Origin of the sequence: Micromonospora matsumotoense, from assembly GCF_900091525.1 — a bacterium.
Taxonomy (GTDB): domain Bacteria; phylum Actinomycetota; class Actinomycetes; order Mycobacteriales; family Micromonosporaceae; genus Micromonospora; species Micromonospora matsumotoensis.
Map to the genome: position 1 here is coordinate 576,050 of NZ_FMCU01000001.1, position 115,343 is coordinate 691,392.

The following is a 115,343-nucleotide window of genomic DNA, read 5'->3' on the forward strand; positions in this document are numbered from 1 at the left end:
CGGGTTCACCCCGCAGAGCGAGCACACCCTGGGCGGCTACCGGGTGCAGGGGCGCGGCGACACCGCCGACGAGGTGCTCGCCGACGCGCGGGCGGTGGCCGGGGCGGGCGCGTTCGCGGTGGTGCTGGAGATGGTGCCGGGCGAGGTCGCCAAGCGGGTCACCGCCGAACTGACCATCCCCACCGTCGGCATCGGCGCCGGCCCGGACACCGACGCCCAGGTGCTGGTCTGGCAGGACATGGCCGGGCTGCGCACCGGAAAGGCGCCCCGGTTCGTCAAGCGTTACGCCGACCTGGCCGGGGCGCTGACCGGGGCGACCCGCCAGTTCGCCGACGAGGTACGCGGCGGGGAGTTCCCCGCCGCCGAGCACACGTTCTGAGACCGGGTGGGGCGGTGGGCCATGCCCGCCGTCCCACCTTCCCGGAACGCGCCGCTGCCCGGCCCGCCGGGTAGCCGCTGCTGCCGTCCCCTCCGTCCGGCCCGCACAACGGCGTATCCGTCCGGCCCGCACGGCGGCCCGGTCTGCCGGTCCCGGCCGCTGTCGGCCGGCCGCCGGGCGACCCTCCCGGCGCGGCCGCCCGGCGGCGATGCCCCGCCCCGGGGAAACGGGTCATCGTGGGTCGTCGAAAGCCGCTAGGGTTCCGCTCGTGGATCATGCTCGCTTGTCAACTGTCGTCCTGACCTGTGTCTCCGTGCTGGCCCTCGCGGCGTGCAGCAAAGCGGAGCCGGTGCCGACGGCCGCGCCGCCGACCTCCGCCAGCGCTGCGCCGTCCGCCTCCGCGGCGGACTCCCCGGCCACCACCGGCCCCGCCACCACCGGCCCGGCCGCGGCCGCCGACCCGGCGGCCGACAAGAAGCTCTGCACGGCGGCGAAGAAGATCGCCACGACGACGAAGACCGACGTCATGAAGGCCGCGATGTCGGGTGGTGACCCGAACCCGGCGATCAAGAAGGCCTACACCGAGATGGCGACGGGACTGGCCAAGGCCACCGCCGACAGCCCCGCCAGCGAGGCGGTCACCGCGCTGGGCGCGTTCGGTGCCGCCGCCGGCAGGGTGGCGACCGCCCCGGACATGGATGCCGCGGCCAGTGGCCCCGAGTTCCAGAAGACCAGCGCGATGGCGAACGCCGCCTGCAAGAAGGCCGGCGTCGACATCAACTTCTGACCCGCCCGGTCAGAGGTCGGTGACCCGGATGCCGGCGTGCGCCTTGTAGCGCTTGTTGATGGCGATCAGGTTGGCGGTGAAGGCCTCGATCTGGTGGGCGTTGCGCAGCCGCCCGGCATAGATCCCGCGCATGCCGGGAATCCGGGCGGCCAGCGCGCCGACGATGTCGACCAGTTCCCGCTCCTCGGTGCAGATCAGCACGTCGAGGTCGATCCGGTCGATCTCCGGGTCGGCCAGCAGCGGCGCGCTGACGTGGTGGAATGCCGCGCAGACCCGGGAGTCGGGCAGCAGGGCCGCCGCCTGCTGCGCGGCGCTGCCCTCGGCGACCGGCAGGGCGTACGGGCCCTGCTTGTCGAAGCCGAGCGGATTGACGCAGTCGATGACGATCTTGCCAGCCAGTGGCCCGGCCAGTGCGGCGACGGTGGCCGCGTGCCCGTCCCACGGCACCGCGATCACCACCACGTCACTGCGACGGGCCACCTCGTCGTTGCCGGCGCCGGTCACGTCGACCCCCGCCGGCATCCGGGGCGACGCGGCGACCTCCGCCGCCGCCTCGGCGGCCCGCTCGGCGGAACGGGACCCGATCAGCACCTGCTGGCCGGCCCGGGCGAACCGGTAGGCCAGCCCCCGCCCCTGGTCGCCGGTGCCGCCGATGATGCCGACGGTCAGCCCGGACACGTCGGGAAGGGTGCTCGCGTCGTATGCCATACCGCCATCCTCGCAAACCGCCCGCGCACGACACGGTCACACCCGCCGCGCACGGCACTCACGCTGGCCGCGCACGGCGCTCACGCTGGCCGCCGAGCGTGGGGGCGGGATTCAGGCGCGCTCGAAGAGGATCTTGCGGCCGACCGGGTCGGCGGTGACCAGGCGTACGGTGACCCGCTCGCCCAGGGGCAGCTCCCCGGTGCAGCGGGCCCGCACCGGCGGATCGTCCAACGCCACCGTCCCGCCGGGGACCCGACCGGGCTTCGACTGACTGTTCGGGGGCGCATCCACGTCCAGCACCGCCGCGGAGAACGTCTCCCCCACCCGGTGCTCCAGCAGCACCGCCTCGGCCAGCTCGATCGCACCCCGGGTGGCGGTGCCGGCCGTCCGGTCGGTCGAGGCCATCACCTCCGGCAGCCGGGGCAGCGCGGTGCGGGCCCACTCCGGCACCTCACGGCCCTCGTGCAGGGCCAGGCAGACCTCCGTGGCGTACCGGTCGGCCAGCCGCCGTAGCGGGGCGGTGACATGGGCGTACGCGGCGGCGACCCCGCCGTGCTCCGGTTGTTCGGGCAGCTCGCCGTCGAACGCCGTGTACGCCGCACCGCGCATCAGTTCGGCCGCCTGGTCGACGAAGGCGGCGGCCCGGGGCTGCGAGGCGTCCAACCCGGCCAGCACCTCCCCCACCCGTACCCCGTCCGGCCAGTGCACGCCCAGCGGGGCTGCCGCCGCGCGCAGCCGGGCCACCGCCTCCGGCTTCGGTGCCGGCATGGTGCGCAGCAGCCCGATCCGACCGGCGAGCATGATGTCCGCCGCCGCCATCCCGGTGAGCAGGGAGATCTGGGCGTTGTGGTCCTCCATCGGGCCGGGGCCGCGCAGCACCAGCCGCCACCCGTCCCCGTCGGGCTCGACGTCCTGCTCGGGCAACGGCAGGTTGACCGCGCCCCGGCGCAGGCCGCGGGCGGTGAGCAGGGCGCCGATCTCGGGCAGCAGGGCGATCGGTTCGGGGAGCCGACCGGCGTCGGCGGCCACCTGCACGCCCGAATAGTCCAGTTTGGCGCGGCTGCGGACCAGGGCGCGCTCCAGCCCGACGGCGACGGTGGCCCCGTCGGTGTCGAGGTCGATGGTCCAGAGCACCGCTGCCCGGTCGACGTCGGGCAGCAGGCTGGCCGCCCCCTCGCTGAGGGCGTGCGGGTGCAACGGCACGTTGCCGTCGGGCAGGTAGACGGTCTGCCCGCGCCGCCAGGTCTCCTCCTCCAACGGCCCGCCGGGGCGCACGTGGGCGGCGACGTCGGCGATGGCGTACCGCACCCGGTAGCCGCCGGGGCGGGCGCTGAGGTGCATCGCCTGGTCCAGGTCGCGGGAGGCGGCCGGGTCGACCGTGACGAACGGGATGTTGGTACGGTCGGCCACGGCGGGCGGCGGGGCGTCGGCCGCCTCGTCCGCCTCGCGCTGCGCTGCGGCCGGGAAGCTGTCGGGCAGTCCCAGCTCGCGGCGCAGCGCGCCGAAGTCGATGCGGGGCGCGAGCACACGTCGGATGACCACGGGTCAATCCTGGCAGCGTGCCGCGCGATCCGCTCTCCGGCAGGCGGGCGACGGTCTGTCGTACGGTCAGCCGGTGGCCTTCCGGGCGCGGGAGCGGGCGCTGGCCGGCGCGGTGGCGCGCGCCGCCGCCGTACGGCCGGGGGCCTTACGGGCGGTGACCTTCGTGGCGGGCGTCTTCGTGGCGGTCGCCTTCGCCGCCGCCGTGCGGGTGGCCGTCGCGCTCGCCTTCCGGGCCGGGGCCTTCTTCGCGGTCGACTTCGACGCGGGTGCCGTCTTCGCGGTCGACTTCCTGGCTGGCGCCTTCTTGGCTGCGGCGGCCTTCTTGGCGGGCATCGGCGTCTTCGCCGCCGTGCTCTTGCGGGCCGCCGTGCTCTTCGCAGCCGTCGTCGTCTTCGCGGCCGTCGTCCTACGGGCGGCCGTGGTCTTCGCGGGCGTGGTCTTCTTCGCGGCCGTGGTCTTCGTGGCGGCTGTCTTCTTCGCGGGCGTGGTCTTCTTCGCCGCGGTGGTCTTCCTGGCGGTGGTCCGGGCGGTCGCGGTGGTCTTCTTCGCCGCTGCCGCGGTCGTCCGCTTCGCCGCGGTGGTCTTCTTCGCCGCCGTGGTCCGGGCGGTCGCCGTGGTCTTCTTCACTGCCCCGACGGTCTTCCGGGCGGCGGCGGTGGTCCTGCTGGCGGCCTTCTTGGCCGGGGCCTTCCGCGCGGTCGACTTCGACGCGGTGCTCCTGGCCGCCGGGGCCTTCTTCGCCGTCGACTTCGATGCGGGAGCCGTCTTGGCGGTGCTCCTGGCGGCCGGGGCCTTCTTCGCCGTACCGGTCATGCCGGCCGCCGCCTTCCTGGCCGTGGCCGTGCCGGCGGCCGGGGTCCGGCCCGAGCCGGCGCCCGCCGCGTTCGCCGTCGCCCGGCCGGCCGACGTCTTGCGGGCCGCAGCCGTGGTGGTGGTGGAGCGGCGGGCCGCAGTGCTCCGGGTCGCGCCTGCGGTCCGCGCCGCCGCGGCGGTCTTCGTCGCGGCCGGGCGGGTGGTGGCCTTTGTTGCTTCGGCCATCTCGGTTCCCTCCTTGGGGACATGCTCCCGCGTGCCTCCTCACGGAGGCACGGAGTCCTCGACGCGGGCCGTCCCGCGCCGTTCAGTTGCCCTCCCCGGCCCAGCGGGCATCTTCGGCCTCCCACGCCTCGTTACGCTCCTGCACCTTCTGCAGGGCGTTCTCCGCGTCGGCAGCCGAGGGATACGGTCCGAGAACGTGCTTGGCAGGGCACACGTCGGCATCGGTCTCGACCCGGTGGTGTCGGGTGCACCAGTAGTAGTGCCCACCACTTCCGCTGTCGTTCATGAGATCACTGTGCACCGGGCGCAGCCCGACCGCCACCGGATCGCCGCAATTGGTCGCGACCACATCCACAGTAGACGTGCTCGGACCCCCCGGAGGCGAAACCGCGAAATCGGCCCCGACCTGCCCGGGGAGCACCCGAAACCGGCCCGGCGACGCCGCGCCGGAGACCCGGTTCGGGGGCAGACACGGCACGGGCACGCCCCGGGGCCGCCGGCTCCGCGCGGGATCGGGTGAGCCGAAAAGCTGGTGGTACGACTCCCGGGGGCACCGGCAGAATCGAGCGTCGTGATCACGACGGGGACCTGTCCGCGCTGCGGCACGGCGACGGTGTCGATACGGGCGGCGATGCCCTGGTGTGCGGACTGCGAGTGGAACCTGGACGGCTACGATCCGGGGCGTCGGGCGCCCGAGTTCGGCTGGGCGTGGGTCGATCGGCGCACCCACCGGATCGCGACCCGGCTGAACCGTCGGCAGTACGCCATCCTCGTCGGCCGTCCGTTGGAGCCGGCCGGACCGGGGCTGGCCGGGATGGTGACGGCGACCGCCGCGCTACTGCTGGTGGTCGGGGTGCTGGCGCTGGCCGGGCTCGGCTGCTGGCTGCTCTTCGCGTACCCGTTCCCGAATGTCGCGGTGGTCTTCGGGGTGGCGCTGGTCGGGCTGGCGGTGTCGCTGCGACCTCGTTTCGGCCGGCTCGATGCCGACCTGGAGGTGCTCGACCCTCGACGGACTCCGGAGTTGCACGCGCTGGTCGCGGAGGTGGCGGCAGCGGTCGGCGCGCCCGTGCCGCAGGTGATCGGGGTGGACGGCAGCTTCAATGCGTACTCGACCTCGGTGGGGTTGCGGCGGCAGCGGGTGCTCTGTCTCGGACTGCCACTGTGGGGCGCCCTCGACGGGGCGCAGCGGGTCGCGTTGATCGGCCACGAGTTGGCGCACTTCGTCAACGGCGACGTCCGCCGGCTGCTGGTCACCCAGCCCGCGCTGACGATGCTCGGCAATGCCGCCGACCTGTTCCGGCCGTCTCCCACCGGCCGGCCCGGCGGGTTGCTGGAGATGGTCGGCGAGGCGTTGGGCCGGGCGGTCTCGTGGATGCTGTCCCGGCTGCTCTTCGGCGTTCACCTGCTGCTGGTCTGGACGGCGTTGCGGGACAGCCAGCGGGCCGAGTACCTGGCCGACGAGTTGGCCGCCCGGGCGGCGGGCAGCACCGGCGCGCGCGACCTGCTCGACGTCCTGCTCAGCGGGGACTCGGTCACCCTGGTGGTGCGGCAGGCGTCCCGGGGCGGGCAGGGACCACGACAGTGGCGGTCCGAGGTGGCGCGGGCCCGGGCGGCGGCGGCCGGGCGAATGCCGCTGGTCCGCCAGTTGTCGGTCCGGGAACACACGTCGCTCTTCGCCTCGCACCCGCCGGCCGGACTGCGCCACCGGATGCTCACCGCCCGCGCCCCGCACGAGCCGACGGTGACGCTGGACGAGAGCCGGATGGCGCGCCTCGACGCGGAGTTGGGCCGGCACTTCGACCGGGCGGCCCGGATCGTCGCCTGGTCCGGCTGAGCCCTCGTCCACGGCGCTCGGGGTCGACTCCCGGCCCGAACGCGGGACACGGCAACCAGCGGATCAGGGACTTCCGCCCCTTCCATCCGGAGCAGGTATCTGTTGGCAGCTCGCCCCGGGATGAACCATCCTTCGGCGTGGTCCTCCTGACGGGACTGTCCGGCCGGCCCGGGCCGGCCGGACAGTCCCGATGCGGCAGCCCCGAGTGCGACCGGGTCGAGGTGTGTGCGAGTGTCGTCAGACCTCTTGCGGCGCTGCCACCGCCCGTCAACCGAGCGGGGACGACGACGATGTCAACGGCGCCGCCCTGTCGAACCGGGAGAACACCACCGTGGCTAGCCTGGACGTCGCCCTGAAGAACGCGATGAGCATCGATGGAGCGATCGGGGTGGCACTCGTCGACTACAACAGCGGAATGACCCTCGGCGTGGCCGGCGGCACCGGCGAGATCGATCTGACCGTCGCCGCCGCCGGCAACACCGATGTCGTCCGCGCCAAGATGCGCACCCTGGAAATGCTCAAGATCGAGGACGAGATCGAGGACATCCTGATCACACTCGGCGGTCAGTACCATCTGATCCGGCCGCTGACCGGCCGCACCGGCAAGGGCCTGTTCCTTTATCTGATGGTGAGCAAGAGCCGGGCCAACCTGGCCATGGCCCGACACCAGCTGCGCACCATCGAGGAGAGCCTGGAACTGTGAGCGCAGACAAGACCGAGAAGACCCTGCCCCGCCGCTCCCCGCGCACCAGCAGGCTGCCGGCCACCCGGCTGCTCCCGCCGTCGCTCGCCGGGGACCGCTCGTTGCCGTACCCGGCGATCGGTCGCGAGCTGGCGGAACTGCGGCACCAGATCCCCGGGGTGCACGGCTGCGTGCTGGGCGGCGTCGACGGCCTGCTCATCACCCACAACCTGCAGACCGAGGTGGACCCGAACGACCTGGCCGCGCTCGCCGCGACCACCTTCGGCCTCGGCCGGCAGGTCGGCATGCGGCTCGACCAGGGGGACTTCCAGCAGTCCACGGTACGCAACCAGAGCGGTTACCTGAGCGTCTACGCGGTCAGCGACCAGGCTCTGCTCGCCGTGGTCGGCACGGACGCCGTCAACGTCGCCCGGCTGCACCTGCACGCCCCGGGAGTGGCCGGCCGCCTCGCGGCGCTGCTGACCCGCGTACCGACGGAGGCCTGATCCGGACGGCGGGGCGGCGGCGGATCACGCCGTCCCCCGCCCGGCCCGGACCACCCGGCCGCGCCGGCCCACCCAGGTCGGAGAGGCTCTTTAACGGGCGAATCCCGGCCTCTGTCCACACTCCACCGCACCACCCGACCAGATACCCCGGATCTGGCTTTTCCGAAATAGTCGCCACTGCTGGGAAATAGTCATCGCAGATGGTCGGAACGCGCGACACAGCAACGATAGTTGACCGCGAAAGTAACTGTGTCGACATATATTTCTGATCAAGTCTACGGATGCCACTCTCCGTACTCACACCAACGACGCGGGGTACGCGTCGACCATTTCTGTTACTGTCCGGGCTGCTCGCACTGACCATTCCCCTGGTAGCCACCCCTGCCGAGGCGGAACGTTCCGCCGCCGCCGCCGTCACCATGCCGACCTGCGCCTGGTCGTCGAAGTACGGGGCGACAAGCCTGAACGCCTACTGGCCGGACACCGCCGCCACCTACTGGTCGACCGTCTATCCGGTGACGCCGGGCCTGGAAATCACCATCTCCGGGGTCTTTCCCGACGCCAGATACGCGTCTTTCAACGTGTACGACGACAAGCCCACCTACTTTACGCGTAATGGCGTCAGCTCCAGCATGCCCGATTACCTGATCACGCCGGACACGGGCAGCCTGAATCCGTGGCAGTCCAGTGCGTCACCGGGCGGCCGGTTCACCCTCACCATCAGCCCCGAGGTGACCTTCGGACAGACCAACCGAATGCCCCTGGCCCGGGAGGACGCCCTGCCCGGCGCGAAGGCATCGGTGATCTTCCGGGTCTATCTGCCGGCCGGTGGTGATGCGATGGTGGTCCTGCCCACCATCACCCTCACCCTCGACGGGGTGCCGCAGACCCTGCCGCCCTGCACCTCGGGAAGCACCACCACCCCCACCACCGCAGCAGCAGTGGCGGACACGGAAAGGTCCGCCGCGGGCGGGCCCGGCGGGCCTGGCGGGCCTGGGCATCCCGGGGGCGGACCCGGCGTACCCGGACATCACCCTGGCGGGCCGGGCGGGCCCGGACATCACCCTGGCGGGCCGGGCGGGCCCGGGCATCCAGGGGGCCCTGGACATCCCGGCGGACCTGGGCCCGGTGGACCGGGCGGACCTGGTGGGCCTGGGCATCCGGGTGGACCTGGGCCCGGCGGACCCGGCGGACCGGGTGGACCGGGTGGACCCGGCGGACCGGGTGGACCCGGCGGACCGGGTGGACCCGGCGGACCCGGCGGGCCTGGTGGGCCCGGCGGGACGGGTGGGCCCGGCGGGCCCGGTGGACCGGGTGGACCGGGTGGACCCGGCGGACCGGGTGGACCCGGCGGACCGGGTGGACCCGGCGGACCCGGCGGGCCTGGTGGGCCCGGCGGGCCTGGTGGGCCCGGCGGGCCTGGTGGACCGGGTGGACCGGGTGGACCGGGTGGACCGGGGTTGCCGGAGGAGACCGGGCAGAAGCTCTTCACCCGGACGTCCGAGGTGGAGAACCTCGCGCCGAACCCGGACAACGCTTATCTCGGCACCTGGGTCACCCCACCGGCGGCGGACCAGGTCGTGGTGATCCGGGGCCGGGCGCCCCGCACGGTCTCCGGCAACCATCCGGGCGTCTGGCCGCGCCGGCACACCGACCTGCGCTACTTCTCGATGTGCACCAACCTCGGCGGCCAGGTCAAGCCCGTCGTGATCAACCGGTTCACCGATGCGCCGGCGAGCCTCGGCTGCCGCTACGACGACGACACCCGCCTCGACCGGCACGGCTACTACACCTACGTGCTCGGCCGGGAGCAGCAGCGGACGGCGATCGAGGCGGTGGACGACGCCACCTTCCTGCCGTTCTCCGTCTCCTACCCGGTGGCCCCGCACATGGTGCTGCTGCGCAACCTGCTGCCGGTCGCCGGTTTCCCGCACGCCACCCAGAACGTGCCGGTGGACAGCACGGCGGAGACCGCCGCGACCGTCATGGGGCCGCACTACCCGTTGTCGAAGGTCTGTTCCCTGGCCAGCCTCACGGCTGACGGGGGGCGCGGGTGCACCGTCTGACCTGATCGGGATGGGGGTGGTGCGGCGTAGGTCAGCAGAGCGACCCACGCCGCACCACCCCGGACCGCCAGCCGGCTGCGCCTGAAGCGGGTGAGCCGGACTTAACGCCACCCAGACCACAGCCCTCCTCTCGGACATCCCGCACCGGACGCCACCCGGCCCGCCGGCCACCGCCCCTCGGCAGGCCAGGAAACAGCCCCGGCAAGGCCCAGCCGGCGGACGCGACCGGTAGCCGTGCCACCAGGATCTGTGGCAATCGACGCCGATCGCCACCACGAACAGGAGCTTCCTGCGGCGCAGCCGCCGCAGGAGTGGAAGCGGTGGAGGCGACTGGGCGCGCGCCGCGGCGGTGGCCAGCGGCCGAGCGGCCAGACCGCGCTGCTGAAGGGGTACGACCCCACCCCGCACCGACCCCTCTTACATTGACACTTATCAACGGCCATCTTTAGGATGGCCGCGAATCGATTCGCTGGCGCGCCAGGTGCGCCGTGCCGGCGACGCAGGGACACCACGGGAGGTCGCGTTCGTGAGAGACAGTGAGTTCGGCCCGTGAGCCTCTCCGAACGTCCCATCCGGCGCAGGCAGCTGCTCGCGACCACGGCGCTGTCGGCCGGTGCTGTCGCGTTGGCCGACGGGTTGACGCCCGGATGGGCGGCCGCGGCCGTCCCGGCGCAGGTCACGCTCCCCGAGCGGGGCATCTACGACACGGCGGCGGCGACCGCGTGGACCGATGGCTTCCTGACCGGCAACGGCGAGTACGGCGCGGTGCTCCACGGAACGCCGACGCTGGAGAAGGTGATCTTCAACCATCACCGGTTCGTGTTGCCGAACGGCTCCCGGGGCGTGCTGCCGCCGGTGAACTCCGGGCAGCTCTCCCGGGCCCGGGACCAGGCCATGTCCGGAAACTACAGCGGGGCGACGGCCACCTTCGTCAACGGCTGGGCGCTGCGGTGGACGCAGACCTACCACCCCGGCCACGAGTTGCAGATCAGCACGCCGGCGATGACGACGGTCAACAACTATGCCCGGATCACCGACTTCCGCACCGGCGAGGTCAGCCACAGCTGGACCGACGGGTCGGGCACCTGGCTGCGCCGCGTCTTCGCCTCGCGCGCCGACCGGGTCGTCGTCCACGAGCTGCTGCCGGCGGCCGGGCAGACGCTGGACGCGACCCTGCGCGTCAACACCGGGTTGGAGGGCGTGCCGGGCAACGTGGGCTACACGGTCTCCGCGACGGTGGCCGGCGGCTCCGGGTACCTGGACGTGCGCGGCACGTATCCGTCCGGCGGCGCGTACGGGTTCGAAGGGGTCACCCGGGTCGTGATCAGCGGCGGCCAGGCGGCGATCACGGTGAGCGGTTCGGCTCTCGTGGTGTCCCGGGCCACCCGGATCCTACTGCTGACCAAACTCGACCGGTACGAGACGGCCGGTGGGTGGAACGGGCAGCCGTTGCAGGCCGCGCTGGCCGCGCTGCCCGCCGACTACGCCGTCCTGCTGGGCCGGCACGTCCCACCACACCAGGCGATGTACGACCGTTCCGGCATCGATCTGGGCGTCTCCGCCGCCGACCGGCAGCTGTCCACCAGCCAGCTGATCGCCCGCCAGAAGGCGAACACCTCCGTCATCGACGTCGCGCTGCTGGAGCGCCTGTACGACTCGGGCCGCTATCTCTTCGTCAGCTCCAGTGGGATCCTGCCGCCGCGCCTGACCGGGATCTGGACCGGCACCTGGACCGGGGCCTGGGCCGACGACTTCACCACCGACGCCAACATCAACCTCCAGGTCGCGGGCGGGAACATCCTCGACCTCGGTGACGCGATGCAGGGGTACCGCACCCTGGTCCTCGGGCAGCTCGCCCATTGGCGGGAGAACGCCCGCCGGCTCTACGGCGCGCGCGGCTTCCTGGCCCCGAGCCGCACCGACGGCGAGTACGGCTACATGCTGCACTTCGACGGCGGCTTCCCCGGGCACTGCTGGACGGGCGGCGCGGACTGGCTGCTGTACCCGCTGCTGGAGTACTACCAGACCACCGGGGACGCGGCCTTCCTGCGTGACCAGCTCGGCCCCGCCCTGATCGAGCTGGCCCTCTTCTACGAGGACTTTCTCACCCGGACCGACTCGGCCGGCAAGGTGGTCTTCGTCCCGTCCTTCTCCATGGAGAACCGGCCGGCCAGCACCGGCCAACTCCTCGCGATCAACGCCACCGGCGACATCATGGCCGGGCGGCACGCGTTGACGGCCGCCATCGACGCGGCCAACACGCTCGGCGTCGAGCAGGGCGCCGGGCAGGGCGTGCAACGCTGGACCGCGCTGCTGGCCAGGCTCCCCGGCTACACCGTCAACGGCGACGGCGCGCTGGCCGAATGGTCCTGGCCCGGCCTGACCGACAACTACCACCACCGGCACGTACATCACCTGTACGGCGCCTGGCCGTTGCACGAGATCAACCCGGAGGACCGGCCCGATCTCGTCCGCACCGCCCGCCGGGCGCTGGACCTGCGCGGCGACGAGAACCTCTCGGCCCACGGCAGCCTGCACCGCGCCCTGGCCCGGGCCCGCCTCAAGGACGGCTCCGGCGTGTACGGCAACCTGCTGAAGATCCTCGGCCGCAACATGGTGTTCCGGTCCCTGATGACCGCCCACAACCCGAATCTGGACATCTACAACGCCGACGCCGCCAACGCCATCCCCGCGGTGCTCGCCGAGGCGCTGCTCTACACCCGACCGGGCGTCCTGGAGCTGTTGCCCGCGCTACCGGACCAACTCCCCCGGGGAACCATCACCGGGGTCCGGGGCCGCAACCGGATCCTGGTCGAGAAGCTCACCTGGGACATCGGCGCCCGTACTGCCACCGTCACCCTGAACTCGGCGGTCGCCCAGGAGATCAGCCTGATCTGCCGCCGGGGCATCGCCTCCGTCACCACCTCCCCCGCGGTCACCGTCGCCTCCTCCCCCCTCGGCAACCACGCCCGGGTCGTCGCGCTGCCCGCCGCCACCACGATCCAGATCACCGTGGGCCTCTCCGCGAACGCTCCCGCCGGAAAGTACCGGCTGGTCAACCGGAACAGCGGCAAGGTGCTCGACGTCAACGGCGGGTCCACCGCCGACGGCGCGCGCATCATCCAGTGGACGTGGACCGGTGCCACCAACCAACAGTGGACCCTGGAACCCAACCCGGACGGGTCCTACCGCCTGCGCAGCGTCAGCAGCGGCAAAGTGCTGCACAGCGCCGGCGGCTCCGCGCAGGGCGCGGCGTTGACCCAGTCGACCGACACCAGCAGCGACAACCAGTGGTGGAAGCTCGTGCCCGCCAGCACCAGCGGCTACCACCGGTTGGTCAACGTGCGTAACGGCTGGTGTGCCGACGTGTCCGGCGCCTCGACGGCCGACGGAGGAAGCGTCATTCAATGGTCTCCCGGCACCGGCGCCAACCAGGAGTGGCAACTCGTCGCCCTGTAGACCGTCCCGACGCGAGATCCCGGGTCAGCCCGTCGAACGCCACCCAACGATGACCGACGTCGACCGATACCGCCCAACGAAAGACCAGCTCAGAGCTTTGATCACGGCTCTGAACTGTGGGCGACGGACGAGTCGACCTGTAGCTGGATTATGATCATCGCACCCCCGCCGACCAGGGACGCAACCCGGCGACGGCCGTTGTAGGCCGTCGCCAGGCCGTCAGGACGCCATCCATCGGTCTGCCTCAGTCGTGCGGGTCCAGCGCATAGCCACGGCCCGGCTGGGTGTTCTCGGATTCCACCAGCACCAACCGATCGCGCCAGCCGTCGGGCAGCACCGCAGTCGACACACTCACACCCTGGGCGTAATAGCCGTAGGTCTCGTGGAACGGCGAGAACTCGCCGATGAACGCGTCGACCTGGTCGGCCTTCTGATCGTCGGGATCGTCGAAGAACGCCACATCCACCTCCATCGAGGCAGTGGCTTCCCACGGCAGATCATCCTCCGGAATCGTCCCCAGCACCGACTAGTTGCCGATGATGAGGACGTTCCGATCGCCGACAATCCGACCCGTCGATCTCAGAACATGCTCCAACTCTTCGCGCCTCACGCCGCCCGCTCCCAGCCCCGACGCTTGAAGGACTCAAGAACCTTCCCGCGCTGCGACTGCGAGAGCACACCAGCGAAGGGCGAGTTCTGCCGCAGCTCGACAGCCTCCGGATCTTCCGACGTCAACGCCCGAAGAACGGAGCCAACCCCTTCGTTGATCTTGTCCTGCCAGCGCCGCAACCAGACCTCGGTCATGGTCCCCCGATGCTGCCGGAGCAGCCGACCGAGATTCTCCTCCGCCTTGCCCAGGACCTCATCCGGATCGGCGACCAAGCCCCCCGCCACAGCCTGGTGCAGCCACAGCGACTTGAGCTGATCACGGGTCAACGCCTGCTTGGGGCGCAACAGCGCCTCGACGTGCTCCCGCCGGACCTTGCGGTGCGCGCCCACCCGTACGAACGGCAGATCCCCACGCTCGCACAGGTTGACCACCTGCTGGCGCGAGCAACCCAGCAGCTTGGCCGCCTGACCGGTGCTCAGCAGTTCCCCACTCACGGTCGCCACACTCGCAGCATCCGCCAGAAACACCAAAAACGCAACTCGGTGACAGTGTATGAACTGGTCAAGCCGCACCAGCCGGCATGAAGAGACCGTCGATCGCGTTGCGGGTGCCTTCCTCGCTGGCCGGCATCAGGTGGGTGTAGACCCGCAGCGCGAACCCAGGGTCGGAGTGCCCGAGGTACGTACGAGGCGAGGGTCTTAATGCTCTTCCCCGCGTCGAGCAGCGCCGAAGCGTAGAAGTAGCGAAGCGCGTGCATCCCGGTCGCCCGGGTCGGAACGATGCCGGCCGCCGCCACCGCGGGACGCCAACTCTTGCCGTCGAAGGTCGCCCGCTTGATCGCACCCCGTGGGGTAGTGGTAAAGGTCAGCGGCACCGTCACGCGCTCATCGCTGAACGGGTCTTCCCACGGCAGGGTGATCAAGGTATCGCGCTCCGCGCGGTGCGGGGCGGCAAGCCCGGCCGGCGGCAAGCCGCCCCGGACGCCTACGGCACCGGGGCGGTGAGCCACCGACAGCCGCCGGGACACCGCCCCAGGAGGCTCGGTATCGGATTGCCAAGGTGACCAGGAAGCCTGAACCATCCACCGGGTGGACATCGTCGCCCAGTGGGTCCGCGTCTCCTGGACCAAGCAGTCACGCGGAGGCCACCACGCCGCCCGCCGCAACGCCCTGCCCACGGCGTTCACGCTGCCGCAGCACCATGCGCCCCTCACCCACGAAGTCACGATGCACGAGCACGACGGCTTCCAACCAGTCATCTCCCTGCACAACAACGCACCATCCTGCGATGCCGTCCAACTCCGCCACACCCAGGACCAGGTCCGCGTCGAGCTGATCCCGACGGCTTGGGGCATGCCCCGCCGACACCGCCGCCCGCCAGCCGTACGCCTCCCCCGAGGCCAATGGCTGCGCTGGCAGATCAACTACCGCTTCACCCACCACTGCACCGGAGATTGGCTCTACCGCCTCGACACGCTGAACATCGCCCACGGCCCCGTGCCCGTCGATGTCTTCCTGACCGAACCACACCAGAGCATCGATGAACGGGCCTATCTGCGCTGACTGTGCCGCCGCACGGCGGTACGGAAGCCGGCGGGTCGCCCTGGTCGCGTGGTCGGGGCTTCCGGCTGCCGCGCCAGTCCAACCCCGGGACCGGCTTGCCACCGGGTATCCGGGTCACGCCAGCAGCTCGACCGCCAGGACGTACCCGGCCCCATCCCGCACGCCGTCCGCCGTCAACGAGGACCAGGCCGCCACCGAGCCCCAGCAGGCACCGCAGACGGGTCCAACTGACCCGGGAGTCAAGGAATGCTGGGCCGTCTCTGGGCCGTCTCTGGGCCGTCACCGGGCCGTCAAATGCCACCTAACGATGACCAAGAACGACCATCGACGCCCGGACATAGAACCAGCTCAGAGCCATGATCGCGGCTCTGAGCTGGTGGGCGACGGACGAGTCGACCTGTACGCCGGATTCTGTGCGCGGCGCGTACCCCTCGCGGGGCCCGCACCGGCGGCGGCCATCCATCTCGGCCTACCGTCGCCGGCAGGCTCCTGCGGCCTACCCGCAGACATCGGGCGGGCAGCCCTCAAGCGTCTGCGCCGGGTCGTCAGCTTGCGGTGACGGCCCTTGCTTGGCCTTGCTCCGGGTGGGGTTTACCTAGCCACCCCGGTCACCCGGGGTGCTGGTGGGCTCTTACCCCACCGTTTCACCCTTACCGTCCCCGAGTGGGGTCGGCGGTCTGTTTTCTGTGGCACTGTCCCGCGGGTCGCCCCGGGTTGCCGTTAACAACCACCCTGCCCTGTGGAGTCCGGACGTTCCTCGGCGGCGGGCCGCAGCCCGCCGACGCGACCGCCCGGTCGACTCGTCCGTCGCGCTCTCATCCTAACGACGCAGCGGCCAACCCCGATTCCACCCCACCCCGGTCCGCACCGCGCAGGAGGTGAAGATGGTACGCAGTTGATCCGGTGGAGGGCCTCTGATCAGGGCGTACTAGCCTCTGGGCACCATGGACCTCTCCGATGCCGTACTACTGCTCGTCGCCGGTCTCGCTGCGGGCACGGTGAACGCGGCGGCCGGCGGTGGTTCCCTGATCACCTTTCCGGCGATGATCGCGGTGGGCCTGCCGCCCGTCGCGGCCAACGTCAGCAACTCGGTGTCGGTCTTCCCCGGCTACGTGGCGAGTGTGGCGGGCAGCCGGATGGACCTGCCGCCCCGGCGGACGCTGTGGCCGTTGCTGCCGACGGCGGTGCTCGGCACGGGTATCGGTTGCGTGCTGCTGCTGGCCACCCCGGCGCGGGCGTTCGACCTGGTGGTGCCGTTCCTGGTGCTCGGGGCCACCGCGGTGCTGGCCTTCCAGGGGCCGCTGCGCCGGCTGGTCGGTCACCCGGCCGAGTTGGGCCCGCGCCGCCGTACCCTCACGGTGCAGGCGATGGTCGCGGTCGGCACGGTGTACGGCGGCTACTTCGGCGCGGCGCTCGGGGTGATGCTGGTCGCCGGCCTGGCCCTGGTGCTGGACGCGACGCTGGCCCGGGTGTCGGCGGTGAAGAACCTGCTCTCCGCGGTGGTGGGGTTCACCACCCTGGTGGTGTTCGCCCTGTTCGGGCCGGTCAACTGGGCGGCGGTCGCGGTAGTCGCGCCGGCCACCATGCTCGGTGGGTACGTGGGCGCCCGGGTGACCCGCCGGTTGCCGCCGGCATTGCTCCGGACGCTGATCGTCTGTTTCGGCACGGCGATCGGCCTCTACCTGCTCTGGCGCGCGCTGGGCTGAGCAGCCACGGGACGGCTCAGTACGCCTCGCCGACCGGCTCCTCGGGGGCGTGCTCGGCCTGTCGGGCGGCCTGGTTCCCACGGGACCAGCGCAGCCGTTCGCCGTAGCCGGCGGCCATCAGGTGGGCGAAGGCCAGGTAGACGAGCAGGCCGACGGCGAGCACCCCGAAGCCGACCCAGAACGGCAGCGCCAGGCTGTGTTCGGCGAGCTTGCCGGACAGGATCGGGGCGGGCGCGGCGGCCCCCCAGCGCACCAGGTTGAACGCGCCGGTGGCGACCCGGCGGTCGGCGGAGCCGAGGCCGAGGGCCAGGTCGGTGAGGTTGGCGTTGGCCAGGCCCATGCACAGGCCGGCGAGGACCAGCACCACCAGCGACTCCGCAGTGCTGGTCGAGGTGGCGAAGAGGGCCATGCAGGCCAGCAGCCCGACGAGGGCCACCCCGACGGTCTGCACCGCGCCGATCCGGTGGGCCAGCCGGTGGCCGATCAGCAGGATGCCGGCGGCCAGGCCGAGACCCCAGCCGGTGAAGGCGAGGCCGAGGGGGATGACGTCGAGACCGAGGAAGAGCGGCGTGTAGCCGAGCACCACGAAGAAGACGAAGTTGTACGCGGCGGTGACCACGCAGAGGATGAGGAACGCCGGCCGGCGGTAGGTGGCGAAGATCTGCCCCAGCCGTACGGGCGGCTGCCGGTGGGTCGGCTCACGGAGCCTGCGGGCGGCCACCAGCAGGGCGAACACCATGAACATGCCGCAGACGAAGAACGGCAGTCGCCAGCTGACCTCGCCGAGCAGGCCGCCGATCAGCGGGCCGACGGCGAATCCGAGGCCGAGCGCGGTTTCGAAGAGGCCGACCACCCACTCCCGGTCGTTGGCGAGGTTGACCAGCACCACCATGGCGGTGGCGAAGAACATCGCGTTGCCCAGCCCCCAGACGCCGCGCAGCACCGACAGTTGCACGATGTCGTTGCTGAACGAGGCGGCGATGGCGGCCAGCCCGACCACCGAGACGCCGGTGACGAGCACCGGCTTGAAGCCGAACCGCCCGCTGGCCAGCGTCGCCGGGATCATCCCGACCGCCATCACCGCGATGTACGCGGTGAAGAGCAACTCGACCTGCCAGGCGGTGACCCCGATCGCGGTGCCGATGGCGGGCAGGATGGGGTCCACCACGGCGATGCCGGCGATGGCGAGGAAGGCCACCAGCGTGGTGGCGTAGATGGCACTGCGGTGGGGCTCGGTATGCCGGTCCACTCCGCTCTCCTGTCCGGCCGAAGCCGCAAATAGCTGTATCGTACAGGTAAATCTGTTGTATCATACAGTTATGAGTGACGACCACGCGACGGGAGCAGCTCCGGGCGACAGCAGCCTCGGCCGGATCGAGACCGAGGTGGCCCTGTTGATGCGGCTGGGCGAGGCCACCCGCCGGGCCACCGGCAGCGCCGAGCACCGGGTGCTCGACCGGGCGGCGTACGTGATCCTGCGGCACCTGGACGCCGCCGGCCCGCAGAACGTCTCGGCGCTGGCCGCCCGGCTCAACCTGGACGGCTCCACGGTCACCCGCCAGGTGTCGGCGCTGCAACGCGACGGCCTGATCGCCCGCGCCCCCGACCCCGCCGACGGCCGGGGCACGGTGATCTCCCCCACCCCCGCCGGCCTGCACCGGATGGCCGCCGTCCAGGCCGCCCGGACCCGGCTCTACGGCGACATCCTCGCCGACTGGACCCCCACCGACCGGGACACCCTGGCCACCCTGCTGAGCCGCCTCAACCAGGCCCTCGACTCCCGCACCCGCCACCGCTAACCCCCACTCCTGCCCCTGCCCCGTCCGGCCCCGTTGATCAAGAGGTTTACGTCACCCCCACACCGAAAGTTGACCCAAACCTCTTGATCACCGACCCCACCGGGCCGGAAGTCGGCCCGACGGCCGAGTCGTTCGCGTGATCAAGAGGTTTGGGTCAGTTCTCGGCGGGATGTTGACGTAAAGCTCTTGATCAACCGGGGCCGGACGGGGGTGGGCAGGAGGGGCGGGAGGGCAGGGGTTAGGGGTTAGGCGACTGGTTCGCGGGCCGAGTCGGCGTCCCGGTCGGGGCCGGGAGTGACGCGGGGGTCGCCCTCGTCGGCGAAGTAGTCGTCGGGGGTGGTGCCGTCCACTCCCTCGGCCACCTTCGCCGCCCGCAGCGCCAGCGTGACCAGCGCCGCCACCACCAGGTTCACCAGGACGGCGACGATGCCGACGTAGATCGTCTTCTTGGTGTCGAAGCCGAACTCGGACAGCGGGAACGCCGACCCGCCGAAGTGCGCGCGCTTGGAGGCCGGGTTGGGGATCTGGTAGAGCATCCACATGCCCAGCCCCATGCCCGCCACCCAGCCGGCGATCAGCGCGCCCCGGTGGAACCAGCGGGTGTAGAGGCCCAGCGCCACCGCCGGCAGCGTCTGCAGGATGATCACGCCGCCGATCAGCTGGAGGTCGATGGAGAACTGCGGGTCGAGGAAGACGATGCAGGCCACCGCGCCGACCTTCACCACCAGCGAGGTGATCTTCGAGACGTTCGCCTCCTGGGCCGGGCTGGCGTCCCGCTTGAGGTACTCCTTGTAGATGTTGCGGGTGAACAGGTTCGCCGCCGCGATCGACATGATGGCCGCCGGCACCAGCGCGCCGATGCCGATCGCCGCGTACGCCACCCCGGCGAACCAGTCCGGGAACTGCTGGTCGAACAGCACCGGCACCACCGTGTTGCTGTCGACGGTGCCCTCCTTCGCCCCGGGCAGCGGCTTCACCCCGGCCGCGATGGCCATGAAGCCGAGCAGCGCGATCAGCCCGAGCAGCAGGCTGTACGCCGGCAGCGCCGACATGTTCCGCTTGATCACGTCCCGGTTCCGGCTGGCCAGCACACCGGTGATGCTGTGCGGGTAGAGGAACAGCGCCAGTGCCGAACCGAACGCCAGGGTGACGTACTGGAGCTGGTTGTTGGCGTTGAGCAGGATGCCGTCGTTCGGGTTCGGTGAGGCGGCGAACTTCGCATCCGCAGCGTCGAAGATCGACCCCCAACCCCCCAGTTTGTACGGCAGATAGATCACCGCCACCAGGATGACGATGTAGATCAGGGTGTCCTTGACGAACGCGATCAGCGCCGGGGCGCGCAACCCGGACTGGTAGGTGTAGGCGGCCAGGATCGCGAAGGCGATGATGATCGGCAGGTGCCGCGCCACCGCGCTGTCCCCGGTGACCCCCATCGTCTTGAGCACCGCCTCGATGCCGACCAGCTGCAACGCGATGTAGGGCATGGTCGCGACGATGCCGGTGATGGCGATCAGCAGGGCCAGCACCGGCGAGTCGAACCGGCGGCGCACGAAGTCGGCCGGGGTGACGAAGCCGTGCCGGTGCGACACCGACCAGAGCCGGCAGAGCACCAGGAACACCAGCGGATAGATGACGATCGTGTACGGCACGGCGAAGAACCCGGCCGCGCCCGCCCCGAACATCAGCGCCGGCACCGCCACGAACGTGTACGCCGTGTAGAGGTCACCGCCGACCAGGAACCAGGTGATCCAGCCGCCGAAACTGCGCCCGCCCAGCCCCCACTCGTCGAGGTGGGCCATGTCCTTCGGCGCCCGCCACCGGGCCGCCACGAAGCCCATCCCGCTGACCAGCAGAAAGAGCGCCGAGAAGACGATGATCTCGGTCAGATGATCGCGCCACATTAGTGGTCACCCCGCTTCTTGGTCATCTGGTAGACCAGCGTGGTGGTGGCCACCCCGAGCAGGATCCAGACCAGTTGCAGCCAGTAGAAGCGCGGAAAGCCGAACAGCCGGGGCGAGTCCGCATTGAAGAACACCGGGATCAGCGGTACCACGATCGGGATGAAGAGCAACCAGTTCCAGGGGCTGTGGTCCTTCGCCCTGGACGACGCCGTACGCGGCGTCTCCGGTTCGGCAGCGGTCATCTGACCCACCTCCGGTAGTCGTTCCGGCCAGTAACGGCCGGACGCTACGACCTGGTGAACCCGATCACGTTCAATCGGCGCGCGACGATGCGCCTAACGGCTGCCAGTCTGCGCCGAACGGCGCGACGCACCGCCCGACACATCGACAGACGACGAACCGGCCCGGGATATCCCGGGCCGGTCGACGGAGACCCGGGATCAGCGGGCCGGAAGGTGGGCGGTGTCGTTGACCGAGCGGACGGCCACCCCGCCGTCGGGCCACATGTCGAGCACCGAGATGCCGGCCGCGTCCAGATAGAGCCGGTGCAGGAAGGCGTCGCCGGCCGCGAGGGCGTCGCGCAACGCCAGCTTGATCGGGGAGACGTGCGAGACGACCACCACGGTCTCCCCGGGGTACGCCTCCCGCAGCGCCACCATCGCCCGGTCGACCCGCTGCCCGACCTCGGTGAACGACTCACCGCCCGGCGGGGCGATCCGGGTGGAGGCGAGCCAGGCGTCCAGTTCGCCGGGCCAACGGTCGCGTACCTCGGCGAAGGTGTGGCCGTCCCAGTCGCCGAAGTCGCACTCGATCCAGTCGTCCTGCGGGCGTACCGGCAGATCGCCGAGCGCCCCGGCGATCGCCTCGGCGGTGGCCGTACACCGGGACAGCGGGGAGCTGAGCACGGCCGCGACGGACGGGGCCAGCGCGGCCACCCGGGTGGCGGTGGCCCGGGCCTGGGCCTGGCCGGACTCGGACAGCGGCACGTCGGCGCGGCCCGCATAGCGGTGCTGCACGGTCCACTCGGTCTCACCGTGCCGGACCAGGATCAGCCGGGTGGCGGTGAAGGTCGGCCTCGGCTCCCAGGACGCCTTGGTGGTCGCCGGGTCGGAGCCGGCGGTCCGGGTGGCGGCACGGGCGGCCACCTCGCGGGCCTGGGCCCGGGCCGGTGAGTCGGCCGCCGCCACCGGCCGGGACGGCGCGACGTCGACCGACGCGGCCACCGGCCGGGGCGGCTTGCCGGCGGCGGCGTCCATCGCCGCGTTCGCCAGGGCGTCGGCGTGCCGGTTGCGCTCCCGGGGGATCCAACTGAACCGGACGGTGTCGAAGCGGTCGACCAGCGCGGCGGCCCGCGCGGCGAGCGGACGCAGCCCGGGGTGTTTGATCTGCCACCGGCCGCACATCTGCTCGACCACCAGCTTCGAGTCCATCCGGGCGTCGACCTCGACCGCGCCCAACTCGGCGGCGGCCTCCAAGCCGGCGATCAGCCCCCGGTACTCGGCGACGTTGTTGGTGGCCGTCCCGATCGCCTCGGCACGTTCCAGCAGCACCTCACCGGAGGCCGGGTCCCGGACCACGGCACCGTAACCGGCCGGCCCGGGGTTGCCCCGCGACCCGCCGTCGGCCTCGATGACGACCGCGCGCACCGCCACCGGGCTACAGCCCCGACTCGTTGGTACGCACCATGATCCGCCGGCAGTCCTCGCACCGGACCACCTCGCCCGGGTCCGAACTGCGGATCCGGGCCAGGTCCGCGCCGGACAGCTCCAGCCGGCAGCCACCGCAGCGGCCGGCGGTGAGCAGCGCCGCGCCGAGCCCGGTGTCCGCGCGGATCTTGTCGTAGAGGGTCACCAGGTCGGTGGGGAGGTCCGCGGCGAGCGGCTTGCGCGCGCCCTGCTTGAACTCCTCCTCCTTGGCGATGGCGGCCAGGCTCTCGTCGCGGCGCTGCTCGGCGGCGGCCCGCCGGTCCCGGGTCTCGGCGATCCGGGACTCGATCCCGTCGAGGGTGGCCTGCGCCGTCTCGCGCTGCTCCATCAGCTCCAGCTCGGCGTCCTCCAGGTCACCCTGGCGGCGGTTGAGGGAGACCAGCTCGTGCTGGAGCGCCTCCAGCTCGCGGGCCGGCCCACTGCCGCTGGCCAGCCGGGCCTCGTCCTTGTTCTTGCGGGCCCGGACCTGGTCGATGTCCTTCTCCAGCCGGGCGATGTCCCGGTCCAGGTCGTCGACGGCGACCTGGGCGCGGACCCGCTCGTCCTCCAGCGCGGACAGCTCCCGGGCGAGCCCCTCCAGCTCGGCCCGCTCGGGCAGCGACCGGCGGCGGTGGGCGAGCTGGGCGAGGGTGGTGTCGATCGCCTGAAGATCGAGCAGGCGGCGCTGGACCTGGGGTTCAGCCTTCACGGTCGGGGCTCCTTGTCGTCCATCGCGGGTGCGGCGGCGTGCACGGTCCACGGGTCGGTGTCCAGATCGGACACCACGGTCTCGACGCCGAAGTCGGCCCGCAGGTGGGCGGCCACGTCGTCCAGCCAGGGTCGTTCGGTCGCCCAGTGCGCGGCCTCCAGCAGGGCGGGCCCACCGGCGGCGAGGTGCTCACCGGAGGGGTGGTGCCGCAGGTCGGAGCTGAGGAACGCGTCCACCCCGGCGGCGGTCGCGGCGGCCAGGAAACCTTCACCCGAGCCGCCGCTGACCGCGAGGGTACGCACGATACGCCCGGGATCGCCCCCGGCGCGAACCCCCCAGACCGTGGCAGGCAGAACGGCGGCGGCGTGCCGGGTCAGCTCGGCCAGCGTCATCGGGGCGGGCAGCTCACCGATCCGGCCGATGCCCCGGCCGCCGCCGGCCGCCGGAGAGCCCGGCGCGGACGGTGCGAGGGGACGCAGACCGGTCAGCCCGAACCGGGCGGCCAGCGCGTCGGAGACGCCCGGCGCGGCGGTGTCGGCGTTGGTGTGCGCCACGTACAGGGCCGCCCCGGCGCGGATCAGGTCGTGCACGATCCGCCCCTTCCAGGTGGTCGGGGCGACCGAGGAGACGCCGCGCAGCAGCAGCGGGTGGTGCGCGACGATCAGGTCGGCCCCGGCGGCGAGGGCCTCGGCGACCGTCTCGGGGACGACGTCCACCGTGCCGTAGACGCGGCGGACCGGGTCGGTGGGCTCGCCGAGCACCAGACCGACCCGGTCCCACTCCTCGGCCCAGGCCGGCGGATAACGCCGATCCAGCTCGGTGACGACGTCGGCGACGGACGGCGGGGACGCGGTTGTGCTCACGGCCGGTCAGCTTACCGGCGCGTGGTGGCGGCCACGCCCATGCCCGTCGGCCGGGTCAGGCGGCCGAGGCGGCCCGGGACCGGTCCGGCAGGGCCGCCACCGCCGCCTCCCACGGAAAGGCGTGCAGGTGCCGTTCCCCCGTGCCGGGCGGGTGCAGCGGGTAGACGTGGTCGCCGAAGAGCACCGTGGCGCCCCACTCGCGGAGCCGTTGCAGGCCGGTCTGGAAGGCCGGGTGCCCGGCCATCGCCGCGTTGGTGAACGGCACCACCACCACCGGCACCCCCCGGCCCTGCCCCTCGACCAGCAGGCCCAGCGCCAGGGTGTCGGTGATCCCGGCCGCCCACTTGTTGACCGTGTTGACGGTTGCCGGGCAGACCACCATCGCGTCGGCCGGGGGCAGCAGGTCCGGGTCGCCCGGGTGCTTGTAGTGGGTGCGCACCGGGTGCCCGGTCTGCCGGGCCAGCGCGGCCCGGTCCACGAACTTCGCCCCGTCGGGGGTGGTGATGACGCAGACCTCCCAGCCGTCGTCCTGGGCGAGGCCGACGAGCCGGTCGAGGTGACGGGCCAGCGGCGAACCGCAGGCGATGACGTAGAGCACCGCGCGGCGCTCCTTGCTCGGGTGTGGGCCGCCGCTCATCCGGCCGCCACCGTGTTCATACTCCGACTCCCATCTGCTCAGCCAACTCCGCTATCGGCGCGGGCAACGCACCCCGTGTGCGACGCAGCACGTCGGACATCACTTCGTGGGCGATGGGTCGGCAGCGGATCTCGGACGGGGCGAGCCGGTCGCCGCGCAGCAGCATCTCCCCCGCCTTGGCGATGTCACCGAGTTGGGCGTAACCCCGGGCGATGTCGAGCAGGTGGTGGGCCCGGCGCTCGGGCAGCAGGCCGTTGAAGCTCGGCTCGGGGATGCCCTGGTGGATCTCCACCGCCCGCCCGCCGTCGCCCAACTCGACGGCGGCGGCGGCCCGGTGCAGCTCCAGGTTGGTCGGGCCGAACGAGGTCCAGTAGTGGTTCTGGTCGCTGCCGAGCATGAGGGCCGCCTCGTGGGCCCCGTGGAGCAGGTCCTCGACGGTGTCCGAGTCGCCGAACCGGGCCGCCGCCATCGCACCCTGCAACAGCAGCATGCCGTAGACGGAGAGCCGGTCCGGCGCGCTGTCGTTCATGCCGCCGGGGGCGAGCCGGTTGGCGATGCTGACGTTCAGCTCCAGCGCCGGCCGGGCCCGGCCCATCGCCACCAGGGCGTTGCAGACCCGGGCGGTGGCGACGCCGGCCAGCAGTTGGTCGTCGGCGCGCTGGGCGACCGCCATCGACCGGTCCGCCGCCAACCAGGCCAGCTCGCACTCGCCCAGCTTGCGCAGCACCGAGGAGGCGATCTGGTAGACCTGCCCGAGCAGATGGGCGGCCTCCTTGCCCTGCTCCCCGCCGTAACCGGCGTCGGCCGCCTGGGCCTCCCGCAGCAGCTTCGGCAGCGCCCGGGTGAGCATCCCGTAGCGGCCGTACTGGTAGGTGAGCCAGGCGTGGGTGACCGCCTTGCGCATGTCGGACAGGGGCGGCGGGTACGACACGGCGTCGAAGTACACGGTCATCGAGGCGTACTGCTCCAGGGCGGCCCGGATCTCCTGCACCTCGACCTGGTCGATACAGCTGAACGCGTCGGTACGCCGTTCCGGGTCCTTGCCGAGCAGCAGTTGCACGTCGATCCGGAGGATCACGGCGATCTCGTAGAGCACGGAGAACTTGTCCAGCCGACGGACCCCGCGCTCGACCTTGTCGACCCAGCTCTTGGACTTGCCGAGCCGGTCGGCGAAGACCTGCTGGGACATCTTGCGCCGCCCGCGCCAATAGGCCACCCGTCGCCCTATCGGAAGCTCGTCCATCTTTTCCCGTTCCTCCCCCTCCTGGGTCGTCCGACCGGGCTCCGGACGGCCCACGCAGGGCGCCGCCGATCCGTCCGTCCCAGGTATTCGCTGGTCGCACAGGGTGTACGTCATTCGTACAGCCAGTCTTCGTACCTTCGTGCAAGTTGCATGAGTCGTTCGTCAGGTCAACGAGCCCGGTTCGGGACAGTGACGGCGCTCGACGTGAGGGGTGGCGGTGAACGGTCGAAGTCAGAGGAGAGCGCAGGACATGTGGGGGAACGTCGGGCCACGGGTCGCCCAGCTGTCACCGATCGAACGGGTCCGGCTGCGCCGGATCGCGGTCCGGTACGCGGTGCACGGCTGGGAGGTGACCCCCGGCGCCTGCCTGGCGCGCAGCCGCTTCGTGTGCGGCCGGGCCGGTTGCCCCACCGTCGGCTGCCATCCCGCGCTGGAGAACTGGGAGCGCGGGGCGAGCACCGATCCGGCCCGGGTCGCCACCTGGTGGCGCAGCCGCCCGCACGGGGTGCTGCTGCCCACCGGCCGCGCCTTCGACGTGCTGGAGGTGGCGGCGCACCTGGGCCGCCGGCTGCTCGACGCGGTCCCCGGCCACCCGGTCGGCCCGGGTGCCCGGGGTCCGGTGGTGGTGACCCCGACCGGACGCTGGATGTTCCTGGTCCGCCCCGGCGACCCGCTGCGCCCCGAGTTGGAGCACTGCTTCCACGTGGTCCGACACGGCCCCGGGTCGTGGATACCGGCACCGCCCACCCGGCTGCCCGAGGGCACCGTGCGCTGGGCGGTCGCCCCGGAACAGGCCCGCTGGCGGTTGCCCGACTCCTACCTGCTGCAGAACACCCTGATCGAGGCGTTGCGGGCCGACGGGGTGACGCTGACCCCGGAGCTGCTGCCGGGCCAGCTCCCGCTCCCCCGGCGCGGTCACTGACCACGGTGCGGCAGCGGGTCGGAGCCCGGCGGGGTCAGGTTCCCGCCAGCGTCCCCGCCGACGCCGGACTCGTTGCACACCACGACGGCGCGGACGCGCCACCGGAGCGGGGGTAGGACATGGCCAGGGACGACGAGATGCGGCACACCGACGGCACCGAACCACCCCACCGGCGGCGGCCCCGCCACTGGTCGGACACCCGGCCGGCCGGTTCCCGACCGGGCCGCCCCCGGCCGACCGGCTCCCGCCCGTCGGGCACCCACCGCACGGCCAGGTGAGCGACGCCGCGCTCGCCCCGGGGGTGACGCGGCACGTGAGCGCCCCCACCGGCACCGTCGCGGGCCACCCCGGCCGACGGACCACCGCCCTGTCCGCCGGCGTGCGCCGTCCACCGACCCGCCTCGACTCGGCACGGGCGGTCAGTCGGCCAGCGGCAGGGCGGTGGAGCGCCACAGCCGGCCGTCGTCGGTGACCACCGCGTGCAGGTGGCCGGGCAGCCGGTCGAGCCAGCCGACGCCGGCCACGCCCATCGCCACCGCCGCCGTGGCGTACGCGTCGGCGACGCCCAGGTCGGGGCCGACCACGGTGACCGAGCGCAGCCCCCGGGCCGGCTCGCCCCGCCGGGGGTCGAGGACGTGGTGGCCCCGCTCGTAGACGCCCGAGGTGGCGACCGCCAGATCGGTACCGGTGAGCACCAGGCAGGCGGCGTACGCGTCCCAGGGATGCCGGACGCCGATCCGCCACGGCTGCCCGGACGACGAGTGCCCGCGTACCCGGACGTCACCGCCGGCGTTGAGGCAGTGGTCGACCACCCCGGCGGCCAGCAGACGGTCCGAGGCGACCTGCGCCGACCAGCCCTTCACGTAGCCGGAGGGGTCCAGCCGACCGGTGGCGTACGCGTCGAAGTAGCCGTCGGTGTCGCCCCACAGGTCGGCGCAGCGGGCCAGCACCGCCCGCAGGTCCGCCGACGCCTCGGACAGCGGCAGCTCCCCCCGGTCGACGCGGCGCACCTCGCTGTCCTCGCGGTAGGTGGTGAACCGGGCGTCGACCTCGCGCAGCCAGTGGAACGTGTCGTCGGCCAACTCCCGCAGGGTGGCGGCGGGCAGGTCGTCGGCGAGGTCCAGGCTGATCGCCGTACCCATCACCTGCTCGACCCGGCGCAGGCCGGGCCGGGTCGCCGGCACGGTCATCAGCGCACCTGGTCGAGGGCGGCCTGCAACGACTGCCGGTAGCCGTTGCTGGTGGCGGTCGCCTGGGAGACGGTGTCCAGGTTGGCGTCCTGCTGGCGCACCACCGTGCCGGAGGTGCCGCTGTAGGCGTCGTCCACCCGGTTGCTGCGCAGGTCGGACTGGCCGCCCTGGGGCAGCTCCAGGGCCACCGCGTTGACGATCCTGCTGCCGGAGACGGTGATCTGCACCTGCACGTTGCCGAACTCCGTGACGACCACCGGCCCGGTGATCTTGCGGTTGGTCGACTTGGGCGCGGCGGTGCTGGTTCGCGGGGCGGCCGGGGTGCTCCGCGTACCGGTGCCGCCACCGGTGGTGGTCCGGCCCGCGCCCGGGGTGCGGCTCGCGGTGGCGTCGGGCCGGCCGGCCGGCCGGGTCGGCGCGGCGGCCCGCTCCGACGCCACGCCGGGGGCGGCCGGGTCGGTCCGGCCGGGCGTTCCGACCGGCACGCCGGCCGGCAGTTCCTGGGCGACCTGGCTGGCGCCCGGTGCGCCCTTGAGCACCACCAGGGCGGTGGTGCCGGCGGCCAACCCGGTGATCGCCAGAAGCGCGCGACGCATGTCAGGTGCCTTTCTACAGCTCGAACGGGGCGAGGTGGATCTGCCGGCGGGGCACACCCGCCTGGCGGAGCGCCCGCACCGAGGACTCGACCAACCCCTCCGGCCCGCACAGGTAGACGTCACGCCGGATCAGGTCGGGCACCAGTTGGCGCAGCCCGTCCGGGCTCATCACCTGCCGGGGGCCGGGGTCGTCGCGGGAGCCGATGACATACCAGACCGAGGTCTGCCGGGCCTGGGCCAGCCAGTCCAGCTCGTGGTGCAGCAGCACGTCGGCCGGGGTACGGGCCCGGTAGATCAGGGCCGCGCCGGGCGGCAACTCCTCCAGCATCGCCCGCAGCGGGCCGATGCCGCTGCCACCGGCGATCAGCAGGGCCAGGTCCCGGGTCCGGTGCGCGGCGGTGAAGGTGCCGGAGGGGCCCTCCACCCAGACCCGGGTGCCCGGGTCGAGGTCGCGCAGGTCGCCGGTGTGCCGGCCGACCACCTTGACGGTCAGCCGCAGCCAGCGGCCGTTCGCGGCGGCGGAGAGCGAGAACGGGTGCGACTGCCACCAGCAGCCCCGGGTCAGGAACCGCCAGCGCAGGTACTGTCCCCCGAGCAGGTCGAGCTGGTGGAGCCGACGGCCGGTCAGATAGATCGAGATGGTGTCCGGGCTCTCCGCCACCACGTCGGCCACCCGCAGCCGGTGCCGCAGGTTGAGCAGCAGCGGCGCGACCAGCCGACCCCAGAGCAGGGCGGCGGCGACCAGCAGGTAACCGGCGATCCAGCCGGTACGCACCGGGCCGGGTGGGAAGAGCTGCGCGCCGTTGCTGAACTGGTGGCCGAAGCCGAGCAGCAGCACCAGGTAGCTGGTCAGGTGCAGGTGGTACCAGAGTTCGTAGGGCAGGGCCCGGCGGACCGCCCGGATGCCGGTACCGCCGACCAGCACCAGGATGCCGGCCGCGACGAACGCGGACACCATGTCGTCGAAGTCGCGCAGCAGCACCCCCACCTCGGCGGTGACCGAGTTGTCCTGGGTGCGGGCGTAGCCGACCACCAGCAGCGACAGGTGGGCCAGCACCGCCACCAGCAGGGTCGCGCCCAGGTCCCGGTGCACCCGGGACAACCGCTCGCCGCCGACCCCACGTTCCAGCACCCCGAGCCGGCTCATCATCAGCACCTGCACCAGCAGCAGGTAGCCGGCGATCAGGCCGGTGACCCGCCCGGCCGCGGTGAGCACGTCGGCGGTGCCGGCCAGCGAACCGGCCGGGGTGTCGAGCCACCACGGCAGCACCGCGACCACCAGGCCGACCCAGAACAGTCCGGACACCACCCGCCGGCCGACCGACCCCCGCCGCGGCAGGGCCGGCGGCGGGCGTACGGACGCAGCCGACCGGCCGCCGTACGGGGACGGGTCCCCGGTACGACGGCCGGCGGCGTGCATGTCCTGATAGGTCACGCGTAGAGCTTCATCGGGGTGAACTTCTTCCTCGGGAAGATCTTGTCGACCTGGGCGGTGGTCAGCCCGAACCGGCCCTGCGCCACCGCGCCGTAGACGTTGAACATGTTGTTGTACTCGGGTACGTCTCCCGAGTCCAGATCGCTCAATCCGTCCCAGGTGCCGAGCAGCGAGCCGGCGAGCCTGCGCCCGGACAGGATGGTGACCACCCCGCCGTGGCCGTGGTCGGTGCCGCCGCCGTTGGAGGCGACCCGGCGGCCGAACTCGCTGGACACCATGACCGTGACGTCGGCGGCCCGGTCGCCCAGATCGGTGAAGAAGGCCGCCATCGCGCCCGCCAGCTCGCCGAGCCGCCGGTGCAGTTGGCCACCGGAGCGGGTGCCCTGGTTCTCGTGGGTGTCGTAGCCGCCCATGCCGACCGTGGCGACCCGGACGTTCGCCCCGCCCTTGATCAGCTGGGCGAGCTGCTGGAAGGCGTACCCGACGCCCTCGTACCGCACGCCCTCCGCCGGCTGGTACGGCTTCGCGGCGAGCTGCTGGGCGGTCGACAACGCGCCCATCCCCTCGATCACCGCCTCCTCGACCGGGTGGTTGATCCCGGTGAACAGGCCCCGGATCGCCTTCTCGGTGGCCGCCCGGTAGCGGTCGTCGCCGTTGAGCCGCAGCGAGCCGACGCTGTTGAGCGACAGCGCGCCGTTGGTGCCGACCAGCGAGCGGGGCAGCGTGCTGCCGATGCCGACGCTGCGGAACGCGGTGCCCTTGCCGAGGGAGTCGACCAGGCTGTCCAGCCAGCCCCGGCCACCGGTCTCGTGGGGCAGGCCGCCCAGGTTGCAGGCGTCGGCGGCCTGGAAGTGGCTGCGGGACAACCGCTCGTCGGAGACCGCCGGGACGAAACCGAGCTGGCCGGCCTTGAGCCACTTCTCCAGCGGGGCGAAGGCGCTGGTCAGCTTGAAGCCCCGGCCCAGAGCCAGCGAGTCGTCGCCGAGCAGCAGGTCAGGGCGGGCCTTGGCCAGCACCGGGTCGTCGGCCGGGGCGACCAGGCTGAGCCCGTCCAGCCCGCCGTAGAGGAAGACGTGGATCAGGGTGCCGGTCTTCGTCGCCGCGAACGACGCCGAGGTGGTGACGAACTGGGCGGTGGCCAGCGTGGTGGCGGTGGCGGCGGCCCCGGCGACGAAGGTCCGCCGGGTCACCCCGCGCCCGTCCTGCTGGGCCTCCTCCTGGTCCTCCAACCGGCGGTAGCGGTCGGCCTCGGCGGCGTTCTCGGCGGCGACGACGTCCGCCTCGGCCCGCAGCACCGCCTCGGCCGGGTTGTCGGCGAGCCGGCGCAGGTCGGGGCATTCGGGGTGCAGGGGGAACGAGGGCACGGTCTTCTCCATCGGGTGCGTCACCGGGTTGTCCATCGACTGCCTCACCGCAGGTGGTGCTGGGGGGACGCGAGGATCGCCCGCGCGACGGCGGCGACGGCCCCGTTGAACGTGGCGTCGACCTTGGCGGTGGCGGACACGCCGGCCACCCCGAGGATCAGGTTCTTCTCCCGCGTGGACAGCTTCTGGTGCACCAGCCGCTGGGCCAGCGCGTCCACGTACGCCCCGGCGGTCGTCGGCGGCTTCGCCACCAGCTTCTCGGGTCTGGTGTACGTGAACTGGGTGCGACGGCCGGCGATCAGGTCGGCGGCCTCGTTCCACCCGTTGACCATCGTCCCGGCCGACGTCCAGGCGACGTAGACGTCCGGGTAGCCGTCGGGGGTGGGCTGGCCCATCGGGTACTGGCCCAGCTCGCGCAGCTTGTCGTGGATCTGGCGCAGCCCCTGGGCGAACGCGGTGCGCGTGCTGTCGCCCTGCCGGAAGCCCGGCCCGGCCTGCGGCCCGACGCCCAGGGTCCGGTAGGTGGCGACCAGGTACTCCATCGGCCGGCGCACCTTCTGGCCCACCGCCGCCCAGAACTCCGAGGAGCTGAACAGCGACATCAGCAGCGGCTTCACCGAGCCATTGTTGACCGTGTAGATCTTGGTGAGCCGGTCCACCAGGGACTTCGGCGGGGTGTCCGAGACGAACCGGGTGGCCAGGCTGCGGGCCACGTACCGGGCGGTCGACGGGTGCAGCGCGATGTACGTGAGGTACGCGTCGATGACCTGGTCGGCCTTCCTGGGGTCGGCCGAGTCGTTGGGGTGGCTGAAACCGAGGATCTTCACCTTGCCCCGGTAGTGCCGCTCGTTACGGAAGACGTACTTCCCGTCGTCGACGCCCCGGCCGGTCTGGAGCAGGGCAGCCTGGCGGACGTCCTTCTCGGTGTAGCCGCCGTCGACCCCGACCGAATACAGCTCCAGGTTCTCCCGGGCCAGGTTCTCGTTGACCGCGTCGGCCCGGGAGTCGTTCTGGTTGAGGTAGAGCAGCAGCGCCGGGTGCCTGTTCGCCGCCACCAGCATCTCCGGGTAGCTGCCCATGGCGTGCTTGCGGACCACGTCCCGGTCGAACGAGTTGCGGTACGCCTCACCGCCGTCGAAGTCCGCGGCGACGTGCAGGAAGTCGTTCCAGAAGTCGACCATCACCTCGTACAGCTGCCGTTCCGACCAGATCTGCCGGGCCAGCGTGCCGTCGACCATCTCCCGCTCCGGCTGCGCCCCCCGCGCGTTGAGCTGTTCGCGCTGGTCGCGCAGCTGCTGGCTGGTCAGCTTGAGGGTGGGCAGCTCGGCGAGCTTCAGCTCGGCGGCGCTGGGCGCGATCTTCTCCGGGTCGAGCTGTTGGCGCACCCAGGCGTCGATGCCCATCCGCCTGATGTCGGCGAGCACCTTCGGGGTGGCCCCGAAGGTGGCCCGGCTGGCCAGGTGCCGGATCGGGTCCTTGGCCAGCACGGTCTTCACCGTCACCGGGGTCTCCGCCGCCGCGGCGGCGGGGCCGGAGAAGGTCCGCCCGCCGTTGGGCGAGTTCTTCTTCAGCGCCGCACCGGCCCGGGAGCCCATGTAGCTCTCGTTCTGCTCGGTGTAGGTGCGTACCGTGCTCGGCTGCTGGCCGCTGGGTCGGGCCGGGGTGCCGTCGGTGACCGTGGCGCCGGTGGCGTCCCCGGCGACGGTGTCGGCACCGAACAGGCTCCGCACCTGGGGGCTCATCGCCAGCGCCGCGCCACCGGCCACCACGGCGGCGGTGCCACCCAGCGCGACCAGCGCGCGCCGCCGGCCGACCCGGCCCCGGTCGCCGTCACCGTCGTCGTCCAGGGTGGGCAGTCCGGTGCCGGCCGGCTGGTGGAACGCCTGCCGGCCCAGGCCCTCGGGGCCCACCCACTGCGGGCCCCGGGACACCGGCGAGCCGGTGGGCGCGTACCCGGCGTGCGGGTCGCCGTACGGGTGACCGGGGGCGTCGTACGACGTCGGGGGGCGTCCGTCGGGGGTGGCGTGCGGTCGGTGCGGTGGCACATTCTGGTCGGCCATGTACCAGTCCCGTTTTCTTTCGATGCGCCGGACCACTGCGACCGGGGGCGGGGCGGAGGGTACGGCGGCGGCTGCCGGAGGAGTTGCTACGGGAAAGTAGCCAAGGGGTGGAATGCCATCAAGGCTGGTCGCGGCGGCCCTGCCGGGCACTTAAGCCGCAGCTCAGCACCCTGCCCGGCCGGGTGGTTGCGCCCCGGCCGGGTGGCGGCGTCCCCAGCAGGGACGACGCGTCCGCCGACAACACCGCCGTAACGTTTTGGCCGTACGCGTCACCGCACGCGACGTTCACCGGCACAGCGAAACTTAAGCCACCGGTAAGCCTGCGCTGAGGTCGCCCGAGCGCCCTCGCGGCCCGGTTTCGGCCGGCCCGTCCCCCGCCGTCGGCCGACCTGTGCCCGCCGTCGGCCGACCTGTGCCCGCCGTCGGCCGACCTGTGCCCGCCGTCGATCGGCCCGTCCCCGCCGGCTGGTGGCAGGGATCGAAAGTAGCAGCAGCAGAAGGGCGTGACCCGCCTCCAGAGCGGGTAAGCCGCCGAACCGCTGAAGCCGTGAGGGGAAGGCGCCGCCATGCTCAGCAAAGAGGATCAGCGCAGATTCGAACAGATCACCCGGCAGCTCCGGGAGAGCGACCCGAAGTTCTTCGCGAGACTCGACCATCGGGTCCGGGCCCGGCGCGGACGCTGGCTGTTGTTGCTGACCGTCATCCTGTGGGCGTCACTGCCCGCGATGACCGTCGTGGCCGGACGGACGGCCGGCGCGGCGTGCGTCGTACTCGTGGCCGCCAACACCGGCCTGATGTGGCACTTCCGGCACCGCTGGCGCTGACCCGCCAGTCCGACCACGCCGGCCCGGTCGGCCACGGCCTTGGCCCGTGCCCGGCCCGGGTGCCGACGACGTCTCCGCCGGGGTCGGCTCAAGCCTCGCGGGCCCGTGGGTGGCTCAAGCCTCGCACGCCCGTGGGTGGCTCAAGCCTCGCAGGCTCGTGGGTGATGGGACCACCCGCCGATCCCGACGGCGCGCTCGCCGCGCCCGGCCACCCGGGTCACGTCATGATCGACACCAGTGGGGCGATGTTGTGGGGTCGGAGCGACGGGGACACCCCAATAGCGCCCCACTGGTGTCGATCATGGACCGGGGGCACCGGGCGCGGTGCCAGGACCCTGGGCGCCACATCCCGGGACACGGCGCGATACCCCGTGCCGGGGCGGGACGCCCGAGCCAGGACGGGACGCCACGAGCCAGGGCGGGACGTCGCGAGCCAGGACGGGACGTCGCGAGCCAGGACGGGACGCCGGTCAGCTCGGGTCGAGGGCCTGGTAGGCCCGGCGCAGGCGTTCCAGCAGGCCGGGGCCGCCGATCGCCGGAGCAGGCGAGCCGAGCTGCCGCAGCAGCAGTTCCGGGCCGGTGACCAGGATGGGCGGGCGGTCCGGCAGCGGCACCGGCGACAGCCAGAACCGGTCCATCGCCTCGGCGAGTGGCGCGTCGGGCAGGTCGGCGAGCACCCGGGCCGCCCCCGCCACAGCGCTCGGCGGCCCGGGTGCCACCCCGTCCACCACGGACGGTACGGACACCGGCGGCCCATCGGGCGTACCGGCATCCTGCACACCATCCGACGAACCACCGACCGTTGCGCCCGGCGCGGAACCACCGGCCGGCGCGCTCTCCGACGCGGGACGCCGCGACTCGGCCCGGGTGGCGGGAGCCCGCACCCCGGCCGGGGAGAACGCCGCCGACCCCGGGGACCCGTCGGCGGGGTCGACAACGGCGGGCAGGGGCGACCCGACCGCCTCGGCGGGCAGGGACGACCCGACCGCCTCGGCGCGCAGGGCACGGAGCCGGCCCAGCAGGTCGTCGCGACTGCGACCCCGCCAGTGCAGCAACTGGAACGGGTCGGCGTCGAACGCCTCGGCGAGCAGGTAGAACGTCGCCGCGAGATGTTTGCACGGCACCGCGAAGTCGGGGCAGCCGCAGCGTTGGGTCAGCTCACCCACCGACCCGGGGAACAACGGCGCACCGGCCGCGGCGAACAGCTCCTCCAACTCCGCCGGCAGGTCACCGGCGAGCAGCCGGGCGCTGAAGAACGCCTGCCCGGCCAGCTCCCGCTCGACCCGGTCCCAGAGCGCGGCGGGAAAGGGCGGCAGGGCGATGACCACCGGGTACGGCCGGGGCCGGGAACCCTGCACGCTCGCCTCGACCCGCCCGGGTGACACGTCGAGCCGGAGCACCTGCCCCCGGCGGGCGTACGCCCGGCCCCGGGTGAGCCGGGTGCCGAGCGCGAACGACTCCAGCACCTCCAGGAAGCGCCGGGACCACCAGGAGACCCCGATCGCGCCCCGGGTGCTGCGCGCCCGCAACCCGCCGTCGACCCGTCGGGCCGGACCGAAGTCGGCGAACGGGCCGGTCGGCCCGGGGTCGTCGGTGCCCGCTCCGGCACGCTGGGGGGTCATTCGACCACCGCCCCGGCGTCCAACGCGAACAGCTCCCGCAGCTGCCCGGTGGACAGCTCGGTGACCCACTGTTCGCCGCTGCCCACCACCGACGCGGCCAGGCCCCGCTTGTCGGCGATCATCGCGGCCACCTTCTCCTCGACGGTGCCGGCACAGACGAACTTGCGGACCTGCACCCGTCGCCGCTGGCCGATCCGGAACGCCCGGTCGGTGGCCTGGTCCTCCACCGCCGGGTTCCACCACCGGTCGACGTGCACGACGTGGTTGGCGGCGGTCAGGGTGAGCCCGGTCCCGCCGGCCTTGAGGGAGAGCACGAACAGGGCCGGGCCGTCCGGGGACTGGAACCGGGTGACCAGGTCGTCCCGGTCGGCCTTGCCGACCCCGCCGTGCAGGTAGAGCACCTCCCGGCCGAAGCGGGCCGACAGGTGGCCGCGCAGCATCGCGCCGAACTCGGCGTACTGGGTGAACAGCAGGGCCTTCTCGCCGGCCGCGAGCACCTCGTCGACGATCTCCTCCAACCGTTGCAGCTTGCCCGAGCGGGCGGCCAGCGGCGAACCGTCGTGCAGCAGTTGGGCGGGGTGGTTGCAGACCTGTTTGAGCCGGGTCATGGTGGCCAGCACCAGGCCCCGCCGTTCCATCCCGTCACTGGACTCGATCCGGGCCAGCATCTCGTCGACGATCGCCCGGTAGAGCGAGGCCTGCTCGGCGGTGAGGTTGCACACCACCTCCATCTCCAGCTTCTCCGGCAGGTCGGAGATGATCGAGGAGTCGGTCTTGAGTCGACGCAGCACGAACGGGCCGGTGACCCGGCGCAGCCGGGCCGCCGCGTCGGCGTCCCCGTGCCGTTCGATCGGCACCGCGTACGACTGCCGGAAACTACTGGCCGGCCCGAGCAGGCCGGGATTGGCGAACTGCATGATCGACCAGAGGTCGGCCAGCCGGTTCTCCACCGGCGTGCCGGTGACGGCGATCCGGTGCCGGGCGGGCAGCGACCGGACCGCCTCGGCCTGCCGGGTGGCCGCGTTCTTGATCGCCTGGGCCTCGTCGACCACCACCCGGTGCCAGCCCACCGACGCCAGCGCCACCGCGTCCCGGGCGGCCACCGAGTAGGTGGTGAGCACCAGGTCGGCGGCGTGCACCGCCGCCTCGAACTCCGCACCCCGGGCCCGGTCCGCGCCGTGGTGCACGTGTACGCGCAGCCCGGGGGTGAACCGGGCCGCCTCCCGCTGCCAGTTGCCGACCAGCGACATCGGACAGACCAGCAGGGTCGGCCCGGCGTCCGGGCGGTCCCCGGCGAGCAGGGCGAGCAGTTGCACGGTCTTGCCCAGCCCCATGTCGTCGGCGAGCACCCCGCCGAGCCCCAGCGACTGGAGGAAGGCCAGCCAGGCCAACCCGCGCCGCTGGTACGGCCGCAGGGTGCCCTTGAAGGCCGGCGGCGGGTCCAGCGGGACGAGCCGCCGCTCGGCCTGCCCGGCCAGCAGGTCACCGAGCGGCCCGTCGGCGGTCACCGCCAACACCGGCAGCGCGTCGGGGTTGTCCGCCCCGGCCAACCCCATCTTGAGCAGGTCGGCCACGGTCAGCTCACCGGGGGACCGCAGCAGCCGCAGTCCGGCGGCCAGCCGCTTCGGGTCCAACTCCACCCACCGGCCGCGCAGCCGCACCAGCGGGGTCTTCAACGCGGCCAGGGCGGCCAGCTCGTCGGCGTCCACCGCCTCGTCACCGAGCGCCACCTCCCAGCGGTAGTCGACCAGCGCGTCCAGCCCCAGCCCACCGGAGGTGGCGGCGACGGTGCCCGGGGCGGTCCTGCTGCTGGCCCGCAACCGGGTGCCGAGCCGCGCCGACGGCCGCCGCCACCACGACGGCAGCAGCACCCCGAAGCCGGCGGCGTGCAGCACCGGTGCGCCGTCACGCAGGAACCGGTGGGCTCCCTCGACGTCCAGCTCCAGCTGCTCCGGGGCGGGGGTACGCAGCGCCTCGTCCAGCTCCGGCCAGAGCCGCCCGGCCCGGCCCAGCTCGGCCAGCAGGGTCTCCTGCGGGTCGTGCCACCGGCCGGCCAGCGCCGGCAACCGCTCCGGCGTCCGCCAGATGTCACCGGCGCCGACGTGCAGGCCCGGCTCGTCGGCGGCCTGCAGGCCGAACTCGATGCGCCACCGTCCGCCCTGTCCGATCACGGTCGACGGGTCGGCCGGCACCACGGTCAGGGTGTCGACGATCTCGTCGTCGGCCGGCTCGACCAGTCGGAAACTGGCCCGCACCGGGCCGCCCACGGCGTCGCGCTGCCAGGCGTCCAGCTCCGCGTGGAGGGTGGCCAGTGCGGCGGGTTCGGCGGTGAACCGCCGCTGCGGGCCGGTCAGCGCCGCCAGCCAACCGGCCGTCACGCCGTCACGCCGACCGCCCCGGACCAGGTCGGTGTCGGCCAGCACCCGGCGGGCGGCGGCATCGGTGAGCAGGTCCAGCACCTCGGCGACCAGCCCACCGACCCCGTCGGGACCGGACCCGGCACCGGCGTCGGTGGCACCAGCACCGGGCGGTACCTCGTCGGGGCCGGTTCGCCGCCCGACCGGCCGGCCCTCGGCGGGACGGGAACGGGAGGTGGCGGCCGGGATGTCGACGGCGGCCCGGACGGCCGGGGGCAGGGCGAGGGCCAGCGACCGGGCCCAGGTGGCGTCCGCGCCGGTGAGCAGGGGTCGCCACACCGCCCAGCCGACCGCCGACCCGGCGGACCGCACCGAACGGCCGCCCGCCCGTCGACCCGCCGCCCCCCGGGCCACGTGCCCCGGGGGGCGGTCGGCCACGCCGGGCAGCAACCGGCCCCGGGACACCAGGTCGGCCGCGAAGCCGGCCAGCTCCGCGAGGTGACGCAGGCCGGCCCCGACCACGGCGTCGAGCCCGTCGAGGGTACGCAGCAGGTCGAACGCGTCGTCCGGGGCGTACCGGAGGGCGGGGGTGCGCCAACCGGCGAGGGTGACCGGGCCGCGGACCGGTTCCGCGACGGTGGCCGGGACCAGCTCCGGGGAGTGCAGCGGCGCACCGGCCCGGGTGGGGAGGGTGAGCAGCACGGTGCCGGCCGGGTGGTCGCCGAGCAGCGCGGACAGCGCGGCCGGCTCGGCGGCGAAGGGGTGCGGGCGCTCCCGGGGGGCCCGACCGGGCCGTCGGGGCACCTGCGTCGGCCGGGTGGAATCCTCCGCCCAGACCGCCAGCCCGGTCCCGACCAGCCACGCCCCGTGGACGACCAGCACAGCTTCCCCCTCGTCGACGCCCGGGGGTCAGGATAGGCGGCGGTAACCGGTTACCGTCGGCGCCATGGCCGCCCGCCCCGACTGACGTCGCCCGCACTGATGGGACAGGCGGGGTGGCCCTGCCGCCTCCGGCCCGACGACCGCGACGGCCCCGGGTGCGGGTCAGAGCTGGCCGGTGCTGCCGTCGGTCAGCTCACGGAGGATGTCGGCGTGCCCGGCGTGCCGGGCGGTCTCCTCGATCATGTGCACCATGATCCAGCGCAGCGACACCTCGCCGAGCTGCGGTTGCGGGACGACATGGTCCAGCGGGAACCGGGCGGCCAACTCCCGGGAGCGGTCACAGGCCCGCTCATAGGCATCGGCGAGCGAGTCGAGGGTCTCCCCCTCGGCCAGCGCGAAGCTGGCCGCTGCGTCCTCTTCGGAGGTGGGGAAGACGTCGCCGGGGGCCGGGTCGAGCAGGTAGGGGAACCAGTTCCGCTCGACCAGGGTGAGGTGCCGCAGGATGCCGGCCAGGGTGGTCGCCGACGGCACCAGCCGGCGGGTCGCCTCGGCGTCGGTCAGGCCGCGAGCCTTGCGCAGCACGATCGCCCGGTGGAAATCGAGGAACGCACCGAGCACGGCCCGCTCGTCACCGGTGCGGGCCAGCACCGGTCCGAGGGTCATGTCGATCTGAATCTCCGCCATCACCGGACGATAGCCGCACGCGAGCGGTCCCGCTGTCCCGGCAAACCCTGCGGTCCGGCGGCCGGCTTGGCAGGATGGGCGCATGGCATCGACGGTACGGATTCCCCTGGCGGACGGCCCGGCTGACGGCGAGGCGGTCGACGTCGAGCTGGACGGCAACGACCGTCCCCCGCTGACCCATCACCACCTCGGCCCGCAAGGGCTGGTCGACGCCCAGATCTACGAGTTGGAGTCGGCCGGCGACCAGTGGCGCTACCGCTGGCGCGGCCCGGCGCTCTGATCCCGCCGACCGCCGAGACGGCGGCCACGCCCCGGTCGCCGGTCGGCTTGCGGCCGGACGGCCGGGGCGGTGACGGTCACCGGCGACCCGTCGTGGGCCGGCGCGGCACCCGCCTGGTCAGGCGGCCATCCGGGCCAGGGTGCGCGAGCGCAGACCGTCCAGCACCGCCCGGGTGACCTGGGAGGTGCCCCGGGCCTGGTCGCACACCTCGGCGACCCGGCGGGCGGTGGCCTCCCGGCGGGAGTCCCGCTCGTCCCAGAGCCGGTCGACCTCCGCCAGCAACGGACCCTCCACCTCGCGTTCCACGCCGCGCAGCGCCGGCACCCCGAGCCGCTGGGCCAGGTCGAAGACCTTGCCCGCGTACGGCAGGGGCAGGAACGGGGTGCCGACCATCGCCGCGAAGATCAGGAAGTGCAGCCGCATGCCGACCGCCAGGTCGAAGTGCTTCATCAGGCCGAGCACCTGCCGGGGCGAGTAGTCGCCGTGCAGGATCCGCCCCCGGTCCGCGGCGATCATGTGGGACAGCACCCCGTGCGAGTGCCGGATGTCGTCGCGTTCCATCGGGACGAACAGCACGTGCGCGTCGATCCGCTGCACCAGGAAGTCGCCGATCTGGGCGAGCAACCGGTGGTACCCGTCGACGTCGAGCCGTTCCGCGGCCCGCCCCGGCTCCCGGACGCTCAGCCCGACCAGGCGCTTGCCGGCGGGCACCCCCTCCTCGCGCAGCAGCCGGGCGGGGAAGTCCTCCGGCTCCAGCAGGAACGCCGGATCTGCGGTGACCGTGATCGGGTTGAGCAGCCCGGCCTCCTCCAGCACCATCCGGGACTCCTGGTCCCGCACGGTCACCTCGGTCGCCCCGGCCAGCGTCTCCCGGACCATGCCGGTGTCCACCCCGTCGGTGAGCGGCCCGACCCCCACCGCGTACGTCAGCAGGGGCAGCCCGCGTTCCTGGGCGACCCGGACGACCCGCAGGTAGCGGCGGGCCTCCTTGTCGTACAGGATGCCGCCACCGCCGAGGATGAGCAGGTCGAGTTGGGCCAGCACCTCGGCCGAGTCGACCCGGCTGACGCCCTCCCAGGGCACCGCCTCGACATCGGGGTGGGCCAGCGCGGTATGCGCCGGATTGCGGGAGAACACGATGATCCGGGCGTTCGGCTCCTGCTCGCGCAGATCGGCCAGCAGCCCGGTGAGGATCGCCTCGTCTCCCAGGTTCCGACCGCCGTACGAGCCGAGCACACCGATGGTCAAGCCGGTGGGACCCCTCATCCGTCACTCCTCCCCAGAACCGTCCCGCCCGCATTCCCCCTCCCACCCCAGCCATGCCCCTCCCCGTTCTCCCATCCCGCTGCCTCCGCCCCCCGCGGACGGGGACATCGACGGGAATGTAGGGGTGATCAAGAGGTTTGCGTCGGATCGGGCCGCGCTCTTGACGTAAGGCTCTTGATCACCGGCCCGCGACGGGGCACTCCACCGCGCCCGCTCGGAGGCGGGAGTGGGAGGCAGTGCGGGGTCGCGCCTGGGGTGGGTGGGGTAATCGGGTTGCCTGGGGTCGGGGGTGCTGGCCAGGGTGGGGGAATGACGGGTGTGAGCGCGGGGGGCGGCAGAATAGGATGGAACGAGTTGCCTGGGCACGTGCGGCAGGCGGTGGAGCGGATCGCCGGTGACCGGGTGGTCGAGGCGGTCTCCCAGCCCGGCGGGTACTCCCCCGGCACCGCCGACCGGGTCCGTACGGCCGACGGCCGGCGGGCGTTCGTCAAGGCGGTCAGTCCGGCGCAGAACCCGGACAGCCCCCGGTTGCACCGCGCCGAGGCCCGGCACACCGCCGCCCTGCCCCTGTCCGCGCCGACACCCCGACTGCTCGGCTGCCACGACGACGGCGAGTGGGTGGCGCTCGTGCTCACCGACGTCGACGGCCGGCACCCGCACACGCCCTGGCGGGACACCGACCTCGACCCGGTGCTGCGTACGCTGGAAGCCCTGGCCGACACGCTCACGCCGAACCCGGTGCCGGGTACGCCGACCGCCGCCGCGCGGCTGGCCCACGACTTCGCCGGCTGGCAGCGGATCGCCGCCGACCCACCGCCCCGGCTCGACCCGTGGGTCGCCGCGCACCTGGCCCAGTTGTGCGCGGCAGCCGACCGGGGACTGGCCTGCCTGACCGGCGACACCCTGTGCCACCTCGACGTCCGGGCTGACAACCTGCTGATCGGCCCGGACGGGGCGGTCACCGTGGTGGACTGGCCGTGGGCATGCCGGGGCCCCGCCTGGTTGGACACCGCAATGCTGCTGGTCAACGTCCGGTTGCACGGCGGGCACGACACCGAGGCGCTGCTGCACCGATTGCCGCTCACCGCCGGCGTCGACCCCGCCGCCCTGACCGGCGTCTACGCGGGACTGGCCGGCTTCTTCGCCGACAGCGCCCGCCGCCCACCACCCCCCGGCATCCCCACCGTCCGCCCGTTCCAACAGGCCCAGGCCGACGCCCTCCTCCCCTGGCTCCGCCACCGCCTCACCCACCCGCAGACAGCCCGGTGATCAAGAGGTTTGCGTCATCGCGGCGCGGTTTCGTGACGCGAACCTCTTGATCACCGCCGCGGGGCGGGGTGGGGGCGGGGCGGGCGGGGGGTCAGCGGAGTTGGTGGGTGAGGAAGGGGAGGGCCAGGCGGGGTAGCAGGGGGGTGGTGGGGATTTCCTGGTGGGTGAGGCCGGGGAGGATGGCCAGGCGGGAAAGGGGGCGGAGGCGGGCGGTGCCGGCCGCGCCCGGGGGGCGGTGGCCGCCGCCGAGCAGCCCGTAGAACTCGGCCATGTGGCTGACCGGGATCGAGTCGGCGTCGGCGAAGACCAGCAGGGTCGGTACGGCGAGGGCGGCCACCTCCGGCGACCAGTCGTACTCGCGGCGCAGCAGGGCACCGGACTTGGCCCACAGCTGCGGCCAGTCCTGCGGTCGGGGGGCGATCCGTTCATAGAGCTGGTACGTGGGCGTGCCGCGCATCTGCTCGCCGGCCTGCTCGTCCTGGCCGGCCAGCGCGGCCAGCACCTCGGGATACCAGCCCTGCCGCCGGCACGGGGTGGAGACCAGCACCAGCCGGCGCACCAGTTCCGGATGCTGGATCGCGGTCCGCAGCGCCACCCCGCCGCCGAGGGAGTAGCCCAGCACCTCCGCCCCGGGCAGGTCGAGATGGCGCAGCAGCGCGGCGACGTCGTCGGCCATCGACTCGTACCGCAGCGGTCGGTCCACGTCGGCGGTCCGGCCGTGACCCTGGAGGTCCACCGCGATCACCCGGCGACGTCGCGCCAGGGCCGGCAGGATCGGCGCGAACGTCTCCACCGCGCCGTAGCCGCCGTGCAACAGCACCAACGGCCGCCCCTCGCCGTGCTCCTCGTACCAGAGCCGCAGCCCGTTGACGTCCGCGTAGCTCACCGGTGTCTCCTTCGACCTGCGCCGGTCTTCGGGGCCGGAGCGGACGCCCGGACGGTGGTCCCTCAGACCTACGGCAGGGTGGGAACGGACTGCGGGACGCTGCCGTCAGCGGACGGAACGGGGATCGCTGCGGTGCTGGTGAAGGGTGGTGGGCGCGGCAGGTTTCGAACCTGCGACCCCCCGCTTGTAAGGCGGGTGCTCTCCCACTGAGCTACGCGCCCGGAACGCCCGTACGAGCGGGCCGGAGGCTGGCAAGCTTACCTGCCGACTGCCGGCCCGTCGCAACGGTGTGCCCGGTCGAACGGTGCGCCCGCCGCACCGGCGGACCCGGTGCGGCGGCGCGCGGTCGGCGCGAAGGTCAGGCGGCGACCGTGTCGGCGAGGGCCTTGCGCCAGCCCTGCTGGTCACGCGCCTCGCCCGGCATGTTCATCTCGGCGAACCGGACGATGCCGGCCTTGTCGATGACGAAGGTGCCCCGGTTGGCGATGCCGGCGAGGTCGTTGAAGACGCCGTACGCCTGGGCGACCGCCCCGTGCGGCCAGAAGTCGGCCAGCAGCGGGAACTGGTAGCTCTCCTTCTCGGCCCAGATCTTGTGGGCGTAGATCGAGTCGACGCTGACGGTGAGCACCTGCACGTCGTCGTTGACGTAGTCGTTGAGGTTGTCCCGCACCTCGCACAGCTCACCCTGGCAGATGCCGGTGAAGGCGAGCGGGTAGAAGACCAGCAGCACGGTGCGGTTGCCCCGGAAGTCCGAGAGCCGCACCTCCTGGTTGTTCTGGTCCTTCAACAGGAAGTCGGGCGCCTCGGCACCAACCTCGATCGGCATGCGAACTCCTTGGGTCGACTCTGAGGTGGGTCCAGCCTGCCACACCCGGCGGCGACGCCCCGGATGCGGGATTGCTCAGTTGGGTACGGCCCGGCCGGGACCCTACTTGCGGCCCTTGGAGCCACGACGCAGCACGAGCCGGGCGGCGCTCCAGTCCAGGCCGGCGTTGAGGGTCGAGGTCTGCTGGAGGCCGGCGGTCTGCGCCGACTCGGCGACCTCGCTCGGCTCGACGTGCCCGTCCCGCCCGGCCTTCGGGGTCAACAGCCACACGACTCCGGCGTCGGCCAGCGGACCGAGGGCGTCGACGAGAAGCTCGAAGAGGTCGCCGTCGCCGTCGCGGTACCAGACGAGCACCGCGTCGACCACCTCGTCGGTGTCCTCGTCGACCAGTTCTCCACAGCGGTCGGTCAGGGCGTCCCGGAGATCCTGGTCGACGTCCTCGTCGTACCCCATCTCCATGACGACCATCCCCGGTTCGATCCCGAACCGGTCCGCCAGGAGACGTACCCCGTCGGCGGCCTGACCAGCGGTCGCGCTCACTGTCGCGTGCCTCCTCATCTCGTCCCTGCCCGGCGGCGTCGTGGCGACGCCGTCAGGCAGAGTCCACACAGTTGTGGTCCGTCGCGCAAGTGGCGCACCGGGTGGAACGGAATTTACCGTGCCAGCAGCGTACGGGCACCCTGGGTAATGGCATCCTCGGAGACCAGCACCTGACGGGCAGCCGGACCTAATGGTACAAACGAGTCAACTGAGGCCACCCGTCGCGCCGCACCCACGAATCCGGCGTCGACCAGCGCCGCGAGGATGCCCTCACCGACCCCGCCGGAGCGCCGGGTCTCGTCCACCACCAGCACCCGGCCGGTCGCGGACGCCTCCCGGATCAGGTCCGCCACCGGCAGCGGGGCCAGCCAGCGCAGATCCACCACCCGGCTGCCGATCCCCTCGTCGGCCAGGGTCGACGCCGCCCGCAGCGACATCCGCACCCCGTTACCGAAAGTGACGATGGTGATGTCCTCGGCCGAACCGACGCCGTACACCCGGGCCCGGCCGATCGGCGCGTGACCGGCCGCCCAGTCGGCCGGCTCGGCGTAGGACCCCAGCCACTCGCCGTCACCCGGCTCGTACAGGTCCCGGGTGTGGTAGAGCGCGATCGGCTCCAGGAACACCGAGACGGTGCCGTCCACCACGGCGGCGGCCAGGCAGGTCCGCAGCAGCGGCGCGGCGTCGTCCGGCCGCGCCGGCACCGCGACCACCAGACCCGGCACGTCCCGCAGTACGGCCACCGAGTTGTCGTTGTGGAAGTGCCCGCCGAACCCCTCCTGGTAGGCCAGCCCCGGCACCCGCACCACCATCGGATTGCGGAACGCCCCCTGTGAGAAGAACTGCATGGTGGCCGCCTCGCCCCGCAACTGGTCCTCGGCGTTGTGCAGGTACGCCAGATACTGGATCTCCGGCACCGGCAGCATCCCGGCCAGCCCGGCGCCCAACCCCAGCCCCAGCACCGACGTCTCGTCCAGCAGGGTGTCGAAGACCCGGGCCGCGCCGAACCTGTCCCGCAGCCCCTTGGTCACCCCGTACACCCCGCCCTTGGCGGCGACGTCCTCACCGAAGACCGCCAACTGCGGGTAGCTGAGCATCCCGTCGGCGAGGGCGGCGTTGATGCTCTGCGCCAGGGTCAGCGGGCCGGCCAGCTCCGGGGGCTTGCCACCGAACGCGGCCACCCGGTCGGCCGCGTCCGGCCCGGCCGCCCGCTCCGCCGCCTGCGCCACCGTCGTGGCGACCCGCTTGGGCCGGCGGGGCGACAGCGGGGCCACCACGTCGGCCGGGGCGGACAGCTTCGGCTCGTCGAGCACCTCCTCGGCGGTACGGCGTACCTGCCAGCCCCGCTCGTCGTAGCGGGCCAGCAGCTCCTCGCCGGTGGCCACCCCCGCCTCGACGAGCAGCCGGGCGGTGGCCAGCACCGGATCGCGCGCCTCGTCGGCGGCGATCTCGGCGGTGCTGCGGTACGCCCGCTCGGCGTCCGCCCCGGCGTGCCCCAACAGCCGCACCGTCCGCAGGTGCAGCACCGCCGGACGACGGTGCCGCCGCACCCAGCCGGCGGCCTCGGCGGCCACCGCGTGCACGGCCACCGGGTCGGTGCCGTCGGCGGTGAAGTAGCGCACCCCGGGCCGGGCCCGCAGCGTCCGCTCCACCCAACCGTCCGGCGACCGGACGCTGATGCCCAGGCCGTTGTCCTCACAGACGAAGAGCACCGGAATCCGCAGGCCGGTGTGGTCGTACCAGCCGGCGGTGTTGAACGCGGCGGTGGCGCTGGCGTGGTTGACCGAGGCGTCGCCGAACGAGCAGACCACGATGGCGTCCCGGGGCCACGGCGAACGCAGCGGACCGGCCGGTTCGTCGCGCCGGCCGGCGGTGTCGATCCGGCGCAGCCGCTCCACGGCCAGTCCCAGGCCGACCGCCCGGGGCAGGTGCGAGGCGATGGTGGAGGTGGTCGGCACCACGGCCAGGTCGACCCGGCCGAAGACCTTGTGCCGGCCCCCGGCGATCGGGTCGAGGGTCGAGGCGACCATCCCGCGCAGCACGTCCCGGGCCGCCACGGCGTACGCCTCCTGCCATCCGTCGTCGTCCGGTCCCGACCCGACCGCCGATACCGACGACACCCCGACCACGGACCCCGGCAGCACGGGACCGGCGGGCACCGGACCGGCGGGCACCGGACCGGCGGGCACCGGACCGGCAGGGACGGGAACCTCGGCGGCGGGCACCGGGGCGGGGACGGGGGGACTGCCCGGGTCGGGGCTGGGCGCGGCAGCCCTCGGCGCGGGGCCAGCGGGGGTGGCGGGGGTGGCGGGGGTGGCGGGGGTGGCGGGGGTGGCGGGGGTGGACTCCGGGGCGGCGGGCCGGCGCCGGGGCACCGGTTCGGTGGTGCCGTCGCTGCCCACCCGGTAGGCCACCGGACCGACCGGCAAAGACGGCCCGGCGTCACCGTCGACCGCGTCCGTCGTGCCCGACGGCACGGGGCGCACGTCCGTCGTGCCCGACGGCGCGGGGCGCGCGTCCTCGACGGCAACCTCCGGGCCGTCTCCCGGTGCCGATCCGGCCTGACCGGTCACGCCGGCCGACGACGCAGAGGTGAGATCCGCTGCCCCGGCCGGGTGGGGGGATTCCGCTCCACCGACCGGCGGGCCGGGGAGGTCCCCCTGCCCGGCCGGCGAGCCGGCGAGCGGTGAGGTGGCGAGCGATGAGGTGGCGACGTCCGGGCTCCTGAGCAGCAGGGGCCAGGCGTCCGGGTCCCCGGCGGTGGAGCCGGCGGAATGTGGAGCGACAGTCAGGCGGGTGCCGTCGCGATCACCGACCGACGGGTCGGTGCCGTCTTCGAGGTCACGTTCGCCGTCCGGGTGACCGAGCGCCGCCGCGCCGTCCCCGCCGGGAGGGCCGACAACCGCGCCGTCCCCGTCCGGGAAGCCACCAACCGCGCCGTCCCCGTCCGGGAAGCTGCCGGCCGCGCCGTCCCCGTCCGGGAAGCTGCCGGCCGCCTGGGCGGCGCGCAGGCAGTAGAAGGCGCCGGAGCGGTAGTGCAGCAGGGCGGGATCGGTGGGGCGCAGCGCGGCGGCCACCGCCGCATTCGCCTCGTGCCCGGCCGAGCCGATCGTGTAGAAGCCCTCGTCGAAGCTGCGCAGCCAGCGGCCGGCCAGGTCGAGCTGGCGGCTGGTCACCTGCGCGTCGAAGAGGGCAAGCAACTGTCGGCCGGTCAGCGCGGCGGCCGGCCGTACCGGTTGCGCGGGGTCACGCCGCCGCTCGGGCTCGGGTAACGCGCCCAGGGTCTCCCGGAACCGGTCGTCGAGATCTTGCGGGGTGGTCACGCGATCAGCATTACCGACGGAGGCCACGGTCGCCCACTCAGACACGATCCGACCGGGGGTGAGTCAGTCCTCCGCACACCGCTGCGGCCAGCCCCCGTCGGATACCTTTCCCACCAGTTCCCGCAAAGTGGACAGCTCCTCGATGGTCAACCCGACGAGCAGCCGGGAACCCGACAGCGCCTCGCGGACCTGCTCCCGTACCCGGCGGCCCTCGTCGGTGACCAGCAGCGCCTTCTGTCGCCGGTCGATCGGGTCGACCCGGCGGGTGACCAGCCCGGCCTGTTCCAGCCGGTCGACCAGGGCGGTCACATTGGACCGGTCACACGCCAACCGCGCGGCGAGGTCACGCGCCGGTGACGGCCGGTCCGGGTCCAGCTCGTACAGCGCACGGGCCACCGCCGGGGTGAGTCCCAGGGCGGCGAGCGCCGCCTCCTGGTCCTGCCGGATCGCGCCGGCGACGTGCAGGAACCGGCGCACCGTCTCGCCGGTCAGCCCGGTGCGGTCGGCCCAGTCGGCTTCCGTGGGGCCGGCCCCCTGCGTCATCCCCCGACTCTACGTCCGTGTCGACCGCCCACCGCGCCACCGGGCCGGCCGCCCGGCCCCGATCGCCTGCCGTTGTTCGGCTGGCGGAGACGACGACGGTCTCCCGCCGTCACCTGACGGTCACCAGGGGTCGCGACGCTGCCGGGGTCAGGTACGCACCGCACCCCGGGAGGTTCCCATGACACTGTCCCGCCGTACCGTCCTGCTCTCCGGCGCGGCGCTCGGCGCGGCCGGCGCGACCGGCGGTCTGTCGACGCCCGCCGACGCCGCCGACGGGCGTCCCGCCCGCCCGGTGGGCACCGCCCACCACCGACCGTTGATCTGGCCGTTCACCCTCGGGGTGGCCTCCGGCGACCCGGACCACGAGGGCGTGGTGCTGTGGACCCGGCTGGCCCCGCAGCCGCTGGCCGGGGACGGGTTGGGCGGCATGCCCGACCGGGTGGTCGAGGTGCAGTGGGAGGTGGCGGCCGACGAGTTGTTCCGGCACGTCGTCCAGCGGGGCACGGCGACCGCCCGGCCCGAGTCGGCGCACAGCGTGCACGTCGAGCTGACCGGGCTGCTGCCGGGGCGGGAGTACTTCTACCGGTTCCGGGCCGAGGGGCACCTCTCCCCCACCGCGCGGACCCGCACCGCGCCCGACCCGGCGGCCCTGCCCGCCGCGCTGGCGATGGGCTTCGTCTCCTGCTCCCACTACGAGCAGGGGTACTTCACCGCCTACCGGCGGCTGGCCGAGAGCGCCCCGGAGCTGATCCTGCACCTCGGCGACTACCAGTACGAGTACGCCCGGGAGTACGGCCCCGACCGGCCGCGCGGGCACGAGGGTCCGGAGACCCGGACACTGGCCGGCTACCGGCAGCGGCACGCCCAGTACAAGACCGACCCGGATCTCCAGGCGGCGCACGCGGTGGCCCCCTGGGCGGTGGTCTTCGACGACCACGAGGTGGAGAACAACTGGGCCGGCGCGGTGCCGGAGGAGCCTGATCCGCACTTCCTGGCCCGGCGGGCCGCCGCCTTCCAGGCGTACCACGAGAACATGCCGTTGCGGCGGGCCTCGGTGCCGCGCGGTCCGGACCTGGCGCTGCACCGGCGGTTGCGCTGGGGTCGACTGGCCACCTTCCACCTGCTCGACACCCGGCAGTTCCGCGACGACCAGGCGTGCGGGGACGGCTACCGGGACTGCCCGGCGGCGGCCGACCCGGGCCGCACCATCACCGGCGCGGCGCAGGAGGCGTGGCTGCTCGACGGGTTCCGCCGCTCCGACACCCGCTGGGACCTCCTCGCCCAGCAGGTGTTCTTCGCCGCCCGGGACCGCGACCCCGGGCCGGCCAGGCTGACCAGCATGGACGCCTGGGACGGCTACCTTGCCTCCCGGGACCGGATCACCCGGGGCTGGGTGAACGCCGGGGTGCGCAACCCGGTGGTGCTCACCGGGGACGTGCACGCGCACTGGGCCGCCGACCTGAAGCTGGACTACACCGACCCGGGGGCGCGGGCCGTCGGCGTCGAGCTGGTCTGCTCCTCGGTCACCTCGGGCGGGGACGGCTTCGACTCGGCCAGCGGCTCGCACCCCTGGTTGCGCACCAATCCGCACCTGCGGTTCCAGAACGACCTGCGCGGTTTCGTCCGGACCACGATCACCCTGGCGCAGCTCAGTGCGGACTTCATGGTGCTGCCGTACGTGAGCCGGGCGGGCGCCCCGGCGTACCCCCGGGCGTCGTTCGTGGTCGAGGACCGGGTGCCCGGCCTGCACCAGACGGGCGACCGGCCGCCGACGACGGCCCGCGCGCTGCCGCCGGGCGTGGACCGGGACCGGTACACCGTCGAGACGGAGACCGGGCTGCGCTGAGCCAGCCCGACGCGGCGGCCGGGACGCGGCGCGGCACCGGGCGGCCGGGCGGGACGGTGCACCGCGCCGGGGCGGACCGGGCGCCTGCGGGAGGGGAGTGCGGGCCGGGTCAGCCGGGGAGGAAGGAGAAACGGACCTGGCGCGACGGGTTGTCGCCGTTGGGGTCGACCAGGCAGACCGACTGCCAGGTGCCGAGCTGGAGCCGCCCGCCGAGCACCGGCAGCGTCGCGTACGGCGGCACGAAGGCGGGCAGCACGTGGTCGCGACCGTGCCCCGGCGAGCCGTGCCGGTGCCGCCAGCGGTCGTCGGTGGGCAGCAGGTCGTCGAGCGCCCGCAGCAGGTCGTCGTCGGAGCCGGCACCGGTCTCGATGATCGCCACCCCGGCGGTGGCGTGCGGCACGAAGACGTGCAGCAGGCCGTCACCCTGCCCGGTGACGAACCGTTCGGCCTCGGCCGTGAGGTCGACGACGGTGGGTCGGGAACCGGTCCGGACGGTGCTCACCTCGCTGCGCATACGGCGCATTCTGCCGCACCGGCCCCATCGTCGCCGTCGTCCCGTGCCGACCGGTTGGTGGGACGACCCGACGGGCGGGAACGGAACGGCCCGCAGGGCGACCGGGGCCGACTCCGGCGCGGCCGAGCGGGCAAAGTTACCGGCGGGTACCTGTGTTCAGCGTCGCGTCTGGGGGAGCTAGAGGTGACGACGGGTGCCACCAGAGGGCAGGATGGCGCTAGAGACCTATCCCACACACAACCGAGGGAACGCCTGTGGCTACGGAACGCAAGCGCCCGGTGATCACCGCTGGTCTGCCGAGCCAGCTTCCGGACATCGACCCCGAAGAGACCAGCGAGTGGGTCGAGTCGCTCGACGGTGTCATCGACGAGCGCGGAACCAAACGCGCACGGTACGTCATGCTGAGCCTGCTGGAGCGGGCCCGCGAGCGGCAGGTCGGGGTGCCGTCCCTGACCACCACCGACTACATCAACACCATCACCCCGGAGCAGGAACCCTGGTTCCCGGGTGACGAGCACGTCGAGCGGCGGATCCGGGCGTACGTCCGGTGGAACGCGGCGATGCTGGTGCACCGGGCACAGCGGCCGGAGATCGGCGTCGGTGGGCACATCTCCACCTTCGCCAGCTCCGCCTCCCTCTACGAGGTGGGCTTCAACCACTTCTTCCGGGGCAAGAACCACCCGGGCGGCGGCGACCACATCTTCTACCAGGGGCACGCCTCCCCCGGCATGTACGGGCGGGCGTTCCTGGAGGGTCGACTCTCGGAGGACCAGCTCGACGGGTTCCGCCAGGAGCTGTCCCACCCGAGCGGCGGGCTGCCGTCGTACCCGCACCCGCGGCTGATGCCGGACTTCTGGGAGTTCCCCACGGTCTCCATGGGGCTGGGGCCGCTGAACGCGATCTACCAGGCCCGGTTCAACCGCTACCTCCAGCACCGGGGCATCAAGGACACCTCCCAGCAGCACGTCTGGGCGTTCCTCGGCGACGGCGAGATGGACGAGGTGGAGTCGCTCGGCGCGATCGGCGTGGCCGCCCGCGAGGAGCTGGACAACCTCACCTTTGTCATCAACTGCAACCTCCAGCGGCTGGACGGCCCGGTCCGGGGCAACGGCAAGGTGATGCAGGAGCTGGAGGCGTTCTTCCGGGGCGCCGGCTGGAACGTCATCAAGGTGGTCTGGGGCCGGGAGTGGGACCCGCTGCTCGCCGCGGACACCGACGGCGCGCTGGTCAACCTGATGAACACCACCCCCGACGGCGACTACCAGACCTACAAGGCGGAGTCCGGGGCGTACGTCCGGGAGCACTTCTTCGGTCGTGACCAGCGGACCCGCAAGATGGTCGAGCACCTGTCCGACGACGAGATCTGGAACCTCAAGCGGGGCGGGCACGACTACCGCAAGCTCTACGCGGCCTACAAGGCGGCCACCGAGCACACCGGGCAGCCGACCGTCATCCTGGCCAAGACCATCAAGGGCTGGACGCTGGGCTCGCACTTCGAGGGCCGCAACGCCACGCACCAGATGAAGAAGCTGACGCTGGACGACCTCAAGCTGTTCCGCGACCGGCTCTTCCTGGACATCCCGGACAAGGTTCTGGAGGACAACCCCTACCTGCCGCCGTACTACACCCCGGATGAGTCCTCGGACGAGCTGGCGTACCTGCGGGAGCGGCGCGAGCAGCTCGGCGGTTACCTGCCGTCCCGGCGGACCAGCCACAAGAAGCTGACGATCCCGGGGCCGGAGCGGTTCGCCGACGTCAAGCGCGGCTCGGGCAAGCAGAAGGTGGCCACCACGATGGCCTTCGTCCGCCTGCTCAAGGACATCATGAAGGACAAGGAGTTCGGCAAGCGCTGGGTGCCGATCATCCCGGACGAGGCGCGCACCTTCGGCCTGGACTCGATCTTCCCGACCGCGAAGATCTACTCGCCGCACGGCCAGCGGTACACCTCGGTCGACCGGGACCTGTTCCTGTCGTACAAGGAGTCGACCACCGGGCAGATCCTGCACGAGGGGATCAACGAGGCCGGCTCGGTCGCCTCGTTCACCGCCGCCGGCACCGCGTACGCCACCCACGACGAGCCGATGATCCCGATGTACATGTTCTACTCGATGTTCGGGTTCCAGCGCACCGGTGACGGCTTCTGGGCGGCGGCCGACCAGATGGCCCGGGGCTTCGTCCTCGGTGCCACCGCCGGTCGGACCACGCTCAACGGTGAGGGCCTGCAGCACGAGGACGGCCACTCGCTGCTGCTGGCCGCCACCAACCCGGCGGTGGTCGCCTACGACGCGGCGTTCGGGTTCGAGCTGGCGCACATCGTGGAGCGCGGCCTGCACCGGATGTACGGCGAGGACCAGGAGAACATCTTCTACTACCTCACCGTCTACAACGAGCCGATCCACCAGCCGGTCGAGCCGTCCGAGCTGGACGTCGAGGGGCTGCTCCGGGGCATCTACCGCTATGCGGCCGCCCCGCAGGTCGACGGGGACGCGCCGAAGGCGAACATCCTGGCCTCCGGCACCGGCATGCAGTGGGCGCTCAAGGCCCAGCAGCTACTCGCCCAGGACTGGGGGGTGGCCGCCGACGTCTGGTCGGTGACCTCCTGGACCGAGCTGCGCCGCGACGCGGTGATCTGCGAGGAGCACAACCTGCTCAACCCGGGCGCGGAGCAGCGGGTGCCGTACATCCAGGAGAAGCTGGCCGACGCCGACGGGCCGAAGGTCGCGGTCAGCGACTGGATGCGCGCGGTACCGGACCTGATCGCCCGTTGGGTACCGGGTGACTACACCTCGCTCGGCACCGACGGCTTCGGCATGTCGGACACCCGGCACGCGCTGCGCCGGCACTTCCATGTCGACGCCGAGTCGGTGGCGGTCGCGACGCTGCGACAGCTCGCCCTGCGCGGGACGGTACCGGCCACCGTCCCCGCCGAGGCGGCCAAGAAGTACGCCATCGACGACGTCAACGCCGCCCCGGTCGGCGAGACCGGCGGCGACAGCTGACCTGCACCACCCAGCGAGGCCCGGCGCCACCGCGCCGGGCCTCGCTGCGTCGCTGCCGGGCCACCTCACCCCGTTGCCAGATCCGCCCACAGGTCGCAGTGGTGCTCGACGCCGAAGTCGGTGCGCTGGCCCCCGCTGCCGGGCGCCAGCGTGCGGACCTCGGCGGTGGCGCTGCGGAACCGGGGCCAGGGTGCGGCACCGGGAGTGGCGGGCCTACCGGTCGCCGCGAAGGCAGCCCAGGAGTCGATCATGTCGGCGGCCAGCTGGCGGTGTCCGTCGCCCAGGCTGCGGTCCGCCATGTCGAACAGGTACGGCAGCTCGCTGCCGTGGTAGGCGCCGAGCGGTTCGGTGATCCAGGGCGCGGGTGGCGGGGCGTCGCGGTCGGTGAACTCGTAGCCGTACACCGGCGTGTGGCGGGCCAGGAGGCGGTCGCCGGCCAGGGTGGGGCAGGCCCAGATCCGGTCGGTGGCGACCGCCGCCCAGGCGGCGGTCGGCGAGTCGAAGTCGGTGACCGGATACCGGTCGGCGACCCGGCCCGCCGGTGCGCCGAAGGCCGCGTCCAGGAGCTGCCGGTATGCAAGGGCGTCGATCGGGGGGCTGAAGGCGAGGAAGCTGCGGTGCTCGTCGCGGGTGCTGCCGGACAACACCGGCACCCGGTGGAACGCTCCCCGCCGCAGTGCCTCGGCGGGCAGGAGGGGCAGTGTGGGCGTGCCGTAGGCCAGGGTGTCGAACATCGAGTTGACGGTGCCCTGGTCGCCGACGGTGGCGGTGAGCAGGGTCTGCGGCGTCATGCCGCGCAGGCAGGTCACCGGCGCCGTCCCGGGGGCGCACCGCTCGGGGCCGGGCCGGCCGGCGTCGAGCGCCGCGGCGGCCTCCTCGCCGGCCTGCTGCACCTGCGCCAGGGGTGACCAGGGGGAGCCCGCGGGAAGGCCGAACCCGAACAGCTTGTCGGGCCAGCTGGTCAGGCAGGAACCGCTTTGGATGATCGCCCTGTCGAACAGTCCGGCGGACGAGGGCGAGGTGAGCTGGGAGCAGACACTCATCCCGCCTGCCGACTGCCCGGCGACGGTGACGTCGTGCGGGTCGCCGCCGAACGCCGCCGCGTTGCGGCGTACCCAGCGCAGGGCCGCCTGCTGGTCCTGGAGGCCGAACGTGCCGGAGCCGGCCAGCCCGGGCAGCCCGAGGTAGCCCAGCACCCCCAGCCGGTAGTTGACGGTGACGACCACGATCCCACCGTCGGCGGCCAGCCGCCGGGGGTCGTAGTCGGCGCCGGCGCCACCGGTGAAGCTGCCGCCGTGCAGCCACACCAGCACCGGACGTGGCCGGGCCGGCCGGGCGGGCGTCGTCACGTTCACGAACAGGCAGTCCTCGTCACCCAGCACCACGCCGGGTTGCCACGGGTCCGGCTGGGGGCAGGAGCTGCCCGGCTCGGTGGCGTCCCGTACCCCGGCCCAGCCGGGGACCGGTTGGGGCGCCCGCCAGCGCAGCTCGCCGACCGGGGGCGCCGCGTAGGGGATGGCCTGATAGCTGCGTACCTGGTCGTCGACGGTGCCCCGCAGCCAGCCGGCACCGGTGCGGACCAGACCCGGGGTGGCCGCGGTGGCGGGGACGGCCGTGATCGTGCCGAGCAGCGCGGCCGTCATGGTCGCCACGACCACCGCCTGTCGTGCGCGTCGTCGCATGCACTTCCTCCTTCGGCGGGACGGTGTCGTCCTGGGGCGCGGCGGGGTCGGCGGTGCCGCCCCGGCGCAGGGTGTCGGGAGGCTCCCGACCCGGCGGCGACGTGCCGGGGCCTGGCGCCGGAGGGTGTGGAATCGTCTCCGGGCGCGGTCGCTGGTGGAATCGCCGATCCGTGCCGGCGGTTTCATGATACGACCGTATCAGAAAAGTGTCTCCGAACTGGACGGTGCCCATGCCCAAACGCGTCGACCACGACCAGCGACGCCGGCACATCGCCGGCGCGCTGTTGCGGATCGCCGAACAGCGCGGGCTGCAGCACGCCAGCATGCGTGAGGTCGCGGCGGCGGCCGAGGTGTCGGTACGACTGGTGCAGTACTACTTCCACACCAAGGACGAACTACTCCTGGCCTCGCTCGGCTACCTCGCGGAGGAACTCGGGGCCCGGGTCGCCCGGCGGATCGCCGCGCTCGGATCGCCGCCCACCCCACGCGACGTCGTGTCCGGCACCCTGACGGCGATCCTGCCGACCGACCCGGAGAGCGTCCGGCTGACCCGCACCTACGCCGCCTTCTACAGCCTGGTCCTCGCCGAACCGGACCTGACCAGGCACGGAGCACCCCACCCCGACCTGCTCGAACGCCTGCTCGCCCACCAACTCCGCGCCGCCCAGCAGGCCGGCGCCGCGCACGCCGAGCTGGACCCCGGGCTCACCGCCGCCGGCCTGCTCGCCCTGACCAACGGCCTCGGTTCCAGCGTCCTCGGCGGTCAACGCGACGCCGAGGCCGCCCTGCGCATCCTCACCTACCACCTCGACCGCCTGTTCGTCCCCTCGGCGGGCCACACCCCGCCGTAGGCGACCGCCGGCACGCCGACGACCAGCAGTCGTCCGAAGGAGCCCACGGCCGGCGACGCCGGAGCACGAGGACGGCGGTGGCCGGCGTCCCTGACAGGGAGGCCGGCCACCGCCGGGTGCGGGTGACGCGGGAAGGCGGCCGGTCAGCCGACGGCGGCCAGGTCGGTGAGGCGGGCCAGCGAGTCCTCCAGGTCGGCGCCGACCCGACGCAGCCCGAGGCGCAGCAGGGCACCCTTGACCGGGCCGGCCGGCCAACGGACCACGATCAGCCGGACGATCGTGCCACCCTCCTCCTCGTCGGCGGTGAGCTGCACGTAGATCTCGGTGCGCGCCTCGGCCCGGGCACCGGCCCCCCTGGCGCGTTCCCGCCAGCCGATCAGGGTGGGTTCCTGGTAGGCGATCACCTCGGCCTCGTGCGCCGAGCCACGCCCGGCCTGGACGAGTTGTCGGCGGCCGAAGCCCTCCCCCGAGAGGACCTCGGCGGCCCGGACCCCGGCCAGCCAGGCGGGCAACTGCTCGGCCCGCTGGACGACTTCCCAGACCGCTTCCACCGGCGCCGTCACGTGCGCACTGCGTTCGACGAGGATCATTCTTTTCTTCCCCCACTGAGGACATCCGCGATATTCCGCACTCTATGCGCTAAATCGGACTTACTGGGACGTGTTTGGAAAAAGACACGCCGAGAGCCCTTGCGCCCGCATTGCTTCGCACCTATAGCGCTCGCGGACTTCGCGCCCTAGAGTGCGAGCACGTTTCGCGTTTTGGAGGGTGGATGACGACCGCACCGATCCCCGGTTTCCCCGCCGGCTTCCGTTGGGGGGTGTCCACCTCCGCGTACCAGATCGAGGGGGGCGCCGACGCCGACGGCCGGGGACCATCCATCTGGGACACCTTCGCCCACACGCCCGGCCGGATCATCGACGGGAGCACCGGCGACGTGGCCTGCGACCACTACCACCGGCACCGGGAGGACGTCGCGCTGCTGGCCGGGCTCGGGGTCTCGGCCTACCGGTTCTCGATCGCCTGGCCCCGGGTGCGACCCGGCGGGACCGGCCCGGTCAACGCCGCCGGCCTGGACTTCTACGACCGACTCGTCGACGACCTGCTGGCCGCCGGCATCGACCCGGTCGCCACCCTGTTCCACTGGGACCTGCCGCAGCCCCTGGAGGACGCCGGCGGCTGGCTCAACCGGGACACCGCCGGCCACTTCGCCGAGTACGCCGACCTGACCGCCGCCCGCCTCGGCGACCGGGTGAAGCTCTGGATCACCCTCAACGAGCCGTTCATCCACCTGAGCCTCGGCCACGGCACCGGGGAGCACGCCCCCGGCCGGACCCTGCTCTTCGACTCCTTCCCGGCCGCCCACCACCAACTACTCGGGCACGGGCTGGCGGTCGCCGCGCTGCGCGCCCACAGCACCGCGCCGGTGGCCATCGCCAACAACTACTCGCCGGTGGTCCGGCACGGCGACACCGACGCCGACCACGCCGCCGCGGCGGCGTACGACGCCCTGCACAACCACCTGTTCACCGACCCGTTGCTGGGCCGGGGCTACCCGGACGGCTTCGACCCGGGCGTGGTCCGCGACGGCGACCTGGCGGTGATCGCCGCGCCGCTCGACGTGCTCGGGGTCAACTACTACAACCCCACCGGGGTACGCGCCCCCGAGGCCGGCTCGCCGCTGCCGTTCGAGCTGGTCCCGCTGGAGGGGTACCCGCGTACCGCGTTCGACTGGCCGGTGGTCCCGGACGGCCTGCGCGACCTGCTCGTCGGGCTACGCGACCGGTACGGCGACGCGCTGCCGCCGATCCAGATCACCGAGGGCGGCTGCGCCTACGACGACGTCCCGGACGCCGACGGCCGGGTGTCCGACCCGGACCGGATCGCCTACCTCGACGGGCACCTGCGCGCCGTCCGGGCGGCGATCGACGAGGGCGTCGACGTGACCGGGTACTTCGTCTGGTCGCTGCTGGACAACTGGGAATGGGCGGAGGGCTTCACCAAGCGCTTCGGCCTGGTGCACGTCGACTTCGCCACCGGGACCCGCACGCCCAAGTCCTCGTACGCCTGGTACCGGTCCCAGGTCGGCCGGGAGTGACCACCGTCGACCCCACGCCGGCCTCGCTGCCGGCGGCGCTCGCCGACCCGGTCGTGCCGGTGCGGCGGAGCTGGATCGCGTTGATCTTCGCGGCCAACCTCGGTGTGTGGATGGCCTTCTTCACCCCCATCCAGGTGTTGCTGCCCCAGCAGGTGGAACGGATCGCCCCGGACCACAAGGAGGCGATGCTGGCCGTCGTCACCGGGCTGGGCGCGCTCGCCGCGGTGCTGGCCAACCCGCTCGCCGGGGCCCTGTCGGACCGGACCTGCCTGCGCATCGGCGGACGGGAGTTCGGCCGCCGGCACGTCTGGACCGCCGGCGGCGCGGTGCTCGGCGCGCTGGCGCTGCTGCTGCTGGCCCGGCAGCAGACCATCGCCGGGGTGGCGCTGGGCTGGGTCGCCGCCCAGGTCTGCTTCAACGCGATGCTGGCCAGCCTCACCGCCGCCATCCCCGACCGGGTGCCGGTCGTCCAGCGCGGCGGCGTCTCCGGCTGGGTGGGCATCCCGCAGGCGCTCGGCCTGGTGCTCGGCGCGGTGCTGGTCACCGCCCTGGTCAGCGGCACCGTGCCGGGCTACACGGCGATGGCGCTGGTGGTGGTGCTGCTGTCGCTGCCGTTCGCGCTGCTCACCCGCGACGACCCGCTGCCCCGGGCACACCGCCCGCCGCTGCGGCTGCGCACGCTGGTCGCCTCGATGTGGATCGACCCGCGCCGGCACCCCGACTTCGCCTGGGCCTGGATCACCCGGTTCCTGGTCCAGATCGGCAACGCCCTGGGCACCCTCTACCTGCTGTACTTCCTCACCGACGGGGTGCGCTACCCCGACCCCGAGGGTGGCCTGCTGGTGCTGATCCTGCTCTACACCGTCGGCATGATGCTCACCGCCGTGGTGGCCGGGGTGCTGTCCGACCGGTCCGGCCGGCGCAAGGTCTACGTGATCGTCTCCGGGGTGGTGATGGCGGTGGCCGCGGTGCTGCTGGCGGTCGCGCCGACCTGGTCGATGGCGCTGGTCGCCGCCGTGCTGCTCGGCGCCGGCTACGGCGTCTACCTCTCGGTCGACGCGGCGCTGATCACCGAGGTGCTGCCGCGCGCCACCGACCGGGCCAAGGACCTCGGCGTGATCAACATCGCCAACTCCGCGCCCCAGGTGCTCGGCCCGGCGCTCTCCGCCCCGATCGTGGTGCACCTCGGCGGCTACCCGACGCTCTACGCGGTGACCGCCGTGGTGACCCTGCTCGGCAGCGCCCTGGTCCTCAAGATCCGCGGGGTCCGCTGAGCACCGGCCCGGGCCCGGGGCCGGTGGCGGGCCGGGGCCGGCGGCACCGGGCCGGGCGCGTGGCAGCGGCGGGCCGGCCCGCTGCCGCCGCGCGCCCGGCACCGGCGTCCGGCCCCCTGGCGAAACCGGGTCGCGCCCGGCCGTAGGCTGGGCGGCGTGACGGTACGCGTGCGATTCGCCCCCTCCCCGACCGGTATGTTCCACGTCGGCGGTGCCCGCTCGGCGCTGCAGAACTGGATCTACGCCAAGCAGCAGGGCGGGGTGTTCGTGCTGCGCGTCGAGGACACCGACGCCGCCCGCAACCGGCCCGAGTGGACCGAGGGCATCCTGTCCGCGTTGGACTGGATCGGCATCGCCCGGGGCAGCTACGAGGGCCCCTACTTCCAGTCGGCGTACGCCGGTGAGCACCGGGCCGCCGCCCAGCGGCTGCACGACGCCGGCCGGGCCTACTACTGCGACTGCACCCGGGAGGCGGTGCAGGCCCGCACCGGCTCGCAGTACCAGGGCTACGACGGCTTCTGCCGGGACCGGGGGCTGACCCCGGGCGAGGGGCGGGCGCTGCGCTTCCGTACCCCCGACGAGGGTACGACCGTGGTGGTCGACCTGATCCGGGGCGAGCCGACCTTCGAGAACAAGCTGATCGAGGACTTCGTCATCGCCCGGGGTGACGGCTCCCCGGTGTTCCTGCTCGCCAACGTCGTGGACGACATGACGATGGGGATCACCCACGTGATCCGGGCCGAGGAGCACCTGCCCAACACCCCGAAGCAGCAGCTGCTCTGGGACGCCCTGGGCGTCAAGCCGCCGATCTGGGCCCACGTGCCGGTGGTGGTCAACGAGAAGCGGCAGAAGCTCTCCAAGCGGCGCGACAAGGTGGCCCTGGAGGCATACCGGGACGAGGGTTATCTCGCCGCCGCGATGCGCAACTACCTGATGCTGCTCGGCTGGGCGCCGTCGGGCGACCGGGAGATCGTGCCCTGGTCGGTGATCGAGGAGGAGTTCCGGTTGACCGAGGTCAACCCCTCCCCCGCCTTCTTCGACGAGAAGAAGCTGCGCGCGTTCAACGGCGAGTACATCCGGGCCCTGCCGGTCGACGAGTTCGTGGCCGCCTGCCAGCCCTGGTTGACCGGCACCGACACCATCGCGCCGCCGCCGTGGCAGTCGGCGGAGTTCGACGCCGACGCGTTCGCCGCGGTGGCCCCGCTGGCGCAGACCCGGCTCGCGGTGCTCAGCGAGATCGTGCCGAACGTCGACTTCCTCTTCCTCGCCGAGCCGCTGATCGACGAGGCGGCCTGGGCGAAGGCGATGAAGGCCGGGGCGGCCGAACTGCTCGACGCGGCGATCGCCGGGTACGCAGCTCTCGACTCCTGGGACGCGGAGTCGCTGAAGTCGACGCTGGAGGCGGTCGGCGCGGAACGCGGCCTGAAGCTGGGCAAGGCGCAGGCACCCGTCCGGGTGGCGGTCACCGGCCGCACCGTCGGGCTGCCGCTGTTCGAGTCGCTGGAGGTGCTCGGTCGGGAGCGCAGCCTGACCCGGCTGCGCGCCGCCCGGCTCCGGCTGGTCTAGGGGCACCACGCCTCGCGTCAGGGCCCGCCGGTCACCGGCGGGCCCTTCGCCGTACCCCGGTCAGGGGCGGGCGGAGCGGCGGCGGCGCAGGACCAGGCCGGTGGCGAGCGCCGCGAGCAGCACCAGGCCGCCGACCGCCCAGAGCCAGCCCCGGCCGGTGTCCCCGGTGTCGGCGACGGCGACCGGGGTGGCCGACGGGGAGGCGGGTGCCGGGCTGCTCGGCGGCGTCGTTGCCGGGGCGGTGCTGGCCGGCGGGGTGGCCGACGGAGGCGCGGCGGCGGTGCCGGTGGTGAGGGTGAACCGCACCTCCCCCTTGATCGGATGCCCGTCACTGGAGGGCAGTTGGTATCCGACGATGTAGAGGCCGGCCGCACCGGGGGAGAACGGCACGCTGACCCGGCTGCCGGAGAAGGCCGGCGCGCCACCGGCGGCCGGGATGTTGTCCGGTCCGACCACTGTGATCTTCGTCCGGCCCGGATCCAGTTTGGCCAGAAAGCGCAGCTCGACCTTGGCCGGCGCGGTGGCCACCTTGGCCCCGTTGACCGGATTGCTCCCGGTGAGCGAGTTGTGTGCGAACGCTGGCGTCGCCGGCAGCAACGCCACGCCGAGCGCCACGCCGACGAGCACTGGCACCGCCCGCGCCAACCGTGGGACCCTGCCCCCCATGAAGCCCTCCGCAAAGGTACGATCCGCCCGCTGATCACGCGGCTGCCCATTGGTCGTTCCAGGATCGCAGATAGTTCCACATATTGTTCCCAGAGCTGCATCCGCGCGATGTTCCAGGGAGTCTATGAGGTGGGCCGGCGACACCCGGTCGATCACCGATGTCGACCGACCCGCACGTGACCCGCAGCACAGCCATCCATCGAACGGGGCGAGGAGGCGGCGATGGTCGAAAGGGTGAGGCGACTACTCGCAGTGGTTGCCATGGTCGTGGCGGCGGCGGTACTCACCACCGCCCCGACCGCGCAGGCGGCCGGGGCGCACCGGGCGGCGCCGAAGACGCCGCCCGCCGGGGTGGACATCACCGGCGTCGGGCTGACGGAGCCGTTGCGACTACGCGCCGACACCGCCCCGACCCAGGTGGTCGCGGTCATCGACCAGGTCAGCTGGTTCGGTCGCACCGGTGAGGCCAAGGGGCCCAAGCCGGCCGACCTCGGTCCGAAGTACACCATCGTGGTGCTCGCCGGGGACGTGCCCAAGCAGACGTACGACCTCTACCCGCTGGCCAAGGGCGGTCCCCGGGCCTTCCGCCCGGCCAAGCAGCCCGACCTGCGTAAGACCACCGCCGGCTGGTTCCTGGGCCGGCTCACCATGTCCGAGACGCTGCGCGCCGCCGGGGTGCCGCTGGAGCGACGGCTCGACACGGTCACCGGCGGCGTCGGCGGCGGCGACCGGACCCTCCCGGAGGACGGCCTGAACCCGGGCCGCGACCTCGACGACGCGATCGCCGAACTCCAGCGGTTGCTGCTGCTCAACGTCGGCGTGATGCTGGTGATCACCGTCGGCCTGGCAGGCATCGCCCTGCTGGTGCGCCGCCGCACCCGCTGAGGTCACGTCGCCGGCAGGGTCACGCAGCGGACCTGGTCACGCCGGTGACCGCAGGTGGCCGGGCCGGTGACCGCAGTCGGCCCGACCGGTGACCGCAGGTGGCCGGCGGGGAGTCAGCGGGTCAGCACCAGCGGTGTGGCGGGCGCTGGAGGCGCTGGGGGCGCCGGCCGGGTCGCACCGGGCCGTGCCGGTGGGCACCGGCCCAACCCGCCAGGTCGCTGCGGCAGGCCCGGATCGGCGCGTCCGGTTGCCCGGTCGGGCCCGGTTCCCCGGCAGCCGGCCCCTCGGTGGTCTCGGCGCTGCGCTGGCGGGGCAGCGCCGACTCCTCGTCAGCCCGCTCCGCCGCCCGACAGACCTGCTCCGTCGCCACCCGGCGGTGCGGTCGTGCCGCCCCCGGCTGGTCGTGGTGGCCCGGCCGGCAGGGCTCACCCTGGGCGCAGCCGTGTTCGGCCTCCCCGTGCGCCATCCCGGTCTCCTCACACTCGCGTCGCGCGCCGGGACGACACCCCGGCGCGGCAGTGCCACCGTACTGGCCGGCACCGACGCGTCGTGCAGCGCGTACCCCGGTGTCAGGACTTCGGTCGACGCGGGAAGATCGTCTCCCAGACCGGGAACGCGACCAGCCAGATCAACAGCCCGACGGTGAGGCTGCGGATCCAGTTCGCCAGCTCCCGGGTGCGCTCGGCGTCACCGACGACGACGATCGCGGTGGCGAGCAGGGCGCACGCGACGGCCCAACCGAGCAGTGCCTTCCCCCACTCCCACCACTCGTGCCGGGCCCGCGCCCAGCCGTAGCGGGGTGGCTTTACCGGCGGCGGCCCGCCCGCGAAGCGGTGGGCGAACCGCTGGTCCGTCCACCGGATCAGGGAGTGCCCGAACGCCACCGAGAAGCCGAGGTAGATGGCGGCCAGCCCGTGGGTGGCGTCGGCGGTGGCCCCTCGACGCAGGTCCACCGCCGCCGCGACCAGCAGCACCAGGTCGACCAGCGGTACGCAGACCAGCAGCGCCGCACCCCACCGGGGTCGCCGCAGCGGGTACCGGGCGACCAGCCCGGCGACGAGCAGCACCCAGAACCCGATCTCGCAGCCGATGATGACGGCCAGCAGCATGCCCACCTCCCCGTTCGGTTCCAGCGTGCCGGGGCGGACCGACGCCCACCTCACCGGCGGGGACGAGTTGCGGGTCCATCGTTCGACGGACCGGTGGCCCGGCGTACCCCCTTTGACGGACGGCCGGGCGGACGGTCTCCTACGCAGGTCGGAGGGGACCGGCCCCGGGGTGTGCTGGGATCGGGACCATGCGGATGCCGGGCTGGGCCGGCTCCGGCCGGCCGGGACGCGACCTGGCCCTGGCCGGGGCGTCCCTCGTCGGCGGCCTGGCGGTCTGGGGCGTCGGCCTGCAACCCCAGTTCCCCTGGGCGCCGCAGGTGTCGAGGGCGTGGTTCCTGCTGCCGCTGCTGGCGGTGAGCGGGGCCGTCGGGCTGCGCCGGGTGGCGACCCGGACCGGTCTGGCGGTGGGCACCGTGGCGGTGCTGGCCGACGCCGCGCTCGGCGTCTCGGTGGGCAGCACCGTGATCTACACCCAGGTCCTGTACGACTCGTGCGTGTACGGCCCGCCCCGGTTGCGGCGCTGGCTGCTGCGGGTCACCGTCGGGCTGAGTGTCGGCAGCGCCGCCCTCGGCCTGCTGGCCTGGGGTTGGCGGGGTGCCGCCGTCGGGGTGCCGTTCGCGCTGCTCGGGGTGCTGCCCGTGGTCACCGGGTTCAGCGTGCGGCAGTACCGGGACCAGGCGGCGGCCGAACGGGCCCGTGCCGAGCAGACCGCCCGGCTGGTCGAGCTGGACCGGCGGCAGGCGGTGCTGGCCGAGCGGGCCCGGATGGCCCGGGAGTTGCACGACGTGGTGGCCAACCACCTCAGCGCGGTGGCCCTGCACGCCACCGCCGTGCTGTCCGCCCCCGGGCTGGACCGGCCCCGGGTCGACGCGGCGCTGCGGGTGATCCGGGAGAGCAGCGTGCAGGGACTGGCCGAGATGCGGCAGCTCATCGGGCTGCTGCGGGAGCCGACCGTCGATCCGGTGGAGGAGGCCACCCGGGTGCGCCTGGACGAGCTGGACCGGTTGCTGGCCCGGATGACCGGGGCCGGCCTGCGGGTCCGGGCGACGGTCGAGGGCCGACCCCGACCACTGCCGGTCGGGGTCGACCTGGCGGCGTACCGGATCGTGCAGGAGTCGTTGACCAACGCGCTGCGCCACGGCGGGGGCACGGCGGAGCTGACCGTGGCGTACCGGCCGACGGAGGTGGTGGTGACGGTGGAGAACCCGGTCCCCGACGGTGGGGACGGTGCCGGCCCGACGGCGGGCGGGGCGGGGCTGCCGGGCGGTGGCGCGGGGCTGATCGGGATGCGGGAGCGGGCCATCCTGCTCGACGGGGAGTTCACCGGCGGCCTGCGGGACGGGTGTTGGCGGGTGCGGGCGACGCTGCCCACCGGGACGTCGCCGTGACCGCCCCGGTGCGGGTGGTGCTGGCCGACGACCAGGACGCGGTGCGCGCCGGTCTGGTGCTGATCCTGGCCGGGGCGCCGGAGATCGAGGTGGTGGGTGAGGCGGCCGACGGCGCGGCGGCGGTCCGGCTCTGCCGGGAGCTGCGCCCCGACGTCGCGGTGCTGGACATCCGGATGCCCCGGCTGGACGGGGTGTCCGCGACCCGGGAGATCGTCGCCGCCGGCACCGCCGAGGTGCTGGTGCTGACCACCTTCGACCTCGACGAGTACGTCTTCGGCGCGCTGCGCGCCGGGGCAGCCGGCTTCCTGCTCAAGGACACCGACGCGGCCGGTCTGGTGGCGGCGGTGCGCACGGTGGCCCGGGGTGAGGGGGTGATCGCCCCGACCCTGACCCGGCGACTGATCACTGCCTTCGCGGCGACCGCGCCGGGCGTCGGCGGGGCGGACCGGGCCGCCGTGGCCGCGTTGACCCCCCGGGAACGCGACGTGCTGGCCTGTCTGGGCGTCGGCCTGTCCAACCAGGAGATCGCGGACCGGCTGGCGGTGGCGGAGAGCACCGCCAAGACCCATGTCAGCCGGATCCTGGCGAAGCTGGCGCTGCGCAGCCGGGTGCAGGCGGCGATCCTGGCCCAGGAGTTGGCCCTGCCCGTGCCACCGCCATGATCCCGGACCGGCTGCCCCCCCCATCCGCTAACATCGATCATCATCTATTGACGGCCCGCCAGGGCGGTCGTAGGGTGCGGTGCAGAACCGTGGGCTTCCAGTCGACGCCTGTCGTCCGACGCCGTGACCGGCCGGAGGTCCGCCGATCGGAGGAATGGCCATGATCGCGTCCAGGCGGTCCGTTCTCACGGCGAGCGGCATCCTCGCCGCCACCACCATCGTCGCCCTCGGCATGACCACGGTCGCCGGTAGCACGCCCGCCACGGCCACCACGGTCGGCGGGTGCACCGCGACGGTCCGGGTCGACTCCCAATGGGGCAGCGGCGCCAGCGGCGGCCAGGTCGTCACCTTCACCGTCGCGAACACCTCGTCGTCGACCGCCAGCCGGTGGACGGTCACCTGGCCGCTCGCCGACGGCCAGCGGATCGTGTCGTCGTGGAACACCTCGATCGGCGCGGCCGGCGGCACCGCGACCGCGACCAACACGTCGTACAACGGGGTGCTGACGTCGGGCGCGTCGACCACCTTCGGTGTCCAGCTCGCCGGCCCCACCTCGGCGCCGACGCCGGGCTGCGCCAACGACGCCGCCCCACCGACCACCGCCAGCCCGCCGAGCGGGGCCGACGTCACGGTCCGGGAGGCCGACAACCAGCGCACCGTCACCCTGTTCGTCGGGCAGACGCTGGGCGTGGCCCTGGCAGCCGACTACCTGCCGGTCACGGCCACCGGGGGCGCACTCACCCCCGTCTCGACCAGCGGCGGCTACCCGACCGGGCAGCCCCTCCTGGCGACGTTGCGTGCCGTGACGCCGGGCACTGCCGAGCTGACCACCCGCACCGACCACGCCTGCCTGCACGCCACCCCGCCGTGCGCCCTGCCGACCGTGCTGTGGACGGTGCGCATCACGGTCGTCGACCTGCCGCCGACCGACGCCGGGCAGACCGTCGTCGTCACCGCACCCGACAACCAGCGCGACCTCAGGCTGCGCGTCGGTGACACGCTAGTGGTGAGCCTGGCCAGCAACTACCTGCCCCCGACGGTCACCCCCGCCGGGGTCGTCGTGCCGCACGACGTGACCGGCGGCTACCCGACCGGCCAGCCGCTCGTCGCCCGCTACGTGGCCGCCGCCCCCGGGCAGGTCGACGTCGCCACCATCACCGACAACCTCTGCCGGCACCAGCCGACCCCCTGCCCGTCCCCCCAGGTGCGCTGGGTGGTGCACGTCACCGTCACGACCTGACCGCACGCCGCCGACCTGCGCCCCAGCGCCTGCGGGACCGTCCCGTGCGGGCTGCCCCGGAGCCGGCGTCGAGTCCCTGCTCAGGGCATGTCACGCTGGAGCGGTGAGCGAGTCGGGCGGGATGGGACTGACGGCCACCCTGCGCCGGATCGAACGGGCGGCGGGGGCGCTGGCCACGGCCAGCGTCACCCGGATGGACGAGAGCCTGCCCTGGTTCCGCGAGCTGCCGGCCGACCAGCGCTCCTGGGTGATGCTGGTGGCGCAGGCCGGCGCCCGGTCCCTGGTCGAGTGGCTGGGCTCCGGCGGCGGCACCACGGACAGCACCCAGGAGGTGTCGGACGAGGTGTTCGCCACCGCGCCGCTGGCCCTGGCCCGGTCGATCAGCCTCCAGCAGACGGTGGCGCTGATCAAGGTGACCATCGACGTGGTCGAGGAGCAGGTGTCGCACCTGGCCGCACCCGGCGAGGAGCAGCAGCTACGGGAGGCGGTGCTGCGCTTCTCCCGGGAGATCGCCTTCGCCGCCGCCCGGGTCTACGCCCGCGCCGCCGAGTCCCGGGGCTCCTGGGACGCCCGGTTGCAGGCGCTGCTGGTCGACGCCCTGCTGCGCGGGGACTCCCCCGACGTGCTGGCCAGCCGGGCCGCCGCGCTGGGCTGGGCCGACGCGCCACCGGTGGCGGTGGCGGTGGGCCGGTCCCCCGGCGGGGAGGTGACCGCCGTGCTGCACACCGTCTACCGGCACGCCCGCCGGATCGGGGTGGAGGTGATCGGCGGCGTACACGGCGACCGGCTGGTGATCGTGCTCGGTGGCGCGGCCGACCCGATGGCCGCCACCGAGAAGCTGCTTCCCGCGTTCGGCGAGGGTCCGGTGGTGGTCGGTCCCGCCGTACCCAGCCTGGACGAGGCGACGGACTCGGCGCGGGCCGCGCTGGCCGGCTACCGGGCGGCGCCGGCCTGGCCGACCGCGCCCCGGCCCGTGCCGGCGGCCGACCTGCTGCCCGAGCGGGCCCTCGCCGGTGACGCCGAGGCCCGCCGCCGGCTGCGCCACGACGTGTACGCCACCCTGGTACGCGCCGGCGGCGAGCTGTTGGAGACGTTGGACGCCTTCTTCGCCGCCGGCGGGACGCTGGAGAGCGCGGCCCGGGCGCTCTTCGTCCACCCCAACACGGTGCGTTACCGGCTGCGCCGGATCGCCGAGGTGACCGGGTTCTCCCCCCTGACCCCCCGGGACGCCTTCGCCCTCCAGGTGGCGCTGACGGTGGGCCGGTTGGATCCGATCGTCCCGCCCGGGGCGCCGAGCCAGAAATGACCCCGGCTGGCCGCTGAGCAGCACCGAACGGCGACGATCATCGCCGATGTTTGTAGGAAACCTCCAAGAGTTCTAGTGCGGTTTGGTGTCTGCCCGCACAGCGGATACCCCGGGGTATCGGGAAGAGTCATAGACGTGCTCGCCGTCCTCTCTCCCGGCCAGGGTTCCCAGAAGCCCGGCTTCCTGACCCCCTGGCTCGCGCTGCGTGGCGCCGAGTCACGGCTGCGCTGGTGGTCGGTGCCGGCCGGGGTCGACCTGGTGCGGCTCGGCACCGAGGCGGACGCCGACGAGATCCGGGACACCGCCCGCACCCAACCGCTGCTGGTGGCCTCCGCGCTGCTGGCGGCCGAGCACCTGCCCCTGCACGACGTGAACCTGGTCGCCGGGCACAGCGTCGGCGAGCTGGCCGCCGCCGCGCTGGCCGGGGTGTTCTCCGCCGAGACGGCGATCACCCTGGCCGGGGTACGCGGCCGGGAGATGGCCGCCGCCTGCGCGCTGGCACCGACCGGGATGGCCGCCGTGCTCGGTGGCGACCCGGACGAGGTGCTCGCCGCCCTCGCCACCCGCGGCCTGCACCCGGCCAACCGCAACGGTGGCGGCCAGGTGGTCGCCGCCGGCACGCTCGACGCCCTGGACAAGCTCGCCGCCGAGCCCCCGACGAAGGCCCGGATCATCCGGCTCAAGGTCGCCGGGGCGTTCCACACCCCGCACATGGCCCCCGCCGAAGCGGCGCTGGCCGCCGTCGCCGCCGGGATCACCCCGTCGGACCCGGCCCGCATCCTGCTCTCCGACCTCGACGGGGCTCCCGTCCCGCACGGCCGGGAACTGGTCCACCGGCTGGTCCGGCAGGTCACCGCGCCGGTGCGCTGGGACCTGTGCATGCGTACGCTGGCCGACCTGGGGGTCACCGGCGTACTCGAACTCCCCCCGGCCGGCACCCTCGCCGGGCTGGTCAAGCGGGAACTCAAGGCCACCGGCGCACCGGAGATCGTCACCCTGAACACCCCCGCCGACCTGCCCGCCGCCCGGGACCTGATCGCCCGGCACAGCGGCCCGCCCGGTCGCCGGCCGACGTCCCGCTCCCGGGTGGTCGTCGCCCCCGCCGTAGGCACCTTCGCCCCGGCGGAGGGCCTCACCGAGGGCACCGAGCTGAGCACCGGTCAGGTACTCGGGCAGGTCGCCACCCGGCAGGGGCCGGTCGAGGTGACCGCCCACGACAGCGGCCCGCTCACCGAGTGGCTCGCCCACCAGGACGACCCGGTCGCGCCGGGCCGACCCATCGCCCGCATCGGAGGCCAGGCATGAGCGGCAGTCGGATCGTCGCCCTCGGGCACTACCAACCCTCCCGGGTGGTGACCAACAACGACATCGCCCAGTTCGTCGACACCAACGACGAGTGGATCAGGGACCGGGTCGGCATCGTCAGCCGGCGGATCGCCGACGGCGAGACGGTGGCCGACATGGCCGCCGCCGCCGCCGACAAGGCGCTGGCCAACTCGGGCCTCACCGCCGCCGACATCGACCTGGTGGTCGTCGCCACCTGCACGTCGATCGACCGCAGCCCCAACGTGGCCTGCCGGGTCGCCGCCAAGCTGGGCATCACCGCCCCGGGCGCGTTCGACCTCAACACCGCCTGCTCCGGCTTCGCCTACGCGCTGGGCACCGTCGACCACGCCATCCGGGCCGGCGCGTCCCGCAACGCCCTCGTCATCGGCGCCGAGAAGCTCTCCGACGTCACCGACTGGACGGACCGCTCCACCTGCATCATCTTCGCCGACGGCGCCGGCGCGGCGGTGGTCACCGCCACCACCGGCGACGAGCCGACCGGGATCGGGCCGGTGGTGTGGGGCTCCGCGCCGGACAAGAGCGACGCGGTACGCATCGAGGGCTGGCGGCCGTACATCGCCCAGGAGGGGCAGTCGGTGTTCCGCTGGGCCACCACCGCGCTGGCCCCGCTGGCCCTCCAGGCGTGCGAGAAGGCCGGCGTCGACCCGTCCGAACTGGCCGCGTTCGTGCCGCACCAGGCCAACTCGCGGATCATCGACGGCATCGCCAAGCGGCTGAACATCCCGCAGGCGATCATCGCCAAGGACATCGTCGAGTCCGGCAACACCTCGGCGGCGAGCGTGCCGCTGGCCCTGTCCAAGCTGGTCGAGCGGCGGGAGGTGCCCTCGGGCGCCCCGGTGCTGCTGTTCGGCTTCGGCGGCGGCCTGACCTACGCCGGTCAGGTCATCCGCTGCCCCTGAAGACCCGCCGCGGTCGGCGACCGCGGCGCACCGCCATCCGGCGGAGAACAAACCCCGATGAGAGGAACCCACCGCAATGACCCGTGACGAGATCACCTCCGGCCTCGCCGAGATCCTCGAAGAGGTCGCCGGGGTGAACCCGGACGACGTGGCCGAGGGGAAGTCCTTCACCGACGACCTCGACGTCGACTCGCTCTCCATGGTGGAGGTCGTGGTCGCCGCCGAGGAGAAGTTCGGCGTCAAGATCCCGGACAACGAGGTGCAGAACCTGAAGACCGTCGGGGACGCCGTCAGCTTCATCGAGGCGCAGTCCTGATATGAGTCGCGTCGACGTCGTCGTCACCGGGCTCGGCGCGACCACCCCGCTGGGCGGGGACGTCGCGTCGACCTGGGACGCCATGCTCGCCGGCCGCTCCGGGGTGAGTCCGCTCACCCAGGAGTGGGCCGGCCAGCTCCCGGTCCGGATCGCCGCCCAGCTCGCGGTGGAGCCGACCGAGGTGCTGGACCGGGTGAAGCTGCGCCGGCTGGACCGCTCGGAGGCGATCGCGCTCATCGCGGCGCAGCAGGCCTGGGCGGACTCCGGGCTCGCCGACTCCGGGCTGGACCCGGAGCGGTTGGGCGCCAGCGTGGGCTCGGGCATCGGCGGTGCCCTGACCCTGCTCGCGCAGGACGACATCCTGGAGGCGTCCGGCCCGCGCCGGGTCTCCCCGCACACCATCCCGATGCTGATGCCGAACGGTCCCGCCGCCTGGGTGGGGCTGGAGCTGGGCGCGCAGGCCGGGGTGCACTCGGTGGCGAGCGCCTGTGCGACCGGCGCGGAGGCGATCGCGCTCGGCCTGGACATGATCCGCTCCGGCCGGGCCGACGTGGTGGTGGCCGGCGGCACCGAGGCGGTCATCCACCCGCTGCCGATCGCCGGGTTCAGCTCCATGCGGGCCATGTCGACCCGCAACGACGAGCCGGAGCAGGCCTCCCGCCCGTGGGACAAGAGCCGGGACGGCTTCGTCCTCGGCGAGGGTGCCGGCATCGTGGTGCTGGAGCGGGCCGACCACGCCGCCGCCCGGGGCGCGCACATCTACGCCCGGCTCGCCGGTGCGGGCATCACCTCCGACGGGTACGACATCGTCCAGCCGCACCCCGAGGGGGCCGGCGCGATCCGGGCCATCGCCAAGGCGATCGCCGACGCCGACGTGGCGAAGGCCGACATCGTGCACGTCAACGCGCACGCCACCTCGACCCCGGTGGGCGACCTGGCCGAGATCAAGGCGCTGCACCGGGCACTCGGTGACCATCCGGTGCTGACCGCCACCAAGTCGATGACCGGGCACCTGCTCGGCGCGGCCGGCGCGTTGGAGTCGATCGCCACCATCCTGACCATCCGCGATGGAGTCATCCCGCCGACGATCAACCTGGACGACCCGGACGACGGCCTCGACATGGACGTCGCCGCGAACAAGGTCCGCCACCTGGACGTGCCGGCGGCGCTGAACAACTCGTTCGGCTTCGGCGGCCACAACGTCGCCCTGGTCTTCACCCGCCCCTGACCCCGGTCCCCGTCGCGGCGCGTGTCGCGCCGCGACGGGCCGGCCAGCCGCGACGCGGTCGGCCGTTCCCGGGCCGGGCGCGGCAGCGGGGCAGCACGGCGGGATCTCCGTTCGCTAGCATCCACCGGCCGTCACACCGGCGGCGAGATGTGAACGGGGACCCCAGACCGATGATCCGACGTACGGCCGCGCTGGCCGCACTCACCCTCACCCTGACCGCCGGCTGCGCCCGGGCCAGCACGGAGGACCAGAAGGCCTCGCCCGCGCCGTCGGCCAGCCCGACCGCCTCGCCGGTCGTCGCCGGCCCGCCCTGGTACGACGACGTCGCCCCGGCCACCGCCGCCACCACCACGGTCGGCCCCGAGGGCAGCGCCTGCACGCTGTCGATGACGTTCTCGGTGCCGGCGAAATGGAAGGCCAAGGCGGTGAAGGGTGGGGCCGAGTTCGGCCTCGGCCCGGCCGTGCCGCTCTGCGAGATCGACGCGAAGCCCGCCGGGAACATCGGTTTCCTGCGGGTCTGGCAGATCACCGGGGCCACGCCGCTGAACCCGCAGGACACGGTGGACAAGTACCTCGCCGCGTTCGACACTCCGAAGGAGCAGCAGTACCGGCGGACGAAGGCCGGCCCGCTGGACGCCTTCGAGGCCACCTGGACCGAGGACGGCGAACGCAAGCGGGCGATCCTGGTGTCCACCCTGTACGGCAAGCTGATGATCACCCTCGGCGGCCTGGACACCGAGGAGTTCGAGGCGATGCTGCCGGCGTACCAACTGGCGAAGTCGAGCGCCAACCTGCCGAAGTGAACACCGGGGCGTCCGGTCCGCCCCCTTCGCGGGCCGGACGCCCCGGCCGACCGGTCCGCCCCTCGCGGCCGGACGCACAGCTGGCCGGTCAGCGGGTCGCCGGCACCGCTTCCCGGGCCAGGGTGATCGCGCCGAGCAACGCCGCGTCGTCGGCGAACCGGGACAGCACCACGTCGGGGCGGTGCGGCAGCACCTCGGCCAACCGGTCGACGAGCAGCCCCCGGATCAGGGTGCTGCCGGCGACCCCGCCGACCAGCACCACCCGCTGCGGATCGAGCAGCAGGCAGCAGGTGACCAGGTGCCGGGCCAGCTCGTCGACCCGGGCGGTGAGCGCGTCCCGGGCCGCGCCGGGCAACTCGGCGGCGGCGGCCAGCCCGGCCGCCTGCCCGGCCACCCCCAGCTCGTCGGCCAACCGGTCCAGCGCCCGGCCGGAGAAGTCCAGCTCCAGCATGGTGCCGGGCCACGGGCCACCGGCCACCGCGTACCCGATCTCGCCGGCCGCGCCCCGGTGACCGGCGAGCACCGCGCCGCCCACGGTGACGGCCGCCGCCACACCGGTGCCGATCCCCACCACCAGGCCGGGGTCGGCGTCGCGCAGGGCACCGAGCCGCAGCTCGGCCAGGGCGGCGGCGTTCAGGTCGTTGTCCACCGCCACCCGGGCCACCCCGAGGGTGTCGGAGACGGCGTCGGCCAGTCGCAGCCGTTCCCAGCCGGGCACGTTGGGGGCCAGGTCGATGCCGTCGGGGCGCACCACCCCCGGTGAGGCCACGCCGGCCGCCACGAGCGGCCCGCCGACCTCGGCGACCAGCGCGGCGGCCAACTCCAGGGCCCGGTCCAACGCCTGCGGGGCACCCCGCTCGGCGTGCGTGGCGATCCGCTTGTGGGCCAGCAGCCGACCGGTGCCGTCGGCCACCCCGACCGCCATCTTGGTCCCGCCGAAGTCGATGCCGAGCAGCAGTTCGGCGGTGCGGGTCCCGGTGTCGGCCCGGCCGGCCAACCGCACGGTCACCTGGTCCACCGTCGCCGCCGCACCCGGTCCGCCGGTCGCGTCCGCGACGGTCTCCCCGCTCGGGCAGGCGGACGGACTTCGGATCGCCCACTCGACGCGCTCATCGGCCGGCCACCTCGGCGGCGACCGTGTCCAGCGCCTCGTCGGCGCGGGCCAGCCGGTCGCGGATCGCGGCGAGGCGGTCGGAGACACCGGTGAACGCGACCCGCAGGGTGCCGACCTGGGCACGGACGGCGGCGGCTCCCGGCCCGTCCACCTGCACCCGGTCCAGCACCAGGTCGGGGCGGACGGCGGCGGCGATCAGGTCGGCGACGGCGTCGTCGGTCAGCCGGTCGGTGAGCCCCTCGGCGGCGGCCCGGACCCCGTCGGCGGTCCAACTGTCCGGCGCACCGGCCCGGACCAGCCGGCCGACGACCGAGTGGGCGGCCCGGAACGGCACCCCGTGCCGGGTCAACGCGTCGGCCGCCGCGGTGGTGGTGGCCCCGGACGCGACGATCTCCTCGCGGCTGGGCGGGTTCAACGGCTCCAACTCGGCGAGGAAGCCGCCGACCAGGGCGAAGAACCGGTCCGCCCGGTCGTTGCTGTCCCAGAGCCGGACCTGCACGTCGGTGGTGGCGTTGTTGGAGTCCTCCCACCAGGCCGCCCCGACGTTGTTGAGCACCGACGCGGCGTCGGCGGCGCTCGCACCGGCCATCGACACCAGGTGCTCCAGCACGACCGGGTTGCGCTTCTGCGGCATGATGCTGCTGCCCTGGGTGAAGTCGCCGGGGGTGGCCACCCACTGCCAGGTCAGCCAGTCCATCAGGGTGCGGGCCAACCGGGCGCCGGTGGCCAGGGCCTGGGCGTTGAGGGTGCCCACCCGGACCAGGTGATCGGCCCCGGCGACCGCCTCGTACGAGTTGGTGACCAGGCCGTCGAAGCCGAGCAGTTCGGCCACCCGGGCCGGGGCGATGGCCAGGTCGGTGCCGGCGAACGCGCAGGAGCCCAACGGCGAGACGTTGAGCTGGTCGATCAGGTCGGCGTACGCGGCAGCCTCACCGGCCAGCGCCTCGGCGTAACCGGCCAGGGCGTGCCCGATGGTGGTGGGCTGGGCCGGTCGGCGGTGGGTGTAGCCGGTGATCACCACGTCGGCGTACCGGTCGGCGGCGTCCAGCGCGGTCCGGCCGGTGGTCAGCACCCGGTCCAGCACATCGAGCAGTTGGCCGCGCAGGAGCATCCGGAACACCCCGGCGTCCAGGTCGTTGCGGCTGCGGGCCATCTGCACGTCCAGTTCGGACGGGGGCACGCCGCACGCCTCGGCGAGCTTCTTCTCCAGCAGGTAGTAGGTGTCCTCGAAGCTGCCGTCGAACGCCGGGGCGGGGGTGGTGTCGGCGCGCAGGGCGGCCAGCCCGCGCAGCAGCCGGGCACCCCGCTCGGCGGGGACGAGCCCTTGCTCGGTCAGCATCACCACGTGTGCCTGGCTGGCGCGCACCATCGCCGGGTAGAGCTGGCCGACGTGGTGGTCGTAGGTCGGGGCCAGGTGGTGCCGCTGGTAGGTGGTCAGCTCGCTCATGGCGGTTCCTTACTTCCTTCCGGGCCGGGACGCGGCGCGTGGGCCGGGTCCCGGGTTCTCGGCTGGTCGGTCGGTCAGGCCCAGCAGCCGTTCGGCGTTACCGGCGAAGATCGCGCGGAGGTGGTCGTCGGGCATCCCCAGCTCGCGGCAGACCCGCAGCTGGTCGTCGAGGTAGCGGGTGACGTAGCCGCGCGGGAACCACGACGAGTCGCTGCCGTACACGATGCGCTGCGGGCCGATCGTCTCGTAGCAACGGCGGAACAGGTCCTCCAGCGTCAGCTTGTACGGCATCCAGCGCACCCACTGGTTGGAGCCGGAGGTGTCGACGTGGATGTTGGGGCAGCCCCAGGCGGCGAAGAGCAGATCCTGCACGTGCTGGACGCCGAAGTGCGGCACCACCACGTGCAGCTCGGGGAAGCGGCGGGCCATCCGGGCCAGCTCGTCGGGGTTGCCGTACCGGCCGAAGGAGAGGCCACCGGCGCTGCCGTAGTGGCCGATGTGGATCAGCACCGGCACGCCGAGGCGCTGGGCGGTGGACCAGAGCGGGTCCAGGTCGGTGTGGTCCAGCGGGCCGCGCAGCAGCGGGGCGAACAGCTTCAACCCGCGCAGGCCCCGTTCGGTCACCGCGCGTTCCAGCTCGTCGGCGGCCCCCGGCGAGTACGGGTCGTGGTGGGCGAAGCCGAGCAGCAGGTCCGGGTGGCGGTCGACCACGTCGGCGACGGTGTCGTTGCCGCCGCCGGTGACGAAGACGGCCCGCCGCACCTGCACCGCGCGCAGCTCGTCGGCCCACCGGTCGGCCTCGTCCTGCCAGCGCGGGGCGGGCGGCTCGGGGTCGGGGAAGCTCCACGCCTGCCGCCACGCCCGCGCGTACGGGGCGGAGCCGGCGGCCCGGACGGCCCGTTCGTGCTCCCCGCCCGGGTGCATCCCGGCGGCGTCCTCGCAGGCGTGGATCGTCTCGTCGGTGCCGATCCGGAAGTGCAGGTGGAAGTCGACGATGTCGAGTCCCCGGTCCACGCTCATCGCACTCCCCCGGTCGATCCGTCCGCCGCCGCAGCACCGGTCGGCGCCGGGCCGTCCGCCGTCGGCGCCGGGCCGTCCGCCGTCGCGCCCGGGAGCGGGTCGGTGGTGGGTGGGGCCGGCGGTGGGGCGGCCACCCAGGCGGCGACGATCTCCCGCAGCCGCGCGCCGGCCGTGGCGCGGACCTGACGGCCGGCCGCCTCGGAGGCCAGCGAGATGTGCCCGGACCAGCCCTGCCAGGGATCGGGACGGGACTCGACCAGCACGTACGGGTGGCCGACCGGCAGCTTCGGCTTCGGCGGCAGGTCGGCCACGGCGTCGAGGCGGACCGCGCCGGGATCGAACCCGAGCACCCCGGAGGTCTCGTACGCGCCGCCGTGCCCACGGGCGGTCAGCGGCCCGTACAGGTCGGTGGTCTCCGCCGGGGTGACCAGTTGGAACCAGTTGACCAGCAGCAGGCTGGCGGTGCGCCGGCCGGAGACCCATTCCATCGCGGCCCGCACGGTGGACATGTTGGCGTCGTGGCCGTTGACGATCAGCAGCCGGGGGAAGCCGGCGGCGACGATCCCCTCGATCACGTCGGCGAGGTAGCCGACGGCGATCTCCGGCCGGATCGACACCGTCCCCGGCCAGGGTCGGGTCTGCCCCGGGCAGGCCGCGTACGGCACCGCCGGGAAGAGCACCCCGCGCGGCCCGGGGAAGCCGGTGGCCGCCTCCCCGGAGGCGCCGGCGGCCGACGCGGCAGCGCCACCGGCCCCGGCGGCCGGATCGGATGTGCCGCCGGCCCCGGCGGTCGGGCCGGATGTGCCGCCGGCCCCGGCGGTCGGGCCGGACCCGCCGCCGGCCTCGGCGGCGAAGCCTTCGGCGAGGATCAGGTCGGTGCCCAGCGGCAGGTGCGGGCCGTGCCACTCGACGGCGCCGACGGGCAGCACCGCGTAGTCCGCCGCCGCCGCGACGGCGGCCAGCTCACCGCCGGGGATCCGGGTGGCGGGCAGCAGCCCACCACCGGCCGGCCAGGTCACGCCGTCCACTTCACTGCCTCCCGGGCGGCCCGGCCGCCGTTCTGCAAGCGGCCGGAGAACACCATCACGATGAAGATCAACACCACCTGGAGCATGCCGTACGCGGCGGCGGTACCGACCTCGAACGAGTACATCCGGTTGTTGATCTCGACCGAGATGGGTGCCGTCTCCGAGGTGTAGATCAGCACCGAGGCGACGAACTCGCCGACCCCGTTGACGAAGGCGAGCAGCGCGCCGGCCAGCACACCGGGCAGCATCAGCCGCAGGGTGACCGTGCCGAACGCCCGCCACCAGGGGGCCCCGAGGTTGCGGGCGGCCTCCTCCAGCGAGGGGTCGAGCTGGGCCAGCGTCGCCGAGCTGGACCGGAACACCAGCGGCAGGAACCGCACGAAGTACGCCAGCGGCATGATCCAGAAGGTGCCGATCAGCACCTGGCCGAAGCTGAACGCGTTGCCGGTGCTGAACGCCGAGATCAGGTTGATCGCCACCACCGTGCCGGGCAGCGCCCAGGCCAGCATGACCGCCACGTCGAGCAGCCCGCGCCCCCGGAAGTCGAGCCGGCGCACCGCGTACGCGATCAGCACGCCGACCACCACGCAGCCCACCGTGGCGAGCACGCTCATCCGCAACGAGTTGAGGATCGGCCGGTACGCGCCCGGGTCGGAGAAGATCGTGACGAAGTTCTGCATGGTGTACTCCGACGGGATCACCTCGGTGGTCCACGAACCGTCCCGGGAGAAGGCGACCAGCGCGATGGTCGCCACCGGGGCGAGCAGCACCAGGGTGGCCAGCACCGAGGCGGTCAGCGCCAGCCACTTGCCCAACGGGTTGGTGATCTCGCGGCGGTGCGAGGCGACGCCCTTGGACTGGGAGCGGTAGCTGCGCCGCCCCTCGTACCAGCGCATGCCGAGCAGGAACAGCACCGAGGCCACCGCGAGCACCGAGGCGTAGGTGGAGGCCATCGGCAGGTCGCCGTTGGTGCGGTTGATGTAGATCTGCATGGTCATCGTCCGGTCCACCCCGAACAGCAACGGCGCGGTGTACGACGCCAGCGACGTCATGAAGACCAGCAGCGACGCGGAGACCAGGGCCGGGGTGAGCATCGGCAGCAGCACGGTGCGCCAGACCCGGACCCGGCTGGCACCCAGGTTGTAGGCCGCCTCCTCCACCGACGGGTCCATCCCGGTCAGGGCGGCGGACGCGGCGAGGTAGAAGAACGGGTACATGGTGAAGGTGTGCACCACCAGCACCCCGCCGATGCCGGTGAACGGGAGCACCGGGTCCTCGGTGCCGAGCAGGTGTTGCAGGCCGCGCGGCAGGATGCCGGTCTCGCTGTAGAGCAGCTGGAACGAGATCGCCCCGATCAGCGGCGGCAGCGCCGCCGGCACCAGGATGATCGCCTCGATCAGCCGCCGGCCGGGGAAGGAGAAGCGCTTGAGTAGGAAGGCCATCGCCACCCCGACGATCCCGCAGAGCAGCACGCTGGCCGCCGAGATCATCAGTGAGGTGAGCAGCGCCGACCGGGCCACCCCGGTGCCGGTGACGAACTCGGAGTAGTTGGCCACCCCGTCCACCCCGACGCTCTCGGCGAAGGTGGCGAACATCGGCTGCACCACGTAGCCGAAGAGGATCAGCACCAGCGGGAAGACCAGCAGGTACGGGAACCAGGGCGAGTTGGCGTTGAGGCCGCGCCGGGGCCGGCCGGCCTTCGGTGGGGCGGGGTCCGTGGTGACCGGCGGCACGGTGGCCGGGCTCGGCGTGGCGGGAATGGTGCTCACAGTGTCACCTCGGTTCGCGACTGCGGGGCTCGCAAAACCGGCTCACTCCTCGCGCTCACCCGCGTCTCCTTCGTTCGCGACTGCGGGGCTCGCAAAACCGGCTCACTCCTCGCGCTCACGGCTGCACCACCCACATGCGCTGGCGGTTCAGCCGCAGCCCGACCTGGTCACCGACGGCGGTGCCGGCCGGGACGTCGATCGCGGCGACCTGCACCGGCTCGCCGGCCACCTCGACCACGAGGTTGGTGGCCATGCCGGTGAACTCCACCTCGGTCACCCGGCCGGTGAGCGCGCCGGCCTCGGTGGGCGAGGTGAGCCCGAGGTGCTCGGGGCGTACCGAGACCAGGGCGGTGTCCCCGGCGCGCAGGCCGTGGTCGACGGGGGCGGTGACGGCGGTCTCGCTGCCGTCGGGCAGCCCCACGGTGACCGTCTCGGCGGCGGCGGTGACCACCGGCAGGTCGAGCACGTTGCTGCGGCCGATGAACCGGGCCACGAAGGCGGTCGCCGGCCGGTGGTAGATCTCCTGCGGGGCGCCGATCTGCCGGACCCGACCGGATTCCATCACGGCGATCCGGTCGGACATCGCCATCGCCTCGGCCTGGTCGTGGGTGACGTAGATGGCGGTGGTGCCGGCCTCCTGCTGGATGCGCCGGATCTCCACCCGGGTCTCCTCGCGCAGCTTGGCGTCGAGGTTGGACAGCGGCTCGTCCAGCAGCAGGGTACGCGGCCGGATGACCAGCGCGCGGGCCAGCGCCACCCGCTGCTGCTGGCCACCGGAGAGCTGGTCGATCCGGCGGTCGCCGTAGCCGGCGAGGTGGACCTGGCCGAGCGCCTCGTCGATCCGCCGGGCGGACTCGGCCCGCCCCACCTTGCGGATCTTCAGCCCGTACGCGACGTTCTGCGCGACGGACATGTGCGGGAAGAGGGCGTAGTTCTGGAACACCATCCCGGTGTCGCGCTTGTTCGGCGGCCGGTGGGTGACGTCCTCGGTGCCGAACCGGATCCGCCCCGAGGTGGGGAAGTAGAACCCGGCCACCATCCGCAGGGTGGTGGTCTTGCCGCAGCCGCTCGGACCGAGCAGGGTGAAGAACTCCCCGGCGGCGATGCTGATGTCGACGTCGTCGACGGCAGCGGTGTCGCCGGCACGCGCGAAGCGCTTGCTCACCGACTCCAGCGTGACATCGATCATGATGTCCTCTCCTTCATGCGGTACCGGCCTGGCCGGGCGGGCGGGGGTGCGGGGACCGGGCCGGTGGGCACGGGGTACGGATCACGGGACGCCGTCGGGCCGTCGCCGCAGCGATGGGAGCGAGTTCCGGTCGGGCCGTCGCGTCGCGGGCGGGCGGTGCCGGGGGCGGGACGTGCCCCCGGCACCCGTGCGGTCAGCCCTTGTTCTTGATCTGGCTGTTCCAGTTGTTGATCCACTCGGTCTCGTTCTTGCCGATGATGTCCCAGTTGACGTCGAGCGGCTTGAGGTTGAGCTGGGCCAGCCACTCCGGCTGCTGGGCGATCTCGACGGCCGGGATCTGGAAGTAGTCCTTGGCCAGGTCGGCGCGGAGCGTGTCGTCGAAGAGGAACTCGATGAACTTCTGCGCGCCGGCGCTGTTGCCGCCCTTGACCGCAGCCAGCCCGTCGACCAGCACCGGGGCGCCGGAGGCCGGCATCACGTAGCCGAACGGCATGTTGGACTGGTTGGCCTGGAGCAGGATGTCCTGGAGGTTCCAGGCGCTGAGGGTGCCCTGCTGGCGCGAGAGCTTGAGATAGAGGTCGGCCGGGTTGGCCGCGTACGCGCCGGTGTTGGCGTCCAGCTTCTTGAGCCAGTCGTAACCCGGCTGCGGGTTGCTGCCGTCCGGCGACTGCCGCATGATCATCGCGGCGTAGATCGACCGCATGGTGCCCGAGGCGGCCACGTCCCGGATGATGATCTTGTCTTTCCACTCCGGCTTCAGCAGGTCGTCCCAGTCCTTCGGGGCCTGCTCCGCGGTCAGCGCCTTGTTGTTGTACATGATGACCTCGGGCAGCAGGATCTCACCGAACCAGCGCCCCTCGGCGTCCTTGTACTTGGCGTCCATCTTGCCGGCGAACGCGGGCTGCCAGGCGGTCAGCAGGTCCTCGCCGGCACCGGCGGACAGCCCCTGCTGGGTGCCGCCCCACCAGACGTCGGCCTGCGGGTTGGCCTTCTCGGCCCGGACCCGCTCCAGGATCTCCTGGGCGCCCAGGTTGAGGATCTCCACCTTCCCCTTGTACTCGGGGTACTTGGCGGTGAACTTGTCCACGACGAAGGTGGAGACCTTCTTGTCGCGGGCGGTGTAGATCGTCAGCTTCTCCGTCTCACCTGCGGCCGTGTCGTCCGAGCCGCCGCCGCAGGCGGTGCCGGCGGCGAGGACGGTGGCGAGCGCTCCGGCGAGTAGAAGTCGACGTCTCATGGGGTACCTCCGAGGTGTTGGGGAGAGGAGCTCAGCGGTGCGGTCAGGTCAGGGGGCCGGCAACAGGGTGGGCAGTCCGGCGGCGGCGGCGGAGAGGGCGTAGCTGACCGCGCCGTGCAGCACGGCCCGGTCGCCGAGTACGGCCCGGCGTACCTCGGTGGTGCTGGGTACGGCGGCGGTGACCAGGCCCTGGAGCCGGTCGACGGCGGCGTCGTCGAGGTCGGCGGCGGCGCCGCTGAGCAGCACCCGGCCGGGGTCGATGACGCAGACGCAGGAGACGATCAGCCGGGACCAGGCGTGCAGCACCTCGTCGAGGTAGCCGGCGGCGCGCGGGTCGGTGGCGGCCAGGGCGACCAGCGCGCGGACCGGCGAGTCGGGGCGACGGCCCGGGGCCAGCGCGACCACCCGCTCGGCGATCGCGTTCTCCGACCAGCGGGCCTCGAACGGGCCGATCCCGTCGTGTCCCCGGCCGGCCGGGTCCAGCGGCAGGAAACCCACCTCCCCGGCCGCGCCCCGGGCACCCCGCCGGACCTGGCCGTCGAGCACCAGGCCCGCGCCGATGCCGTCGGCGACGTGCAGCAGCAGCAGGTCGGCGACGTCCATGCCGGCCCCGGCGGCGTGTTCGCCGGCCGCCATCAGGTTGACGTCGTTGTCCACCACCACGGGCACGCCCAGCGCCCGCTGGACCGACTCCCCTATCGGACGGCCCTCGATCAGGCCGACCGAGGGGGCCAGCCGGACCGCGCCGCCGGAGATGACGCCGGGCGCGGCGATGGCCACCCCGCGCAGCGCCGGCAGGCCGTCCCCGGCCAGCTCGGGCACCGACCGGCAGATGGTGTCGACGATGTCGCCGGTCAGCCGGACCGCGCGGTGGGCGACCACCGCACCGTCGCTGTCGGCGATCTCGCAGCTGATCCGGGACGGCTCCAGGGAGACGGCGGCGACCAGCTCGGCCCGGGGGTTGAACTCCAGCATCGCCCGTGGGCGGCCGGCCCGGGAGGCGCCCGGACCGCGTTCGATCAGGTATCCCTCGGCGATCAGGTCACGCACGAGCGGGGTGAGCGTCGCGGGGCTCAGGCCGGTGAGCTCGGTCAGCTCGGCCCGGGAGAGCAGCCGGACCTGGCGGGCGGTGGAGATCACGGATAACCGCTTGATCTCCTTCGACCGCTCCCGGCTCACCGGGCTCGTTGGTGGCGTCACCACGTCTGTCACACTTCCTTCCTACGGCGAACGAATTAAAGAGTCAAGTAACGAGTCCGTCTCGACCCGGCCACCGGCAGCCGTCGGAGCAGCGAAAACGTCCGCAAATGGGGGCAGTGGGCGGGTTCGGGTCACCGTCGCGTCGCAACGCAGGACATCCCGGACACCGCCCTATTTCTTTCTTCTGCAAAGAAAGAAATACCTTCCAAAGCATTGACGCACCACCACGCCGGTCCCTAGCGTCACCGAGCGAAGGCCTTCCAGTGTGTACGGAACCCGTACCGCTGCCGTATCCGGTGCACCGCGTCCGAGGACGCCCACCGTTCCCCGTTCCCACCGCCTCACCGTCCACTGACGACCCCGCGTCGGACGCCCCGCGTCCGACGATGACGGTCGCTGCCCGGACGTCGTGGTTCCGGAAGGATCTGCATGCGCATCAAGGGTTTCCTGCTACCCACCGCACTCGCCCTGGCCGTGGCCGGGGCACCTGCCACCGCCGTCGCCGCCCCGGCCGACGTCCGCCCCGCCAAGGCCGTCGACCTCGACGTCCTCTTCGTCAGCGCCCACCCCGACGACGAGGCCGGCAGCCTCGCCACCCTCGGCCAGTGGAAGGAGAAGTACGGCGCCAAGGCCGGCGTCGTCACCATCACCCGCGGCGAGGGCGGCGGTAACGCCGTCGGTCTCGAAGAGGGCCCGCCGCTGGGCATCATCCGCGAACGCGAGGAACGCACCGCGATCGGCAAGGCCGGCGTGGAGAACCTCTACAACCTCGACCGGGTCGACTTCTGGTACACCGCGTCCGCCCCGCTGTCCGAGCAGATCTGGGGACACGACGACACCCTGGGCCAGATCGTCCGGGTCATCCGGACCACCCGGCCCGAGATCATCATGACGATGAACCCGTCGCCGACCCCGGGCAACCACGGCAACCACCAGCAGGCCGCCCGGTTCGCCGCCGAGGCGTTCGCCGCCGCCGCCGACCCGAAGGCCTTCCCCGAGCAGCTCAGCGCCGAGGGCCTCACCCCGTTCCGGGCCGCGAAGTTCCTGCGTAGCGGCGGCACCGGCACCTCCGCCGCCGGGCCGCAGTGCGCGACCAGCTTCACCCCGACCGTCCCCACCGATCAGGTCTTCGGCGTCTGGGAGGGCACCCCCAGCGCCAGCGGGAAGACCTGGGCCGAGATCGAGGTCGACGCCCGCCGGGAGTACGTCACCCAGGGCTGGGCCGGCACCGCCGCCGCCCCCACCGACCCGACGAAGATCCGCTGTGACTTCTACACCCTGATCGACAGCCGCGTCCCGTACGACCCGGCGGACACCTCCCCGGAGGCGATCCTGCGCGGCTCGGTGCTGCCGCCGGCGACCGGTGGCCTGCCCAAGGGCAGCGAGCTGTACCTCACCACCGACCGGTTCGACCTCGCCCCCGGTGCGACCGTCGAGGTCACCGCGCACCTGCGCGCCCCGCACAACCGGACCCTGGCCAAGCCCCGGATCGACCTGCGGCTGCCGGCGGGCTGGAAGGCCAAGGGCTCCGGCGTGCTGAACAACGACGTGCCGGCGGGCAAGGAGCGGACCAGGACGTTCACCGTCACCGTCCCGGCCGACGCCGCCACCAACGAGCAGCAGCTCATCGGGGCCACCCTGACCACCCGCCAGGGTGTCGGGCGCACCGACCGGGCCGTCCGGGTGGTCGCCGACGTCCGGGGCACCCTGGAGCCGCTGCCCGAGGTGGGCATCTTCCGCGACTGGGCCGGCGACGGCGGGTACCCGCAACTGGACACCCTGATCAAGCCGGTGCTCACCATCGGCTCCGGTAAGCAGCGCACGGTCCGCATCGACCTGCGCAACCACGGCCGGGTCAGCCGCGACGGCACCGTCACCCTCGGCCTGCCGGCCGGCTTCACCGCCGACGCGACCACCAAGAGCTACCCCGCGCTGGCCCCCGGCGCGACCGGTGCGGTCACCTTCACCGTCACCAACACCGACGCCACCCTGCCGACCGCCAACGAGGGCGGCACGGACGGCGACTACGGCATCACCATCACCACCACCAGCGCCGCCGGCAGCACCGTGGAGAACGGCGCGCTGGAGATCGTGCCGACCACCGAGGTCCCGGCCGCCGGCAACGGCACCGTCGATGGCGTCGCCTCCCCCGGCGAGTACCCCGGCCCGGAGCTGGACCTCTCCCGCATCTGGGAGGGACAGGCCACCACGCCGCAGGACGCCTCGGCCACCGGCCGGATCGCCTGGACCCCCGACGCCCTGAAGGTGTTCGTCCAGGTCACCGACGACGTGCTCGGCAAGAAGGTGGTGCCGCAGGACTGCAAGCGGCAGCGCCGCACCGACAGTGTGGAGATCATCGTCGACCCGAAGGGGAACTCGGCGGACACCTCCACCGCGTTCAAGGCGGGCATCTTCCCGATCACCGACGACCCGGCCAACGGCAACCCGCCCTGCTGGCAGCGCGACGCCGACAACCGGCAGGGCCCGGGGGCGACGACCGCACCCGGAATGACCGTGGTCAGCAAGGTCAGCTCCCCCTACACCGGGTACACCATCGAGACGAGCATCCCGTTCGCGGTGCTGCCCGACGCGGTGGACCCGGCCCGGATGGGTCTCAACGTGCTGGTCTACGACTCGGACACCCAGGACCTCAGCTCGCAGTCCCGGCTGGGCTGGTCCACCTTCACCGGCGTCCGGGCCGACCCGTACCGCTACGGTCTGGCCACCCTGCCCGGCTACCAGCCGGCGGCCCGGCAGCCCAGCGCGCCGGTCTTCCCGGACACCTCCGCCCGCAGCGTGCTCAGCCCGCAGACCATCGCCCAGTCGGCCGTGGACGGGGTGGCCCCGGCCGCCGTGCCCCGGCTGAAGAACTCGGCGCTGCGGCTGACCTCGGCCCACCGGGTCACCGACGGGGTGCAGGTCACCCTGCGCGCCGACCGGGCCGGCACCGCCTACCTGTACGCCTGGGACGGCGACACGGCCCAGGGTGAGCGCACCGTACGGATGGCCGCCGGTGACCGGGTCACCGTGACGGTCCCGGTCAGCGGGGGCACCCCGACGTCGCTGCTGGCCGCCTTCGAGGGCGGCGGCGCCGCCGTGGCCCAGCAGGTCGCGCTGGGCTGACCCGCCACCACGTGACCCGTGGCCGGCCGTCGACCTCCATCGGCGGCCGGCCACGCTGGCGTCGGGCCCCCGTCGCCGCCGGCATCCGCCGGTCGCCCGGCCCTGTCAGCAGCTACCCCCGCCCGGGGTCACGACGGGCTCAGCCGGTGCAGCTGGTGGCGGGCAGCCCGGTCAGCGGCACCGGGGAGCGCCCGGTCGGATGGGCCTTGCCGGCCAGCACCTCGGCGAGCGCGGTCATCGAGGCCCGGCTGGACGAGTAGGTGGCCAGCAGGGTCTTCGAGGTCGCCTTCTCCAGCACGTACGGGGTGTCCATCGCCACCGTGACCGCCGCGTCGGCGGCGAGGTCCTTCGGTCCGTCGCCGTAGCCGACCAGATGCACCCGGGTGCCGCCCTTCGGCACCACCCGCACGCCCGCCTTGGTCAGCGCCTCGGTGAGCGCCGTCCGGGTCCGGTCCCGACCGGCGGAGGTGGTGACGGTGACCGGGCCGGACACCTGCACGCCACACTTGCCCCGCAGCTGGGTGACCGCTGCGGCGGCCAGCGCGGCCGCGGCGGCCCGGTGCGGGGCGCTGTCGAGCGTGGACATCGCCGGCGTCGGTCGGTCGGCGAGCCGGAACTTCATGGTCAACACCCGGGTGACCGACGCCACCAGCCGGTCGCGGGGCAGCGAGCCGTCGCGCAGCGCAGCCAGCAGCCCGTCGTACGCCTGGCCGACGTTCGGGGTCATCAGGATCAGGTCGTTGCCGGCGAGCAGGGCCTTCACCGCCGCCTCGCCCGGCGGGTAGCGCTTGGCCGGCGGCATGTTCATCCCGTCGGTGATCACCACGCCCTGGAATCCCAGCTCGCCGCGCAGCACGTCGGTGAGCAGCTTGCGGGAGAAGGTGGCCGGGGTGCCCGGGTCGACCGCGGTGACGTCGAGGTGGGCGGACATCACCGCCATCGCCCCGGCGTCGATGCCGGCCCGGAACGGCGGGAAGGCGGTGGCGTCCAGCTCGGCCCGGGGCTGGCCGACCACCGGGACCTCCTGGTGGGAGTCGGCGGCGCTGAGCCCGTGCCCGGGGAAGTGCTTGACGCTGGCCGCCACCCCGGCGCTCTGCAATCCCTGGACCGCGCCCGCGACCTGCGCGGCGGCCCGTTTCGGGTCGGCGCCGAAGGAACGTGAGCCGATCACCGTGCTGCGGGTGGCGAGGACGTCGGCGACCGGGGCGAAGTCCAGGTTCACCCCCATCGCCGCCAGCTCGGTGCCGGCGGCCTTCCAGGCGGCCTCGGTCCGGGCCGGGTCGTCGGCCGCCCCGGCGGCGAGCGCACTGGGCAGCGTGGTCACCCCCTCGGTGATCCGGGTGACCACCCCGTACTCCTGGTCGGTGCCGACCAGGAACGGTGCCGGGCCGGCGGTCAGCTTCCCGGCGGCCTCGCGCAGCCCGGCGGTCAGCTTCCGCACCTGCGCCGGGTTGTCGACGTTGGTGGTGGACTGGTTGCCGGAGGTGGGGTCGTCGGCGCTGAAGCCGACCAGGATCAACCCGCCGAGCCGGTACTTCGCGATCATCTCGGCGGGGGTGTCGACCCCGCCGAGGGCCTGGTTGCCGGCGGCCGAGCCGGGCGTCACCGTCGTCGCCGAACTGCCGTACGCGTAGGGCATCAGCACCTGGCCGACCAGGTCCTCGTCGGCGAGCGTGCCGGCCAGCGCGGCGGCCCGGCGGGCCGGGTCGTCGGCGGTGGACGCGGCAACGGTCGGGCTGGCTGTCGGGACGGCCCCGGACAGGGCCGGCGCAGGAGCCTGCCCCTCCCCCGCACATCCGGAGGTGAGCAGCGCGGTCAGGGCGGCGACGGCGACGCCGGCACGTCGCGGGGAGATCGGCACCCGGCCCATCCAACCCGCGCCGAAGATCAGCGGCAACCCGACCAGGTCACGCCATGGGCGGAGGGTGCCCGTCCCCGACCGGGTGTCCGGCTGACCCGGCCCTCCTGGCCGCTGGATGGCCGGTCCGGGTGAGCAGGCTCACCCAACTCCGGGACACCGACCGAGCGCAGCGCGAAGGTCTCCGCAGCCGGTCGCGCAGTGCCGGGGCAACCACCGACCCGGGTGAGCGGCTGACCCCTCGCGCGTGGCCCATCACCAGTGACCATCGCGCCTGGTACGCGACCGCCGGCCGAGTCGGCCAGGCATGCGCCGCAGACCCCATCGAGTGCCACCGCCGGCCGAGTCGGACAAACGTGCGCGCAGGCCCCATCGAGCACGCCCGTCGGCCGAACGGCCAGGCATGCGCCGCAGGTGAGTACCACTTCCCTGGGAGGTCTATGCCTGTCAGTCATATTCATGACTGACAGGCATAGACCTCCCAGGGTCATAGATGTGGAGGCGCGCCGGTGGGCGCAGGAGCACGGCAGGATCGGGAGTCGAGCCGGAGCGTGCGGGCGCGCGAGTGGGAGCGAGTGGGAGACAGAGCGGAGGGCGCGGAAGAGGGGGCGGAGGGCGCGGCGCGGGAGACGGGGCGGGAGGGCGCGGGCACACGGCACGGGTGAGGTCACGCCGGTAGGCGCGGGGCGCACGGCAAGCGGGAGACGGGGCGGCGGGTGTGAGACGGGGCGGTGGGTGTGGGCGCAGACGCGAAAACGGGGCGGTGAGGGCCGCGCCCCCGGCGACCGATCAGCACGGCCACCGGCGCCGCTGTGGTCAGCCGACCCGGGTGAGCAGGGTCACCGGTGCGCCGTCGCCGGCATACCGGTAGGGCTCCAGCTCCGCGTCCCAGGCGGTGCCCATCGCCTTGTCCAGGGCGTGCGCCAGCGCCTCGGGGCGTACCGACGCCATGATGCTGCGCAGCCGGTCCTCGCCGAGCTGGATGTCGCCGGCCGCGCCCACCGCCGCCCGGAACAGGCCACGGCCCGGCACGTGCATGAATCGCTCGCCGTCCGCGCCCGCGCTGGGTTCCTCGGTCACCTCGAAACGGATCATGGGCCACTGTCTCAGGGCAGCAGCCAGCTCGGCACCCGTCCCCGACCGACCGGTCCATCCGCACTCCGCCCGGCGGGCGCCGGGATCGACGGGCTGGGCCGTCCAGTGCAGGTTGACCGGCGCGGCGAGGACGCGCGCGATCGCCCACTCGACGTGTGAACACACGGCGAGCGGGGTCGAGTGGACGTATACGACGCCACGCGTTGGCACGGTGACCTCCCGGAGAGCGAGGTGCGTCTTCCCCTACGACCTCGACCACCCGAGTGGCTGTTGCCACACATGATGACTGCTGTGACGGATGGTGCGCCAGAGAATCGGAAAATTGGCCGGCCGGAAATACCCGGACCGGTGACCGCGGTTGTGCTCTCCGACGGGCACGGTGAGCTGCCAGACACCGTGGTCGTGTATATTTCCCTGGGCGGTTCTGTGCCGTCGTACCACTTCGCGGGCCGATGAATCACTCGGGCGTCAGATGGCCAACCCGGGCGTCACCCGCTACAGCCCCCGGACGTTCCCCGTCCTCCCGTACGTCTTGCAAGGAGCATCTCCGTGGCGAGCAACACCTCTAAGACCGCGCGCGCGTCAGTCCGGGCCGGCCAGGCTGGCCAGGGTGGCGCCCTCAGCGTGCTGGGCGAGTTCAAGTACCTCATCCCGCTCAACGGCGGCAAGCACGCCTACGTGCGGAACCTGACCAACGGCAAGACCGCGCACCTGCGTACCGACTCCGACGCCTTCGTGGAGGAGATCCGCACGCTGGCCACCGCCGGCCACGCCACCAAGATCCGCGCCGAGATCAACAACCTCGCCGCCGCCCACCCGGGCGACGGCTGGGACAAGACCGAGAAGCGTCTCGTCGAGGCCGGCGTCTTCGAGGGCTGAGCCCTCCCCCGTACCACACCTGGAACCGCCCGTCGGGTCACCCGACGGGCGGTTCCGCGTCTCCCGGTCGCCGGGCCGCCGGCACGGCAGCTCGGTCCCGGGGCCGGCGGTCGTCAACGTCCGTCGTCGAGCAGGGTGACCTCGCCGGTGTCCAGGGCGTACAGGGCGCCGACAACGTCGACATCACCGGTGGTCACCGGGCCGGCCAGCAGGTCCTCGGTGCGCAGCGCCCGCACCGTACGGCGTACGTGCCGACGTACCGCCAGCGGGTGGACGGCCGGGTGGTGCGCACCCACCTCGACCACCGCCGGGGCGATCCGGTCGACGAGGTAGCCCAGGTCCCCGCCCGGCCGCTGTCCCGTGCGCAGGCTCTGCACCGTCGAGGCCACCGCACCGCACCGCTCGTGCCCGAGCACCATCACCAGCGTCACCCCGAGCTGGTCCACCACGTACTCGATCGAACCCCGGACGGCCCGGTCCAGCACGTGGCCCCCGGTGCGGATCACGCAGATCGAGCCGAAGGTCTGGTCGAAGATCGCCTCCAGCGGCACCCGCGAGTCGATGCAGCCGAGCAGCACCGCGTACGGCTGCTGGTCACCGGAGGCGACGGCCGCGGCGGCGGTGACGTCGTGCCCGTGGAGGGGCCGGCCACTGACGAAGCGCCGGTTGCCGGCGAGCAGCTCCGCCAGCGCCGCCCCGGGCCGACAGGCGGCCCGGGGCCACCCGTCAGGCGCCTCAGGCCCGGCAGGCCCGCGCGCGTCAGTCGCGGCAGGCCCGGCAGGCAACAGGGGCACCACGGGCAGCACGGGAGGCGGGCCGGCAGCGCCCAGGGGTCCCGGTCGGGGGGGCCGGGCAGCTCCGGCGGGCGGACTCGGCATGTCTCCAGACTGGTCGCCGGGCCGCCCCCGCGCGGGCGGGTCGGGAATCTTCTCACCACCACGGTTGGCGTGCTCTCATGTCGGGTAGCCGGTGTCATCGCCGGGTTACACCGGTGAATGTGTCCCGGTGGCCTGGGAGGTGGCGATGCCGGATCAGCGGGAGTTGCGGCTACCCGACGAGGTACGACTGCACGTCGAGGTGAGTGGCCCGGCCGATGCCGAGGTCACCGTGGTCCTACTGCACGGCTGGACGCTGGACGGTCGGGCCTGGCACCAGCAGCTCACCGACCTGCGGAGCCGGTTCGGCGACCGGGTCCGGGTGGTCAGCTACGACGCCCGGGGGCACGGCCGGTCGAGCTGTATGGCGCTGCGCACGGCGACCCTGGCCCAGCTCGGCGACGACCTCGCGGCGGTGCTGGACGAGGTGGCCCCGGCCGGGCCGGTGGTTCTCGTCGGGCACTCGATGGGCGGAATGACGGTGATGGAGTACGCCCACCGGCACCCGGCCCACTTCGCCGCCCGGACGGCCGGGCTCGTTTTCGTCTCCACCACGGCCGAGGGGCACACCCACACCGCGTACGGCCTGTCGCCCCGGATCGCCCGGTTGATCCGGCTCGCCGAGACCACCGGGGCGGGGGTGCTGGCCCGGTGCGGCTCCTGGCGGCCGCCCCGCCCGCTGCTGCGCGCCCTGGCTCCCAGCATCCGCTGGATGCTCTTCGGCGACCATTGCTCCGCCTCCGACATCCGCCTGGTCACCTCGGCGGTGGCCCGCGCGTCGCTGCGCTCGATCGGTGGCTTCCGCGCCTCGATCGGCGGCCAGCACCGGTTGGCCACCCTGACCGCGTTGGCGCACCTGCCGGCGGCGGCGCTGGTCGGCGACCGGGACCGGTTGACCCCGCCGCCCTGTGCGGAGTCGATCGCGGCGGCGCTGCCCGCCACCGAGCTGACCGTCTGCCCCGGGGCCGGGCACATGCTGATGATGGAGCGTCCGGACGAGGTGAACGCCGCCCTCGCCGGGGTGCTCCACCGGGTGCTGACCGCCGTTCCCGCAGGTCCGCCGCCCGGCCCCCGCCGCCCCACCGGCACTCCGGGCCGCCCCGCACCCGCCGGGGCGACGGCGGGCTGAGCCACCCCATCGGTGTCCCGTGCCACCCCACCCACCGGCGGGGCGCCCCGGCGCATCGCGCGTCGGGGCGTCGGGTCGGGCAGGTCCCCGGAAGTGGCGGAGGTCGCCGGACGGGTATCGCCCCGACGCGGGTGGGCGGCTGCCCGTACCCTCATTCCGCCTGGCATGCACCCGTGCCCGGCGTCGCCGTCGCACAGGAGCCGGTACGTTGACCGACCAGACCACCCTGGAACAGGAGATCGCCGCCGAACAACGGCATCTCGACCGGGTGTACGCCCGGCTCGCCGAACTGCGTCGCGCGGCCGCCCGCGCCGAGCGGGACGGCTACCGGCTCGCCGGAGTCGGCACCTTCGGCGCGCTGGTGGAGCGGGACGCCATGGTCTTCCACGCCGCCCAGCGCCGGCACCTGTTGGACGCCGAGCACGAGGGGCTGGTCTTCGGCCGGCTGGACCTGCGCGACCGGCAGGTGCTGCACGTCGGGCGGCTCGGGGTGCGTGGCGACGACGCCGAGACGCTGGTGGTCGACTGGCGGGCACCGGCCGCCGCCGCCTTCTACCGGGCCACTCCGGCGGAGCCGCTGGGGGTGGTGCGGCGGCGCACGATCAGCTCGTCGGACGAGAAGGTCACCCGGATCGAGGACGACCTGCTCGACCCGGAGGCCGCCCCGCCGGACATGCCGGTGGTCGGCGACGGTGCGCTGCTGGCGACCCTGTCCCGGGCGACCGGGCGGGGGATGCGGGACATCATCGCGACCATCCAGCGGGAGCAGGACGAGGCGATCCGCTCCCCCGGTTCGGGGGTCACCATCGTCTCCGGCGGGCCGGGCACCGGAAAGACGGCGGTGGCGCTGCACCGGGCGGCGTACCTGCTCTATGCCGACCGCAGCCGGTACGCCGGCGGCGGCATCCTGGTGGTCGGTCCGTCGGCGGTCTTCGTGGAGTACATCGCCTCGGTGCTGCCGTCGCTGGGTGAGGAGACCGCCACCCTGCACTCGCTGGGTTCGCTGTTCCCCGGCATGTCGGCCACCCGCACGGACGGGCCGGAGGTGGCGGCGGTGAAGGGCTCGCTGCGGATGCGTCGGGTGCTGGAGCGCGCGGCCCGGGACGCGGTGCCGGACGGCCCGCAGGAGCTGCGGCTGCTCTACCGGGGGGCGCTGCTGCGGCTGGAGCGACGTGAGCTGGACGGCATCCGGGACCGGGTGTTGCACCGCGGGGCCCGCCGTAACGAGGTCCGCCGGGCCGGCTTCGACGGGGTGCTCGCCGCGCTCTATGCGCAGGCCCGCCGGGTGGCCGTCACCGGGCTGCCCGAGCAGCGCGCCTTCGAGGACGAGATCATCGAGCGGCCGGAGTTCCGGGAGTTCCTCAAGGCGTGGTGGCCCCGGCTGCATCCCCGGCACGTGCTGGGCTGGCTGGCCCGCCCGGATCGGCTGCACCGGTACGCGGCCGGAATCCTCTCCCGGGCGGAGGTCGGGTTGCTGGCCGGGGCGTACCGGTCGTTGGACGCCGAGGGGCTGACGGTGGCCGACATCGCCCTCCTCGACGAGTTGGACGCCCTGCTGGGCAAGCCGGTACGACCGAAGAAGGCGAACCGGGACCCGTTCCAGCTCTCCGGCGGGGTACGCGAGCTGAGCACCTTCGGCGAGCGGCAGCGCGCCGCCCGCGCGGCGGCCCGGGAGCGGCCGGACGACTACCGGGACTACGCGCACGTGGTGGTGGACGAGTCGCAGGACGTCTCGCCGATGCAGTGGCGGATGGTCGGCCGGCGCGGTCGGCTCGCCTCCTGGACGGTGGTGGGCGATCCGGCGCAGACCGCCTGGACGGGTGACCAGGAGGAGCTGGACCGGGCCCGGGACCAGGCGCTGGGCCGGCGGCGTCGGCACCGCTTCACGCTCTCCACCAACTACCGCAACTCGGCGGAGATCTTCGCGGTGGCGGCGGCGGAGATCCGCCGGATCTATCCCGACCTGGCGCTGCCGAGCGCGGTCCGGTCCACCGGGGTGGACCCGGTGGCGCTGCACGTGCCGGTGGCGGAGCTGGCCCCGGCGACGCTGGACGCGGTGGACGCGGTGCTGGCCGAGGTGGCGGGGACGGTCGGCGTGATCACGCCGGTGCCCCGCCGGGACGAGGTCGCCGGCTGGTTGGGCGACCGGGGCGGGGCGCGCCTCCAGGTGGTGACCAGTCTCCAGGCCAAGGGCATGGAGTACGACGGGGTGGTGCTGGTCTGCCCCGGCGAGATCCGGGCCGATCCGGGCTCCGGGGTGCGGACGCTCTATGTGGCGTTGTCCCGGGCCACCCAGCGTCTGACCACCGTCGAACCCACGGGCTGACCCGCCGACATCCGACCGACCCGACCGACCTGGCCGAAGGCCCGACCGTCAGTTGCATACATAGCGATGTGAGCATAGATTGGACCGGGTCCGCAGCGGCGACGGAAGGTGTGGACGTGGGCGCAGGTCATGACCACAGCGCGACGATCAGCAACGCCGCGCACCGGCACCGCGGCCGGCTCTGGGCGGCGTTCGGGCTGCTCACCGTGTTCATGGTGGTCGAGGCGGTGGCCGCGTTCGGCACCGGCTCGCTGGCCCTGCTCTCCGACGCCGGGCACATGTTCACCGACGTCCTCGGCATCGGAATGGCCCTGGCGGCGATCACCGCCACCCAGCGGGCCGGCCGGGACCCGCAGCGCACCTTCGGCCTCTACCGGCTGGAGGTGCTCGCCGCACTCGCCAACGCCGTCCTGCTCAGCGGGGTGGCGGTCTACGTGCTGATCGAGGCGGTCCGCCGCTTCGGTGAGCCACCCGAGGTGCTGGCCGGCCCGATGCTGGTGGTGGCGGTGCTCGGCCTGCTCGCCAACCTCGTCGCGTTCGGCCTGCTGCGCGAGGGCGCCAAGGAGAGCATCAACCTGCGCGGGGCGTACCTGGAGGTGGTCGGCGACCTGCTCGGCTCCCTCGGCGTGATCGTGGCGGCGCTGCTGATCGCCGGCACCGGCTGGTGGTGGGCCGACCCGGTGGTCGCCGTGGCGATCGGCGTGTTCATCCTGCCCCGCACCTGGCGGCTCGGGCGGGCGGCGGTGCGCATCCTGGTGCAGGCCGCCCCGGAGCATCTGCCGGTGACCGCCGTACACGACCGGTTGACCGCCGTGCCCGGCGTCGCCGAGGTGCACGACCTGCACGTCTGGACGCTCACCTCCGGCATGGACGTCGCCTCGGCCCACCTCACCCTGGCCGGCGACGCCGAGGTCGGCACCGTGCTCGCCGCCGCCCGGGGGGCCCTGCGGGACGACTTCCACATCGAGCACGCCACCCTTCAGATCGAGCCCGGAGCCAGCCCCGGCGCCTGCGGCCCGGCCCACTGGTGACCCCGGTCGCGTCCCGACGGACACCGGACCGCGCTCACTTCCCGGGACACCGGACCGAAGATCGTTAGCAATTTGTGCCGTTTGGCCCTTTTAGTAGTATTCACTCTCGTACCCTCAGTCACGAGGTAGGCAGCTGTCCCACGCGTACCGGTAGGCTCGGCTCCGGCCTCCGCCAGGCGGCGCCCACCGGCGCCGGCAGTGGCCGCCGCCTAATCGCCCACCAGGGCGAACCGGGGAACCATGTTCCTGGGGTGCATCCGCGTCAGCGGTAGGGATCTTCCGTCCCGAACCCGTCAGCTAACCCGGTCGGCGGCTGACGGAAGGACATTCGCATGCACGTACGCACCACCACGCGACTACTGGCCGCAGTCGTCACGGCGCTCGCCCTGGGCGTGTCGTCCGCGCCGTTCACCCCGGCCGTCGCCGCGCCCACCACCCGGCTCGCCGCCCCCGGCGACGACGAGGAGGGCGGCACCCCGGCGCTGCGCGACCAGCTCGACGCGGCCAGCAAGGGGTGGATCGGCGCGAAGGCCGCCCTGGAGCGTTCCACCAAGCGCCAGCAGGAGTTGGACGGCCAGCTCAAGACCATCGAGGCAGAGTTGGTCGTGCAGACCGGCAAGGTCGGCGAGATCGCCGGTGCGGCCTACCGCACCGGCCGCCTCGGACCGATGTCCGCCCTGCTCAACAGCAGCAGCCCCGGCGGCTTCATGGACCGCGCGTCGGCGCTGGAGACGGTCGCGGCCCGGGAGGACCAGGAACTGCGCAAGATGATCGACACCCGGGACCAGGCCACCCGGACCCGGGCCGCCGTGAGCCGGGAGATCACCGAACAGCGCAAGCAGGTCGCCACCATGGGCAAGCGCAAGGATCAGGCCGAACGCGCACTGGCGGTGGCCGCCGCCGACAAGCCGACCCCCGCCTCCACCGACTCCGGCAGCTCGGACGGCACGTCCAGCAGCAACGCCAAGGGGTCGCCCCGCAACTCCGACGGTTCCTGGCCGTCCGAGTCGTGCAGCGTCAACGACCCGACCCCGGCCAACGGCTGCATCACCCCCCGCACCCTCAACGCCCTCCAGCAGGCCAAGGCGGCCGGTTTCACCCGGTACGTCTCCTGCCACCGGCCCAGCGGTTCCGGTGAGCACCCCAAGGGCCGGGCGTGCGACTTCGCCGCCCAGAAGAACGGCTTCGGTGGGGTGGCCAGTGGCGGCGACCGGACGTACGGCAACAACCTCGCCGCGTACTTCATCCGCAACGCCGACCGGCTCGGCGTGCTCTACGTGATCTGGTTCAAGCGGATCTGGCTGCCGAGCAGCGGGTGGAAGTCCTACAGCGGGGGCAACGGTGACCCGTCCAGCGACCACACCAACCACGTGCACCTGTCGATGATCTGAGCCGGCCCGGTGGCCCGCCCACGACGGCGGGCCACCGGCCGACGGGCCCGGCCGGCGCCACGCCCGTCGGCCGTGGCGAGGTCGCCGCCCGGTCAGTCCTTGGGCGCGAGATCGCCGCTCAGGGCACGGGGCGTCGCGGGGTCGGTCAGTCCGTGGATGGGGGGTCGCCGGCCCGGCCGTCCAGCACCGCGCCGAGCCGGCTGGCCAGCCCCAGGTGGGCGGCGCGGGCCTGACGGAAGGCATAGCCGAACAACGGTGCCGGCGCGGTGAGGGTGATCTCCACGTCGATCCGCAGCATCTCACCCTCCACCCGGAGCCGGGTGTGGTTGCGGACCGTGGTGCCCGGCTGCTGCCGGGCCACCGTCACGATCTCGTCGTCGCCGGCCAGCAGCACATCCGCCTGATAGGTGACGGGGAACCGCAGCGGCCCCAACTCCAGCCGATCGGTGATCGCATAGCTGGCCAGGGCACCCGGCCGGGCCGGCAACCGCCGTACCCGGACGATCAGGGGATGCAGCTCCTCCTGCCGGGACAGGTCGCTCAGCAGCGCCACCGCGTCCGCCTGTGAGCAGCGCGCCTGCACCGTGTAGCTGAAGCTCTCCCGCCGGACCACCGGGCCTCCTGACCGTCGTCGGTCGCACGATCGTGCCGTACCGGAGACGCACTGGCAACGTCCCGGCCGGACGGCACGGACGTCGACGGTGGGGCGGTCAGGCGCCCGGCAGCACCTCGGGCGTGGCGGCACCGGCGAAGTACGGCTCCGGCGCACCGAAGAGACCGAGCAGGCCGGTCACCCAGAGCTGCCGGTGCACGAACCGGCTCGGTTCGGTGACGATCAGCTTGACCCCGCTGACCTCGGCGGTCTGGAACCCGGCGACCATCGCGCTGATCCCGACGGAGTCGATGAAGGTGACCAGTCGCATGTTGAGCTCGATCCGAGCGGGCCGGCCCTTGGCCAGCACGTCGGCGATCGCCTCACGTACCTCGTATGCGGTGTCGACGTCGATCTCCCCACGGGGGGCGATCTCGATGACACCGGCCGGCAGAACCGACTTCACGATCGACAGGCTCACGCGAGCACCTCCACTCGCCCGTCTCCGGGCGCCTCATCAGTACGCGGGCCGCGACCGAGAGTATTCCTCCGATGGCCTCGGTCGCCACCCCTCGGGATGAGCAATTCGCGGATCCGGACGGACCGGACCGTCCCTCACCGTCCCGTTGCTGGTCCTGCTCTCTCCGACGAACGACACAGCTCGGCCGTTCCAACCGTCCCAGAGTAGCGGTCCGGGTCCACCCGCAGCCGGAACCGGAAGGTCGGGCGAGCCCTGCCCGACCTCCCGGCGCAGGTTGTGCCCGGTGCCTAATGTGGGCGAGAGATGGGTCACCACGATCGAGGAGACGGATCGATGATCAAAAGACTGCTCGGGCTGGCCGGGGTCGGCGCGCTGCTCGCCCTCGTACTGGCCTGCGGCTTCGGCGGCGGCGGCGGCGGAGACGACGACGATGACGATGACGACGACGATTTCGCCCGTGCGACGTCCGTGGTCATGGTCCGCTAGAACCCGGATCTGCGATCTGCCCGAAGCGGGTTTGCGGTCCGACCGGGCGGGGCACTGCTCGATGAGCGGCCTGGCACTCGGTGACCGCCGGGTGCTCGGCGACCGGCCGGGTACGGTCGGTGCGAGAACCGTCACACGCCGCAGAGACGACGAAGTCCGAAGTGGCCGCAGACTTCGGCACCCGAGGAGGTAATCACGATGTTCGGCAGCAACCTTCTGGAGCGCCGCAGCAGGCCCGAGCGGATCGCCGACCAGGCCTGGCACCACCTGCTCTCGGCGGTCGACTCCGCCGGTGACAGCGTCCGTGACGCCGCCAGGTCGGTCCGGGACTCCGGGTTGTCCGACGCCGGCGACCTGGTCGGCTCGACGGCCGACGAGGCACGCCGCCGCGCGACGCTCGCCTTCGACGCGCTCGCCGGCCGCCGTCAGGCGCTGCCCTGGACCCTGCTGATCAGCGCCGCGCTGGTCGGCGCGGCGATCGGCTGGGCCGCCGGCACCGCCGCACGGGCCGCCGGCAGCGGAGGCGACCGGGCCGCCGACGACATCGAGTTCGTCGACGTGGACCGGCCCAACTCCCCGGTCGGCCTGGACGACTGACCCGCCCCGGCCCCGTTGCACGGCAGGCCCCGGTCGCGCCCCTCGGCGTCGACCGGGGCCTGCGCCGTTCCGCCCCCCGCCACCCCGACCCGCAGGTCCGACCCGCCACCCCGACCTGCCACCCCGACCCACAGGTCCAACCCGCCACCCCGACCTGCAGGTACGGCCCCGCTGATCCCACCCGCCGATCCGAACCGCCTCACCCACCCGCAGGGCCGCCGCCGGACTCCCCTCCCTGCGGGGCAGGCGAGCAGGCCGGCCCATGATCCACTCTGTTGGGCCGATGTAGCGGCCCAACCACGAGTTGATGCCGCTACATCGCCACCAATGAGTGGATCAACGTGGTCCGCACGGGGCTGGACAGGCCGCCGGCTCCCCCAGGTGGATCGGGGGAGCCGGCGGGTGTCGGATAGTTGTCAGCGACTGGTGCAGGTGACCGCCGGGACGGTGTTGCTGCCGGTCACGTTGGCGGTGAAGCCGATGCTGGTGGTGGCACCGGCACCGAGCCCGCCGTTCCATCCGGCGTCACGCACCGCGACGGTCGCCCCGGTCTGGGTCAGCGTGCCGCCCCAGAGCGAGTTGATCGTCTGGCCGTTGGCGAACGTCCAGCCGAGCGTCCAACCGGCGATCGGCGCGGTGCCCGCGTTCCGCACCGTCACCTCACCCTGGAAGCCACCCGGCCACGAACCGGTCACCTTGTACGTCGCCGCGCAGCCACCGGTCGGCGGCGGGGTCGTCGGTGGCGGGGTCGTCGGCGGCGGCGTGGTGGGCGGCGGGGTCGTCGGCGGCGGCGTGGTCGGTGGCGGGGTGGTGGGCGGCGGCGTGGTCGGGTTGGGGGTCGTCGGCGTCGGGGTGGGGGTGCCGCCGAGCCGGTCGGCGACCAGGATGCCCCGGCCGTTGGTGCCCAGGTAGACCCGGCCGTAGACCCTCGGGTCGCCGGTCAACGCATCGCCCGCGTTGCCGTACTGGTGCTGGTCGTCGTTGATCCGCACCCAGGCCGCGCCGGTGTTGTCGGAGCGGTAGACGCCGGCCTTGCCGTCGACGGTGCCGAAGGTGAACACCGCCGGGTACGTCTGCCCGGGGGCAGCCTTGCCGAAGCCGACGTTCACCGCCGCCGACACCCCGGCCAGCGTGGTGAAGGTGGCCCCGGAGTCGGTGGAGCGCCACAGCCCACCCTCGCCGGCCAGCCAGATGTCGCCCTCCTTGCCGGGCACCGCCTTGAACTTGACGTTGCCGGTGGTGGGCAGGCCGGTGGCGGCGGAGGCGGTGAAGCTGGCCCCGCCGTTGGTGCTGACATAGAACTTGCCACCGCTGAAGCCGTAGAACTTGTTCTTGTTGACCCGGTCGGACTCGACCACCGCGTTGGCCGGGATGCCGGTGGCGGCGGTCCACGAGTTGCCGAACCCGACCGAGCGGATCACCTGCTGCCCGGCGTCACCGGGGGCCCAGACGAACTGGCTGCCGTCGGCGGCGGCGGCGACCGTGCCGCCGTTGTTGACCCCGCCCGGCTCGCTGCCCTGGAACCAGTTCGCCCCACCGTCGGTGGAGAACGCGATGTGGCTGTCGTTGGGGCGGTCGGCGTCGGTGAAGTTCCCGGCCCGGACCATCGTCGCCGGGTTGGCCTCGGCGTAGTCGAGGCTGGTGGTGGTGGTGAAGACCGGCTGGGTGAACAGCATCGGCGGCACCGCGTCCAGGTCGGTGTGCCGGAAGCCGCCGATGTCCCCGAGCCCGCTGATCAGCGGCGCCCCGGTGGGCGGGCTGATCAGGTCCTGTACGGCGGTCTCCTCCAGGCCCTTCACCATCGGCTTGATGGTGAACTGGCCGCCGGTGTCCCACTTGGTGAGGTCGGTGCTGCCGTAGATGGTCGCGCCGGTGCCGTACATGAAGCGGTTCGAGTCGAACGGGTCGATCTCCACCGACTCGTTCATCCAGCCCAGCTTCGGGGTCTCCTCCGGGGGCGCCGGGTTGGTGCCGAAGGTCAGCCACGGCACCGAGCTGATGTCCATCTTGAACTTCTTGGTGCGCTCCGGGTAGCTGGCGAACTCCCAGATCCGGGTCCAGGTCGCGCCGCCGTCGGTGCTGCGGAAGAAGATCGCGTCCGGCCACCAGGAGATCTGGGTGGCGACCATCAGGGTGTTCGGATGCTGCCGGTCGATGGTCAGACCCGAGTAGCCGAAGTAGGCGTCACTGCTGGACGACGGGATCGGGCTGATCTGCGTCCACGCGCCGGTGGCCCGGTTGAACTTCCACACGTCACCCTTGCCCCCGTCGTACGGGCCGCCGGTGTCGCTGGTGGCGATGTAGAGGAAGCCGCCGACCGGGTCGACCACGCCCTTGTGGGCCAGGTAACCGGTGGGTTGACCGGCGATCCGCTCCCACGTGGTGCCACCGTTGGTCGAGCGGTACACCGGGTTGGCCTTGTCCGCCACCCCGACGTAGATGGTCTGGGTGGCGTTGCCGGCCGTACCGGTGCTCTTGTCGAAGGTGACCCAGGTCAGACCCTGGTTCTGGCTCTGGTAGCCGGTGGTGTCGTTGGGGTCGGCCCGGTAGTTGCCGACGTTCGGGAAGTTCGCCACCTTGGCCCAGGTGGCCCCGAAGTCGGTGCTGCGCCACAGACCGTTGCCGCCCTCGGCGCCGTAGTAGAGCACGCTGTTCTTGTTGGGGTCGACGGCGAGCCGCTCCCCCATGCCCCGGCCGGGCATGTTGCCGCCGTTCTTGAACGGCAGCGCGGTGGCCTGCCAGGTGGCGCCCTTGTCGGCCGAGCGCAGGATCGCGCCGTTGTTCGGGTCCCAGTCGTTGGTGTACATGCCGACGGCGGCGTACACCCGGTTGGTCTGCACCGGGTCGGTGGCCAGGCTGACCACCCCGTTGTAGCCCCACTTGTCCGCGCCGACCCAGTCGAGCAGCGGTGTCCAGGACTGGCTGGACTGCTCCCACCGGTACGCGCCGCCGATGTCGGTGCGCGCGTAGATCAGGTTCTTCTCGGTCGGATTGAAGACGATGCCGGGGACGAAGCCACCGCCGTCGATCCGGACGTTCTTCCAGTTGTACGGCTCGGCCGCCGCGGCGGCGGCGGCTTGGGTGGAGGGTGCGATGGTGAACTGGACGGCCACGACGGCCGTGGCAGCGGCCAGCACGGTGGTGACCGCGCCGACGAGACTTCTCCGCATCTGCGGTTCCTCTCGGGAATGCCAGGGTGAGGGTGCGACGCCCCAGGAGGGACGTCGACGGGTGCGAAGAGCTGCCCTGGCTCCCCGCCGGCACGCTTGGCTCCCGCTGCCGAAGAAGAAGTCAACAGTAACCGCTGCGCCGCCGAATTAGGAAGCGCTCCCAACTAACTCGGCCATCAGAGCCGGTAGATGACGTCCTCACCGACGATCTCGCGACTGATGCCCAGCCCGTCCACCGGCCGGGTGGCCACGTCGGCCCACGGGGTGCCGGCGGCCCAGCCGGGCAGCAGCACCACCGTGCGCAGCCCGACCTGCCGCAGGTACGCCACCGAGGTGGCGTCCGGGAAGGTCATGCTCACCGCCCGGATCCGCTCCTGGGCCTGCGGGGTGAACGAGGCGAGCCCGTTGACCACCTTGGGGAACCCGTCGGTGGACCAGAGCATCACGTGCAGTTCCCGGATGCCGTCGCTGGGCAGCACCAACGCCGGGCCGGTCAGCCCGCGCAGCGCGGCCGGTTGCTCCGGCGCCGGCACGTGCGGGGTGCGGTTGACCCCCTCCAGCAGGACCAGCAACAACGGCACCACCAACGCCAACCGGGCCAGCCGCCACCGCTGACCGTCCCGCTTCGGGGTCGACTCCCGGGTGGCCGCCTGCTCGGCCGGCGACCCGGACCACGCCGCCGACCGCAGCAACGGCCGCGCCGGTTGCGCCTGCGCCGGAACGGCCGACTCCCCGGCAACGGCCGACTCCCCCGGCACGGCAGACCCGGCCGAAACGGCCGATTCCACCTTCGCAGCCGACGCCGCCGGGACGGTCGACCCGGCCGGCCGCAGCGCGGCCTGCGCCTCCTCTTCCGACTCCACCGGCACGGCCGATGCCGCCGGTCGCAGCGCCGGCTGCGCCCCCGGCCCCACCGCCAGCTCCGCCTCCGCGCCTGGTTCCGCCGGCTGTTCCCCCGTCGACCCCGGTGCCGGTTGCGGGTCCCGGGCGGCCCGGGACGCCGGCTCACGCACCGTCAACGCACCGGCGGCGAGCAGGCCGAGCAGCAGGGTTGTCCACAGCACCAGCCGACCCGGGGTGCGCACCCCGTCCCAGCCCGGGGCGTGCTCGACCAGCGTCACGTAGCCCGGGTTGCCGTCACCACCGAACGTGGTGCCCGCCGCGAGCGCCATGCTGACCAGTGCCGCGCCGGCCAGCATCAGCCGGTGCCGCAACCGCCACACGGAGAAGAAGATCCCGGCCATCGCCAGCGACAGCAGCACCACCCCGGGCAGCAGGGTCATCTCCCCCGGGAAGCCGAGCGTGGCGCGGGCCGCCTCGTGCCGCTCCCCCCATAGCCAGGACTCCGGCGGCGCGGTGACGAACCCCCGCCACGGCGGGGAGAACATCTCGATCTGGGCCACCGTGCGCCGGCCGGACGGGTTGCGGGCCACCACCTCGAAGTACGGCACGGCCATCGCCAGGGTCACCCCGGCGAATCCGATCCCGCCGGCCAGGTCGGCCAGGAGCAGACGGCGCGGCACCGCCGGCCGGGCCCGCCGCCGCCACCAGACCACGCCGTACGTCACCGCACTGCCGAGGCAGAGCACTCCCAGCGCGTACGCGAAGGGCAGGCCGATGCCGAAGCCGAGGGTGACCTGCCAGGCGGCGACCACCCACCCGGCGACCACCCAGCCGGGGCGGACCCGGTCGGGCCGGTGGCCGTGCCGCAGTGACCAGCCGTGCCCCCGGGCCAGCATGGCCAACGCGAGGGCGATCCCCCCGATGCTGAGCACGTGCAGGTGACCGGCCTGGGCGAGCTTCCACGGGGCGTAGGCGAACGACACCCCGGCCACCGCCGCACCGGCCCGGCCGGCCCCCACCTGCCGGGCCAGCGCGTACGCCCCGAACAGGGCGAGGGCGTGGGTCAGCAGGTAGAGCAGGTTGTAACGGACCACTGCGGCCACTGGACCGTCCCCGATCATCCCGAACGGGGCGTACCCGAGCAGGGTGTCGGAGTAGGCGTAGGTGTACGGCTCCGGATAGAACGTGTTCGAGTGCCAGACCTGGAACGGGTTGGTGAGCAGGGCGTGTCCGCCCCAGGCCACCTGCCACGCCTGGAGCGTCGGGTCGCCGGTGTCCTGCGGGATGGTGCTCGCCGGGTCCCGCAGGGTCGGCCAGGTCAGCACCACGGCCAGCAACAGTGCGGCGAGCGCCGCCAGGGTCCACTCGTGCCGGGCCAGCCGCCACGACACGCCCGCCAGCCGGCGACCGAAGATCCGCACCTGATCGACGTTCATCTCTCCACCCCGTCCTTTGCCGTCCGTCAGACTGCCCGAGTCCGATCCGGTTGTCGACACCGCAACCCGCCCGGATTTCGACCAGGGGTCCCCTTCGACGTCCGAATCCGATCTGAGGGGCAGCGACCGAGGACCACCCGGGTCGGGTGAGCCGCCCTCACCCGACCCGCCGGAAGGTGGGAGACATGACTGGACCCGACGGGCTGATCCGACCCGGGACGCCGGCCCCCGACTTCACCCTGCCGGCCACCCCGGACGGGCGACGGACCGGACCCGGGCAGTTCCGTGGCCGGCCGGTGGTGCTGGCCTTCTATCCCGCCGACTGGTCCCCGGTCTGCGGCGACCAGATGGCGCTCTACCAGGCCGCGATGCCGGAGTTCGCGCGGTACGACGCGGTGGTGCTGGGCATCTCGGTGGACAGCCTCTGGTCGCACCGGGCCTTCGCCGAGGCCCGGGGCGTCCGGTTCCCGCTGCTGGCCGACTTCGAACCGAAGGGCGAGGTGACCCGCGGCTACGGGGTGTACACCCCGCAGGGGCAGGCCGGCCGGGCCCTGGTGGTGGTCGACCCGGCCGGGGCGGTGGCCTGGAGCTACCTGTCCCCCGCCGAGGTGAACCCGGGCGCCGACGGCATCCTCGACGCGTTGGACCAACTCGGCACCGGGCGGCAGGTGACGGCCCGATGAGCACCCCGTTGCAGGTCACCGCCCGGCTCCGGGTACCCGTGACCGAAATCGACCATATTCGTGGGCCACTGGACGCACCGGTCACCATCGTGCAGTACGGCGACTTCCAGTGCCCGTTCTGCGGAGCGGCGCACCCCAACCTGGCGGAGTTGCTGCGGCAGCGCCGGGACACCGTCCGGTTGGTCTACCGGCACTTCCCGATCACCAACCTCCACCCGTACGCCGAACGGGCCGCCGAGGTGGCCGAGGCCGCCGGCCGCCGGGGGCGGTTCTGGGAGATGCACGACTGGCTCTACGAGCACCAGGACCAACTCGATCCCGTTCACCTGTCGCTCGGCGTGGAGCAGCTGGGTCTCCTGCCGGACGAGATCGACGCGGAGGTCGACCGGCACACGTACGGCGACCGGGTCCGGCACGACTTCACCGGCGGCATCCGCAGCGGGGTGAACGGCACCCCCACCCTCTTCATCGGCGACCACCGCCACGAGGGCGGCGTCGACCTACCCGACCTCCTCACCGCAGTAGACGCCACCCCCACCCCCACCCCCACCCCCTAACCCCCGCGCCGCGCCGCCCCCGCGCCGCCCCGTCCGCGCTGGCCCCCGGTGATCAAGAGGTTTACGTCAGATTGAAGATCAAAGTTGACGCAAACCTCTTGATCACCGGGGAAAACCGCGGGGCGGGGGCGGGGGAGGCGGGGGCGGGGGCGGGAGTGAGGGTGGGTGGGGGGTTAGAGGAGGTGGAGGGCTCGGGCTCGGCGGACGGCTTCGCGGCGGCGGGTGGCGTCGAGCTTGCGGTAGATGTTGCGTACGTGGGTCTTGACGGTGTTGACCGACAGGGACAGCTCAGCGGCGATCTCCACGTTGGACAGGATGCTCTGGAGGTAGCGCAGAACGGTCAGCTCCCGTTCGGTGAGCGGCTCGGTCAGCGCCCGTTCCGGACCGCCCGGCCCCCGCTGCGGTTCACCCGGCCCGTGCTCGGCTGGCTGTTCGGCGTCGCGTACCAGGTCGCTGACCGCTGGCCAGTGGGCGGTGCCGGAATCGAGGTGGGCGGCGAGCAGGTCGCGGACCTCCGGTTCGGCCCGGGTGAAGACCCGCCGGTAACCGTGTCGGCCGGACAGGTCCAGCACCCGCTCCAACAGCCGACCGGCCCGGCGCTCGTCACCGCCCCGGCGGGCCAGCACCGCGTCCAGGACACCGGTGGCGAGTCGTACCGACAGCGGCCAGTCGGCGGCACCCGGGGCCTCCCAGTCGGGTAGCGCGTGACCGGCGGCCCGGACGTCACCGGCCCGCAGCTCCACCCGGGCCAGCGCCAACCCCAGCACCGGCACCGGGTCCCGCTCCCGGGCCCGCTCGGCGAGCAACCGACGGGCGGTGTCCAGGTCTCCCTGCTCGCCACGCAGGTCCGCCTCCAGGGCGAGCAGCCGATCGGCCAGTTCCCCACCCCCGGCACGATCTCCCTCCCCAGCCGGCTCCCCAGCCGGTGTGGCGAGCGTGCCGGTCAGCTCGTCCCGGGCCCGGCGTACCACCTCGATGGCCACCGCCGGCTCACCGGCGTCGCGCAGCAACGCCGCCCGGCACAGCGCCATCACCGCCCCGACCACGCCCCCACCGGCGACCACCCCGACCGTCGCCACCCCGACCATGGCCGGGCCCACCGCCGCCACGCCCGACACCCCCCCGACCGACACCCCCCCGACCGCCGCCGCGCCGGACACCACCCCGACCATGGCCGCCCCGACCATGGCCGTGCCGGCCGCCGCCAGTTCGGCGACGGCCTCCGTGGGCTGGTCCCGGTGCAACGCCACCAGGGCCAGCGTCAGGTGCGCGTAGCCACAGTCGGCCCGACTCGACCATCCCTGGCAGGGAGGCATGACCAGCGCCGCGCGGGCGGTCTCCTCAGCCGGCGACAGCTCACCGGCGAGGGCGAGCAGCAGTGCCGTCCGGGTCGCGTCGACCAGTTCCGTCCGCGGCCGCCCGGCCCGGCGGGCCGCCGCCAGCGCCCGACCGAACCACGCCCCGGCCACCACCAACTCCCCCTCGGCCAGCTCGATCAGGCCGAGCGCGGTGCCGGCCACCGCCCGTACGTCCGCGTCCTCCCCGGTCCGGGGGTCGTCATCGGTCGGCGCCACCGCCCCGGGCGGGCTGGTGCCCGTCGGCATCCCCGGGAGATCGACACCGGCGGGTGTCTCCTCCAGGCCGGCACCGGCAGGTGTCCTGGGGAGGCCGGGTCCGGTGGCGGTGGTCAGCAGTCGGGCGGCGGCCCGGCGTACCTCCGGGTGGTCGCCGGCCAGCCGGGCCAGGGTGAGTTCCAGCACCAGTGCCAGCCGACGGAACCGGTCCCGGCGCGGGGCCGGCAGCGCGCGGGCCGCCGCCACCGCGTCCCGCAACCGGGCGGCCGCCGCCTCCCGGTCGCCCGCGTACGCCCGCTCGGCACCGGCGGCCAGCGCCAGCTCCGGGTCCCGGCGCACCGCCTCGGCGGGCGGCGGCGCAAGTGGGGGTACGTCCGGTGACTCCCGGTCGTACGGCACCAGCTCCGGCCAGTGGGTCAGCAGCAGCCCGGTGGCCCGGTCCCATTGCCCGGCGGTGAGCGCATGACGCAGCGCCTCGGCCGGTCGGTCGTGGTCGGTGTGCCAGTCGGCGGCCCGCCCGTGCAGCGCGGCGCGCTCCCCGTCGGCGAGGTCGGCCAGTTCCTCGCGGAGCAGATCGGCCAGCAACGGGTGCGGCCGGTACCAGGGCGGGTCGCTGTCGTCGCGGTGCAGGAATCCGCTGTCACGGGCCAGCCCGGCCAGCAGTGGCCCGGCATCGGTCCGACCGGTCAACGCGTCGGCCAGGTCGGCGCGGACCGCCGGGCCGACGGCGCAGCGCCGCAGCAGTTCCCGGGCCGGCGTCGGCAACTGCGCCAGCACCTCGGCCCGCAGGTACGCCGCCACGTCCGGGTGGTCACCCCCGAACCGCGCCGCCCACCGCTGCGGATCGGACTGCCCCCGGGCGGCGAGCGCGGCGAACCGTAGACCCGCCGGCCAGCCACCGGTACGGTCCCGCAGCGCGGCGACCGCCACCGCCGGCAACGGCACCCCGTGCGCCACCAGCAGGTCGGCCACCTCGTCGGTGGTGAAGGCCAGCTCGTCGGGGCCGATCTCGGTCAGCTCACCGGCCAGCCGCAGCCGGTGCAGGGCCGGCGGCAGGTCGGTCCGGGCGGCGGCGATCAGGCCCAGCCGCCCGTCGGCGTGCCGCAGCAGGAACTCCAGACCGGTGAGCACGGCCGGGTCGGTGACCCGGTGCAGGTCGTCGACGACGAGCCGGACCGGACGCTCCCGGGCGGCCAGGGCCGCGGCGAGCACCTCCAGCTGGTCGGGCCGCAACGGAACGACCGGCGGCAGGGCGGCCGGTCCGTCCGGCGGCCGCTCGACCACGCCCCGCAGGGCCGCCACGAGGTACGCCCAGAGCCGCTCCCCGCTGTCGCCCGCCTCGACCTGCACCCACGCCGGGGGGTCCTCGTCCGCCGCCCGCGCCCAGGCGGTGAGCAGCGTCGTCTTGCCCCAGCCTGCGGGGGCCCGGACCAGGGTGAGGGCACCGGCGGCCCCGGCGTCGAGGCGGCCCAGCAGCCGGGGCCGCCACAACATCGGCTGCGGTGGGGCGGGCGCGGTCAGCCGGGACGCGAGCAGCGGCGGGCCGGCGGGCACCTCGGCGCTCCCGGTGCTGTTGCGCTGCTGCGGCATCCGCCCTCCCCCGTCGGCGCGGGCCTCCCCGGTCGGCGGCGGCCACCCGAACCGGCTCACCGCGCTCCGCTCCCGGTCGGCGGCGGTTACCCGACCCGGGGCGGTTCACCCCTTCGGGACGAGCCCGGTTCACCCGGTCCCCACCGACCATGGGCGGATCGGGCAGCCGGTGCCGGATGACCGGCCGGAGCGCACCGGTCCCGGCGGAAGAGGCGGGTGGTACGGATGGGACGACTGATCCGCGACGGGTTCACCCTCCAGCGGACGCGGAGGGCGGGGGCCGACACCCGGTCGGGCCGCTGGCAGGTGGTCACGGTCGGGGTGTCGGCGGCGGAGCTGCTGCCCGACGGGCGGTGGCCGGAGCCGCTGCGCCCGCTGGCCGACGCGGTGGAGCTGCACCTGCGGCCGGCCCCCGGCGGGCGGGGCACCGAGCTGGCGATCCGGCCGCTCGGCGGGGTGGCCACCCTGCCCGGGATGGCTGCCCACCTGGTCGGCGACGATCCCGACGGCTACCTGCGTCAGGTGTTGCGCGCGGTCCGGCAGCTCGCCGAGACCGGTGAGGTGTTGCGCGCCGACCGGCCGGGCACCGAGCGGCCGGTCGGCCGCCGGCCCGGGGCCGACGGCCCGGTGGTGCCCGGATGAGGGCGCTGTGCTGGGAGGGCGTCGACCAGCTCGCGGTACGCCAGGTGCCCGACCCCGAGTTGCGCAACGCCCACGACATGATCGTCCGGGTCCGGCGCAGCGCCACCTGCGGGGCCGACCTGCCGCTGCTCGCCGGTCGGGTGCCGGGGCTCGCCGCCGGGGACGTGCTCGGGCACGAGTTCCTCGGTGAGGTGGCCGAGGTCGGCCCGGCGGTACGCCGGCACCGCGTCGGTGACCGGGTGGTGGTCTGCGCCACCGTGGCCTGCGGGCACTGCTGGTACTGCCGGCAGGGGCTCCACTCCTGCTGCGACAACGGCGCGGCCCCGGGGACGGTCGGCGAGGCGGCCTGGGGGCAGCCCACCGGCGGCTGTTACGGCCGTCCCCGGACCACGGGCGGCTTCGCCGGCAGCCACGCCGAGTACGTCCGGGTGCCGTACGCCGACGTCGGGGCGTTCACCGTGCCCGACCCGGTCAGCGACGACCGGGCGGTCTTCGCCTCGGACGCCGCCCCGGCGGGCTGGATGGGTGCCGAGCTGGGTGCGGTCCGCCCCGGTGACGTGGTCGCGGTCTGGGGTGCGGGGGCGGTGGGGCAGCTCACCGCGCAGGCGGCGACGGCGCTCGGCGCGGACCGGGTGATCGTGATCGACCGGTACCCGGAACGGCTGCGGATGGCCGAACGGCACACCGGTGCCGAAACACTGCACTACGAGCACACTGATGTCCCCGCCGAGCTGCGGGAACGCAGTGGTGGCCGGGGTCCCGACGTCTGTGTGGAGGCGGTCGGGGTGGCCGACGGCGGTGGCCGGCCCGCCTCGCTCGCCGACCGGTTCACCGGCCGGGGCGGCCCGGCCGAGGACCCGCTGGCCGTCCGGGAGGCGGTGCACGCCTGCCGCAAGGGTGGCACGGTCTTCGTCTCGGGCACCTTCACCGGTTTCGTGGACGCCTTTCCGCTGGGGGCGGTGATGAACAAGGGTCTGACCCTGCGGAGCGCCCGGCAGCACGGTCAGCGATGGATTCCGATGCTGCTGGACCGGATGGCCCGCGACGAGCTACGGACCGAGCACCTGGCGACGCACCGGTTCGACCTGGACCAGGGTCCGGCCGGTTACGCCCTGTTCCGGGACCGCGCCGACGGCTGTGTCCGGACGGTCTTCACACCACACGGGTGACGGCCGGGGGTGGGTGGCACACTCGGCGGATGTCCCACGACCGCCCGTACGACATCGTCCTGTTCGGCGCGACCGGCTTCACCGGCGGGCTGACCGCCGAGTACCTGGCCCGGCACGCCCCGGCCGGGCTGCGCTGGGCGCTGGCCGGCCGCAACCCGGCGAAGCTGGCAGCGGTCCGGGGCCGGCTCGCCGCCATCGACCCGGGGCTGGCCGGGTTGCCGCTGCTCACCGCCGACGTCACCGACGCCGGGTCGCTGCGCCCGGTGGCGGAGTCCACCCGGGTGCTCGCCACCACCGTCGGCCCGTACGTGCACCACGGGGAGCCGCTGGTCGCGGCGTGTGCCGCCGCCGGCACCGACTATCTCGACATCACCGGTGAGCCGGAGTTCGTGGACCTGATGTACGTGCGGCACCACGCCGAGGCGGTGCGCACCGGGGCACGGTTGGTGCACGCCTGCGGCTTCGACTCGATCCCGCACGACCTGGGCGCCTGGTACACGGTCCGGCAGTTGCCGTCGGACGGGCCGATCACGGTGGACGGGTTCGTCCGGGCCGGGGGGAAGTTCTCCGCCGGCACCTACCACTCGGCGCTCACCGCGTTCTCCCGTACCGCGGAGGCGACGCGGGCGGCGCGGGCCCGCCGGGCGGTCGAGCCCCGACCGGACGGACGCCGGGTCCGCGCGGTGCCCGGCAAAGTGGGCCGGTCGGCGGCGACCGGCATGTGGGCGGTGCCGCTGCCCACCATCGACCCGCAGGTGGTCCGCCGGTCCGCCGCCGCCCGCCCGGAGTACGGCCCGGACTTCCGCTACCGCCATTTCGCCGCCGTCAAGCGGCTGCCGACGGTGCTGCTGGCCGGGGCAGGGATGGCCGGCCTCGTCGGGCTGGTGAAGCTGCCGCCGACCCGGCGCTGGCTGCTCGGCCGGCTCGCCTCCGGGCAGGGCCCGAGCGCGGCGCAGCGGGCCAGGTCGTGGTTCCGGGTGCGGTTCGTCGGCGAGGGCGGTGGCCGCACCGTCCGCACCGAGGTCTCCGGCGGCGATCCCGGCTACGACGAGACCGCCAAGATGCTCGCCGAGTCGGCCCTCTGCCTCGCGTACGACGAACTGCCCGCCACCTGCGGGCAGGTGACCCCGGTGACGGCGATGGGCGACGCGCTGCTGGACCGGTTGGTGAAGGCCGGCATGACGTTCCGGGTCCTCCCGGCGCAGGGCTGACCGCAGCGGTGGCGGTCGGCGGCTTGACCCTCGACCTGGTGGAGGCCACAGCATCATGGGCGTGGAGAGCGAGCTGCTGAGTATCGGCGAGCTGGCCCGGGCCAGCGGCCTGACGGTCAGCGCGCTGCGGTTCTATGACCGGTGCGGGGTGCTGCCCCCGACGCTGGTCGACCCGCTGAACGGTTACCGCTGGTACACCGGCGCGCAGGTGGCGCCGGCCCGGCTGGTGGCCGGGCTACGTCGGGTCGGCATGCCGTTGGCCGAGATCACCGCCGCGCTGCGACTGCGACAGGAACCTGCGCAGGTCGGGCGACTACTCGACGCGCACCTGCGCCGGTTGGAGGACGGTCTCGCCGACGCCCGCCGCGAACTCTCCCGGGTCCGCGCCCTGATCTATCCCGAGGAGTATCCGATGACCACCAGAATCGTGCTGTCCCGCGCCGAGCTGACCGCTGCCGTCGACGCCGTCCGGTTCGCCGTCGGCAACGACCCCGAACTGCCGGTGCTCACCGGTGTGCTGCTGGACGTGGAGTCCGACGGCCTGCGGCTGGTCGCCACCGACCGGTACCGGATGGCGCTGGCCCGCGCCGGCGGCCAGGTGGACGGCCCGCCGGTCCGGGCGCTGCTCCCGGCGGCGGCCGTCGACGAGTTCCGGGCGCTGCTGGGCGCTGCCACGCAGGCGCAGGCACATCTGACGATCGCCGATGGCCGGGTCAGCGTCACCGTCGCCGGTGCCGAGGCCAGCTCGACGGTCCTGCCGTACGAGTTCACCGACTACCGGCGGCTGCTGCACCGGCCGGCGGGCGCACCGGCCCGGCAGGTCCCGGTCGACGTGGCGACCCTGCGCGCCGCACTGCGGGCCAACACTCCCACGGTCACCCGGGAACACGAGGGGGTGCCGCTGCCGGTGACCGTGCTCGGGGTGGACGACCGCAACGGGCTACGCCTCGTCGACGCCACCGAGCTGGCCGGGCCGGACCGAGCCGACCTGCTGGTCGGAGTGAACGGGGACTTCCTGCTCGACGCCCTGGAGGCCGCCGGTGGCCCGCAACTGGTGCTGGAACTCGATGGCCCGATCGCCCCGTTGGCCGTCCGCCGGCCCGGAGACGACGACACCTTCTCGATCCTGATGCCGATTCGCCTCTGACCGCGCGGATCAGCCGGCTGTCCTGTCCTCTGCATCGGCCTCCGCCAGCAGACCCGGTCCGACCGGCCGCATCTCGCCTCCGCGACCCGCCCTGCCCGACCGGCCGCACCTCGCCTCCGCGACCCGCCCTGCCCTGCCCGAGTCCGGGCTCCACCGGCACCACCCTCGGCCGGCCGCGGACGGCGCCGATGCCTCGGCTGCCGCCGGTGATGACGGTGACCGGAGCCAATGCGCCGAGAGCCCCAGCATCACCCGGCCTACTTCCGGGCGGCCTACTTCCGGGCGGGTCGGCTCGGGCCTGCCGGCCAGCGCTGGCGGCCGGGACCAGCACTGCGGACAGGACTCGCTGCGAACGGGGTGACCGGCTGCGGACGCCCTGCTCCCGGAGCCCGACTCCGGCGGCCCACACGCCGGCAGTGACCCGATCGTGTGGCGGCCTGCCCTCGGGTGACCCGCATCGACAACGGGCCAACTGCGGGAGCCACCAGCGGACGACAATGTCCACTGACGATTACGGAAGGTAACAAGCACCCCTCCCTGCCTACTCTCCTGCGCACACTTTGCTCTGCTGCCACGGACGCGACAGGCACGAATGGTGACCGTCGCGTCGACGGCAGCAGAGCAAAGTGGGTGAGTGAGGGTAGTGAGGGGTGTCGAGGCGGCGCGGGATATGCCCTGTTCAGGCGCGGTATGGGTGCTAAAACTCTGCCAGTGCACGGTTGAGCGCCACTTCGGCGATCACTTAGAGTGATACTGCCAGGTTAATACCCTCTTATCACTGTGGGTTACGACAGGATTTGGCGGTGGCATCTGTCGAGATCGGCCGGGGCTCTGTTTCCTCCGACCTCGGAAGCCGGCTATGAGCGGCCAGCACGGCCGAAACGATGGCGACTGGGGAGTGCGGGCAGCCCGACGAAACGCCGGCCGGCAGCGGCCAGCGCACCACGACCAGGCAGGGCGGGCAGGGCGGCCAGCCCACCACGACCAGGCAGGGCGGGCAGGGCGGCCAGCCCACCACGACCAGGCAGGGCGGGCAGCGGGCAGCGGGCAGCGGGCAGCGGGCAGCGGGCAGCGGGCAGCGGGCAGCGGGCAGCGGGAGCCTAGGGCCAACACCGGCGCACGGGCCATCCAGCTCAGGACCGGCCACGCACGGCCCGGGCACCAGCAAAGACCAGGTACAGGCCAGGTGCCGGCACAGATATCGGCGCGCACGCAGCGGGGGTGTCCGGCCGGGGCGTCCGGCCGGGGCCGGGGGCCGGCGGGCGCGACGGTAGCATCGGAGGGTCCCACCCCGACCGCCTGGACGGAGCGTACGGAGCAGCATGCTCGACATGGAGTTGATCCGGAAGGATCGCGAGGCGGTGGCGACCGCGCTGGCGAAGCGGCTGGATCCCGCCGAGGTCAATCGGGTCCTGGACGACATCCAGCGGCTCGACCAGGAGCGTCGCGCCCTGATCACGGAGATCGACGCCGAGCGGCAGCGCCGCAAGGCCGAGGCCCGGGCGTACGCACAAGCGAAGCGGGCCGGCACCACGCCGGAGTCCGTCGCGCCGGAGTCCGAGCGTAAGCAGCTCGCCGAGCTGGAGTCCCAGCTGGAGGAGGTGCAGTCCCGGCTGCGCGGCACGATGAGCGAGCTGCCCAACCTGCCCGCCGACGACGTCGTGCCGGGCGGCAAGGAGGCCAACCGGGTGGTGAAGACCTTCGGCGAGCCCCCGGTCATCGAGAAGATCCGCGACCATGTGGAGCTGAGCCGCGCGCTCGGCCTGGTCGACCACGAGCGGGGCGTCAAGCTCGGTGGTTCGGGCTTCTGGATGTACACCGGCCTGGGCGCCCGGCTGGAGTGGGCGCTGATCAACTGGTTCATCGACGAGCACGTGCGGGCCGGCTACGAGTTCCTGCTCCCGCCGCACCTGCTGCTGGACACCGCCGGTTTCGCCGCCGGCCAGTTCCCGAAGTTCTATGACGACGTCTACCACCTGGACCGGGAGTCCGCCCCGCGCGGGCAGTTCCTGCTGCCCACCTCCGAGACCGCCATCCTCGGGGCCTACCAGGACGAGATCCTGGAGACGCCGAAGCTGCCGCTGAAGGCGTTCGCGTACACCCCCTGCTACCGGCGGGAAGCGGCCGGTTCGCACTCGGATGAGCGCGGCACCGTGCGCGGGCACCAGTTCAACAAGGTGGAGATCTTCC

The 115,343-nt window shown here is 73.3% G+C and carries 94 protein-coding genes, 1 tRNA gene, 1 other RNA gene and 1 riboswitch (2 of these 97 running past the window's edge); of the genes, 46 read left to right on the top strand and 50 right to left on the bottom strand.

What is annotated here, in order from left to right:
- A protein-coding gene (gene panB, locus GA0070216_RS02465) for a 3-methyl-2-oxobutanoate hydroxymethyltransferase (RefSeq protein WP_091237886.1) crosses the window boundary here: on the top strand, nt 1-379 show its final stretch. Its footprint begins 467 nt before the window's first position; only the last 379 of its 846 coding nucleotides appear in the window; its start codon lies off the left edge, out of view; it ends in the stop codon at nt 377-379.
- 283 nt (nt 380-662) lie between these two features.
- The gene (locus GA0070216_RS34325; protein WP_176738786.1) at nt 663-1,166 is read left to right on the top strand and encodes a hypothetical protein; all 504 of its coding nucleotides are present in this window, start codon (nt 663-665) and stop codon (nt 1,164-1,166) included.
- A gap of 9 nt (nt 1,167-1,175) precedes the next feature.
- On the opposite strand, the gene npdG is transcribed toward GA0070216_RS34325, so the two are convergent.
- A complete protein-coding gene (gene npdG / locus GA0070216_RS02480) occupies nt 1,176-1,874 on the bottom strand; it encodes an NADPH-dependent F420 reductase (RefSeq protein WP_091238062.1) in 699 nt (232 codons plus the stop codon).
- A 111-nt stretch (nt 1,875-1,985) separates the two neighbouring features.
- On the bottom strand, nt 1,986-3,416 hold the full coding sequence (locus tag GA0070216_RS02485) for an RNB domain-containing ribonuclease (protein WP_091238065.1): 1,431 nt from the start codon (nt 3,414-3,416) through the stop codon (nt 1,986-1,988).
- Nucleotides 3,417-3,489: 73 nt separating this feature from the next.
- Here GA0070216_RS02485 and GA0070216_RS34330 point away from each other — a divergent pair, with 73 nt between their 5' ends.
- The 6 genes from GA0070216_RS34330 to GA0070216_RS02525 all read left to right on the top strand — a co-directional run bounded on the left by GA0070216_RS34330 (nt 3,490) and on the right by GA0070216_RS02525 (nt 13,001).
- Nucleotides 3,490-4,974, top strand: coding sequence for a hypothetical protein (locus tag GA0070216_RS34330; protein ID WP_176738787.1), 1,485 nt, complete (start codon nt 3,490-3,492; stop codon nt 4,972-4,974).
- A gap of 51 nt (nt 4,975-5,025) precedes the next feature.
- Nucleotides 5,026-6,288 (top strand): M48 family metalloprotease, encoded by a 1,263-nt coding sequence (locus GA0070216_RS02500; protein WP_245722253.1) that lies wholly within the window; start codon nt 5,026-5,028, stop codon nt 6,286-6,288.
- Between the two features lie 331 nt (nt 6,289-6,619).
- Nucleotides 6,620-6,991: a hypothetical protein gene (locus tag GA0070216_RS02505; protein ID WP_091238899.1), complete on the top strand. Its 372-nt coding sequence runs from the start codon at nt 6,620-6,622 to the stop codon at nt 6,989-6,991.
- Entirely contained in the window at nt 6,988-7,476 is a 489-nt protein-coding gene (locus GA0070216_RS02510) for a roadblock/LC7 domain-containing protein (protein ID WP_245722254.1), read from the top strand. Before GA0070216_RS02505 ends, GA0070216_RS02510 begins: the two co-directional genes overlap by 4 nt.
- A 1,460-nt stretch (nt 7,477-8,936) precedes the next feature.
- Nucleotides 8,937-9,542 carry a hypothetical protein gene (locus GA0070216_RS02520; RefSeq protein WP_141722996.1) on the top strand — a complete coding sequence of 202 codons (606 nt, stop codon included), beginning with the start codon at nt 8,937-8,939 and terminating at the stop codon, nt 9,540-9,542.
- A 549-nt stretch (nt 9,543-10,091) separates the two neighbouring features.
- Nucleotides 10,092-13,001 (top strand): glycosyl hydrolase family 95 catalytic domain-containing protein, encoded by a 2,910-nt coding sequence (locus tag GA0070216_RS02525; RefSeq protein ID WP_091238073.1) that lies wholly within the window; start codon nt 10,092-10,094, stop codon nt 12,999-13,001.
- A gap of 244 nt (nt 13,002-13,245) precedes the next feature.
- Here GA0070216_RS02525 and GA0070216_RS34340 read toward each other — a convergent pair whose 3' ends face one another.
- Nucleotides 13,246-13,524, bottom strand: a complete 279-nt coding sequence (locus GA0070216_RS34340) for a hypothetical protein (protein ID WP_245722255.1) — start codon at nt 13,522-13,524, stop codon at nt 13,246-13,248.
- Nucleotides 13,525-13,607: 83 nt separating this feature from the next.
- Nucleotides 13,608-14,114, bottom strand: a complete 507-nt coding sequence (locus tag GA0070216_RS02535) for a helix-turn-helix domain-containing protein (RefSeq protein WP_091238906.1) — start codon at nt 14,112-14,114, stop codon at nt 13,608-13,610.
- 585 nt (nt 14,115-14,699) lie between these two features.
- Here GA0070216_RS02535 and GA0070216_RS02545 point away from each other — a divergent pair.
- A complete protein-coding gene (locus GA0070216_RS02545) occupies nt 14,700-15,173 on the top strand; it encodes a hypothetical protein (protein ID WP_091238077.1) in 474 nt (157 codons plus the stop codon).
- A gap of 384 nt (nt 15,174-15,557) precedes the next feature.
- Here GA0070216_RS02545 and rnpB read toward each other — a convergent pair.
- Nucleotides 15,558-15,976: RNase P RNA component class A (gene rnpB, locus GA0070216_RS02550), an RNA gene on the bottom strand.
- Between the two features lie 141 nt (nt 15,977-16,117).
- Here rnpB and GA0070216_RS02555 point away from each other — a divergent pair.
- The gene (locus tag GA0070216_RS02555; RefSeq protein WP_091238080.1) at nt 16,118-16,879 is read left to right on the top strand and encodes a sulfite exporter TauE/SafE family protein; all 762 of its coding nucleotides are present in this window, start codon (nt 16,118-16,120) and stop codon (nt 16,877-16,879) included.
- A 16-nt stretch (nt 16,880-16,895) separates the two neighbouring features.
- Here the strand turns inward: GA0070216_RS02555 and GA0070216_RS02560 are convergent, their stop codons facing one another.
- Entirely contained in the window at nt 16,896-18,128 is a 1,233-nt protein-coding gene (locus GA0070216_RS02560) for an MFS transporter (protein WP_091238084.1), read from the bottom strand.
- Between the two features lie 70 nt (nt 18,129-18,198).
- Between GA0070216_RS02560 and GA0070216_RS02565 the strand changes: the two genes are divergently transcribed.
- Nucleotides 18,199-18,678, top strand: coding sequence for a MarR family winged helix-turn-helix transcriptional regulator (locus GA0070216_RS02565; RefSeq protein WP_091238088.1), 480 nt, complete (start codon nt 18,199-18,201; stop codon nt 18,676-18,678).
- 245 nt (nt 18,679-18,923) lie between these two features.
- On the opposite strand, the gene mctP is transcribed toward GA0070216_RS02565, so the two are convergent.
- The 7 genes from mctP to GA0070216_RS02600 form a co-directional block, all read right to left on the bottom strand.
- The gene (gene mctP, locus GA0070216_RS02570) at nt 18,924-20,579 is read right to left on the bottom strand and encodes a monocarboxylate uptake permease MctP (protein WP_091238092.1); all 1,656 of its coding nucleotides are present in this window, start codon (nt 20,577-20,579) and stop codon (nt 18,924-18,926) included.
- On the bottom strand, nt 20,579-20,821 hold the full coding sequence (locus GA0070216_RS02575; protein WP_091238910.1) for a DUF3311 domain-containing protein: 243 nt from the start codon (nt 20,819-20,821) through the stop codon (nt 20,579-20,581). Before GA0070216_RS02575 ends, mctP begins: the two co-directional genes overlap by 1 nt.
- A gap of 198 nt (nt 20,822-21,019) precedes the next feature.
- Nucleotides 21,020-22,231: a bifunctional RNase H/acid phosphatase gene (locus tag GA0070216_RS02580; protein ID WP_091238096.1), complete on the bottom strand. Its 1,212-nt coding sequence runs from the start codon at nt 22,229-22,231 to the stop codon at nt 21,020-21,022.
- Between the two features lie 4 nt (nt 22,232-22,235).
- The gene (locus GA0070216_RS02585) at nt 22,236-22,973 is read right to left on the bottom strand and encodes a zinc ribbon domain-containing protein (protein WP_091238099.1); all 738 of its coding nucleotides are present in this window, start codon (nt 22,971-22,973) and stop codon (nt 22,236-22,238) included.
- Nucleotides 22,970-23,836 carry a Nif3-like dinuclear metal center hexameric protein gene (locus tag GA0070216_RS02590; protein WP_091238103.1) on the bottom strand — a complete coding sequence of 289 codons (867 nt, stop codon included), beginning with the start codon at nt 23,834-23,836 and terminating at the stop codon, nt 22,970-22,972. Before GA0070216_RS02590 ends, GA0070216_RS02585 begins: the two co-directional genes overlap by 4 nt.
- 55 nt (nt 23,837-23,891) lie before the next feature.
- On the bottom strand, nt 23,892-24,473 hold the full coding sequence (locus tag GA0070216_RS02595; RefSeq protein WP_091238107.1) for a flavoprotein: 582 nt from the start codon (nt 24,471-24,473) through the stop codon (nt 23,892-23,894).
- Between the two features lie 16 nt (nt 24,474-24,489).
- The gene (locus GA0070216_RS02600; protein WP_091238111.1) at nt 24,490-25,716 is read right to left on the bottom strand and encodes a helix-turn-helix domain-containing protein; all 1,227 of its coding nucleotides are present in this window, start codon (nt 25,714-25,716) and stop codon (nt 24,490-24,492) included.
- 250 nt (nt 25,717-25,966) lie between these two features.
- Here GA0070216_RS02600 and GA0070216_RS02605 point away from each other — a divergent pair, with 250 nt between their 5' ends.
- On the top strand, nt 25,967-26,638 hold the full coding sequence (locus tag GA0070216_RS02605; RefSeq protein WP_091238115.1) for a bifunctional DNA primase/polymerase: 672 nt from the start codon (nt 25,967-25,969) through the stop codon (nt 26,636-26,638).
- Nucleotides 26,639-27,057: 419 nt separating this feature from the next.
- Here GA0070216_RS02605 and GA0070216_RS02610 read toward each other — a convergent pair whose 3' ends face one another.
- From GA0070216_RS02610 to GA0070216_RS02630, 5 genes are read right to left on the bottom strand one after another with little or no spacing between them, the layout of a single operon-like run.
- The gene (locus tag GA0070216_RS02610) at nt 27,058-27,780 is read right to left on the bottom strand and encodes an FAD:protein FMN transferase (protein WP_091238913.1); all 723 of its coding nucleotides are present in this window, start codon (nt 27,778-27,780) and stop codon (nt 27,058-27,060) included.
- Nucleotides 27,781-27,827: 47 nt separating this feature from the next.
- Complete coding sequence (locus GA0070216_RS02615; RefSeq protein ID WP_091238118.1) at nt 27,828-28,424, bottom strand: FMN-binding protein; 597 nt, start codon at nt 28,422-28,424, stop codon at nt 27,828-27,830.
- A gap of 13 nt (nt 28,425-28,437) precedes the next feature.
- A complete protein-coding gene (locus tag GA0070216_RS02620) occupies nt 28,438-29,859 on the bottom strand; it encodes a ferredoxin reductase family protein (protein WP_091238122.1) in 1,422 nt (473 codons plus the stop codon).
- A complete protein-coding gene (locus GA0070216_RS02625; RefSeq protein ID WP_245722256.1) occupies nt 29,856-31,247 on the bottom strand; it encodes a DUF1501 domain-containing protein in 1,392 nt (463 codons plus the stop codon). The genes GA0070216_RS02620 and GA0070216_RS02625 overlap by 4 nt, the downstream gene beginning before the upstream one ends.
- A gap of 20 nt (nt 31,248-31,267) precedes the next feature.
- Nucleotides 31,268-33,283: a DUF1800 domain-containing protein gene (locus tag GA0070216_RS02630; RefSeq protein ID WP_091238125.1), complete on the bottom strand. Its 2,016-nt coding sequence runs from the start codon at nt 33,281-33,283 to the stop codon at nt 31,268-31,270.
- A gap of 566 nt (nt 33,284-33,849) precedes the next feature.
- Between GA0070216_RS02630 and GA0070216_RS02635 the strand changes: the two genes are divergently transcribed.
- Complete coding sequence (locus GA0070216_RS02635; RefSeq protein ID WP_091238129.1) at nt 33,850-34,107, top strand: DUF3040 domain-containing protein; 258 nt, start codon at nt 33,850-33,852, stop codon at nt 34,105-34,107.
- Between the two features lie 470 nt (nt 34,108-34,577).
- Here the strand turns inward: GA0070216_RS02635 and GA0070216_RS02640 are convergent, their stop codons facing one another.
- The 3 genes from GA0070216_RS02640 to GA0070216_RS02650 all read right to left on the bottom strand — a co-directional run bounded on the left by GA0070216_RS02640 (nt 34,578) and on the right by GA0070216_RS02650 (nt 39,652).
- Nucleotides 34,578-35,729, bottom strand: coding sequence for an SWIM zinc finger family protein (locus GA0070216_RS02640; protein ID WP_091238132.1), 1,152 nt, complete (start codon nt 35,727-35,729; stop codon nt 34,578-34,580).
- On the bottom strand, nt 35,726-38,968 hold the full coding sequence (locus GA0070216_RS02645) for a DEAD/DEAH box helicase (protein WP_091238135.1): 3,243 nt from the start codon (nt 38,966-38,968) through the stop codon (nt 35,726-35,728). Before GA0070216_RS02645 ends, GA0070216_RS02640 begins: the two co-directional genes overlap by 4 nt.
- A gap of 162 nt (nt 38,969-39,130) precedes the next feature.
- On the bottom strand, nt 39,131-39,652 hold the full coding sequence (locus tag GA0070216_RS02650; protein WP_091238138.1) for a DinB family protein: 522 nt from the start codon (nt 39,650-39,652) through the stop codon (nt 39,131-39,133).
- 82 nt (nt 39,653-39,734) lie between these two features.
- Between GA0070216_RS02650 and GA0070216_RS02655 the strand changes: the two genes are divergently transcribed.
- Nucleotides 39,735-39,932, top strand: coding sequence for a hypothetical protein (locus tag GA0070216_RS02655; RefSeq protein WP_091238142.1), 198 nt, complete (start codon nt 39,735-39,737; stop codon nt 39,930-39,932).
- A gap of 117 nt (nt 39,933-40,049) precedes the next feature.
- Here the strand turns inward: GA0070216_RS02655 and GA0070216_RS02660 are convergent, their stop codons facing one another.
- Nucleotides 40,050-41,198, bottom strand: a complete 1,149-nt coding sequence (locus GA0070216_RS02660; protein ID WP_091238145.1) for a polysaccharide pyruvyl transferase family protein — start codon at nt 41,196-41,198, stop codon at nt 40,050-40,052.
- Between the two features lie 309 nt (nt 41,199-41,507).
- Between GA0070216_RS02660 and GA0070216_RS02665 the strand changes: the two genes are divergently transcribed.
- Nucleotides 41,508-42,467, top strand: coding sequence for an aminoglycoside phosphotransferase family protein (locus GA0070216_RS02665; protein ID WP_091238148.1), 960 nt, complete (start codon nt 41,508-41,510; stop codon nt 42,465-42,467).
- Nucleotides 42,468-42,558: 91 nt separating this feature from the next.
- On the opposite strand, the gene GA0070216_RS02670 is transcribed toward GA0070216_RS02665, so the two are convergent.
- The 6 genes from GA0070216_RS02670 to GA0070216_RS02700 all read right to left on the bottom strand — a co-directional run bounded on the left by GA0070216_RS02670 (nt 42,559) and on the right by GA0070216_RS02700 (nt 48,585).
- Complete coding sequence (locus tag GA0070216_RS02670) at nt 42,559-43,353, bottom strand: alpha/beta fold hydrolase (protein ID WP_091238151.1); 795 nt, start codon at nt 43,351-43,353, stop codon at nt 42,559-42,561.
- A gap of 146 nt (nt 43,354-43,499) precedes the next feature.
- Nucleotides 43,500-43,574: transfer RNA gene (locus tag GA0070216_RS02675), tRNA-Val, on the bottom strand.
- A gap of 137 nt (nt 43,575-43,711) precedes the next feature.
- The gene (locus tag GA0070216_RS02680) at nt 43,712-44,179 is read right to left on the bottom strand and encodes a peroxiredoxin (RefSeq protein ID WP_091238154.1); all 468 of its coding nucleotides are present in this window, start codon (nt 44,177-44,179) and stop codon (nt 43,712-43,714) included.
- 102 nt (nt 44,180-44,281) lie between these two features.
- Nucleotides 44,282-44,719, bottom strand: coding sequence for a DUF3052 domain-containing protein (locus GA0070216_RS02685; RefSeq protein WP_091238156.1), 438 nt, complete (start codon nt 44,717-44,719; stop codon nt 44,282-44,284).
- Nucleotides 44,720-44,832: 113 nt separating this feature from the next.
- Entirely contained in the window at nt 44,833-48,042 is a 3,210-nt protein-coding gene (locus GA0070216_RS36550) for a thiamine pyrophosphate-dependent enzyme (protein WP_245722257.1), read from the bottom strand.
- 63 nt (nt 48,043-48,105) lie between these two features.
- Entirely contained in the window at nt 48,106-48,585 is a 480-nt protein-coding gene (locus GA0070216_RS02700; RefSeq protein WP_091238159.1) for a MarR family winged helix-turn-helix transcriptional regulator, read from the bottom strand.
- Between the two features lie 178 nt (nt 48,586-48,763).
- On the opposite strand from GA0070216_RS02700, the gene GA0070216_RS02705 reads away from it, so the two are divergent.
- Entirely contained in the window at nt 48,764-50,431 is a 1,668-nt protein-coding gene (locus GA0070216_RS02705; RefSeq protein ID WP_091238162.1) for an alkaline phosphatase D family protein, read from the top strand.
- A gap of 109 nt (nt 50,432-50,540) precedes the next feature.
- Here GA0070216_RS02705 and GA0070216_RS02710 read toward each other — a convergent pair whose 3' ends face one another.
- Nucleotides 50,541-50,945 carry a YjbQ family protein gene (locus GA0070216_RS02710; RefSeq protein WP_176738788.1) on the bottom strand — a complete coding sequence of 135 codons (405 nt, stop codon included), beginning with the start codon at nt 50,943-50,945 and terminating at the stop codon, nt 50,541-50,543.
- A 254-nt stretch (nt 50,946-51,199) separates the two neighbouring features.
- Here GA0070216_RS02710 and aceE point away from each other — a divergent pair, with 254 nt between their 5' ends.
- Nucleotides 51,200-53,944, top strand: a complete 2,745-nt coding sequence (gene aceE, locus GA0070216_RS02715) for a pyruvate dehydrogenase (acetyl-transferring), homodimeric type (protein ID WP_091238168.1) — start codon at nt 51,200-51,202, stop codon at nt 53,942-53,944.
- 65 nt (nt 53,945-54,009) lie between these two features.
- Here aceE and GA0070216_RS02720 read toward each other — a convergent pair whose 3' ends face one another.
- Nucleotides 54,010-55,626, bottom strand: coding sequence for a carboxylesterase/lipase family protein (locus GA0070216_RS02720; RefSeq protein ID WP_091238171.1), 1,617 nt, complete (start codon nt 55,624-55,626; stop codon nt 54,010-54,012).
- 230 nt (nt 55,627-55,856) lie between these two features.
- Between GA0070216_RS02720 and GA0070216_RS02725 the strand changes: the two genes are divergently transcribed.
- Nucleotides 55,857-56,477 carry a TetR/AcrR family transcriptional regulator gene (locus tag GA0070216_RS02725; RefSeq protein ID WP_091238174.1) on the top strand — a complete coding sequence of 207 codons (621 nt, stop codon included), beginning with the start codon at nt 55,857-55,859 and terminating at the stop codon, nt 56,475-56,477.
- Nucleotides 56,478-56,620: 143 nt separating this feature from the next.
- Here GA0070216_RS02725 and GA0070216_RS02730 read toward each other — a convergent pair whose 3' ends face one another.
- Nucleotides 56,621-57,067, bottom strand: coding sequence for an SRPBCC family protein (locus GA0070216_RS02730; RefSeq protein ID WP_091238177.1), 447 nt, complete (start codon nt 57,065-57,067; stop codon nt 56,621-56,623).
- 182 nt (nt 57,068-57,249) lie between these two features.
- Between GA0070216_RS02730 and GA0070216_RS02735 the strand changes: the two genes are divergently transcribed.
- From GA0070216_RS02735 to gltX, 3 genes are all read left to right on the top strand, one after another.
- Nucleotides 57,250-58,575 carry a GH1 family beta-glucosidase gene (locus tag GA0070216_RS02735; RefSeq protein WP_091238180.1) on the top strand — a complete coding sequence of 442 codons (1,326 nt, stop codon included), beginning with the start codon at nt 57,250-57,252 and terminating at the stop codon, nt 58,573-58,575.
- Nucleotides 58,572-59,849: an MFS transporter gene (locus GA0070216_RS02740; RefSeq protein WP_091238182.1), complete on the top strand. Its 1,278-nt coding sequence runs from the start codon at nt 58,572-58,574 to the stop codon at nt 59,847-59,849. The genes GA0070216_RS02735 and GA0070216_RS02740 overlap by 4 nt, the downstream gene beginning before the upstream one ends.
- A gap of 156 nt (nt 59,850-60,005) precedes the next feature.
- Complete coding sequence (gene gltX / locus GA0070216_RS02745) at nt 60,006-61,415, top strand: glutamate--tRNA ligase (protein WP_091238184.1); 1,410 nt, start codon at nt 60,006-60,008, stop codon at nt 61,413-61,415.
- A gap of 60 nt (nt 61,416-61,475) precedes the next feature.
- Here the strand turns inward: gltX and GA0070216_RS02750 are convergent, their stop codons facing one another.
- A complete protein-coding gene (locus GA0070216_RS02750) occupies nt 61,476-62,081 on the bottom strand; it encodes a copper resistance CopC family protein (RefSeq protein WP_091238186.1) in 606 nt (201 codons plus the stop codon).
- A gap of 222 nt (nt 62,082-62,303) precedes the next feature.
- On the opposite strand from GA0070216_RS02750, the gene GA0070216_RS02755 reads away from it, so the two are divergent.
- Nucleotides 62,304-62,966 carry a hypothetical protein gene (locus GA0070216_RS02755; protein ID WP_091238190.1) on the top strand — a complete coding sequence of 221 codons (663 nt, stop codon included), beginning with the start codon at nt 62,304-62,306 and terminating at the stop codon, nt 62,964-62,966.
- 121 nt (nt 62,967-63,087) lie between these two features.
- Here the strand turns inward: GA0070216_RS02755 and GA0070216_RS02760 are convergent, their stop codons facing one another.
- Together GA0070216_RS02760 and GA0070216_RS02765 are read right to left on the bottom strand one after the other, a co-directional pair.
- The gene (locus GA0070216_RS02760; protein ID WP_091238193.1) at nt 63,088-63,432 is read right to left on the bottom strand and encodes a hypothetical protein; all 345 of its coding nucleotides are present in this window, start codon (nt 63,430-63,432) and stop codon (nt 63,088-63,090) included.
- A gap of 103 nt (nt 63,433-63,535) precedes the next feature.
- Nucleotides 63,536-64,075: a hypothetical protein gene (locus GA0070216_RS02765; RefSeq protein ID WP_091238920.1), complete on the bottom strand. Its 540-nt coding sequence runs from the start codon at nt 64,073-64,075 to the stop codon at nt 63,536-63,538.
- 188 nt (nt 64,076-64,263) lie between these two features.
- Here GA0070216_RS02765 and GA0070216_RS02770 point away from each other — a divergent pair, with 188 nt between their 5' ends.
- From GA0070216_RS02770 to GA0070216_RS02810, 9 genes are all read left to right on the top strand, one after another.
- On the top strand, nt 64,264-65,463 hold the full coding sequence (locus tag GA0070216_RS02770; RefSeq protein ID WP_218108116.1) for a sensor histidine kinase: 1,200 nt from the start codon (nt 64,264-64,266) through the stop codon (nt 65,461-65,463).
- Entirely contained in the window at nt 65,460-66,125 is a 666-nt protein-coding gene (locus GA0070216_RS02775) for a response regulator (RefSeq protein ID WP_176738789.1), read from the top strand. The genes GA0070216_RS02770 and GA0070216_RS02775 overlap by 4 nt, the downstream gene beginning before the upstream one ends.
- A 160-nt stretch (nt 66,126-66,285) precedes the next feature.
- A complete protein-coding gene (locus GA0070216_RS02780; protein WP_176738790.1) occupies nt 66,286-67,365 on the top strand; it encodes a cellulose binding domain-containing protein in 1,080 nt (359 codons plus the stop codon).
- A 121-nt stretch (nt 67,366-67,486) separates the two neighbouring features.
- Nucleotides 67,487-68,671: a PucR family transcriptional regulator gene (locus GA0070216_RS02785; RefSeq protein WP_176738813.1), complete on the top strand. Its 1,185-nt coding sequence runs from the start codon at nt 67,487-67,489 to the stop codon at nt 68,669-68,671.
- A 135-nt stretch (nt 68,672-68,806) separates the two neighbouring features.
- Complete coding sequence (locus GA0070216_RS02790) at nt 68,807-69,976, top strand: acyltransferase domain-containing protein (protein ID WP_091238201.1); 1,170 nt, start codon at nt 68,807-68,809, stop codon at nt 69,974-69,976.
- A complete protein-coding gene (locus tag GA0070216_RS02795) occupies nt 69,973-70,917 on the top strand; it encodes a beta-ketoacyl-ACP synthase III (RefSeq protein ID WP_091238205.1) in 945 nt (314 codons plus the stop codon). Before GA0070216_RS02790 ends, GA0070216_RS02795 begins: the two co-directional genes overlap by 4 nt.
- 76 nt (nt 70,918-70,993) lie before the next feature.
- Nucleotides 70,994-71,233 (top strand): acyl carrier protein, encoded by a 240-nt coding sequence (locus GA0070216_RS02800; protein ID WP_067313076.1) that lies wholly within the window; start codon nt 70,994-70,996, stop codon nt 71,231-71,233.
- Between the two features lies 1 nt (nt 71,234).
- Nucleotides 71,235-72,461 (top strand): beta-ketoacyl-ACP synthase II, encoded by a 1,227-nt coding sequence (fabF, locus tag GA0070216_RS02805; protein WP_091238207.1) that lies wholly within the window; start codon nt 71,235-71,237, stop codon nt 72,459-72,461.
- Nucleotides 72,462-72,631: 170 nt separating this feature from the next.
- On the top strand, nt 72,632-73,264 hold the full coding sequence (locus GA0070216_RS02810; RefSeq protein ID WP_091238211.1) for a lipoprotein: 633 nt from the start codon (nt 72,632-72,634) through the stop codon (nt 73,262-73,264).
- Nucleotides 73,265-73,352: 88 nt separating this feature from the next.
- On the opposite strand, the gene GA0070216_RS02815 is transcribed toward GA0070216_RS02810, so the two are convergent.
- From GA0070216_RS02815 to GA0070216_RS02850, 8 genes are all read right to left on the bottom strand, one after another.
- A complete protein-coding gene (locus GA0070216_RS02815; protein ID WP_245722258.1) occupies nt 73,353-74,273 on the bottom strand; it encodes an ROK family protein in 921 nt (306 codons plus the stop codon).
- 100 nt (nt 74,274-74,373) lie between these two features.
- Nucleotides 74,374-75,825 (bottom strand): lyase family protein, encoded by a 1,452-nt coding sequence (locus tag GA0070216_RS02820; RefSeq protein WP_091238216.1) that lies wholly within the window; start codon nt 75,823-75,825, stop codon nt 74,374-74,376.
- 9 nt (nt 75,826-75,834) lie between these two features.
- A complete protein-coding gene (locus GA0070216_RS02825; protein WP_091238220.1) occupies nt 75,835-76,845 on the bottom strand; it encodes an amidohydrolase family protein in 1,011 nt (336 codons plus the stop codon).
- A complete protein-coding gene (locus GA0070216_RS02830) occupies nt 76,842-77,873 on the bottom strand; it encodes a creatininase family protein (RefSeq protein WP_176738791.1) in 1,032 nt (343 codons plus the stop codon). Before GA0070216_RS02830 ends, GA0070216_RS02825 begins: the two co-directional genes overlap by 4 nt.
- On the bottom strand, nt 77,861-79,642 hold the full coding sequence (locus GA0070216_RS02835) for an ABC transporter permease (RefSeq protein WP_245722259.1): 1,782 nt from the start codon (nt 79,640-79,642) through the stop codon (nt 77,861-77,863). Before GA0070216_RS02835 ends, GA0070216_RS02830 begins: the two co-directional genes overlap by 13 nt.
- A gap of 115 nt (nt 79,643-79,757) precedes the next feature.
- On the bottom strand, nt 79,758-80,831 hold the full coding sequence (locus GA0070216_RS02840; protein WP_091238226.1) for an ABC transporter ATP-binding protein: 1,074 nt from the start codon (nt 80,829-80,831) through the stop codon (nt 79,758-79,760).
- 193 nt (nt 80,832-81,024) lie between these two features.
- Complete coding sequence (locus tag GA0070216_RS02845; protein ID WP_091238230.1) at nt 81,025-82,068, bottom strand: extracellular solute-binding protein; 1,044 nt, start codon at nt 82,066-82,068, stop codon at nt 81,025-81,027.
- A gap of 48 nt (nt 82,069-82,116) precedes the next feature.
- Nucleotides 82,117-83,280, bottom strand: coding sequence for an ROK family protein (locus GA0070216_RS02850; RefSeq protein WP_091238233.1), 1,164 nt, complete (start codon nt 83,278-83,280; stop codon nt 82,117-82,119).
- Between the two features lie 417 nt (nt 83,281-83,697).
- Here GA0070216_RS02850 and GA0070216_RS02855 point away from each other — a divergent pair, with 417 nt between their 5' ends.
- A complete protein-coding gene (locus tag GA0070216_RS02855) occupies nt 83,698-86,391 on the top strand; it encodes a sugar-binding protein (RefSeq protein WP_091238237.1) in 2,694 nt (897 codons plus the stop codon).
- 139 nt (nt 86,392-86,530) lie between these two features.
- Here GA0070216_RS02855 and GA0070216_RS02860 read toward each other — a convergent pair whose 3' ends face one another.
- Together GA0070216_RS02860 and GA0070216_RS02865 are read right to left on the bottom strand one after the other, a co-directional pair.
- Nucleotides 86,531-88,261 carry a glycoside hydrolase family 3 protein gene (locus tag GA0070216_RS02860; RefSeq protein ID WP_091238938.1) on the bottom strand — a complete coding sequence of 577 codons (1,731 nt, stop codon included), beginning with the start codon at nt 88,259-88,261 and terminating at the stop codon, nt 86,531-86,533.
- A gap of 804 nt (nt 88,262-89,065) precedes the next feature.
- Nucleotides 89,066-89,554 (bottom strand): DUF3145 domain-containing protein, encoded by a 489-nt coding sequence (locus GA0070216_RS02865; RefSeq protein ID WP_091238241.1) that lies wholly within the window; start codon nt 89,552-89,554, stop codon nt 89,066-89,068.
- A 339-nt stretch (nt 89,555-89,893) separates the two neighbouring features.
- Between GA0070216_RS02865 and GA0070216_RS02870 the strand changes: the two genes are divergently transcribed.
- Complete coding sequence (locus GA0070216_RS02870; RefSeq protein WP_091238244.1) at nt 89,894-90,223, top strand: hypothetical protein; 330 nt, start codon at nt 89,894-89,896, stop codon at nt 90,221-90,223.
- Nucleotides 90,224-90,336: 113 nt separating this feature from the next.
- On the opposite strand, the gene GA0070216_RS02875 is transcribed toward GA0070216_RS02870, so the two are convergent.
- Nucleotides 90,337-90,912 (bottom strand): carbonic anhydrase, encoded by a 576-nt coding sequence (locus tag GA0070216_RS02875; RefSeq protein WP_091238941.1) that lies wholly within the window; start codon nt 90,910-90,912, stop codon nt 90,337-90,339.
- Nucleotides 90,913-91,246: 334 nt separating this feature from the next.
- Here GA0070216_RS02875 and GA0070216_RS02880 point away from each other — a divergent pair, with 334 nt between their 5' ends.
- From GA0070216_RS02880 to GA0070216_RS02895, 4 genes are all read left to right on the top strand, one after another.
- Nucleotides 91,247-92,227, top strand: a complete 981-nt coding sequence (locus GA0070216_RS02880) for an alpha/beta fold hydrolase (RefSeq protein WP_091238943.1) — start codon at nt 91,247-91,249, stop codon at nt 92,225-92,227.
- A 208-nt stretch (nt 92,228-92,435) separates the two neighbouring features.
- Entirely contained in the window at nt 92,436-94,553 is a 2,118-nt protein-coding gene (locus tag GA0070216_RS02885) for a HelD family protein (RefSeq protein WP_091238246.1), read from the top strand.
- A 116-nt stretch (nt 94,554-94,669) separates the two neighbouring features.
- Nucleotides 94,670-95,584: a cation diffusion facilitator family transporter gene (locus tag GA0070216_RS02890; protein ID WP_091238946.1), complete on the top strand. Its 915-nt coding sequence runs from the start codon at nt 94,670-94,672 to the stop codon at nt 95,582-95,584.
- Between the two features lie 196 nt (nt 95,585-95,780).
- Nucleotides 95,781-95,912, top strand: a riboswitch (cyclic di-AMP (ydaO/yuaA leader).
- 4 nt (nt 95,913-95,916) lie between these two features.
- Nucleotides 95,917-96,975: a coiled-coil domain-containing protein gene (locus GA0070216_RS02895; RefSeq protein WP_091238249.1), complete on the top strand. Its 1,059-nt coding sequence runs from the start codon at nt 95,917-95,919 to the stop codon at nt 96,973-96,975.
- Nucleotides 96,976-97,120: 145 nt separating this feature from the next.
- On the opposite strand, the gene GA0070216_RS02900 is transcribed toward GA0070216_RS02895, so the two are convergent.
- Both GA0070216_RS02900 and GA0070216_RS02905 read right to left on the bottom strand, forming a co-directional pair.
- The gene (locus GA0070216_RS02900; RefSeq protein ID WP_091238255.1) at nt 97,121-97,588 is read right to left on the bottom strand and encodes a hypothetical protein; all 468 of its coding nucleotides are present in this window, start codon (nt 97,586-97,588) and stop codon (nt 97,121-97,123) included.
- A gap of 97 nt (nt 97,589-97,685) precedes the next feature.
- Nucleotides 97,686-98,048: an STAS domain-containing protein gene (locus tag GA0070216_RS02905; protein WP_091238258.1), complete on the bottom strand. Its 363-nt coding sequence runs from the start codon at nt 98,046-98,048 to the stop codon at nt 97,686-97,688.
- Between the two features lie 333 nt (nt 98,049-98,381).
- Between GA0070216_RS02905 and GA0070216_RS34345 the strand changes: the two genes are divergently transcribed.
- Nucleotides 98,382-98,534 carry a hypothetical protein gene (locus tag GA0070216_RS34345; protein ID WP_176738793.1) on the top strand — a complete coding sequence of 51 codons (153 nt, stop codon included), beginning with the start codon at nt 98,382-98,384 and terminating at the stop codon, nt 98,532-98,534.
- Between the two features lie 198 nt (nt 98,535-98,732).
- Nucleotides 98,733-99,131 carry a hypothetical protein gene (locus GA0070216_RS02910; protein ID WP_091238261.1) on the top strand — a complete coding sequence of 133 codons (399 nt, stop codon included), beginning with the start codon at nt 98,733-98,735 and terminating at the stop codon, nt 99,129-99,131.
- Between the two features lie 416 nt (nt 99,132-99,547).
- On the opposite strand, the gene GA0070216_RS02915 is transcribed toward GA0070216_RS02910, so the two are convergent.
- The gene (locus GA0070216_RS02915; protein ID WP_091238265.1) at nt 99,548-102,301 is read right to left on the bottom strand and encodes a cellulose-binding domain-containing protein; all 2,754 of its coding nucleotides are present in this window, start codon (nt 102,299-102,301) and stop codon (nt 99,548-99,550) included.
- A gap of 176 nt (nt 102,302-102,477) precedes the next feature.
- A complete protein-coding gene (locus tag GA0070216_RS34350) occupies nt 102,478-104,580 on the bottom strand; it encodes a brain acid soluble protein 1 (RefSeq protein WP_176738794.1) in 2,103 nt (700 codons plus the stop codon).
- A 185-nt stretch (nt 104,581-104,765) separates the two neighbouring features.
- Between GA0070216_RS34350 and GA0070216_RS02930 the strand changes: the two genes are divergently transcribed.
- Both GA0070216_RS02930 and GA0070216_RS02935 read left to right on the top strand, forming a co-directional pair.
- On the top strand, nt 104,766-105,263 hold the full coding sequence (locus tag GA0070216_RS02930; RefSeq protein WP_091238268.1) for a redoxin domain-containing protein: 498 nt from the start codon (nt 104,766-104,768) through the stop codon (nt 105,261-105,263).
- Nucleotides 105,260-105,820, top strand: coding sequence for a DsbA family protein (locus tag GA0070216_RS02935; protein ID WP_091238271.1), 561 nt, complete (start codon nt 105,260-105,262; stop codon nt 105,818-105,820). The genes GA0070216_RS02930 and GA0070216_RS02935 overlap by 4 nt, the downstream gene beginning before the upstream one ends.
- A 173-nt stretch (nt 105,821-105,993) precedes the next feature.
- On the opposite strand, the gene GA0070216_RS02940 is transcribed toward GA0070216_RS02935, so the two are convergent.
- Nucleotides 105,994-108,984 carry a winged helix-turn-helix domain-containing protein gene (locus GA0070216_RS02940; RefSeq protein WP_091238949.1) on the bottom strand — a complete coding sequence of 997 codons (2,991 nt, stop codon included), beginning with the start codon at nt 108,982-108,984 and terminating at the stop codon, nt 105,994-105,996.
- Between the two features lie 225 nt (nt 108,985-109,209).
- On the opposite strand from GA0070216_RS02940, the gene GA0070216_RS02945 reads away from it, so the two are divergent.
- From GA0070216_RS02945 to serS, 5 genes are all read left to right on the top strand, one after another.
- Nucleotides 109,210-109,626: a hypothetical protein gene (locus GA0070216_RS02945; protein WP_091238274.1), complete on the top strand. Its 417-nt coding sequence runs from the start codon at nt 109,210-109,212 to the stop codon at nt 109,624-109,626.
- Entirely contained in the window at nt 109,623-110,795 is a 1,173-nt protein-coding gene (locus GA0070216_RS02950; RefSeq protein ID WP_091238276.1) for a zinc-dependent alcohol dehydrogenase, read from the top strand. The genes GA0070216_RS02945 and GA0070216_RS02950 overlap by 4 nt, the downstream gene beginning before the upstream one ends.
- 29 nt (nt 110,796-110,824) lie before the next feature.
- The gene (locus tag GA0070216_RS02955; protein ID WP_091238279.1) at nt 110,825-112,006 is read left to right on the top strand and encodes a saccharopine dehydrogenase family protein; all 1,182 of its coding nucleotides are present in this window, start codon (nt 110,825-110,827) and stop codon (nt 112,004-112,006) included.
- A 55-nt stretch (nt 112,007-112,061) separates the two neighbouring features.
- On the top strand, nt 112,062-113,153 hold the full coding sequence (locus GA0070216_RS02960; RefSeq protein WP_425413123.1) for a DNA polymerase III subunit beta family protein: 1,092 nt from the start codon (nt 112,062-112,064) through the stop codon (nt 113,151-113,153).
- 1,322 nt (nt 113,154-114,475) lie between these two features.
- Nucleotides 114,476-115,343: the 5' portion of a serine--tRNA ligase gene (gene serS / locus GA0070216_RS02965; protein ID WP_091238281.1), read on the top strand. It continues 419 nt past the right edge of the window; 868 of the gene's 1,287 nt are visible here — the first part of the coding sequence; it begins with the start codon at nt 114,476-114,478; the stop codon falls past the right edge of the window.

Coding starts and splice junctions, on each gene's coding strand:
- GA0070216_RS02855 (WP_091238237.1), top strand. CDS start 83,698: ATGCGCATCAAGGGTTTCCTGCTACCCACCGCACTCGCCCTGGCCGTG.
- GA0070216_RS02650 (WP_091238138.1), bottom strand. CDS start 39,652: ATGGCGGAGATTCAGATCGACATGACCCTCGGACCGGTGCTGGCCCGC.
- GA0070216_RS02720 (WP_091238171.1), bottom strand. CDS start 55,626: ATGCGACGACGCGCACGACAGGCGGTGGTCGTGGCGACCATGACGGCC.
- GA0070216_RS02575 (WP_091238910.1), bottom strand. CDS start 20,821: ATGACCGCTGCCGAACCGGAGACGCCGCGTACGGCGTCGTCCAGGGCG.
- GA0070216_RS02945 (WP_091238274.1), top strand. CDS start 109,210: ATGGGACGACTGATCCGCGACGGGTTCACCCTCCAGCGGACGCGGAGG.
- GA0070216_RS02780 (WP_176738790.1), top strand. CDS start 66,286: ATGATCGCGTCCAGGCGGTCCGTTCTCACGGCGAGCGGCATCCTCGCC.
- GA0070216_RS02710 (WP_176738788.1), bottom strand. CDS start 50,945: ATGCGCAGCGAGGTGAGCACCGTCCGGACCGGTTCCCGACCCACCGTC.
- GA0070216_RS02880 (WP_091238943.1), top strand. CDS start 91,247: ATGCCGGATCAGCGGGAGTTGCGGCTACCCGACGAGGTACGACTGCAC.
- GA0070216_RS02600 (WP_091238111.1), bottom strand. CDS start 25,716: ATGGACGAGCTTCCGATAGGGCGACGGGTGGCCTATTGGCGCGGGCGG.
- GA0070216_RS02940 (WP_091238949.1), bottom strand. CDS start 108,984: ATGCCGCAGCAGCGCAACAGCACCGGGAGCGCCGAGGTGCCCGCCGGC.
- GA0070216_RS02635 (WP_091238129.1), top strand. CDS start 33,850: ATGCTCAGCAAAGAGGATCAGCGCAGATTCGAACAGATCACCCGGCAG.
- GA0070216_RS02825 (WP_091238220.1), bottom strand. CDS start 76,845: ATGAGCGTGGACCGGGGACTCGACATCGTCGACTTCCACCTGCACTTC.
- GA0070216_RS02860 (WP_091238938.1), bottom strand. CDS start 88,261: ATGGGCCGGGTGCCGATCTCCCCGCGACGTGCCGGCGTCGCCGTCGCC.
- GA0070216_RS02725 (WP_091238174.1), top strand. CDS start 55,857: ATGCCCAAACGCGTCGACCACGACCAGCGACGCCGGCACATCGCCGGC.
- GA0070216_RS02565 (WP_091238088.1), top strand. CDS start 18,199: ATGAGTGACGACCACGCGACGGGAGCAGCTCCGGGCGACAGCAGCCTC.
- GA0070216_RS02935 (WP_091238271.1), top strand. CDS start 105,260: ATGAGCACCCCGTTGCAGGTCACCGCCCGGCTCCGGGTACCCGTGACC.
- GA0070216_RS02595 (WP_091238107.1), bottom strand. CDS start 24,473: ATGAGCGGCGGCCCACACCCGAGCAAGGAGCGCCGCGCGGTGCTCTAC.
- npdG (WP_091238062.1), bottom strand. CDS start 1,874: ATGGCATACGACGCGAGCACCCTTCCCGACGTGTCCGGGCTGACCGTC.
- GA0070216_RS02795 (WP_091238205.1), top strand. CDS start 69,973: ATGAGCGGCAGTCGGATCGTCGCCCTCGGGCACTACCAACCCTCCCGG.
- GA0070216_RS02800 (WP_067313076.1), top strand. CDS start 70,994: ATGACCCGTGACGAGATCACCTCCGGCCTCGCCGAGATCCTCGAAGAG.
- GA0070216_RS02770 (WP_218108116.1), top strand. CDS start 64,264: ATGCGGATGCCGGGCTGGGCCGGCTCCGGCCGGCCGGGACGCGACCTG.
- GA0070216_RS02630 (WP_091238125.1), bottom strand. CDS start 33,283: ATGGCCGACCAGAATGTGCCACCGCACCGACCGCACGCCACCCCCGAC.
- GA0070216_RS02760 (WP_091238193.1), bottom strand. CDS start 63,432: ATGGCGCACGGGGAGGCCGAACACGGCTGCGCCCAGGGTGAGCCCTGC.
- GA0070216_RS02755 (WP_091238190.1), top strand. CDS start 62,304: ATGGTCGAAAGGGTGAGGCGACTACTCGCAGTGGTTGCCATGGTCGTG.
- GA0070216_RS02665 (WP_091238148.1), top strand. CDS start 41,508: ATGACGGGTGTGAGCGCGGGGGGCGGCAGAATAGGATGGAACGAGTTG.
- GA0070216_RS02615 (WP_091238118.1), bottom strand. CDS start 28,424: ATGCGTCGCGCGCTTCTGGCGATCACCGGGTTGGCCGCCGGCACCACC.
- GA0070216_RS02555 (WP_091238080.1), top strand. CDS start 16,118: ATGGACCTCTCCGATGCCGTACTACTGCTCGTCGCCGGTCTCGCTGCG.
- GA0070216_RS02610 (WP_091238913.1), bottom strand. CDS start 27,780: ATGGGTACGGCGATCAGCCTGGACCTCGCCGACGACCTGCCCGCCGCC.
- GA0070216_RS02895 (WP_091238249.1), top strand. CDS start 95,917: ATGCACGTACGCACCACCACGCGACTACTGGCCGCAGTCGTCACGGCG.
- GA0070216_RS02840 (WP_091238226.1), bottom strand. CDS start 80,831: ATGATCGATGTCACGCTGGAGTCGGTGAGCAAGCGCTTCGCGCGTGCC.
- GA0070216_RS02765 (WP_091238920.1), bottom strand. CDS start 64,075: ATGCTGCTGGCCGTCATCATCGGCTGCGAGATCGGGTTCTGGGTGCTG.
- GA0070216_RS02950 (WP_091238276.1), top strand. CDS start 109,623: ATGAGGGCGCTGTGCTGGGAGGGCGTCGACCAGCTCGCGGTACGCCAG.
- GA0070216_RS02960 (WP_425413123.1), top strand. CDS start 112,062: ATGGGCGTGGAGAGCGAGCTGCTGAGTATCGGCGAGCTGGCCCGGGCC.
- GA0070216_RS02660 (WP_091238145.1), bottom strand. CDS start 41,198: ATGAGGGGTCCCACCGGCTTGACCATCGGTGTGCTCGGCTCGTACGGC.
- mctP (WP_091238092.1), bottom strand. CDS start 20,579: ATGTGGCGCGATCATCTGACCGAGATCATCGTCTTCTCGGCGCTCTTT.
- GA0070216_RS02910 (WP_091238261.1), top strand. CDS start 98,733: ATGTTCGGCAGCAACCTTCTGGAGCGCCGCAGCAGGCCCGAGCGGATC.
- GA0070216_RS02750 (WP_091238186.1), bottom strand. CDS start 62,081: ATGGGGGGCAGGGTCCCACGGTTGGCGCGGGCGGTGCCAGTGCTCGTC.
- GA0070216_RS02730 (WP_091238177.1), bottom strand. CDS start 57,067: ATGATCCTCGTCGAACGCAGTGCGCACGTGACGGCGCCGGTGGAAGCG.
- GA0070216_RS02680 (WP_091238154.1), bottom strand. CDS start 44,179: ATGCCGATCGAGGTTGGTGCCGAGGCGCCCGACTTCCTGTTGAAGGAC.
- GA0070216_RS02735 (WP_091238180.1), top strand. CDS start 57,250: ATGACGACCGCACCGATCCCCGGTTTCCCCGCCGGCTTCCGTTGGGGG.
- GA0070216_RS02930 (WP_091238268.1), top strand. CDS start 104,766: ATGACTGGACCCGACGGGCTGATCCGACCCGGGACGCCGGCCCCCGAC.
- GA0070216_RS02640 (WP_091238132.1), bottom strand. CDS start 35,729: ATGACCCCCCAGCGTGCCGGAGCGGGCACCGACGACCCCGGGCCGACC.
- GA0070216_RS02820 (WP_091238216.1), bottom strand. CDS start 75,825: ATGAGCGAGCTGACCACCTACCAGCGGCACCACCTGGCCCCGACCTAC.
- GA0070216_RS02955 (WP_091238279.1), top strand. CDS start 110,825: ATGTCCCACGACCGCCCGTACGACATCGTCCTGTTCGGCGCGACCGGC.
- GA0070216_RS34350 (WP_176738794.1), bottom strand. CDS start 104,580: ATGAACGTCGATCAGGTGCGGATCTTCGGTCGCCGGCTGGCGGGCGTG.
- GA0070216_RS02700 (WP_091238159.1), bottom strand. CDS start 48,585: ATGACGCAGGGGGCCGGCCCCACGGAAGCCGACTGGGCCGACCGCACC.
- GA0070216_RS02785 (WP_176738813.1), top strand. CDS start 67,487: ATGGGACTGACGGCCACCCTGCGCCGGATCGAACGGGCGGCGGGGGCG.
- GA0070216_RS02915 (WP_091238265.1), bottom strand. CDS start 102,301: ATGCGGAGAAGTCTCGTCGGCGCGGTCACCACCGTGCTGGCCGCTGCC.
- GA0070216_RS34345 (WP_176738793.1), top strand. CDS start 98,382: ATGATCAAAAGACTGCTCGGGCTGGCCGGGGTCGGCGCGCTGCTCGCC.
- fabF (WP_091238207.1), top strand. CDS start 71,235: ATGAGTCGCGTCGACGTCGTCGTCACCGGGCTCGGCGCGACCACCCCG.
- GA0070216_RS02655 (WP_091238142.1), top strand. CDS start 39,735: ATGGCATCGACGGTACGGATTCCCCTGGCGGACGGCCCGGCTGACGGC.
- GA0070216_RS02845 (WP_091238230.1), bottom strand. CDS start 82,068: ATGAGACGTCGACTTCTACTCGCCGGAGCGCTCGCCACCGTCCTCGCC.
- GA0070216_RS02605 (WP_091238115.1), top strand. CDS start 25,967: ATGTGGGGGAACGTCGGGCCACGGGTCGCCCAGCTGTCACCGATCGAA.
- GA0070216_RS02705 (WP_091238162.1), top strand. CDS start 48,764: ATGACACTGTCCCGCCGTACCGTCCTGCTCTCCGGCGCGGCGCTCGGC.
- GA0070216_RS02810 (WP_091238211.1), top strand. CDS start 72,632: ATGATCCGACGTACGGCCGCGCTGGCCGCACTCACCCTCACCCTGACC.